Below are 113075 nucleotides of genomic sequence, written 5' to 3'. Positions count from 1 at the left end.
GGGCGAGGTAGGCGTCGAGGTCGGCGTGCGGGTCGGGCAGGCGGTGCCCGAGCGCGAGGGCGGGCAGCGGGGCGTGCGCGTCGGTGACGTCCTCGCGCCGCACGCCGCCCGGCGGCGGCTCGGCGAAGCTCGGTCGCTCGGGGACCGCGCGGGCGGGGATGTCGCCGAAGTGCTTCTCGACCAGCGTGGCCGCCTCGTCGGGGTCGAGGTCGCCGACGACGGTCAGCACGGCGTTGCCCGGCGCGTAGTAGGCGTCGAAGAACGCGGCCGCGTCGTCGAGGTCGGCCTGCTCGAGGTCGGTGAAGTCGCCGTAGCCGTTGTGGGCGTTCGGGTAGGTGTCGTAGAGCACCGGCGGCAGCAGGATCCAGGGGAACCCGCCGTAGGGCCGGTTGAGCACGTTGAGGCGGATCTCCTCCTTGACCACGTCGACCTGGTTGCGCAGGTTCTCCGCGGTCAGGCGCGGGGCGCGCAGGCGGTCGGCCTCGAGGAAGAGCGCGCGCTCGAGCGCCGCGGACGGCAGGACCTCGAAGTAGTTCGTGTAGTCCTGGTGCGTCGAGCCGTTGAACACCCCGCCCGACGACTGCACGTGCCGGAAGTGGGCGAGCTTCTCCAGGCTCTCCGAGCCCTGGAACATGAGGTGCTCGAAGAGGTGCGCGAACCCAGTCCGCCCCTCGGGTTCGGAGCGGAAGCCGACGTCGACGTGGACGGCGACGCCCACCACGGGGGCCGCCGGGTCGGGCACGAGGAGCACCCGCAGCCCGTTGTCGAGCACGCGGCGGTGCAGCCCGCTGTCGGCCCGCTCCGGGGCGGTCACGCTGGAGGTCACACGGTCCAACCTAATCGCGGTGCGGACCGGCGGCCGGACGGCGCGGCCCGGCGGCCGTGCCGCGGCCGCGCGCACGCCCGCCGCGGGCGGGGGCGCCGGCGGTCCGGCGACGCCCGACGTCGAGCGCGGCGGGGCGTCCGGCGCGGGCGGAGCGGCCCGGGCGCGCGGCCGGGCGGTGGGTCGGGCGGCGGGCGGCGGGGCGCGGGGCGGCCGTCGTCGTCACGCCCCGGACGGGCCGGCGCGGGACGGCGGGCGCCGGGCGGCGGGAGCGCTCGCGCACGACGGCGACCAGCAGCGCGGCCATCCCGAGCCCCGCGACGCCGGTGAGCAGGATCGCGAGCCGGCCCGTCAGCGGGGACTCCGCGGGCTCGGGGGACGACAGGGCCGCGGACGACCCGGTGCCGAGCACCCGCGCCGGCGTGCCGTCGGCGGGCTCGGCGCCCACGAACGCCATCCGCACCTGCAGCCGGGTACCGGTCGGCGTGCCGCAGCCGTCGAGCGGCACGAGGCGCCGCCCGGCCGGGCCGTCGACCGCGACCGTGTCGTGCGGGTCCTCGCCGAGGCACGACGCGGTGGCGACGACCGTCGCCGGCCCGACCGTCTCCACGGCCGCCGGCGTGGCGTCGGCGCCGACGTCGGGCCCGCCGCTGCGGGCGCCGACCGGGAACGCGGCGAGGATCAGCCAGAGGGCGACGCCTGCCCCGATCGCGAGCGCCAGGAGCACACCGAGGACCGGACGCCGGCGCGACGACCGCGTCACCGGACGCCGGCCACCCCGCACCAGGTGGGAACGATCCAGATCCGCCTTCGCCGCAGTTCCCGTGAACGACACGGGCGGGATTCAAACACCCCGGACGGTCGCACGTTCGAGGTATCCAGCACACCCACGATCCGGCGTCTGCTACGGCGTTCCGGGCACGCGGCTCCACCGTGCGTCGCCGCCCCACCCGGTCCGGCGGCACCGGAGAGCGACGGCCCCGGGACCTTGAGACCGCCGAGCGGGTGATCCCGGGATCCGGCCCGACACGCGGGCCGGGACGTCACACGATCGACGGATCCGGCGGGGTGTCCTCACGTCACGCCGCGCTCGCCCAGCAGGCGCCACAGGTGGGCCGTGGCCTCGGCGCCGGCGAGCAGCAGCGGCAGGACGGCGCGCTCGTCGGGGGCGTGGATGCGGTCCGAGGGCAGCATGACGCCGAGGAACGCGAGCGGGGCGGCGAGCTCGGTGGACAGCAGGGCCTCGGGACCGCTGCCGCCCTCGCGCGCGGGCAGCACCTCGGTGCCCAGCGCGGCGCCCATGGCCTCGCGGATCGTCGTCACCAGGGTCGAGTCGACGTCGCAGATCAGCGGCGGCACGCCGGGCCCGCCCGCGATGACCTCGCCCTCGATGCCGGGCGGGGTGTGGGCGGCGACGAACGCGCGGACGCCGTCGAGCACGCGCGCCGGATCCTGGTCGGCGACCAGCCGGAAGGTCAGCTTGGCCGTCGCCGAGTGCGGGACGATCGTCTTGTGCCCGGGGCCGCCGTAGCCGCCGTGCAGGCCGTTGACCTCGGCGGTCGGGCGCGCCCAGAGCCGCTCGTAGGTGCTCCAGCCGGCCTCGCCCGCGGTGGCCCGGGCGCCCGCCGCGGACTGCGCGAGCCACGCGGGCTCGTCGAAGGGCAGCGCGGCCCAGGCGGCGCGCTCCTGCTCGGTGGGCAGGCGGACGTCGTCATAGAACCCGGGCACCTGCACCCGGCCCCGGTCGTCGTGCAGGGCCGCGACGAGGCGGGCGAGCTCGGTGACGGGGTTGGGCACGGCGCCGCCGAACTGGCCGGAGTGCAGGTCGACCGAGGCGCCCCGGAAGACGATCTCGGTGTCGACCATGCCGCGCATGCCGGTGCAGACGGTCGGCGCGTCCCGCCCGACCATCCCGGTGTCGGTGACGACGATCGCGTCGCAGGCCAGCGCGTCGCGGTGCGCGGCGAGCAGGGAGCCGAGGTGCGCCGAGCCGGACTCCTCCTCGCCCTCGGCGAGCAGCTTGAGGTGCACCGCCGGCCCGGCCGCGCCCGTCGCGGCGAGGTGGGCGGCGAGCCCGAGGCGGACCATCGCGAGGTGGCCCTTGTCGTCCGAGGCGCCGCGCCCGCGCAGCTCCTCGCCCACGACCTCCGGGTCGAACGGCTCGAACGACCACCCGTCGGCGAGGTCCGCGGGCTGGACGTCGTGGTGCCCGTAGACGAGCACGGTCGGGGCGCCCGGATCGGCGGCCGGCCACGACGCGAAGACGGCGGGCAGGGCGTCGGTGTCGTCCCACACCTCGACCTGCGGCCAGCCCTCGGCGCGCAACCGCTCGGTCAGCCACGCCGCCGAGCGCGCCACGTCGCCGTGGTGGCCGGGGTCGGCCGAGATCGACGGGATGCGCAGCCACTCCTGGAGATCGGCGACGAACGCATCGGCGCGGGCGGCGACGGCGGTGGATTCAGCGCTGGTCACTCTGCCGACGCTAGTCGGCAGCGCGGCCCGGCCCCGCGCACCACACCGCCCGGCCACCGCGTCGAGGCGGTGACCGGGCGGGACGTCGTCGCAGCTAGCGGGGGACGATCTCCCCGCGCCGCACCCAGGCCACGATCCCCAGCAGGACGCCCAGGATCACCGGCGTGTACCAGAAGCCCTCGGACAGGAAGAACAGCTGCGCGCCGGTGGCGCCGACCATGAGGGCCACGAGGCAGGCGGCGGCGAGCCCGGCGAGGCGGGGCACGAGCAGGCCGATGCCGCCGGCGACCTCGAGCACGCCGACGACGTAGCGCAGCCACTGCCCGGTCCCGAGGTCGGCGAAGATCTGCACGGCGTACGCCTCGCCGAACAGCTTGGGGGCGCCGGACCCGACGATGAACATCACCCCGAGCAGGATCTGCAGGGTCCAGAGCGCGACCGTGGCGGAGCGGGTGCGCGCGTGGGGGCGGTCGCGGTGGTCATCGGGTCCTCCTGGGCTCGGGGTGCTGCGGAGAAGTCTGGCCGACCTGTCGGTCCTATGTCAATACTTGTTGCTTGCTCTTCCGTACTATCGTTCCGCGGCGCGATCGGCTTCGCTGGCCCCGTGACGCCCGCAGGCTGGACACCCCCTCCGGAGTTCACGACACGACCGGTGCTCGAGGGCACCGTCGGGATGGCGGCGGCGACGCACTGGGCGGCCGCCGCGACCGCGATGGGCGTCCTGGAGCGCGGCGGCACCGCGTTCGACGCCGCCGTGGCCGGCGCGTTCGTCCTGCACGTCACCGAGCCCCACCTCAACGGGCCGGGCGGCGACCTCGCCGCGATCTTCGCGACCGCCGACGACCCGACCCCGCGGGTGCTCGACGGGCAGGGCCCGGCCCCGGCGGGCGCGTCCGCGGCCGCCTACCTCGCCGAGGGCCTGGACCGCGTGCCGGGCTCGGGCGCGCTGGCGGCCGCGATCCCGGGCGCGGTGGACGCCTGGTTCCTGCTGCTGCGCGACCACGGGACGTGGGAGGTCGGCGACGTCCTCGCGCCCGCGATCGGCTACGCCCGCGACGGTGTCCCCGCCGTCCCGCGCCTGGCGTCGACGATCGGCACCGTCGCCGGCCTCTTCCGCGAGCACTGGCCGACCTCGGCGGCGCTGTGGCTGCCCGGCGGGCGGGCGCCGCGGGCCGGCGACGTCGTCCGCAACCCGGAGTGGGCCGACACCCTCGACCGGCTCGTGGCGGCCGCGCAGGGCCCCGACCGGGAGGCCCGCGTCGACGCCGTGCGCACCGTGTGGGGCGAGGGGTTCGTCGCGCAGGCGGCGGCCGCGGCGTGCCGGACGCCGCACCGGCACTCCTCGGGCACCGACCACGCCGGCGTGCTGACCGTCGCCGACACCGCGGGCTACCGGGCCCGGGTGTGCGACGCGGTGGTCGGCGGGTTCCGCGGGCGGCGGATCGCGAAGACACCGGCCTGGGGCCAGGGCCCGGCGCTGCTCGCCGCGCTCGCGGTGCTCGACGGGTTCGACGACGCCGACCTCGACCCCGCCGGCGACCCGGGCGCGCACCTGGTCCTCGAGGCGGTCAAGCTCGCGCACGCCGACCGGGAGGCGTGGTTCGGCGAGTCGGCGGACCTCCTCGACGTCGCCGACCTCCTCGCCCCGGGCTACGTCGCCGAGCGCCGGGCCCTCATCGGCGACGTCGCCTCGCCCGACCTGCGCCCCGGGCGCCTCGGGGGCCGCGACCCGGTGCTGGCCGGGCTCGCGGTGGCCGGCGCGGGCGACGCCGCCGCCACCGCCGACGGCACCATCGGCGAGCCGACCGTCACCCTCGCCGGCGAGACGAAGGGCGACACCTGCCACCTCGACGTCGTCGACCGCGCCGGCAACATCGTCTCGGCGACCCCGTCCGGCGGCTGGCTGCAGTCGTCCCCGACGATCCCCGGGCTCGGGTTCGCGCTGGGCACCCGGCTGCAGATGACGTGGCTGCAGGAGGGCCTGCCCTCCACGCTCACGCCCGGGCGCAAGCCGCGCACCACGCTGACGCCGACCCTCGTGCTCGACGACGACGGGCCGGTCACCGCCCTCGGCACGCCCGGCGGCGACCAGCAGGACCAGTGGCAGCTGCTCTATCTGCTGCGCACGCTGGTCGGCGGCTACGACCCGCAGCAGGCGATCGACGCGCCCGCCCTGCACACGACGTCGTCGCCCAGCTCGTTCTGGCCGCGGGGACGCGTGCCGGCGGGCGCGGTGGTCGAGGACCGGCTGCCCGCCGCGGTCGTCGACGGGCTGGAGCGGCGCGGCCACCGGGTGACCCGCAGCGGGCCCTGGTCGCTGGGGCGGCTCTCGGCGGTCGGCATCGACCGGGCCCGCGGGCTGCGGTGGGCCGCGGCCAACCCGCGCGGGATGCAGGGCTACGCGGTGGGGCGATGATCTGTCGGGGCGCTGAGCTCGCGGCTCGGGTCACTCCGGGTTGCCGCGGGGGCGGAGCGTGGCCTGCGGCAGCGTCGGCGCCGGCAGGCGCGTGTCGGCGCCCGTCCGCCCGTCGCGGCCCACGTAGCCCTCGACCCCGCCGAAGCGCTCGCTGCCCGCCTCCCACGCGGCGCGGAACGCGACGATCTCGTCGTGGCTGCGGCCGACGAAGTTCCACCACATGACGATCTGCTCGCCGAAGGGCGGGCCGCCGAGCAGGACGAGGCGGGCGGGCCCGGCCCCGTTCGCGATCTCGAGCGTGGTCTGCCCGGGGCGCACGGAGCCGAGCTCGCCGGGCTCGAGCGGCTGCCCCTGCAACGACACCTGTCCCCGGTCGACGAGCAGGCCGTGCTCGAAGGTCGCGTCGACCGCGAGCACCACCCGCGTGCCGGGCTCGAGCAGGAGCTCCGCGCCGAGCAGCGGCGTCGCGGTGACGACCGGGGACGTCGACCCGGCCAGGGAGCCCAGGAACACGCGGGCGGTCGCGCCGTCGTCGAGGGTCACGGGCTCGGGGGCGTGGTGGGCGAAGTCCCGCGGCCCGTCGCGCGCCTCGTCGGGCAGGGCGACCCAGAGCTGGACCCCGTGCAGCACCGACGTCCCCGGCGTGCTGACCTCGGAGTGCGCGATGCCCCGCCCGGCGGTCATGAGGTTGAGCTCGCCGGGGCGCACGCGCGCGTGGACGCCGTGGCTGTCGCGGTGCTCGACCTCGCCGGTGAACAGCCAGCTCACCGTCGCGAGCCCGGTGTGCGGGTGCGGCGGGACGTCCATCCCGCCCGTCGCCGACGTGTCGTCGGGCCCGTAGTGGTCGACGAAGCACCAGGCGCCGATCAGCGACCTCTGGCGCTGCGGCAGCGTGCGGCGCACGGTCATCGCCCGCGGGCCGCCCAGCGGCACCGCCCGCGGGGTCAGGACCTCGACCGCCGACGTCGTGCCCCCCGGACCGCCGTGGACCTCGGGCGGCGCGATCTCGGTGTTGCTCACGTCCTCGATTCTGCGCCTGCTCAGCGCGGGTCGGGGTCCACGTCCGGGGGCGGGCCGTCGTCGCGGTCGGGGTCGGCGTCGGGGTCGTGGGGCGCGGCGGCCACCGGCGGCGGCTCCGGGTCGCCCTCGGGCGCACGTTCCTCCTCCGGCACGGCGGCCACGAGCGCGCGCAGGCCGTCGGCGTCGAGCAGGTCGGCCGGAGACCTCGTCTCGTCGAAGCGGACGTAGTGCAGCGCCGCCCGGACCCGCTCGATCGGGAGGCCCGACAGCGACGACCACGCCAGCCGGTAGGCCGCCAGCTGCACCGCGAGCGCCGGGAGGGCCTCGTCGCGCGGGAGCCCGCCGGTCTTCCAGTCGACGACGGTGGCGCCCCCGTCGGGGTCGGCGAACACCGCGTCGATGCGGCCGCGGACCAGGGTGCCGGCCACCTCGGTCTCGAACGGCACCTCGACCGCGACCGGCGTGCGGGTGGCCCATCGGCTGGCGGTGAAGCGCTCCCGCAGCTCCGCGGCGTCGGCGGCGCCGACCGGGTCGGCGGCGGCGTCGGCGTCCTCGTCGGCGGCGCCCGGGAGCTCGTCGAACTCGAGCAGCTCGGTGGCCGAGAACCAGCGCTCCAGCCAGGCGTGGAACTCGGTGCCGCGCCGCGCGCGGGGGTCGGGCGGGCGCGGCACGGGGCGGCGCAGGCGGCGGGCCAGCGCGCCAGGGTCGGCGGCGAGGTCGACGAGCTGGCTGACCGAGAGCTGCGGGGGCAGCAGCACGCGCGCGTGCCGGTCGCGGGCGGCGGCGCGCTCGGCGAGCAGGACCTCGATGTCGGCGGCCCAGCCCTCGGGGTCGTCCCCGCCCGGCTGCTGCGGCGCGCCGCGAGCCCGCGCGGCCCGGACCAGCGCCGCGCCCTCGTCCACCGCCGCGCGCCGGGAGCCCAGGGGGTCGATCGGCCACGCGGCCTCGTGCACGGCGTCGGCCATGGGGTTGGGGGCGCCTTCCTCGGGCGGCTCGGTCCAGACGTCGACGACCCCGCTGCGGCCGGTGGCGACCAGCTCCCCCACCTCGGTGAGGAAGTCGGACGGCCCGCGCGGCGTGTCGCCGGTCTCGCCCCACCAGTGCCCGGACACCAGCAGCGCGCGCTCCGAGCGGGTCAGCGCCACGTAGAACAGGCGCCGCTCCTCGACGAGGCGGCGGTCGTCGAACGCGCGCTCGTGGGCGTCGAGGCGCTCCTGGACCTCCTTGCGGTCGGCGGCGTCGTCGAGGTCGAGCTCGGGGAGGTCGGGCCGGTCGCCCCGCAGGTCGACGGGCAGCGAGGCCACCGACGTCAGCCAGGACCCGGACCGCTTGGCCGCCGGGAACACCTTGTCGACGACGTGCGGCAGCGCCACGAGCTCCCACTCGAGGCCCTTGGCGGCGTGCACCGTGAGCACCTGCACGCGGGTGCCGCCGGTGGCCGGGTCGGCAGCGGACACGGGGTCGACCTCGCCGGGCGTCAGGCCGTCCTCGGCGTCCTCGGCGGCGTCGAGGTAGGCCAGCAGCGCGGTGACCGTCGCCGTGCCGCCGGACGCCGCCGCGCCGGAGGAGAAGTCGGCGGCGACCTCGGCGAACGCGTCGAGGTGCGCCCGCCCGGTCGGGCCCGGGCGCGCCGCGGTCTCGACGTCGAGCAGCAGCACGCGCTCGACGTCGGCGACGAGGTCGACCAGCGGGGCGGTGACCCGGCGGCGCAGCATGCTCAGCTCGTGCGCGAGGTGGCGCAGGCGCTCGTACCCGGCCGCCGAGTAGCGCGCCGCCGGGCCCGGGTCGTCGAGCGCGTCGACCAGACCGGCGCGCTCGGCGTGCTCGCCGGGCAGGGCGGCGGCGATGGGGTCGGGGACCGCGTCGGTGACGGTGGCGGGGTGGTCGGCCGGCGCCGCCAGCTCGCGCGCCCGGCGCCACAGGGCGGCGAGGTCGGCGCCGCCGATGCGCCACCGCGCGCCCGTGAGCAGCCGGACCGCGGCGCCGCCGGCGAGCGGGTCGACCACCAGGCGCAGCGCCGACACGACGTCGCGGACCTCGGGCTCGTCGAGCAGCCCGCCCAGGCCGACCACCTCGACGGGCAGATCGCGGGCGCGCATCGCCGCGGCGAGCGCGGCTATGTCGGCGCGGCGGCGCACCAGCACCGCGGACGTCGGCGGCTCGGTGCCCGCGTCGGCGGCGGCGCGCCAGCGGTCGGCGATCGCGTCGGCGACCCAGGCGCGCTCGCCCTCGACGTCGGCGTGCAGCGCGACCCGCACGTCGCCCGCGGGCGCGCCGGGCCGGGGCCGCAGCTCGTCGACCGGCACGCCGGCGTGGCGCAGGGGCTCGGCGATCCCGTTGGCCAGCGCGAGGACCTCGGGCGGGTTGCGGAAGCTCGTGAGCAGGCCGTGGCGCGCCGCGGCGACCCACTCTCCGTGCTCGTCGGGGCGCGGGAAGTCGGTGACGAAGCGCGGGAGGTTGGCCGCGCTGGCCCCGCGCCACCCGTAGATCGACTGGAACGGGTCGCCGACGGCGGTGACCGTGGTGTCCTCCTCGCCCGCGAACAGCGAGCGCAGCAGGACGCGCTGGGCGTGCCCGGTGTCCTGGTACTCGTCGAGCAGCACCGCGCGGAACGCCGCGCGCTCGGCCTCACCGACCTCCTCGTGCCCCTCGGCGAGGCGCGCGGCGGCGGCCATCTGGTCGGCGAAGTCGAGGCAGCGCTCGGCGCGCTTGCGCTCGGCCAGCTCCTCGACCAGCGGCAGTAGCGCGGCGCGGAACCGCTGGGCGGAGACCTTGGTCGCGAGCGTCTGCGGCAGCGCCGCCTTCTGCCCCTTGGCCCGCGGCGCGTCCTCGACCGCGCGGGCGAAGCGTTCAGCGTGCCCGCGCAGGACCTCGGCGTCGGCGAGGTGCTCGCCCAGCTCGCCGGCCAGCGCCTGGACCAGCACGGTGACGGTGGCGGGGACCCAGTCGGTGTCGAGGTCGGCGGGCCAGGTCGACACGATGCGGTGGGCGAGCTGCCAGGACGCGGTGGGCGAGAGCAGGCGCGCGCCGGGGTCGACGGGCAGGCGCAGCCCGTGCTCGGTGAGCAGGCGGCCCGCGTAGGCGTGGTAGGTCGAGATCGTCGGCTCGCCGGCGCGGGCGGCGAGACGCCGGTCGCCGGAGGGGTCGAGCTCGTCGAGCAGCGTGGACGCGCCGAGCACGCGCAGGCGGCGCCGCACCCGGTCGGCGAGCTGCCCGGCCGCCTTGCGCGTGAAGGTCAGGCCCAGCACCTGCTCGGGGCGCACCAGGCCGTTGGCCACCAGCCACACCACGCGCGCGGCCATCGTCTCGGTCTTGCCGGACCCGGCGCCGGCGGTGACCAGCGCGGGCTCCCACCGCGCGCCGATCACGGCGGCCTGCTCCTCGGTGGGCCGGCGCAGGCCGAGGCGTTCGGCGAGCTCGACGGGGTCGATGAGCTCGGTGGTCGGGGGCGCCGTGAGCGTCACGGGACCTGCCTCCCCGAGACGTGCACCGGGCAGGCGGTGCGCACCGGGCAGCGCGGGCAGGCGTCGTTCTCGCGACCGACGAAGCGCGGGCCCTCGGTGGCGCGGGCGGCGGCGCCGACGGCCTCGCGCCACTGCTCGAGGCCCTCGTCGTCGAGCGGCTCCTGCGCGCGCTCCTTGGCCGCCGTGCCGGCGCGGGACAGGTACACCAGCCGCGCGCCGCCCGGGGTGGTCCGCGCGGCGGTGCGGTCGGGGCCGGCGAGGGTCTCGGCGAACGCCCCGAGCGCGGTGGCGAGCTGGTAGACCGCGAGCTGGGGGTGGGCCTGCGCGTCGGCCTTGGAGATCGGGGTCTTGGCGGTCTTCACGTCGATGATCACCGGGCGCCCGTGGGCGTCGATCTCGAGGCGGTCGACCCGCCCGCGCACCCGGACGCCGTCGGCCACGTCGACCTCGAGCGCGCGCTCCACCGCCGCCTCGGTGAGCTGGGCGCGCGTCTGCTCCCGCCAGGTCAGGAAGCTCGCGAGCATCCGGCGGGTGTTGGCGAGCTCGCGGCGCGAGAACCACGGGGCGCCCGCGTCGACCGACGCCCACGCCACGTCGAGCGCCTCGGCGAGCTCGCGGGCCTCGGCGCCCTCGGCGGCGCGCTGGACCAGCGCGTGGACGAGCGAGCCGGTGACCGAGGCGAGCGAGTCGGTGTCGTCGCCGCCGTGGGTCTGCAGCGCCCAGCGCAGCGGGCAGGTCAGGATCGTCTCGACCGCGCTCGGGCTGACCGCGACCGGGCCGGGCGGGCGCAACGGGGCGTCGGTGGACGGGGCGAGCAGGCCGTACCACTCGTCGGGGTCGGCCCCCGGGACGCCCGCGTCCGCGAGGCGCGCGAGGCCCGCCGCCGCCCGCTCGCGCTGCGCCGGGGCGGCGTGGGGGTCGGTGACGGCGCGGCGCAGCTCGCCGACCAGCTCGGCGAGCACCAGCGCGCGCCCGGGCCGGCTGCGCGACCGGGTGGCGTCGGCGGGGTCGTCGGTGACCGGCCCGCCGTCGACGTCGTCGAGGAAGCGCGAGGGCGTGACCTCCTCGGCCTCCACGGCGCTGACGTGCACCGCGCGCCGCGCCCGCGACAGCGCGACCGCGAACAGCCGGCGCTCCTCGGCGAGCAGCGGGGCCTGCGTCGAGACCGCCGGGTCGTCGGGGACACCGGCCTGCACGTCGACCAGCCGCTCGACCCCGAGCAGCGTGCCGCGGCGCCGCAGGTCGGGCCACGTGCCCTCCTGCACGTCCGGGACGACCACCACGTCCCACTCGCGCCCGCGCGCCGCGTGGGCGGTGAGCAGCGCGACGGCCTCGCCGTCGGGGGCGCGGGGGGCGAGGGTGTCGGCGCGGATGCGCTGGTCGTCGGCCTGGGCGACGAAGCCGGCGACGGTGCCGCCGGGCAGGTCCTCGACGAACCGGGCGGCGCGCTCGACGAGGGCGACGACGGCGTCGAGGTCGCGGTCGGCCTGCGCGCCGGTGACCCCGCCGCGCTCGCTGGCCGCGACCCAGCGCCGCTGCAGGCCGCTGCGGTCCCACACCGCCCAGAGCACGTCGGGCACCGAGGCGCCGTCGTCGATGGCCTGCGCGGCCGCCGAGAGGAGGTCGCCGACCCGGCCCAGCGGCGCGGCCTCGGACGGGCTGAGCAGCGCGAGGGGGTTCCTCTCCCGGTGCACGTGGTCGAGCAGGGCGTCGACGATGAGCGCGTCGCTCGGGGTGTCGGCCGCGCCGCCGCCCGCCTCGTGGCGGCGCAGCAGCCCGCGGCGCAGGCGGCGCACGGCCAGCGGGTCGGCCCCGCCCAGCGGGGAGGCGAGCAGGGTGAGCGCGGTGTCGGCGTCGAGCCGCTGCGGGTCGGCCGCGCAGCGCAGGACCGTGAGCAGCGGGGCGACCGCGGGCAGCGCGGCGAGCGGGGTGTCGTCGGCGGGCACGGCCAGCGGCACGCCGGCCGCGAGCAGGGCGCGGCGCAGCGGCGCGAGGGACAGCGACACGCTGCGGACGAGCACGGCCATGCGCGACCAGGGCACGCCGTCGGTGAGGTGCGCGCGGCGCAGACGGTCGGCGACAGCCGCCGCCTGGCGCCCGACGGTGGCGTAGACGTCGACGGTGACGCGGCCCGGGTCGCCGGCCTCGTCGCCGTCGTCGCCGTCGCCGCCCTCGTCGCCGTCGTCGCCGTCGTCGCTCTCGTGCTGCGGCGCGCGGCGGGTGCGGCCCGGGCCGGCGCCCGGCAGGTTGGCGACGACGCGGGCGACGGCGTCGCGCAGCGCGGGGCGGCTGCGGTGGTCGGTGGGCAGCACGACGGTGGCGAGGCCGCCGGGGTCGGCGTCGCGCAGCAGGGCCGGGTCGGCGCCGCGGAAGCCGAGCACCGAGGAGTCGGGGTCGCCGGCCAGCACCCAGTCGTCGGCGGCGGCGCCCAGCGCGCGGGCGAGCTGGATCTGCTGGGGGTCCATGTCCTGGACGTCGTCGACCACGAGGTGGCGCACCGCGGCGCGCTCGGCCTCGAGCAGGTCGGGGTCGGTGACGAAGGCGTCGAGGACGGCGGCGACCAGCTCCGCGGCGTCGAGCGGGGGCGCGCTGGCCAGCGGGTTGGCGGACCCCGCCGCGGCGCGCAGCAGCGTGACCTCCTCGTACGTGCGGTAGAAGCGCCCGGCGGCGATCCAGGCGGGCACGCCGTGGCGCTTGCCGAGGTCGGCGAGCTCCCGGGGCCCGAGGCCGCGCTCGGCGGCGCGCAGCAGGAGATCGCGCACCTCGCCGGCGAACGCGGGCGCCTCGAGGGCGGGGCGCATCCGCAGCGGCCAGCCGGAGGGGACCCCGGCGCCCGCGACCTCGCCGGCGAGCAGCTCGCGCACCATCGCGTCCTGCTGGGCGCCCGGGAGCAGGCGGGGCGGGGCCTCGCCGCGGCGCTCGGCGTGGCGGCGCAGGACGGCGAACGCGTACGAGTGGACGCTGCGCACCAGGGGTTCGGCGGCGGCGCGGGCGCGGTGCTCGCCGTCGTCGAGGGCTCGCCGTCGCGCCGCGATCCGCTCGCGCAGGGCGGCCGCCGCCCGCCGGTCGCCGACGAGCACGAGCGGGCGCGCGTCGGGCTCGGCGTGGAGCAGGCGCGCCACCCGCTCGGCGAGCAGCGTCGTCTTGCCCGTCCCGGGCCCGCCGAGCACGCGCAGGAAGCCCGCGTCGTGCTCGAGCACCCGCCGTGCGGCATCGTCGAGCACCAGCTCGCCCGGCACCCACGCCGCGGCGCGGCGCAGCTCGGGAGCGCGGTCGGCGCTCGGCGTGGCGGTCACGGCGTTCACTCCACCACGTCCCCCCGACACTCCCGGCGCGCAGGGCTCCCGACGCACCGGGCCGGTGCGAGCGATGCGGCATCGCTGGCGTCTCACGCCAGGATCGCCACATCCTCGCCGGCGCGACACGCCGGGGAGCTCGCCGCACGGGGTCTGTCGGCATGGGGCCACCGGCGGCACGCAGCGACGCGGAGCTGACGCGCCGGAGACGGAGCACTGACGTCCCACGTCAGGAAAGGCACCACGATCACGGCGGTCCGGCTCCCGCTCCGGGGTCCGCGCGTGCTGGACTCAGCGGTGTGGACGAGGCCCGGCACGAGCGGATCCGCGCGGCGGTCGCGGCGATCCCTGAGGGTCGGGTGGCGACCTACGGCGACGTCGCGGCCGAGGTGGGCGAGGCATCGGCGCGGCTGGTCGGCCGCGTCCTGAGCGAGGACGGCTCGGACCTGCCGTGGCACCGCGTCCTGCGCGCCAACGGGTCCAGCGCGCCGCAGATCCTCGACGAGCAGCACGCCCGCCTGCGTGCCGAGGGTGTCGAGATCCGCGACGGACGCGTCGTGCTCGCGAACCACCGCGTCGCGAGCGGGTGGATCACCTGACGCCCGACGCCAGCATGGCTGCACGCGGACACATCTCCGGCGTGTCGCGCGGCGAGGATGTGGCGATCCTGGCGCGAGACGCCAGCGATGCCGCATCGCTCGTACCGGGCCTCAGCTCTTCGGACCACCGCGGCGGTACAGAGCCAGGTGCGCGTCGGCCGTCGCGTCCCAGGTGTGTGCCGCCGCGAGCGCGCGGCCCACGGTCGCGTGGGCCGGGTCGACGTCGGAGCCCGCGAGCACGTCGCCGATCTCGCGCGCGAAGCCCTCGGGCGCGTCGGCGAACCGCGCCGCCCCCGCGAACACCTCGCGCAGCACCGGCAGGTCCCGCGTCACCAGCGGGACCCCGGCGGCGAGCGCCTCCATCGCCGCGAGCCCGAAGCCCTCCTGCGTCGACGGGAACGCGAACACCGCCGCGCCCGCCACCAGCCCCGGGAGCTCCTCGTGGGCCACCGGCCCGAGCACCACCGGCTCCACGCCCAGCTCCGCGGCGCGCGCGAACACCTCGGCGCGGTAGGGCCGGTGGTCGAACAGGGTGTCCCCGCCCGCGATCACCAGCGGCACCCCCGGCACCAGGCCCATCGCCGACACCAGATCCAGCGTCCCCTTGCGCGGCTCGATCCCGCCGACGGCGAGCACGTAGCGCCCGTACCGCGCGCGCCACGGCTCCCCCGCGCCCGACGCCGCGGCGCCGGCGAACCGCGAGGACTCCACCCCGTTCCCGATCACCGCCGCCCGGCGCCCCCACCCCGCGAGGACCTCCCCCGCGACCGCCCGGGACACGCACACCAGCGCCGCCGGCTCCGCGATCGCGCGCTCGTGGCACGCCGCGAGCTCGGGCGTGGTGAAGCGGTCGAGGTGGTGCACGGTCCGCCACAGCGAGCCGTAGCCACGGGCGCGCCCCACCGCGTTCGCCGTGAGGCAGTCCTGCGCGTGCACGACGTCGTACGCCTCGTCGAACGCGGAACCCAGCAGCGCGATCGACCGCAGGATCCGCTCCCCCACGCTCTCGCCCTCGACCTCCGCCACCGGCACCAGCCGCACGTCCACCTCGGGGGCCACCGGCCGGAAGAACCCCGTGTCGCCCCCGCGCGCGAGCGCCCATACCGTCACGTCGTGTCCCGCCCGCGCGAACGCCTCGGCCAGCGCGAGCGTGTGCACCACGCCCCCGCGCGGCTTCGTCGAGTACGTCAGCAGGGCGATGCGCACGTCAGTTCCCGTACGTCGACGGCCGGCGCTCGGACAGGTGGTGCAGCACCGACCGCGCCGCGCCGACGATGCCGGGCAGATCGACCTCGGCGACCGCCAGGCCGCCCTTCGACCACGTCCGCGCCAGGATCTCCCCGCCCGGACCGACGATCTTGGCGCGGCCGAGGAAGTGCAGCGCCCCGTGCCGCCCGCTCTGGTTCGACGACAGCCAGACCACCTGGTTCTCCGCCGCCCGCGCCTGGTCGTAGAGGTCGAACAACCGCGCCTGGCGGTCCTGCGCCATCCGCGGCGCGCGGTTCGTCAGCGACGTCGGCCACGCCGAGAGGCACGCGATGACCTCGGCGCCGTCGACCGCGAGCGTCCGGGCCGCCTCCGGGAACGTCTTGTCGTGGTCGATGAGCAGGCCCATCCGCCCGAGCGGGGTGTCGAACGCGGCGAACCCGTCGCCGGGGTGGAACAGCGGCGCCACCCCGGCCGGGATGTGCACCTTGCGGTGCCGGCCGAGGATCCCGTCGCCCGACAGGCACACCGCCGCGTCGTAGCGCCGCCCGCCGGCACCCCGCTCGCTGTAGCCGAGGCAGACCACCATCTCGCCCGCGATGTCGATCACCGACCGCACCTCGTCGCCGTTGGGCTCGAGCAGCGGCGGGAGGCACTCCTCGTCGGGGTGGCGCAGGTCGGTCAGGTACCCGCCCAGCGCCCCGTCGGGCAGCGCGAGCAGCGCGACCCCGGCGTCCCGGGCGTGCGAGACGATCATCTTGACGCGATCGAGGTCGAACCCGACGTCGCGGGTGAAGTGGGCCGCGGCAGCGGCGAGGCGGACCACCCGCGGGCCTAGCCGGCCCGCGCCGGGACGAGGGGTGCGGACGGCCGCGCGTAGGACCGCGGGCGGCGGTCGCGCAGGTGCCCCATGAAGCGCCGCGCCGCGTCCACCGCGTCGTCGACGTCGACCGACGCGACGGCCAGGCCGGCCTGGGTGCCCGTGGTGTCCAGCACCTCCCCGCCCGGGTCGACGATCTTGGCGCTGGCGACCAGCCGCATGTCGCCGAACGTCCCGGCCTGGTTCGCCGACACCCAGACGATCTGGTTCTCCAGCGCCCGCGCGCGGTCGAAGAGGTCGAAGCGGCGGGTCCAGCGGTCGTCGGCGAGCACCGGCGACGGGTCGGTGCGCGCCGCCGGCCACGCCGACATGCACACCACGACCCGCGCCCCGTCGACGGCGAGCGCCCGCGCCGCCTCGGGGAACGCCTTGTCGTAGCAGATCATCATGCCGAGCAGGCCGACCGGCGTGTCGAACGCGGCGAAGCGGTCGCCCGCGGCGTACGATGAGTGCTCGTTCAGCGGCTGGTGGACCTTGCGGTGGTGCCCGAGCACGCCGTCGCCGGTGACCGCGACGCAGCTGTTGTACGGACGCCCGCCCGACGCGGCGTCGCCGCGCTCGCAGAAGCCCGCCGTGACGACGGTGTCGCCGGCCAGCGCGATCAGCCGCCGCACCTCGGGGCCGTCGACCTCCAGCTGGGGCGGGACATCGGCGGGTTCTCCGGTGGCCGGGTCGTCGTGCAGCGACGACAGGTAGCCGCCGAGCGCGGCCTCGGGCAGCGCGAGCAGGTCGGCGCCGGCCGCGCGCGCCCGCCCGAGCAGCGCCGAGATCGTCGCGAACCCCTCGTCCAGGTCGCGGCCGAAGCCCGCGGCGGCGGCCGCGAACGTCCTGACGGTCATGGGAGTGTCCCTCCGGTCGTTGCCGCACCCAGCCCGGTGACGCCGCCCGCGACGGCCCCGGTCAGCTCGCCGTCGGGCCAGCGCAGGGCCACCCCGGCGCCCGGGATCAGCTCCCCGCACACGGCGCTCGTCGCCGGGCCCGCCGCCGGGGCCGGCGCTCCCGGCGCGTCGGCGGTGAGCAGCGCGAAGCCGGGGAAGCAGGTCAGCCAGTCGGCGACGGTGGTCCCGCCCGGGCGCGGCACGGCGGCGACGTCGAGCACCGCACCGGTCCCGGACGCCTCGGCGAGCATCCCGAGCGTGCCGACCACCCCGGCCATCGACACGTCCTTCGCCGCCGCGGGCCGGTGAGCGGCGTCGGGGCCGATCGCCGCGACCATCGCCCGCAGCTCGGCGGGAGTGCGCGTCGACGTCGAGTCCCACTGCCGGCCCGTGTAGCCGGGACGCCAGGTGCCGTGCAGGTCGGCGGTGAGGCGCACGGCCATGCCGGGCCGTCCGCCCGCGGCGGCGACGGGCCTCGCGGTGCGGCCCAGCGCGGTGACGGAGAGCGAGGCGGGCACTTCGAGCTGGGTGTGCCCGCCGATCACCGGCACCCCGTAGGCGTCGGCGGCGGCGCGCAGGCCGGTCAGGACGCGGTGGGCGAACGAGGCGTCGCGCGCGCCGACGGCGTCGAGCAGGGCGGTCGGCGCCGCGCCCATGGCGGCGAGGTCATTGACGTTGACCAGCACCCCGCACCACCCGGCCCACTCCGGGTCGCGCTCCACCATCGCGGGCAGGATCGCGTCGCAGGCCGCGACGACGTCGCTCCCGGGGACGGGGCAGCCGTCGTCCCCGACGTGCCGGCCCGAGCCGGCCAGGCCCGCGACGAGCTCGCCGAGCGGGGCCTTCGTCGCCGCGACGAGCTCGGCGAAGCGCCCGACCGGCCACCGCATGCGCACGTGCGGGCGGCCCTCCACGTGGGTGTCGCCGAGGCGCTGCCAGCCGAGCCGGCGGAAGAGCGTCTCGTTGGCGGTCTGCACGTCCGCCTCGAAGCGCAGCACCCCGGCGGCCTCGGCGCGGGCGCACGCGGCCCGGACGAGGGCGGCGCCGACGCGCAGGCCCGTCCGGCGGCGCGCGGACGGAGCGACGACCAGGCGGCTGCCCGTCCACCACCCGAGGTCCGGGCGGGACACGTCCGGGTCGACGGGCGCGAGGCGCACCCCGCCGAGCACCGCACCGGCGCCGTCACGGGCGACGAGCACGACGGCGCGGGGATCGCGGTCGTGCTCGTCGAGGTCGCCGGCGGCGTCCGCGCGGAACAGGCCCTGCTCATCGACGAACACCGCGCGGCGCAGGGCGCGGTGGGCGACGACGTCGGGGTGGCGCGCGTCCCTCGCGGGTGCCTCGGCGACGGTGACGTCGCGGGACGGGCGGCGCGCGCGTCCGCCGAGGAGCTCGTCGGCCGCGCCGAGATCGAGGATCGACACGATGCTCAGCCCCCCGCCGCGGACAGCGCCGAGCACGCGCCGCACGCCGCGCAGCCGGCGGCCTGGTCGGCGCCGCGCATGCCCGCGGCCTGCAGGACCTTCGCGACGCGCGCGGTGACCTCGGCGAGCAGCTCGGGGTCGGGCGCGGGGTCGCCGTCGGCGAACGCGAGCGTGCCGGGGATCGGGCGGTAGGGGACGACGAAGGGGTAGACGCCGCGGTCGACGAGCTCGGCGGCGCCCGCGACGAGCTCGTCGGGGTCCTCGCCGAGGCCGACGATGAGGTAGGTCGACACGGCGTTCGGGCCGAACAGGCGCACGCTCTCGTCCCAGGCCAGCCGGTACTGGCCCAGCGGGACCGTGGCCTTGCCCGGCATCCAGCGGGCGCGCACGGCGTCGTCGAGCGACTCGACGTGGATGCCGACGGCGTCGGCCCCGGCGTCCTTGAGCACCTGCAGCGCCGCCAGGTCGGACGGGGCGGGCGGTTCGCACTGCACCTGGATCGGCAGCGAGGGCACCGCGGCCTTGATCGCGCGCACGCAGCGGGCGAGGTGGCGGGCGCCGCGGTCGCGGCCGTTGCTCGTCCCGGTGGTCAGCACCATCTGCGTGACGCCGTCGAGGCGGACCGCCGCCGCGGCGACCTCGGCGAGCTGGTCGGGGGTCTTCACGGCGACCGTGGTGCCGCTGTCGACCGACTGCTCGATGGCGCAGAAGCGGCAGCGGTCCTGCTCGCCGTAGCGGACGCAGGTCTGGACGACGGTCGTCGCGAGGACGTCGTCGCCGTGCAGGCGCGCGATCTTCTCGTAGGGGACGCCGTCGGCGGTGGTGAGGTCGTAGAACGCGGGCCGGGCGACGGTGTCGACGGCGACGCCGAGGTCGGTGACACCGCCGTCGGGGCCGGTGCGGACGAGCCGGCCGTCGCGCAGGCGGTACGGGCTCGCGGGGTTGATCGGGATCGTCGTCTTCAGCCCGTCGACGAGCACGTGGCCGTCCGCGGACGGGCCCGCGCCCCCGGGACGGTGCAGGGGGATGGACACGCCGAGGTCGACGGTCCCGGTGTCCTCGGGGAGGTCGAGCGCGACGCCGCGGACGGCCACGGCGGAGCGGGCGGCCAACGGGGAAGGAACGGGCAGCCCGAGATCGTGCGGGGACGACACTGACGGACCTCCTGGCTCGGGACGCGGGGGATGTCACGGGCGCGGTGCGGGCCGGCGGGTCCGCACCGCGCCGTGGCGGCTCAGAGCTGGTAGGTCGAGTTGATGATCGCGCCCTTGCGGGCGTAGTGGATGAGCGCGTCCTGGACGTCGAGCGGGTGGGTCGGGATGACGCCCTCGATGAGGTCCTCCTCGCGCGCCCCGTGCAGCGACAGCCCGAAGCGGCAGCAGTAGACCTTGCCGCCCTCGCCCATGAACGTCTTGAGCTGGTCGTTGATGTTGTGCTCGCCGGGGAACGCCGAGGTGCCGGTGGTGGGGAATCCGCGCGTGGCCAGGCAGTTCAGCGAGCCGGGACCGTAGAAGTACATCGCCGACTCGAAGCCCTTGCGCAGCGCGCGCGTGGCCTGCAGGACGGCGACGAAGCTGACCGACGACTCGTGCGCGATGCCGTGCACGAGCGTGAAGTAGGACTCGCCGTTCTCGGCATGCAGGTCGGGGAAGACCTTCGTGCCGCCGTAGATGCTCGAGCCCTCGGGCAGCGAGGGGTGCGGGATCTCCTCGAGGCTCTTCTTCTCGACGTCGGAGAGCTCGGTGCTCGTCATGCTGGGTTCTCCTCGAGTGGTGTCTCGTCGGGGGCGGCGACCGGCGCGACGGCCGGGGATGCGGGGAGGCTGCGGGTCCTCGCCGACCTCGCGCCGGGATCGAGCACACCAACCGACGATTTCCGAAGTGTTTCCTCGTGACTACGAGAGCGGGTCGTCCTCCGCGCCACGTTTCGCCGCCGTGACCCGCCCCCGAACGGCGGCCCGGCCCATGAGCGATGCGGCATCGCTGGCGTCTGACGCCAGGATCGCCACATGCTCGCGAGCGCGACACGCCGAGCGGAAGCGGCAGCGAGCGCTGCACCCGGCGTCCGGGCGCCCCGATGGCGTGAGCGCGTCGGAGCAGACCGTTGGGGTGACCGGACCAGTCCGGTCAGCGACGTGCGTGGTGACGATCCCCAGCCCGGGCCGCCATCCACAGCCGGCGTACGGACGCTCCCGCCGGGCGGCGGCAGGCCACGACCCTCACCACATGCGATCCGGCGACTGGGACCTCGAGAAGCTGCTGGCGCAGAGCGTCGACGGCGTCATCGCCGTCCGCACGCTCGTGGCACTGGGGATCGACGAGACGACGGTCTACCGCCGGTGCCGGCACGGCGGTCCGTGGCAGCGCCTCCTGCCGGCGGTCATCCTCCTGCACAACGGCACACCGACACGGCGTGAGCGCGAGATCGCCGCGCTGGTGTACTGCGGTGCCGGAGCGATGCTGACCGGGACCTCGGCCCCGCGTCACCACAGCCTGCGCCGGCTCCCGGACGACGACGTGGTCCACGTCCTCGTTCCGGCGCACCGTCAGATCCGGAGCGTCGGTTTCGTCGTCGTCGAGCGGACGATCCGCCCGCCGCGACCGTTCGAGCGGAACACCCTCGCGGTGGCCCCGCTGGTCCGCGCCGTGCTCGACGAGGCCCGGCGCCGTCGCGACCCGACGAGCATCGCAGGCTTGCTCGCCGAGCCCGTGCAGCGGCAGATGGTCCTGGTCGAGCAGCTCGCCGAGGAGCTCGAGGCGGGATGCCGCAAGGGGTCGGCCGCTCCGCGGGCGGTGCTCCGTGCGCTGGGAGCGGGCGTCCTGTCGGCCGCCGAGTTCGACGCCCGCGAGTGGTGGGAGTCCCGCGGGCTGCCGCCGGCGAGGTTCAACGTGCGGGTCCTGCGCCGGGACGGGCGCCTGCTGGCCATGGTGGACGTCTGTGTCGAGGACATCGGCTTCGTGTGGGAGATCGACTCGGTCGAGGCCCACTTCGCGACACGGGCCCAGATAGAGATCACGGCCCGGCGCCGCCGAGCGCTGCGTGATGCCGGCCTCGTGGTCGTCGGCACCCGACCGACTCAACTACGGGACGACCCGGACGGCGTGGAGAAGGACGTCGACGACGGCCTCACCGTGGCGGCGCTGCTCCCGGCGCCCGACGTGATCTACCTCGATGAGGTCGCGCGCGGAGCCTGACCTCCGCTCCCACGGCGTGTCGCACAGCGAGGATGTGGCGATTCTGGCGTCAGACGCCAGCGATGCCGCATCGCTCGCACCGGTAGGTGCGTCGACACCGGTCCGATGAGGGAAGGGGTCAGCGGACGGTCGGGGTGGAGCCGTCGCCCGTGTCCACGCCGCCGTACGGGACGGTGGTCGTGTACGTCGAGCCCGCCGGGCGCGAGCCGGTGCTGACCGCGATGGAGTTGACCACGTTCGTCAGGAAGACGGTGATCGAGGAGCCCGCGTCGCCGAGGGTCTCGACGCCGTTGCGGGTGGTCGCGGCGGACTGCTGGGGGTTCGAGACGATCGCGAACAGCACAAGGATGATCACGATCGTGCCGATCACGCGGGCGAGCATGGGGACAGCATCACCCTATCGTGACGCCGGGTAAACACCGGGGTGGCGCTCAGTCGCCGAACAGTCGACTTTCATCGATGTCGACGAAGCCGACCGGGGTAGCCAGAGCCTGCGCCCGGTCCACGTCGGGCGGGCCGACCGGCCGCTGGGGCTCCGGGACCCGCGACGGCACGGGACGGGGCCGGTGCACGATGCGTGCCAGCAGACGGTCACCGACGACCGTGCCGAGATAGGCGTCGGCGGGGTCGAGGACGTCGTCGCGCGGCTCCGGCGTCGGTTCGTGCGACCACGGGAACCAGCCGATCCAGCGGTCGCGCGTGCTCCACAGGTACGGCAGCCCCGGCCGGTACCAGGCGATCCAGCGCCCGTCGGACGCGTAGAGGTGGACCGCGAGCCCGACCCGCGCGCCCGTCCGGACGGTCACGCCGCCGCCCGGTAGCGCTCGACCACCACGGAGACGACGTCCGGGTGGTCGCCCAGGGGCTCGGCGACGACGGACGCGCCGGCGTCGGCGAGCCAGCGGTGGAACGCGCCGGGCGCGAGGAGCCAGGTCGCGAGCACGACCCGGGGCCCGCGCACCGCCGTCGACGCCACCACCGACGCCACCCGCGGCTCGCCGCCCGCGATGTAGCCGACCGGCACCTCGTGCCCCACCCGCGCGGTCAGCAGGGCGGCGGCGGTGCGCAGGTCCTCCTGCGCGACCGGGTCGGTCGAGCCCGCCGCCGCGAGCACCACCGTGTCGCCCGGCCGGGACCCGGCCTCGGCGAGGCGGTCGAGCAGCGCCGAGATCAGCTCCGGGTCGGGCCCGAGGGGCTCGGCGACCGCGACGTCCTCCCGCCCGATCGCCGCGAGCTGCTCGGGCACGTCGACGCGCACGTGGAACCCCGACGCCAGGAACGCCGGCACGACCACCACGCGCCCCGGCAGGTCGGCCAGCACGTCCGCCAGCGACGGCCCCACCACCCCGGCGTAGCCCAGGCGCACGTCGACCTCGGGCAGGGCGTGGCCGACGGCGGCGTGCAGCCGCTCGATCGTCGCCCAGCCCGCCTCGTCGTTCGTCCCGTGCGCGAGCAGCACCAGGGCCGGGGCCGTCATGCCTGCGCCAGCGAGCGGGCGTGCTCCTCCAGCCGCTTCACCATCGCCCCGAGCCGGAAGCGCTCCGGCGCGATGCCGACCACGCCGAGCCGCTCGAGGGGCGCCGCGGTCACCGGCCCCACGCAGCACGCGAGGACCTCCCCCGAGCCCAGCGCCGCCAGGACCTCGTCGCGCAGCCCCCGCGCCGACGCCCGGTGCACGAGCCCCTCGACGGCCGGCGCGCTGGTGAACGTCACGGTGTCGACGTCGCGCGCGACGATCGCGTCGATCAGCGCGTCGACCGCGGGCAGATCCGGCGGCGGCTCCCACCGGTACACGGGCACCGTCACCACGTCGGCGCCCGCCGAGCGCAGCGCGCCCAGGAACTCGGTCATCGGGTCGCCGTGCAGCTGCACCGCGATCCGCACGCCGTCCACCCCCGACGCGAGGAGATGCGAGAGCACCTCCGGCGACGACTCCGTCTCGTCGGCCGACCACGCCTCGCGCAGCCCCGCGCCGCGGATCGCCCCGCGCGCCTTGGGGCCGCGGGCGAGGATCGTCGCCGACCCCAGGACCGCCTCGAGCGCGCCGGAGAGCCCCCACGACGCCGCCACCTCGAGCCACCCGCGGAAGCCCTGCCCGGTGGTGGCGACGACGACCGCGGGCGGGTCGGCGAGCAGCCCCCGCGTGATCTCCGCGAGCTGCGCGTCGTCCTCCAGCGGCACGATCCGCATCGTCGGGCCGTGCACGACCTCGGCGCCCTTGCGGCGCAGCAGGTCCAGCTGGTCGTCGGCGCGGCGGTCGGCGGTGACGCCGACCCGCCACCCGGTCAGGGGCGCGGTCACGGATGCCCGATCTCGATGACGCCGTCCACCACCCGCACAGGATAGGTCGCCACGGCGACGTCGGCGTCCTCGAGGCAGCGGCCGTCCTCGAGCACGAAGTGCTGCTTGAACACCGGCGACGCGATCACCGGCCGCCCGCCGACGTCGCCGACGATGCCGCGCGCGAGCACCGAGGCGCCCGAGAACGGGTCGACGTTGTGGAGCGCGAACAGCCGGTCGTCGTGCGTGCGGACGACGGCGACCGGCTCGCCCGCCACCAGTGCCCCGACGGGCCGCTCACGCTGGACGCGCTCCAGCGGGCACACGGCCGTCCACGCCGACGCCGTGACCGGCCCGGCCGCGACGGCGACGGGATCGGGCGACGGGTCCTTCGCCGCGGCGCCGGCGGTGGTGTTCGGCGGGTGCTCCCTCAGCTCGGTCACACGCCCACCTCCCGGGACGAGCGCACCGGCAGCCGCGGCCCGCCGATCACCCGGGGTCCGAAGTCCAGCTCGGGCACCGTCGTCGGCTGGCCCTGCTTCATCCCCGCCGGGACGCGGTGGCCGCGGTGGTCGACGAACTCGACGCTCGGGTCCGGGGCCCCGGGCGCGTTGACGAACGACGTGAAGCGCTCCAGCTTCTCCGGGTCCTGCAGCACCGCTGCCCACTCGTCGGCGTAGTCCGCGACGTGCCGCGCCATCTGCTCGTCGAGCGAGGCGCACACGCCCAGCGAGTCCTCCATGATCACCTCGCGGAGGTGGTCGAGCCCGCCCTCGAGGCCCTCGATCCACGGCGCCGTGCGCTGCAGCCGGTCGGCGGTGCGCACGTAGAACATGAGGAACCGGTCGATGGTCCGCACGAGCGTCGCGGTGTCGAGGTCGGCGGCGAGCAGCTCCGCGTGCCGCGGGGTGAACCCGCCGTTGCCGCCGACGTAGAGGTTCCAGCCCGTCTCGGTGGCGATCACCCCGAAGTCCTTCGACCGCGCCTCGGCGCACTCGCGGGCGCACCCGGAGACGCCGCTCTTGAGCTTGTGCGGCGACCGCAGTCCCCGGTAGCGCAGCTCCAGCGCCACGGCGAGCGACACCGAGTCCTGCACCCCGTAGCGGCACCAGTCGGTCCCGACGCACGACTTCACCGTGCGCAGCGACTTGCCGTACGCGTGCCCGGACTCGAACCCGGCGTCGACGAGCCGGCGCCAGATCACCGGCAGCTGCTCGACGCGCGCGCCGAACATGTCGATCCGCTGCCCGCCGGTGATCTTCGTGTACAGCCCGAAGTCGCGGGCGATCTCGCCGATGACGATGAGCCCCTCGCCGGTGACCTCGCCCCCGGGCAGCCGCGGCACCACCGAGTAGGTGCCGTTGCGCTGCAGGTTCGCCAGGAAGTGGTCGTTGGTGTCCTGCAGCGTGGCCGCCTCGCCGTCGAGGACGTGCCCGCCGGCCAGCGTCGCCAGCATCGACGCGACGGCGGGCTTGCACACGTCGCAGCCCCGCCCGCGCCCGTGGGACTCCACGATCGACGAGAACGTCCGCAGCCCGGTCGCCATGACGATCTCGTAGAGCTCGGCGCGCGACCGGTCGAAGTGCTCGCACAGCGCCGTCGAGACCTCGACCCCGCACGCCGGAGGACCGTGCCCAGCGTCGGCACGCACGACCCGCACGTCGTCCCGGCCCGGGTGCACGCCTTGAGCTCGGGCACCGTCGACGCCTCGCCCGACGTGATCGCCGCGACGAGCGCGCCCTTGGTGACCGCGTTGCACGAGCAGATCTGCGCCCCGTCGGGCAGGGCGTCGACGCCGACCGCGGCACCCTCCGACGCGGGCGCGATCAGCGCCATCGGGTCGCCGGGCAGCGTCTCGCCGAGGAACCCGCGCAGCGTCTCGTACGGCGACGCGTCGCCGACGAGCACGCCGCCGAGCAGCGTCGTGCCCCCACCGTCCTTCTGGCTGTCGGTGACCACGAGCTTGGCGTACGTCCCCGCCACCGGATCGTCGACGCGCACCTCCAGCGCCCCCGACGCCGTCGCGTGCGCGTCGCCGAAGCTCGCCACGTCGACGCCGAGCAGCTTGAGCTTGGTGGACGTGTCGGCCTCGCCGAACCGGGCGTCACCACCGGTCAGCCGGTCCGCGACGACCTCGGCCATCGCGTACCCGGGCGCGACCAGCCCGTACGTCCGCGGTGCCGACCCCTCCCCGCCGACCGCGGCGACCTCGCCGATCGCCCACACGTGCTCGTCCTGAGTGCGGCACCGGCCGTCAACGAACACGCCGCCGCGCTCGGCCACGGGCAGCCCGATGTCGCGCGCGAGGGAGTCCGCCGGCCGGATGCCCGCCGAGAACACGACTACCGAGGCGTCGAGCTCGCTGCCGTCGGAGAGCGTGACGGTGAGCCCGCCGCGGTGGTCCCGGGTGATCGACGACGTCGAGACCCCGGTGTGCACCCGCAGTCCCCGCTCGCCGACGAGCCGGCGCAGCAGCGCGCCCCCGCCCTCGTCGACCTGGACGGGCATCAGCCGCGGCGCCATCTCGACGACGTGCGGGACGAGCCCGAGCGTGCGCAGCGCGTCGGCCGCCTCCAGCCCGAGCAGCCCGCCGCCGACGACCACGCCCGCGCGCCGCCCGGCCCCCGCCCGGGCGGTCGCGCGCCCGGCGGCCGCGCGCAGCGCGTCGAGGTCGTCGAGGGTCCGGTAGACGAAGACGCCGGGGAGGTCGCGCCCGGGCACCGGCGGCACGAACGGCACCGAGCCGGTCGCGAGCACGAGCTCGTCGTAGGACACCTGCCTGCCGCGCGCGGTCGTCACGACCCGTGCGCCGCGGTCGACGCCGACGGCGCGGTCGTCGAGGTGCAGGTCGACGAGGTCGTCGGTGAGGAACTCCTCGTCCGCCAGCGCCAGGTCGGCCTCCGACGCCGCGCCGAGGTACGACGAGAGCGCCACCCGGTCGTAGGCGGGCCGCGACTCCTCGGCGAGTAGCACCACGCGGAACGAGCCCTCCGTGTCGCGGCGCCGCAGGCTCTCGACGAAGCGGTGGCCGACCATCCCGTGGCCGATCACGACGACGGTCCGGGTCATCTCAGACCTCCGCGTAGGAGACGCGGGTGCCGGTCCTCGGATCGGTGGCGGCCGTGGTGGTGCGCCTGTAGACGACGAAGGTCACCGCCATGCAGGCCGCGTAGAAGGCGAGGAACGCCCAGAACGCCGGCGCGCCGGACCCGCTGGCCCGGAACGACGACCGGAAGGCGAGGTTGATCAGCAGCCCCCCGAAGGCGCCGACGGCGGCGGTGATCCCGATCGCGGCGCCGGAGATGCGGCGGGCCCACAACAGCGCGTCGTCCTGGCTCCAGCCGCGTTGCTCGGTCGCCGCCAGCGCCTTCGTGCGGAAGATCGACGGGATCATCTTGTACGTCGACCCGTTCCCGATGCCCGAGGTGATGAACAGCAGGACGAAGCCGACCGTGAACAGCGCCAGCGAGTCGATCCCCGACGCCCCGATGCAGACCAGGGTGGCGACGGCCATGCCGGCGAAGTTCCAGAACGTCACCCTGGTGCCGCCGATGCGATCGGAGAGCCAGCCGCCCACGGGGCGGATCAGCGAGCCCAGCAGCGGGCCGATGAACGTCACGGCGGCGGCCTGGAGCGGCGTGCGCCCGAACTGGTTCTGCAGCACGAGCCCGAACGCGAAGCTGTAGCCGATGAAGGATCCGAACGTCCCGATGTAGAGGAACGACATCACCCACGTCTGCGCGTCGCGGGCCGCCTCCGTGAGCGCGCCGGAGTCGTTGCGCACCGACGAGATGTTGTCCATGAACAGTGCCGCGCCCGCGAGGGACAGCACGATCAGCGGGATGTAGACGGCCAGCACGAGGCGCGGGGCGCCGGTGCCCGCCGTCGCGATGATGAGCAGCCCGACCAGTTGGATGACCGCGACGCCCAGGTTGCCGCCGCCGGCGTTGATGCCGAGCGCCGCACCCTTGTACCGGTCGGGGAAGAACGCGTTGATGTTGGTCATCGACGACGCGAAGTTGCCGCCGCCGACCCCGACGAGCGCCGCGAGGACGACGAACGTCGTGAACGAGGTCCCCGGCTCCATGACCACGGCGAGCAGGACCGTCGGCACGAGCAGCAGAGCCGCGCTGATCAGGGTCCAGTTCCGCCCGCCGACCACCGCGACCGCGAGGCTGTAGGGCAGGCGCAGCGCCGCCCCGACGAACGTCGCCACCGAGACGAGCAGGAACTTCCCGGCCGCGTCGATCTCGTAGGCGGGCCCCATGAAGAGCACGAGGACCGAGAACAGCGTCCAGACCGAGAACCCGATGTGCTCGGAGAACACCGAGAACCACAGGTTCCGGTTCGCGATCCGTCGGCCCGTGCTCCGCCAGAAGGACTCGTCCTCGGGGCGCCAGTCGTCGATCCAATGTCCGCGCACGCGGCGGACGTTAGGAACCGCGTGTTACGCCGCGATGACCACGTGTTGCCGTGACGCGAACCCCGGGTGCGGCCCGCGTCACGCCGGGATCAGGAGGCGGGCAGCAGGCTGCTGACGAGCCGGGAGGCGTGCTCCAGGCCCTGCAGCGACTCGCGGGTGCACGACGGGTGCTGCGCGTGCACGGCGAGGCGGAACAGCAGCGCGTGCAGCAGCATCTGCGGCCACGCCGCGAGGTGCGACCAGCGCGTGAGGATGCCCGGGTCCGCGCCGCCCCAGGCCAGCGCGTCGATCACCACGACCGCCGCCGCCCACTCGACGGGACGCCAGAACGGCACGAGGTCGAGCACGGCCGGCGGGGCGCCCGGGTCGGACGGGTCGAACAGCACGGTGCCGAACAGGTCGCCGTGCACCAGCTGCGACGGGCGCTCCAGCGGGCGCCGGCGGCGGGCGAGCTCGGTGAACAGGGTGCCGCCGGTCTCGGCGTCCAGCGCGGCGGCGCGCTCGCCGAAGGCGGCGCGGTCGGCCCGGGCGAGCAGGTCGTCGCGGTCGTCGACGAGACGCGGGCGCTCGAGGCGGGCCGTGGCGCGGTGCAGCCGCAGCGAGGCGGCGACGACGTCGTCGTGGCGCGGCTCGACCCGGCCGGGGACGTCGTGGCTCGCGGCCCAGCCGGCCACCACGCGGCGGCCGTCGCTGGCGCGCACCGGGCGAGCGAGACGCAGCCCGTCGACGCCGATGGTCGCGAGCTCCTCGATCGCGCCCGCCGACCAGGCGGCGAGCACGGTGTCGGCGACCGGGCGCAGGACGAGCCCGTCGCAGCGCCAAGCGGGGCCGGGGAGGTCGGGGCGCGGGCGCGGCACCGACTCGCGGACACCGAACGCCGTGCGGACGTGCTCGGGCGGCCCGTGCTCGAGGCGGGGGTCCGGGCCAGCCATCTCCGGGCCGGCCGCATCCGCGCCTGCCACAGCGTCCTCGGCCGACGGTTCGGCAGAGGGCGCCGTCTTCTGCGTGGGCGCGGCGGTCACGCTGCGCACGCTACTCGCGCGCAGGGAGCGACCCCCTCACCCGCGACCGGCGTGTCTCGGGCTTCTCGATGGTCCGGCTCCCGCTTCGCTTCGCGTCCCGTCACCACACCTTGTAGGGGAGGAACTTGCCGTTGAACGTCAGTTTCACGCGGTCGCCCTTGGGGTCCTCGACGCGCTCGAAGTCCAGCGTGAAGTCGATGGCGCTCATGATGCCGTCGCCGAACTCCTCGCGGATGAGCTCGTGGAGGCTCGACCCGTACACCTGCAGGGCCTCCTGCAGGCGGTAGGTCACCGGCTCGGTGGGGTCGAGGGCGGCGTCGCCGCGGACCGGCGGGAAGGTCAGCGCCTCGACGGTCTCCTCGTCGAGGTCGAGCAGCGCGCCGACCGTCCCGGCCTGCTCGGCGTCCAGCGGCTGCTGGCCGAGCAGGGCCGACGTCGTCCACACCAGGGACCGGTCGAGGGCCTTCGCGAGCTCGGCCCAGCTCACGCCGTGCGCCTCCTTGGCGCGCACGATCTCGCGGCCGGCCTCGAGACGGTCGTCCTTGTCGCTCATGCCAGCTCCTGTACCCGGGCCAGGCGGGCGGCCCACCAGTCGCGGGTGGCGGGATCCGCCGCGTAGCGCTCGAGCAGCGCGCGGTCGGGACGCGGCGCGTGCCGCGGGACGTCGAGGTGGCCCGCGACGGGGTGCAGCGGCGCGGCGACGACGTCGGCGGCCAGCAGGTCCGCGGTCCCGAGCCCGCAGGCGAACGGCAGCTCGGGCAGCGCGGCGGCGAGCGCGAGACCCGCGGCCAGGCCGACCGAGCTCTCGACCGCGGACGACACCACGCACGGCAGCCCGATCGCCTCGGCGATCCGCAGCGACGCGCGGACCCCGCCCAGCGGCGCCACCTTGAGCACCGCGACGTCGGCCGCCTCGGCGCGCACGACGCGCAGCGGGTCGTCGGCGCGGCGGATCGACTCGTCGGCGGCCACCGGCACGTCGACGCGGCGGCGGACCGCGGCCAGCTCGTCGACCGACGCGCACGGCTGCTCGACGTACTCCAGCCCGTCGGCGGCCCGCGCGAGCGCGCCGATCGCGGCCACCGCGCCGTCGACGTCCCAGCCGCCGTTGGCGTCGACGCGCACGCGCCCGCCGGGCCCGAGCGCGTCGCGGACGGCCTCGAGGCGCGCGAGGTCCTCGCGCGGGTCCCGGCCCTTCTCGGCGACCTTGACCTTGGCGGTCCGCGCAGCCGAGTCGGTGACGATCCGGTGCGCGTGCACCGGGTCGACGGCCGGGACGGTGACGTTGACCTCGACGCGGTCGCGCACCGGCGCGGGCCACCCGTCGCACGCGGCCTCGCGCGCGCACCGCCACCACGCGAGCGCCTCGGCGTCGTCGTACTCGGGGAACGGACAGAACTCGCCCCAGCCGGCCGGGCCCTCCACCAGCGCGAGCTCGCGCACGGTGATGCCGCGGAAGCGGGTGCGCAGCGGCAGGGCGGCGACGCTCACCTCGGTCAGCCCGGTCATCGCGCCTAGCCTAGATCGGGTGCGCGCCGTGCAGCCGATCCCGACCGACGGGAGCCCCGCGGCGGCCTCCGCCCTGGGGGCCGCGGCCCTAGCGGCACTCGAGGGGCGCGGGCCGGCCGTGCTGCCGACGGGCCCGGACGACCGGGCGCCGGCCCCCGACCTGCTCGCGCCCGTCGACGACGACGTCGCCGCGGTGGTCACCACGACCGGGTCGACCGGGGCACCGAAAGCGGTGCTGCTGCCGGCCACGGCCCTCGCGGCCTCCGCCGACGCGACCTCCGCCCGCATCGGCCCGCCGGGACGCTGGCTGCTCGCGCTGCCCGCGCACCACATCGCGGGGCTCCAGGTGCTCCTGCGCTCGGCGCGCGCCGGGGTCCCGGCCGTGGCGATGGACCTGCGTGCGGGGTTCCGGGCGTCGGTGTTCGCCTCGGCCGCCGCGGGCTGCGCCTACACCTCGCTCGTCCCCACCCAGCTCCTGCGCCTGCTCGACGCCGGCGGCGCCGCGCTCGACGCCCTGCGCGGGTTCACGGCCGTCCTGCTCGGCGGCGCGGCCGCGGACCCGGCGCTGCTCGACCGCGCGGCTGCCGCCGGCGTGCCGATCGTGACCACCTACGGCATGAGCGAGACCTGCGGCGGCTGCGTCTACGACGGTCGTCCGCTCGACGGGGTCACGGTGACGCTGGAGGACGGCGGGCGCATCGTCCTGGGTGGGGCGACGGTGGCGGCGGGGTACCGCGGGGCGGTGTCCCCGGCCGACCGCGCGGCCTTCACCGCCGACGGCTTCCGCACCAACGACCTCGGGGCCTGGTCGGCCGACGGTCGCCTGGAGGTGCTCGGGCGCGCCGACGACGTGATCGTCACGGGCGGCGAGAAGGTGGCCCCGGCGACCGTCGAGCGCGCCCTGCTCGCCCAGGCCGGCGTGCGCGAGGCCTGTGTCGTCGGGGTGCCCGACCCGGAATGGGGCGCCCGGGTCGTCGCGGCGGTGGTGGGTGACGGTCTCGACGCCGACGCGCTCCGGGCGGCCGTCGCCCCCGGCCTCGGGCGGGCCGCGCCGCGGGACGTCGCGGTGCTCGATGCGCTGCCGCTGCGCGGGATCGGCAAGCCCGACCGCGCCGCGCTCCGCACCCTGCTCGCCGGCACCTGAGGGGACCCGCGCGCAGCTCGGTGTGGCGGAGCCCCGCCGCGCTCCCGCTACTGTCCGGGGAGCCGCCCCCTCGACGAGGAGGCCCCCTCGATGCCGACCGACGGCCCGACCCCGTCATGACGGGGCTGCGCGTCGCCGTCGTCGGCGGCGGGATCGGGGGCGCCACCGCCGCGCTGGCGCTCGGGCGCCTGGGCGTCGACGTCGCGGTGTACGAGCGGCGCGCGTCCGTGCCGCCGGTGGGGTCCGGCCTCGGGCTCGCCGCGAACGGCCGCCGGGTCCTCGCCGAGCTCGGGCTCGGGACCGCCCTCGACGCGACGGGCGCGCCGATCGGCACGATGCGCCTGCTCCGCGCGGACGGCACCGAGGTCGCGCACTACGACACCGGCCGGCTGCTCGGGATGCGCCGGGCGGATCTGGTCCGCATCGTCCTCGACGGCCTCGGACCGGGCGTCGTGCACCAGGGCCGCGACTGCGTCGCCGTGGTCGCCGACACCGAGCGACCCGTCGTCCGCTTCGTCGACGGGTCCTCCACCTGGGCCGACGTCGTGGTCGTCGCCGACGGCCTGCGCTCCCGCTGCGCCGGGGCCGTCGCGACGCCGCCGGCGCTGCGTCCATCGGGAACGTCGGCCCTGCGTGGCTTCGTCGACGGCCGTGGTCTGCCCGACCACCTGTCCACCGGCCAGAACGCCTGGCTGGGCCCCGACCGCCACCTGCTCAGCTACCCCGTCGACCGGCACGGGACGCTGAACTTCGCGGCGTTCGTGCCCCGGCCGGCCGGGAGCGCCGACGAGTGGTCGTTCCGCGTCGACGCCCAGACGGTGCGCGACGCGTACGCGGGCTGGGACCCGGACACCCGCGCGATCCTCGCGCGGGCGACCGAGGTCTACCGCTACGACCTCGCCGACCGGGACCCGTTCGCGCCCTGGGTGCGCGCCGGCGTCGTGCTGCTCGGCGACGCCGCGCACCCGATGCTGCCCCACATGGGACAGGGCGCCAACCAGGCGATCGAGGACGGTGCGGTCCTCGCGGCCCTGCTCGACGGGGCCGGCGGGTCCGCCGACGTGACCGAGCGCCTCGCCGCCTACGAGGCCACCCGACGACCGCGCACCGACCGGATCCAGGAGCAGTCCCGGCGCAACGGCGAACGCTTCTCCGGCGCCCGCGACCTCACGTCCGGGGGCGACCGCGGTCCGACGCAGGACCTGTCCTGGGTCTACGGCTACGACGCGGGCGCGGCCGGGCGCGCCGCGGCGGCGGGTCTGCGCACGTCCTGACCTCGTGGGACCCGCCGGCTCCTACTTGACGGGGAGCGACTCCGCGTAGGACAGGCCCTCCTCGACCCATCGCGGCAGGCTCTCGTCGTCCAGGACCGTGCGGTCCACGAGCAGCCAGCCCTTCAGCGGACGCCCCTTCATGATCATGGGCTCGACACCCTCCTGCGCGAGCAGGGCCTCGGCCCGCGCGGGGTCGATGCGGACCATCAGGGCACCGGCACTGCCGGCGCAGACGGCCATGTTGCCGTGCAGCATGAACGCCAGCCCGCCGAACATCCGCTTCTCGCTGATGCCGTCCTGGCCGTCGAGGGTCGCGCGCAGGCGCTCTGCCAGCTCCTCGTCGTACGCCATGCCGGGAGTATGCCGGGCGGCACCAGCTCTTCACGGGCTCCGGTTCCCGAAGCGTCTGCGGTGGTCAGAGGGGGACGCGGGGCCGTCCGCCGGGTCTGGGGCGCTGTGCGGGGTCGATGAACCCAGGTGGGGTGAACCAGGGCCGCCCGTCGATCATCTGGATCGTCCAGTGCCCGTGGTGGATCAGCTGGTGGTGGTAGCGGCAGAGCAGGCACATGGTGTGCACCGCGGTGGCGCCGCGGTCGAGCCAGCTCTGCACGTGGTGGGCCTGGCAGCGCCGGGGTGTGCGGTCGCAGCCGGGGAACGCGCAGCCCCCGTCCCTGGTGTTGAGGGCGCGCCGGATGGCGTCGGGGGCGGTGCGCTGGGCGCGACCCACGTCGAGGGGCTCTGACCTGGAGCCCAGGATCATGGGGACGATGTCGGCGTCGCAGGCCCACCGGCGCACCGTGGCCGCGTCCACGGTGTGGCCGGAGTCCAGGGTGCCGTAGCCACCGCGCCCGGCCAGCGCCGCGCACAGCCACCGGTGATCGATGGTCACCGTCAACAGAGCGCGGCCGGGCCGCTCGGTCCACCCGCGCGTGGTGGTGGGACTGTCGGGGCGGCGGGGCTCGGGGAGCAGCGCGAGCGGCTCCCCGTCGGCGTCGTCCTCGCGGTGGTCGGGGGTCTCGGTGGCGGGCGTCTCGGTGGCGGGGGTCTCGGTGGCGGGCGCGGGGCGGGTGTCGCTGGCCAGGCCGCGGGGTCCTCGGGCGTCCTGGACGAGGTCCTTGAACGCGTCGGCGTTGCGCTTGACCAACCCGCGCTCGTCCTCGGCGCCGGCAGGCGCACTGAGGACCCCGAACACCTCGAGGACCATCTCGGCGTCCATCGGATCCCCGAGCCGCCCGGTGAACACCAGCGACCCGTCACGGCGGCGGTGCAGGCGCAGCTGGTCGAAGTCGTCCTGCCCGTCGGGCGGCGCGGCGCCGTCGGGGTCGTACAGGTCGACCAGCCGCTTGGCGAGCCGGCGCAGCACCCGCGGCGGCAGCACCTGGGCGTGCTCGGCCAGGGTGCGCTCCACCCCGACCCACTCCTCGAGCGGCGGCGGAGTCGCCAGCCCGGCGAGGTGGCGCATCGTCTCCCGGATGATCTTCACGTGCGCCGGGTCGATCACCCCCGCGGCCAGCGCTTCCCCGGTGCACCGCAGCCGCGCGGGCAGCGGCTCACCGTGCATCGAGGACCGCGCGCACAGGTCGGCGGCCTCGGCCACCAGCCGCTTGGCCTCGGCGGGGTCGAGGTTGTCCCGATCAGCGAGCAGCGACTCGATCGAGCGGTAGCCGGTGTCGGCCGCCACCCCGGACCGGGCCATCTCGGCCACGTCCTCGAGGCGCTGGAAGTACGCGCAGCGCAGGGCGATCACGTGGGCGCGGGCACGGTCGAACACCTCCCGCGCCGCCCCAGCCACCCCACGTTCGCTCATGTGTTCGAACCTAGCCGACACCCCCGACAACGCCGGGCCCTTCTACGCTCGCGGCCATGGTCGACACCGACGCCCCGCTGTTCGATCCGGCCCAGTGGCGGGAGGTGCCGGGTCACGACTTCACCGACATCACCTACCACCGTCACGTCGAGCTCGGCTGCGTGCGGATCGCGTTCGACCGCCCGGAGGTCCGCAACGCGTTCCGGCCGCACACGGTCGACGAGCTGGCCTCCGCGCTGGAGCACGCCCGCACCAGCGCCGACGTCGGCGCCGTGCTCCTCACCGGCAACGGCCCGTCGGGCAAGGACGGCGGGCACGCGTTCTGCTCGGGCGGCGACCAGCGCATCCGCGGGCGCACGGGCTACCAGTACGCGGAGTCGGAGACCGAGGTGTCGGCCGACGAGAAGGGCCGCGCGGGGCGCCTGCACATCCTCGAGTGCCAGCGGCTGATCCGATTCATGCCCAAGGTCGTCATCGCCGTCGTCAACGGCTGGGCGGCCGGCGGCGGGCACTCCCTGCACGCGGTGGCCGACCTGACGCTCGCGAGCGCCGAGCACGCCCGCTTCAAGCAGACCGACGCCGACGTCGGCAGCTTCGACGCGGCGTTCGGGTCGGCGTACCTCGCGCGCGCGGTCGGACAGAAGTTCGCCCGCGAGATCTTCTTCCTCGGCCGGACCTACACCGCCGAGCAGATGCACCTCATGGGCGCGGTGAACGAGGCCGTCCCGCACGCCGAGCTCGAGACGACGGCGATCCAGTGGGCCCGCGAGATCCTCGGCAAGTCGCCGCAGGCGCAGCGGATGCTCAAGTACGCGTTCAACCTCCCCGACGACGGCCTGGTCGGCCAGCAGCTCTTCGCCGGCGAGACGACGCGGCTGGCGTACATGACCGACGAGGCCGTCGAGGGCAAGGACGCGTTCCTCCAGAAGCGGGCGCCCGACTGGAGCCCGTTCCCCTGGTACTACTGACGCGGCACCGAGCACCGACACGCGGGGACCGACCCATGGCCGTGCACCAGGACGTCGACGCCTACATCGCCGCCGCCGCTCCGGGCCGTCAGGAGGCGCTGCGGGCGATCCGTCGGGACTGCCTCGACCTCCTGCCCGGGTTCACCGAGGAGATCCGGCACGGGATGCCGACCTACGTCCGGGACGGGGAGCCGGAGCTGTCCTTCGCGAGCCAGAAGCGGTACCTCTCGCTCTACGTGCAGCGCGAGGACGTGCTCGACCGGCACCGCGAGGAGCTCGCCCACCTGGACGTGGGCCGGAGCTGCATCCGGTACCGGCGCGTCGACCAGATCGACCACGACCTCGTGCGCACGATGCTGACCGAGACCGCCGCTCGTCCCGGCACCCCGTAGCGGCGCCCTACCGCGAGTCGTCCCCCGCGCGGTGGTGACGGCCGGTGGGCCGCGGGGAGCCGTCGGCGAACGAGGGGACCGGCTCGTCGGGGGCGCGTCCGGCCGGTGCCGGGCGCCCGCGCGGCGGCGGCGCGGGACGCGGCGGCGCGGGGGAGGGCAGCGGGGGCGGCGGGGCCGGGAGCGGGGTCGGGGTCAGGACCGGGGCCGGCGCCGGCCCGGGTCCCGGGGCCCGCGCCCCCGGCGCGGGCCCGCCCGGGCGGCCACCGGGCACGGCGCCCGCGGGGACGCGCGTGTAGCGACCCGTGCCGGACACCAGCACCCCGGCCGGGGGCGAGGCGGGGACCGGCCGCCGCCCCGCCGGCACGGCGCCCGCCGGCACGGCGCCCGCCGGCACGGCGCCCGTCGGCGCCGGGCGACCCGTCGGATGTCCGTCCGGGCGTGCTGTCGGGCGTGCTGTCGGGCGTGCTGTCGGGCGTGCTGTCGGGTGTCCTGTCGGGCGTGGCGACGGCGCCGGAGGCCGCGGCCGGACCACGGCCGCGACGCGGTCGGCCGGCGGCCCGGGGACCGGCGCCGCGCCCGTGAGCCGCGAGAACCGTGCGCGCAGCGAGCCCTGCGACAGCGCCGAGGTCTCGCCGTTCTCGACGTCGGTGGGGATGACCGGCGGGCGGGGTCCCTCGACGGCGCGCTTGGCCGGACGGGCCCGGCCGCGGCCGTCGGGCAGCAGGGAGAGCGCGCGCCCGGCGGCGAGGTCCTCGACCCAGCCGAACGCGAGCACCGCCACGACGATCAGCCCGGCGGCGATGAGGAAGTGCTGGCCCTGGGAGTCCCAGCCGAGCACGTCCCCGATCGACGGCGCGAACGCGATCGCCACGTTGTGCCAGAGGTAGATCGTGATCGCCCTCGCGTTGACGACCGTGACCAGCCGGCCGAGCAGCGGCACGCGCTCGAGCCAGGCCACCTGCGGGTTCAGCCGCAGCACCAGCAGCACGGCGCCGAACGACACCAGCGCCTGGGCGAACGGGATGTCGTTGAGGTCGACACCGTCGTCCCCGGCCGGGTGGCTGAACGCCCAGAACAGGCCGCCCGCGACGAGCACCGCCGCCGCGCCCCACGCCGCCAGCACCGGGATGCGGCGCAGCGTGCCGTCGCGGTGGGCGAAGCCGAGCATCCAGCACGCGGCGAACGTCGCGCCGTCGACGAGCACCGGGCCGATCGCCCCCCACTCCCCCAGTGGCGAGCCGAGGACGGCGTCGAGGCCGACGACGACCAGCGGCACGGCCAGCGCCACCGCGGGCCGGCGGCGGAACGCCCACAGCATCAGCGGGGTGAGCAGCACGAACCACAGGTAGGCGCGGATGTACCAGAGGCCGATGACGGCGTCGGAGCCCCAGTCGCTGCCCGGCGGGTCGACCAGCGGGAAGAGCCAGTACAGGAGGTTCGACCACACCAGCGGCGACTCGACGGTGCCGTCGGCGTCCTGCGCGGCCCACCCGTGCCAGAGCATCACCGGCACGGCGAGCAGCCCGAAGAACCACAGCGGGGGCAGCAGGCGCCGCAGCCGGTGGCCGATCACGTCGAGGGCCTCGCCACGGCGCAGCGACTGGACCATGAGCGACCCGCCGAGCGCGAACATCACGCCCATCGACGGGAACACCATGCTCATCCAGCCGCCGCCGAACGCGTGGTAGGTGACGACGCGCAGCAGGGCGATCGCCCGCAGCAGGTCGAGCCAGCGCTCGCGGCCCGCGCCCTGCGGGCGGGCGACGGGGACCTCGGCCGACGTCGGCTCCGCGTCCGGCGCCGGCCCGCGCGCCACCGCCGGCGCCGGCAGCCGGTCGGCCGCGGGACGGGACCGCCCGTCGGCGACCTTCGGGGCCTCGAGGTGCTCGGCCACGGCCCCGACGCGCTGGAGCTTCTGCCAGCGCACGCCGGCACCGGTCAGCGCGCTGACCACGGCCTGCACCAGCACGACGTACATGAGCTGGCGGTACATCAGCTGCTGCACCGGCAGCGCCCACAGCGGCCCGAGCGGCTCGCCGTCCATCCGGAACGCGAGCACGCCCGCGATCAGCTGGAGCAGCAGCATCGAGCCCCACAGCATCAGCGCGACGGCGGGGTCGCCGAAGAGCAGGCCGTAGACGAACAGCAGGTCCACCAGCGGCGCGGCCAGCGGCAGCGCGACGTGGAAGACACCGATGTGGGCGAGCCCGAGGCGTCCCATGCGCCCGGACGCGCCGCGCTCGCGCAGGGCACGGCGGTGCTTCCAGAGCGCCTGCATCGTGCCGTAGCTCCAGCGGAACCGCTGGCGCCACAGCTGCCCGGCCGACACCGGCGCCTCGGTCCACGCCAGGGCGTGCTCGTTGTAGACGACGCGCCAGCCGGCGCGGCCGAGCGCGATGGTGAGGTCGGTGTCCTCGGCGAGGGTGTCCGACGACAGCCCGCCGACCTCCTGCACGGCCTCGCGGCGGAACGCGCCCGCCGCGCCCGGGATGGTCGAGATCGAGCCCCACGAGTCCTGCACGCGGCGGTCGACGTTGAAGCCGACCACGTACTCGAGGTGCTGCATCCGCGGGATGAGCCGGTCGCGGTTGGCGATCTTCACGTTGCCGGCGACGGCGCCGGTGCCCGGGTCGGCGAAGGGCGCGACCAGCTGCGCGACCGTGTCCGGCTGGAAGATCGTGTCACCGTCGATCATGACGATGAGGTCGTGCTGCGCGGCGGCGACGCCGCGGTTGAGCGCTGCGGGCTTGCCGGCGTTGACCTGCCGCACGACCCGCACGCGGGGCAGCGCGAGGTCCTCGAGCAGGTCGGCGGTGCCGTCGGAGGAGCCGTCGTCGACGACCACGACCTCGAGCGGGTGGTCGTTCGCGAGGATCGACCGCACGGTCGCCTCGATGTTCTCGGCCTCGTTGTAGGCGGGCACGACCACCGACACCGGCTCGGTGACCGGCTCGCCCCAGGAGAACCTCGGATCCGCCCGGCGCCGGGCGTGCCGCCGGGCCACGACCACCATGACGATCAGCCGCAGGATCACCAGTCCGCCGACGCCGATCAGCGCGACCTGCATGAGGGTCACGAGGCCCTGGGCGACGCCGACGGTAGCGAGCAGCGCCTGGCCGACGAGCCGGTCGCGCGCGGGCGCGGGCCGCCCGTGGGGGCCGAGGCCCGCGGCGTCGCTGACCGTGGTGAACCGGTACCCCTGGGCCTGGAGCTGCGGGATGAGCTTGTCGAGCGCGGCGACGGTCTGCGAACGGTCGCCGCCCGCGTCGTGCAGCAGGACCGTCGCGCCGGCCCCGTTCTGCGGCGTCGCGTTGCGCACGATCGCGTCGACGCCGGGGCGCTGCCAGTCCTCGCCGTCGACGTCGGTGAGCACCGTGACGTAGCCGGCGCGCCCGGCCGCGACGACGGTGCCGTAGCCCGGGTCGTCGAGGGCGTCGGAGGTGGACGAGAACGGCGGGCGCACGAGGTGGGTGGACACGCCGGTCGCCCCGGCGAGCGCCAGCTCGGTGTTGTCGATCTCGCGATCGCGCCGCCACTCGGAGACGCCGGCGAGGTCGGGATGGGTGAACGTGTGGACGCCGATCTCGGAGCCCGACGCCACGACCCGCTGCGCCATGTCGGGGTGGCGCGCGACCATCGAGCCGACGACGAAGAACGTGCCGGGCACGCGGTGGCGCGCCAGCACCTCGAGGATCTCCGGCGTCCACACCGGGTCGGGGCCGTCGTCGAACGTCAGCGCCACCGTGCGCTCGGGGAGCCGGGCCGAGCGCACCGGGTCGGTGCGCGCGTCGATGATCGGGCCGCCGGCGCTGACGTTCGCGGGCACCGCCTCGTGACCCTCGGGGGGGCGCGCGTGGGCGTCGTTGCCGATGCCGGCGTTGACCAGGCCCGACACCGTGAGCACCGTCAGCACCATCACGGCGAGGACGGCGGTCATCGTCCAGATGCCCCAGCGTCTCGGGGACCGGTTCGTGCGCGCACCCCTCGTCGTCACCGTGCGTTGCCCCCTCCCCACCCACGGCGGTGCGACCGTGTCCTGGCCGTCACCTCGTCGTGTGCCAGACGATATCGATGGGGGCGGCCCCGTCACGCGGTGTGGGTAGGTCCAGCGGGACTCCGGACCCCTCGCGGCGCCGGGTCCGTCCCTGGTCGTCCCGCAACGTCCGATTCGTCCCGGTGCCTCGGGCCCGCCGGCGCGCGCACCGGCCCCGAGCAGGGAGTCGAGGACCACAGCGGCGGCGTCCCGGGAGCCCGGGACCGCGCCGGCGGACGCCACCCCCGGCCGCGCCGCGACCACGCCGGTGGCGCGGGCTCACGGGCCGTCGCCCCGGGCCTCGACCCCCGCGGGACGGTGGCAGAGGGTGATCGTCCCGAGCGGGTCACCGGTCGTCGCTCTCCGCGACGGCGAGTCCGGCGCCGCCGGGCATCCGCTTGCGCACCGGCAGCGGGGACGCGACGGTCGGCGGGTGAGCTCTCCTGCCCGCGGGTCCCGCCGCGGCTCGTCGCTGGTGCGCCGGCTGCTCGCGCTGGAGATCGCGACGGTCGTGCTCGCCGCGGTGATCGCGGGCGGGGTGAGCGCCTGGAACACGCGGGAGACCATCGAACAGGACGCCGCCGACAAGATGGTGGCGGTGGCGGTGGCGCTCGCGTCCTCGCCCGGGCTCGCCGACGCGGTGGCCGCCCGCGACGTCCCGCGGGTCCAGGCGGCGGCCGAGACCACGCGGGCGGGCACCGGCGTCTCCTTCGTGACGGTCATGGATCCCGCCGGCACGCGGCTGAGCCACCCCGAGCCGGCACGCATCGGCGAGACCTACCAGGGCACGTTCCTGCCCGCGGCCGCCGGCGGGACGCTGGTCGAGACGTTCCCGGGGACGCTGGGGCTCTCGGTGCGGGCGATCGTGCCGGTGCGGGACGCCGGGGACGGCGGCGTGGTGGGGATGGTCGCCGTCGGGCAGCTGCGCGTGCAGGTCGCCGACCGGATCGCCCGGGAGCTGGGGACCCTCGCGCTCGCGGCCGCCGTGGCGATCGCGCTCGGGGTGGGGCTCGCGGTGGTCGCCGCCCGCCGGGTCAAGCGCGACACCCTGGGCCTCGAGCCCCGCGAGATCACCGCGCTGCACCGCCACCACCAGGCCGTGATGGCCGCGATGCGCGAGGGCCTGCTCGTGCTCGACGCGGACACCGGGCGGGTCGTCGTGCTCAACGCCGAGGCCGCGCGCCTGCTCGGGCTGCCCGCCGCCCTGGAGCCGTCGCGAGCGGCCGGGCCCACGCTCGACGAGCTCGGCGTCGACCCCGCCCTGCGCGAGCGCCTCGCCGACCGCTCCCCCGTCACCGACGAGACCGTGCTGGTGGGCGAGCGCCTGCTGCTGCTCAACCGCACGGAGCTCGCCGGGACCTGGGAGACGGAGCGATCAGGGGAGCACGCCGATGGGGGAGCTCGACCCGAAGACACCGCGCCCGACATCGTCGTGACCCTGCGCGACCGCACCGAGCTCGAGGCGATGACACGCGAGCTCGACGACGCGCGCTCGGTGACCCGCGCGCTGCGCTTCGCCGCACACGAGCACGCGAACCACCTGCAGGCGGTGTCCACGCTCATCGAGCTCGGCGCGCAGGACGACGCCCGCGAGCTCGCCCAGCGCTGGAGCCGCGACCTGCTCGCGAGCGGCGACGACGAGCTCCGCGACCGGCTGGCCGACCCCGCGCTCGCCGCGCTCGTGCTCGACAAGGCCGCCGACGCGCGCGACCGGGGCCTCGAGCTGCGCATCGGCGAGTCGACCGCGCTCCCGGCGGACGAGGCCGGCGACGAGCAGGCGTCGACCGACCGCGTCACCGTCGTCGGCAACCTCGTCGACAACGCCCTCGACGCCGCCCTGGAGAGCGCGCACGCCGGGACGGGCGGGGTGGTGGAGCTCGACGTGCACACCGCCGGGGGTGCCGAGGTGATCCGGGTCGTCGACGACGGCCCCGGGCTCGCCGACCCGGACGCGGCGTTCGCGGCGGGCTGGTCGACGAAGGCGCGCGGGTCGGGCGAGCGGGGGCTCGGGCTCGCGCTGGTGCGCCGGGTGGTCGACCGTCGCGGCGGCACCGTGGAGGTCGTCCCCGGTGTGGAGGGCCGCGGGACCGTGTTCACGGTGACGCTGCCGCTGGTGGCGGCGGGGCGTCAGCGCTCGCCGGCCGCCAACCGGTAGCCGACCCCGCGCACGGTGACGACCGCGCCGGGGGCGTCGAGCTTGCTGCGCAGGGCGGCGATGTGCACCTCGAGCGAATGCAGGCCCGCCTCGAGTCCGGGGTCGTCGGGGGCGAGCCCCCAGACGTCGTCGAGCAGGTCGGCGCGCGGGACCACGGCGCCGTCGCGACGGGCCAGGGCCGCGAGCAGGTCGAACTCCTTGCGCCGCAGGCTCACCTCGCGTCCGGAGACCTCGACGACGCGCCGCGACAGGTCGATGCGCAGCGGGCCCACCTCGACCACCGGGGCGACGACGTGCCCGGCGCTGCGGCGCAGCACCGCCTCGATGCGCGCGGTCAGCTCGTCGATCGCGAAGGGCTTGACGACGTAGTCGTCGGCGCCGCTGCGCAGGCCCAGCACCCGGGCCTGCTGGTGGCCTCGCGCCGTGACGGCGATGATCGGCACCGCCGAGCGGGCCCGCAGCCGCCGGCACACCTCGACGCCGTCGAGGTCGGGCAGCCCGAGGTCGAGCAGCACGATGTCGGGCGGGTCGGCGGCGGCCTCGGGGCCCGTGACCGCCTCGAGGGCGGCGGCCCCGGTGCCGACGGGCGTGACGCGGTACCCGGCCGCGCGCAGCGCCGTGACCAGGGCGCCGCGCACCGCGTCGCTGTCCTCGACCAGCACGACCTTCACGCCCACCCCTCTCGATGGTCCGGCTCCCCCTGTCGGCGTGCTCCTTCGAACGCTGCGCGTCCCGCCCCTTTCCTCAACTCCTTCCCAACTCCGCGCCACCGATCTCGCACGCAGGGTGACGCGCGCTTAACCTCACCGCCCAGGTGAGACCCACGCCACCCCACGACGGGGAACCGCGGGCCGAGAGGAGACATCGATGTCGACCCAGGAAGCGACCGCGCCGCCGCCGGGGGGCTCCGCGCCGCCCCGGCGCAGTGCGGTCTGGACACAGTTGTGGTTCTGGGTGGTGATCGGGATCGCCGCCGGCGTCGTCGTCGGCCTCGCGGCGCCCGACTTCGCCTCCGACCTCAAGTTCCTGCCCGACATCTTCATCCAGCTCATCAAGATGATCACCGCGCCGGTCATCTTCTGCACCGTCATCGTCGGCATCGCCTCGATCGGGAGCCTCGCCACCGCGGGCGGCATCGCGGTCCGCGCGCTGGCGTACTTCCTGCTGATGACGCTGGTCGCGCTCGGGCTCGGCCTGATCGTGGTCAACATCGTCAAGCCCGGCGCCGGCTTCCCGCCGATCCCGCCCGACCCCGAGACGCTCGCCGAGGCGCAGGCGGACGTGGCCAGCGGCTCCGAGGGCGGTGGCGCGCTCGAGTTCATCGAGAACACCCTGCTGCCCGAGAGCTTCTTCGGCCCGTTCGTCGAGAACGAGATCCTGCGCGTGCTCGTGCTGGCGATCCTCGTGGCCGCGGCGACGTCGATGCTGGCCCCGGCCCTGCGCAAGCGCGTCGTCGGCGGCATCGAGCTCATCGCCAAGGTCATCTTCGGCCTGATCCGCCTGATCATGTTCCTGGCGCCGATCGCGGCGTTCGGCGGCATCGCGTACACGGTGGGCGCCCTCGGCGGCGAGAGCCTCGGCAACCTGCTCGCGCTGATGGTGACGTTCTGGGGCACGTGCCTGGTCTTCGTGGTCGTGGTGCTCGGCGCCGTCAGCGCGCTGTCCGGGTTCAACGTGTTCAAGCTGATCCGGATGATCAAGGACGAGATCCTCATCATCGTGGGCACGTCCTCGTCGGAGACCGTCCTGCCGCGGCTGCTCGCCAAGCTGGAGTCGGCGGGCGCGTCCCGCTCGACGGTCAGCATGGTCCTGCCCACCGGGTACTCGTTCAACCTCGACGGCACCTGCATCTACCTGACCATGGCGGCGCTGTTCATCGCCCAGGCCGGCGGGCAGGACCTGCCGTGGGGCGTGCAGCTCGGTCTCGTGGCGCTGATGCTGCTCACGTCGAAGGGCGCGGCGGGCGTCTCGGGCGCCGGACTCGTCACCCTGGCGGCCTCGCTGCAGGCGTTCGGCGGGGAGTTCTACACGACCGAGTCGATCGCGATCGGCATCGCGATCATCGCCGGCATCGACCGCATCATGAGCGAGGGCCGCGCGCTGACCAACGTCATCGGCAACACCGTCGCCACGATGGTCGTCGCCGGCTGGTGCGGGGAGCGCGACGACGAGCGCTTCCAGGCCGCGCTGAACGACCCGTCGCTGGTCCGCGACGCGATCGAGCAGGAGACCCACCGCGGCGACGAGGAGGACGAGACCTCGTCCGACCGCACCCCGGCGACCGCCGGCGCGCACTAGGAGGACCGGTCGGTGGTGCCCGCCGCGCCGGGTGCCGCCACCCCGGAGAAACGAACGGCGCTCTCGCTGCTATCGAAGCAGCGAGAGCGCCGTTCATCGTTCCCGGCGCGCGCACCCGGGCGAGCGCGCTACGCCTCGCGATTCAGTAGGTCGGCAGCGAGGTGTCGACCTGCTGCGCCCAGCCGGTGACGCCGCCACCGACGTGGACGGCGTTCGAGAACCCGGCGTGGTGCAGGGCCGAGAGCGCCTCGGCCGAGCGCACGCCCGACTTGCAGTACAGGATCGTCTGGCGGTCCTGCGGAATCTCGGTGAACGCCTCGCCCGACAGGATCTTGTCCTTGGGGATGAGCTTGGCGCCGGGGATCTTGACGATCTCCCACTCGTGCGGCTCGCGGACGTCGATGAGCTCGAACTTGTCGCCCGCGTCCATCTTCTCCTTGAGCTCGGTCGCCGTGATCGTGTGACCGGCCGCGGCGGACTGGGCCTCGTCGGAGACGGTGCCGCAGAAGGCCTCGTAGTCGATGAGCTCGGTGACCTCGGTGGCGTTCGGGTCGCGGCGGATCCGGACCTCGCGGTACTCCATGTCGAGGGCGTCGTAGACCTTGAGCCGGCCCAGCAGCGGGTCGCCGATGCCGCAGATCAGCTTGATGGCCTCGGTGACCATGATCGAGCCGATCGAGGCGCACAGCACGCCGAGCACGCCGCCCTCGGCGCACGACGGGACCATGCCCGGCGGCGGGGGCTCGGGGTAGAGGTGCCGGTAGTTGAGGCCCTGGCCGTTCGGGGCGTCCTCCCAGAACACCGAGACCTGGCCCTCGAAGCGGAAGATCGAGCCCCAGACGTACGGCTTGCCGAGCAGCACCGCCGCGTCGTTGACGAGGTAGCGGGTGGCGAAGTTGTCGGTGCCGTCGAGGATCAGGTCGTAGTCGCGGAAGATGTCCAGCGCGTTCGACGAGTCCAGCGGCGTCTCGTGGAGGTTGACCGTGACGAACGGGTTGATCTCGGCGACCGACTCCTTGGCCGACTGCGCCTTCGACTTCCCGATGTCGGACTGGCCGTGGATGACCTGGCGCTGCAGGTTCGACTCGTCGACGACGTCGAAGTCGACGACCCCGAGGGTGCCCACACCGGCGGCGGCCAGGTAGAGCAGCGCCGGGCTGCCGAGGCCACCGGCGCCGACGACGAGCACCTTCGCGTTCTTCAGACGCTTCTGCCCGTCGACACCGACGTCGGGGATGATCAGGTGGCGGCTGTACCGGGCGACCTCGTCCTTGGTCAGCTCCGCGGCCGGCTCCACCAGGGGCGGCAGGGATGCCATGACGGCACTCAACTCCCTATCGATGCTTTCGTCGGGTCCTCACGGCGTGCAACCGCCGCGGTCCCCTCCATGTTCCCTGCCGCCGGCCGGGGCGTCAGCCCGCGGGCGTCACCGCACCCTGGGGGTAGGGCCACGCGTTCGGGCGGCAGACCTTCCCGTCCCGCGGGATCTGGGTGCCCTGCGGGTTCTCCTCGGTGAGCTGCGCGAGGTAGTCGTTCGCGGTCCCGAAGCTCTGCTGCATCATGATCGGCGCCAGGCCGCCGGTCTCGGGGCAGGGCACGTGCGGGTTGTCGAAGACGTGCCCGACCTCGTGGTTGATGGCGTACTGGCGGTACAGGCCGAGCTGGCCCTCGAACGCCGCGGCGCCGCGCACCCAGCGCGACCCGTTGATGAGCACGCGCCCGATGTCGGACTTCCAGCACGACGCCTCGTAGCGCAGCGAGTAGCCGCACAGCCCGCGGATGGTCATCTGCGCCGAGAGGCTGACGCGGAAGTCGGGCACGCCGGTGTCGATGCGCCGGACCGCGATCTGCCCCGACCCGACCCAGCTGCGCGGGTCGGTGAGGGTCGCGTCGACGGCGGTGGCGTAGGCCTGCTCGCCCTCGGGGACGACGATGCCGTCCTCGACCTCGACGGTGTAGGTGTAGACGCGCCCCGTGCCGGCCTGCGGCGTCGTGCCCGGCACGACGTGCCAGGTGCCGTTGCCCGTCACCGGGAACGCGCCGCCAGCGGGCAGCTCCGCGGACGGGATGTCGACGTTCTGCCCGGCGCCGCGCGGCGCCTCGGTGACCACCGGCGACGGGCTCGCGGTGGGGGTCGCGAGCAGCGGTGACGCCGACCCGGCGTCACCGTCGGGCGAGACCGCCTCGACGACCGCCAGCACGGTGAGCACCACGAGCGCCGGGATCACCCACGTCCGCCACGAGCGCAGGACCGAGGACCCGCCGCCGCGCCCGCCGCCGCGCCCTCCGCCGCGCCCGCCCGGGGCGGGCCCGCTCCGGCCCCAGCCCGGCCCGGGGGCGCCCCGCCGGCGCGGGTCGCGGTCCCGGCTGCGCGACGACGACCGGGGCCGGTCGCGCAGCGCCGTCGGGGATTCGGGACGTCCGGGACGATTCGCCCGCCCCTCGCCGCGCGCCGGGGAGGCGTCGGGAGAGGAGTCGGCCGGGGCCTCCTCCCCATCGGCGCGCCTGGCCGGCCGGGTCACCCGGGCACTGTTTCACACCGGCACGGCGGCACGCGCAACCGTGCGCGCGACACCCAGCGGCAGGCGCGGTCGCCAATGGCGCAGGGTGGCGTCGTCCCCCGTCGGGCGCGCCGGCGCCCCCGCCGCCGGCCACGACCCGTCGGCCGCCGCGTCGAGCAGGCCCAGGACGGCGCGCGCGACGGTCTGCGGGCGCTCGATCTGCGCGACGTGCCCCACGCCCGGCAGGCGCAGCAGCCGCCCGGCGGGCAGCGCGGCGGCGGTGTGGGCGGCCCGGGACACGCCGACGAGGCGGTCGACCTCGCCCCACACCACGAGCGTCGGCGCGGTGACGCTCGCGGCGGCGGTCCACAGCGAGCGCGGCGAGGGCGTGAGCCAGGTGCCCAGCAGGCCGAGGAACGAGTGGTGCAGGGCCTCGGGCGCCCAGGCGAGCGCGGCGCGCTCCTCGGCCTCCTGCGCGGCCATCGCGAAGGCGCGGTCGCCGACGCGGCGCGGGTCGGCGTGGCAGAGCGCCATCGTGCGGGCGAGGCGCTCGTGGGGCGCCTCCGCGGCCTGCTCCGCCCGGGCGGCGGCGCCGAGGAACGGCAGCAGGGCCAGCGCCGCGCGCCGGCCGCCGAGGCGCGAGGGCAGCGGGCGCAGGTCGGGCATCGCCGGGCTGACGAGGGTCAGGGTGCGCACGAGGTCCGGGCGCGCCGCGGCGGTCAGCAGCGACACCGCCCCGCCGAGCGAGTTGCCGAGCAGGTGCACCGGGCCGGTGCGGCGCGCCAGGTCGTCGAGGTAGGCGGTGAGGGTCGCGGCGTGCGCGAAGGGCCGGTAGTCGCCCGACGCCGGCGGTGGCGTGCGCCCGAAGCCGGGCAGGTCGACCGCGAGCCCGCGGCAGCGCCCCGAGAGCGCGCCGGCGAGCTCGGTCCAGTTGTTCGACGAGCCGCCCAGGCCGTGCACGTAGACCGCCGTCTCGCTCGCCGGCCCCGGGGTCTCGCGCACGTGCAGGGTCGTGTCGCCGACCGTCACCTCGTGCCCCGGCCAGTACGGCGTCGGGTCGGCGGCGGTCCCCGTCGGCCCCAGCGCCGTCCGCGCGGCCAGCGGGGGCTCGGGGGTGGGTGTCGCCGAGGTGTCGCCGCGGCGTCCGGACCGGGACGGGCCGGTGGACGGCACGGGGCGGCGGACGATCACGCACACCATGATGCGGTGTCACCCGTGTGACGTCACGATGACCTCCGCCTGAACGCGGGCCGTCCCCGGGGCCCGCCGCGGGACATCGGGCGTGGCACGACCCGCACGGACGTCACCCGATGGGTAGGGTCGTGCGCTCGAGGCGGTCGAGACCGGTGCCGCCCGGACGAGCAGGACTTGGGGGCGGGGGAATGAGCGGGCAGGCCCGGCTACCGGATCGCCCCGCGGTCACCGCGGGGCGACCGCGCATGACCCGGTCCGCACGCCGGGCGCAGCTGCTCGAGGCCGCGCGCGAGGTGTTCGGTTCCCGGGGCTACCACGCTGCCGCGATGGACGAGATCGCCGAGCGCGCCGGCGTCAGCAAGCCGGTGCTCTACCAGCACTTCCCCGGCAAGCTCGACCTCTACCGCGCGCTCGTGCAGGGCGCCGCGGACGACATGGTGCGCACGGTGCGCGCGGCGATCCGCTCGACCACCGACAACAAGGCGCGCGTGCAGGCCACCATCCAGGCCTACTTCGACGTCGTGTCGTCCCGCGACGGCGCCATGCGCCTCGTGTTCGAGACCGACACGCGCGCCACGCCCGAGATCGCCGGGCTCGTCGACCGCGCCACCTCGGACTGCATCGACGCCGTCACCGAGGCCGTGACCACCGACGCGGGGCTCGAGCCCGAGCGGGCGCGCCTGCTCGCGGTGGGCCTGGTGGGCCTGTCGACGACGGCGGCGCGCTACTGGCTCGACGCCGGCCTGCAGCCCCCGCGCGAGGACGCGATCACGCTGATGTCCCAGCTCGCGTGGCGCGGGATCGGCGGGTTCCCCCGCCAGGAGGGCCAGCCGGAGGGGTGAGCGCCGGGACCCGGTGTCCCGTGGCCCCGGCGCCCGATCCCGCCTCTAGCTCCCGACCCCGAAGCCCACGCGGCGGCCCTCCTGGGGCGCGATCTCCACGTAGGCGATGCGGGCGGCGGGGATGACGTACCGGCGGCCCTTGTCGTCGGAGAGCACGAGCGTGCCGCCGCCCGAGGCCAGCGCCTCGTCGACGAGCCCCTGCACCTCGTCCGGCGACTGGTCGCTCGCGACCACCAGCTCGCGTGGGCTCTCCGCCACGCCGATCTTGACCTCCACGCGTTCCTCCGCTCGGCCCGGTGCCTGTGCCCGCGCGAGGCTAGTCCACCGGGCGGCGCAGGGTCGGCGTCAGAGCCCGAGCGCCGACAGCCGCTTGGTGTGCCGCGACTTCAGGGCCTTGAACACCGCCGCCCGCGACGTGCCGCCGAGCAGCGCGGACGCGGCCTGCGGGTGCGCGTCGAGCACCTCGGCGGCCGCGGCCAGCGTCTCGCCGAGCAGTCGCCGGCCCCACATCGCCAGGCGCCCGCGGGTCTCCTCGTCGACGGCCACCTCGTGCACGGCGCGCTCGGCGAACGCGTCGAACCCGCTCTCCCCGCTCGCCTCGCGGCCCGCGTCGGGGCCGCGCAGGAGGTCGGCGCCCGGCGCGTCCTCGGCCACCGCGCCGGTCGCGGCCACCAGGTCGACCGCCAGCGTGCGGCCGACGTAGGCGCCGACGAGGGCCTCGCCCCAGTCCCGGGACGCCGTGCGGGCCGCGAAGGAGTCGAGCACGGGCGCGAACGGCGCCATCGACGTGACGAGGTCCACACCGTGCGCGTCGAGGTGCTCGCGGATGCGCTCGACGTGCGCCATCTCGACCGCGGCGAGCGCGGCCATCTCGGCGCGCCCGGTGAGGTCCGGGGCGAGCGCGGCGTCGGCGGCGAGCCTGGTGAAGGCGGTCAGGGCGCCGTAGGCGACCGCTCCGAGCAGGTCGGCGGCCGGCGGACCCGGGACCGTCGCGGGCTCCGTCGCGGCGTCGCGGGGGGCCGTCGACGGGGCGGGGGCGGGGCGGCCGCTGTCGTGCTCGGTCACGGGCGACCACCCTAGGGGGACGGCGGGACCCCGGCGGTGACACGGCGGTTGCGGGTCGACCGGTACCATGGCGACGTCCCGCGGTGCATGCACCGTCGCCGACCGCCCCGGTCGCCGTCCTGCGCCGCGGAACGCACCCGAGCGTGCGGGCGCCTCTGTCGGCTCTCCCGCGTCCGGTGACGTGGTACCCGGCTCCGACGAGGGAGCGGGCACCGGCATCAACCGTGCACCGTCGCCGACCCCGGACGTGGTCGAGCAGCCAGCAAGCCTCGCGCGCGAGACGCGAGAGAGGCAGACCCCTGACCACCATCACTCCCGACAACCCCACCGACGAGGAGCCGGTCGCCGAGCCGCTCAAGGCCGGCGCCCCCGTCACCGAGGACGCCCCCACCTTCGCCGAGCTCGGCGTCGACCCCGCGATCGTCAGCGCGCTGGCGAAGGCCGGCATCGAGCGCACGTTCGCGATCCAGGAGCTGACCCTGCCGCTGGCGCTCGCCGGCGAGGACGTCATCGGCCAGGCCCGCACGGGCACGGGCAAGACCCTCGGCTTCGGCGTCCCGCTCCTGCAGCGGCTCGGCACGCCGGGCGACGGGACGCCGCAGGCGCTCGTCGTCGTCCCGACCCGCGAGCTGTGCGTGCAGGTCGCCAAGGACATCGAGGGCGCATCCGCCAACCTGGGCACCCGCGTCGTCTCGATCTACGGCGGTCGCCCCTACGAGGGCCAGATCGCGGCCCTGCAGCGCGGCGTCGACTTCGTCGTCGGCACGCCCGGCCGCCTGCTGGACCTGGCCCAGCAGGGCCACCTCGTGCTGGCGAAGGTCGGCGGGCTCGTGCTCGACGAGGCCGACGAGATGCTCGACCTGGGCTTCCTGCCCGACGTCGAGCGCATCCTCGGCATGCTGCCCGAGCGCCGCCAGACGATGCTGTTCTCGGCCACGATGCCCGGCCCGATCATCACGCTGGCCCGCACGTTCCTGACGCAGCCGACGCACATCCGCGCCGAGCAGGTCGACGCCAGCGCGATCGGCGAGAAGACCGCGCAGTTCGTCTACCGCGCCCACGCGCTCGACAAGGTCGAGCTGCTCGCGCGCACCCTGCAGGCCACCGACCGCGGTCCGACGATGGTGTTCACCCGCACCAAGCGCACGGCCAGCAAGGTCTCCGAGGAGCTCGCCGAGCGCGGCTTCGCCGTCGGCGCCGTCCACGGCGACCTCGGGCAGGGGGCCCGCGAGCACGCGCTCAAGGCCTTCCGCGACGGGCGCATCGACGTGCTGGTCTGCACCGACGTCGCCGCCCGCGGCATCGACGTCACCGGCGTCACGCACGTCATCAACTACCAGTGCCCGGACGATGCCAAGACCTACATCCACCGCATCGGGCGCACCGGCCGGGCGGGACTCACGGGCATCGCGGTCACGCTCGTCGACTGGGACGACCTCCCGAAGTGGAAGATGATCTCCGACGACCTGGGGCTCGGCGCCCCGGAGCCGCCGGAGACCTACTCCAGCTCGCCGCACCTCTTCGCCGACCTCGGCATCCCCGAGGGCGCCACCGGCCGGGTCGCCCGCCGGCGCCGGCCGGCCGAGGAGGAGGCCGAGGACGGCCCGAAGCGCGAGAGCACCGACCGGGGCCGCTCGCGCGGGCGCTCCCGGGGCGGTCGCGGCAACGGGGACGCCGGGTCCTCCGACGAGACCCCGGACGAGGGCGGCGACACGCCCCGCCGCGGGCGCAGCTCGCGCTCGCGCACCCGGCGGCGCAACGGCGAGGTCGTCGCGGGGCCGGAGGCCGAGGGCAGCGGCGAGGGCACCGGAGAGGGCAGCGGCGAGGCGACCGGGAGCACCGGCACCCCCGACGCCGGCGAGCGTCACGAGGAGACCTCCGGCGAGGGCGAGGGTGGCCGGCGTCGCCGGCGCCGTCGCGGCGGCCGGGGGTCCGGCGCGTCGCGGGGCTCGGACGGCGCCGAGGCGCCGACGAGCCCGGAGACCGCGGACGCCGTGGCGGCGTCGACCGAGTAGCCCCCGAGTAGCCCCCCGCCGGTGACCTCGCCGACCTCGGCACGACCGTCCCCCGGGTCCACGGATCCGGGGAGCGGGCGGCCGCCCCGTCGCCGCCTGCCGCGCCCCGAGCGCCGCAGCCGCGGCGACCTCGTGGCCGTCGCCATGCTCGTGGTGGCCGCGGTGGTCGGCACGCTGCTCGTCCTCGCCTCCGGGGACGCGCAGGACACCGAGCTGGTGTCCGACGGCCCGCCGTTGCAGCCGGGCCCCGACGGGCCGGTCCCGACCGCGCTCGTCGAGGCCTGGCGGGCCGAGAGCCCGTCCACGCCGGCGCCGCTCGCGGTGGGTCCGGCCGTGGTCACCGCGGGACCGGACGGGGTCGTCGGCCACGACCCGGTGACCGGCCGCGAGGCGTGGCGCTACGCGCGCCCCGAGGCCCCGTGCACGGTCGGCACCGGCTTCGGCGACGTCCTCGCCGTCTACCGCACCGCCGGGCCGCTGGGCAGCTGGTGCTCCGACGTGGCCGCCCTCGAGCCCGACACCGGCGCCCGCGGTCCATCGCGCAACGCCGACCTGCGCGAGGGCACGCGCCTGCTCGCCGACCGCGACCACGTCACGGGCACCGGCGCCGACCACGTCGAGACCTGGCGCTCCGACCTCGTGCTCACCACCGAGGCCGGCCGGATCCCGACGCCCGTCCAGCCGCCCGACGCGCAGCCGCGGGCGGCGTGCGCCAACGGCTCGATCGCCGTGGGGGGCGGCACCGTCGGGATGATCCAGCGCTGCCCCGGCGACGACTCCGACCGCCTCACCGTCCTCGACGCCGACCCGCAGAGCTCGGAGAAGCCCGAGGAGCGCTCGAGCACGCTGCTCGGGGTGCGCGGCGCGCGGCTCGTCGCCCTGACCGACCAGCGCGCGGCCTGGGCCGCGCCGGACGGGACGCTGCACGTCGTCGGCACCTCGGCCGACGCGGACACGCTCGTGCCCGAGACGGTGTTCCCCCTCGGCGCCGCGGCCGGCCCCACCACCGACCCGCCCGACCTCGCGGCCACGGTCCGCCCGGTCGGGCCGGTGCTGCTGTGGTGGACGGGCACGGCGACCGTCGGGCTCGACGCCGGCGACCTGCGCCCCCGCTGGACGGTGCCCGGGACCCTCGGCGCCGGCGCCGCGTGGCCCGGGAGCGCCCCGGCCGCCGTCGCGCTCGTGCCGGTGCCCGACGGCCTCGCGGTGCTGGACGCGGCCACCGGCGCCCCGCGCGGCCCGGTCGTCCCCGTGCGCCGCGACGTCGCGCCGGGCACCCCGGTCGCCGTCGCCGCGACGGGCACGACGCTGGTGGAGCTGCGGGGCCCGACGGTCGTCGCGCTCCGTCCGCCGGGCTGACCCCGGATACGGCAGACTGACCGAGGTGGGCCGCCCCGAGACCCCCGGCACCGCCGATCCCGCCGCCGTCCCCGGCCGCGGGACGGTGGACGGTGCCGGCCTGCGGCCGCCCGACGCCACCCCGGCCGCCCTCACCGTGGGCCCCGCCGAGGCCCAGCGCCATCCCCACGCCGCGCGCCCGGTCACCGTCGCGTCCTCGCTCGGGCCGCTCGCGGGCCTGCGCGCCGACGCGGACGAGTCGGCGTCGGTGGGCGGTCCGCCCGCCACGGCGCTGCTGCTGCCGGGCTACTCCGGCTCGAAGGAGGACTTCGCGCCGCTGATCGACCCGATCGCGGCCGCGGGGATCGGGGTGCTGGCGGTCGACCTGCCGGGCCAGTACGAGTCGCCGGGCCCGGACGCCGAGCACGAGTACCGGCCGTCGTCGCTCGGCCCGGTGATCGCCGGGGTGGTCGCCGACGAGGCCGGGGCGGGGCGCCGGGTGCTGCTGCTCGGGCACTCCTACGGCGGTCTCGTGGCCCGCGCAGCCGTCCTGGCCGGGGCCCCGGTGCGCGGGCTGACGCTCATGGACTCGGGGCCCGGCGAGCTGCCGATGGGCCGGCGCCGCAGCGACCTCGACGTGGTCGAGCCCGTCCTGCGCCGCCGAGGCATCGACGAGATGATCGCGCTGCGCGACGCCTCGGGCCAGTGGTCGTCGACCCATCCGCACGTCGTCGAGCTGCTGCGCGAGCGGCTGCGGCGCACCGCGATCGCCGCCCTGCTGGGGATGGGCGACGCGCTGCGCTCCGAGGACGACCGCACCGCCGAGCTGGTCGCCGCCGTACGGTCGCGGCGGGTGCCGTGCCTCGTGGTGTGCGGCATCGACGACGACGCCTGGCCGGTCAGCATGCAGCGCACGATGGCCGACCGGCTCGAGGCCGAGTTCGCCGCCGTGCCGCACGCCACGCACGCCCCGAACGTCGAGAACCCGTCGGCGCTGCTCGACGTCCTGGTCCCGACGTGGCGGACGTGGCTGCGCGACGACATCCTCGGGTGATGGCGTCCCTCGATCCGGCCGACGGGTACTTCGGCCCGGGCAGCATGACCTGGCGCGTGCTCGCCGACCCGGCCGCCGGCGTGGGCGGGGTGTCCGCGCTGTTCCTGCAGGCGCTGCACCCGCTGGCGATGGCGGGGGTCTCGGAGCACTCGGACTTCGACACCGCCTTCTGGCCGCGCCTGCAGCGCACCGCCGAGTACGTCATGACGGTGACCTACGCCGATCGCGAGCGCGTCGACGCCGTCGCCGCCCGCGTGCGCCGGGCCCACGAGTCCGTGCGCGGCACCGACCCCGTCACCGGGCTCCCCTACGCCGCGGGCGACGAGGAGCTCCTGCGCTGGGTGCACGTCACCGAGGTCAGCTCGTTCCTCGAGGCGGTGCGCCGCGCCGGCGCGCCGATCAGCGACGTCGAGGCCGACGCGTTCTACCGCGAGCAGGTCGTCGCCGCCCGCCTGCTCGGGGCCCGCGACGTCCCGGCCAGCCGCGCGGAGGTCGCCGACTACGTCGCCGACGTGCGCCGCGACCTGCGCGCCTCACCCGTCAGCCGGGCCGCGGTGCTGCGCCTGCTCGTGCCGCCGATGTCGCTGCGCACCACGTTGACCACCCCCGCCCGCCCGGCGTGGACGGCGGTCGCCGCGCTCGGCTTCGCGCTCCAGCCGCGCTGGGCGCGCCGGATGCACGGCGTCCCGGCCCTGCCGACCACCGATCTCGGCGCCACTCTGACCCTGCGTGCCCTGCGCACGGCCGTCCTCGCCCTGCCCGAGCACTGGCGCCACGGCCCGATCGCCCGCGAGGCCCTCGCCCGCGAACGCGCGGCGGTGTCCTGAGCGGGGGGTCCCGCCCCCGTGGAGCGAGGGAGTCCCTGGGTGCCTCGGAGGCAGCGGAGGTGACACTCGCTCCGCACCGGCCCGCGCGCTCGTCCCGCGCTACGCCCACCACACGATCGCGAGCACGAGGAACAGGATCACGGGCACCGAGGCCGCGGCGACGACCGCCAGGACGGGCGAGGTGCGGCGGTGCGCGGCGAGTGCGGTGGCGGCGACCGCCGCGCCGGCGCCGACCAGGTGCCCGGCGACGGTGTCGACGCCCGGCCCCGGCCCGCCGAGGAACCACGGCGCCACGATCACGACCACCGCGAGCACCACGAGCCCGCCCGCGAGCACCCGGGCCAGGGCCACCAGGCGCCGCCGGGTGCCGACGAGACGCTCGGGCGGGCGCGCGAACGACCCGGTGGCGAGCCCGCGGGGCGGGGTCGGCCGGCCGGCGCCGCGCGAGCGCTCCCGGCGCCTCGCGGCGCGGGGCACCCCGGCCGGCGAGGTCCAGCGGTCCGGCGGCACCCACGAGCCGGTCGAGGTCACCCCCGGCACGTCACCCCGCGGTGGCGTCGGCTCATCGTGCGGCGACCAGGCGCGGGGCGGGGTCGGCCCGGTGCCGTCGTGGGGGTCGGGCTCGGCGCTCACGGGGCCAGCCCCGCCCACGCCGGCTCGGCCGCGGCGGCGGCGCGCCCCTCGGGGCAGTGACGCCGGACGTCGCAGGCGCCACAGCGGGGCCCGGGCGCGGGCGGGAAGAGGTCCTCGGCGCGCCGCGGGTCCTCCTCCAGCGCGTCGGTGGCCGCCCCGAGCGCGACGGCACCGGCCTCGGCCCGCTCGCGGTGGGCGGCCAGGCTCGCCTCGTCGTGCTCGGCGGCCGCGACGGTGGCACTGGGCAGGTGGTGCAGCTCGACGCGGTGGCACGGGCGCCGCAAGGTGCGCCGGGCCGCGAGCACGTAGAGCGCCAGCGCGGGCGAGCGGCGCGCGTCGTCGGCGTCGGGGACGTGGCGCCCGGTCTTGTAGTCGACGACCACGACCTCGGGTCCGGCATCGCCCTCGCGCTGGTCGAGGCGGTCGGCGCGGCCCTCGGCGACCATGGCGCCGACCGGCGCGGACAGCCAGCGCTCCAGGCCCACGACCTCGCCCATCGGCTCCGGGGCGCCCTCGACCGCGTGGCGCTCGACGTAGTCGGCGACCCAGGTCCGGGCGCGCTCGCGGTAGGTCGCGACCTGGGCGTCGTCGCGGAACCCCTCGGACGACCACTGGCGGTCGACCTCCGCGGCGGCGCGCGCGGCGCTGCGCCGGGCGGGCGGCTCGCCGTACACCGCCTGCAGCGCGTTGTGCACCACCGCGCCGAGCGTGCTCGCCGCCCGCGGGCCGCCGCGCGGCGGCACCGGCCGGTCGAGGTAGGTCAGGCGGTACCGGCGCCGGCAGTCCTGCCACGTGGCGAGACGCGACGGGGTCACGCGGACCAGGCGGGCGGGCATGCCGTCCAGACCCAGCTGCATGCTCATCGCCTCCCACCCTAGGCGGCGCCGGGGTCTCGGCCCGCGAGCACCTCGACGCCCGACGCGCGCTCCTCCGCCCGCCCGACGAGCGCCTCGAACTCCGCCGGCGCCGTCGTCTCCGCGGCGATCGCGGTCGTCTTGTTGGTGCCGTGGTAGTCGCTCGAGCCGGTGACCAGCAGGCCCGTCTCCGCGGCCAGGTCGCGCAGGGCCGCGCGGTCCTCGGGGCCGTGGTCGGGGTGGTCGACCTCGACCCCGTCGAGCCCCGCCGCGGCCAGGTCGCGGATCACCGACGCGTCGACGCACGGTCCGCGTCGGCGCGCGAACGCGTGCGCGAACACCGCGACCCCGCCCGCCGCCCTGATCATCGCGACCGCCGTGGCGATCGGGGTGTTGTACTTCTCGACGTAGTACGGGCCGTCCTTGGCCAGGACGTGCTCGAACGCCTCCGACACCGAGCCGACGACACCGGCGTCGAGCAGCGCCTGCCCGATGTGCGGCCGGCCGGCGGGCGAGTCGGCCGGCAGGCGCGCCAGCAGGGCCTCGCCGTCGATCGGCAGCCCGCCCGCGGCCATCCGCTCCCCCATCGCCCGCACCCGCTCGCGACGGGAGCCGCGCACCCGCTCCTGCTCGGCGGCGATCGCCGAGTCGGCGGGGTCGAAGAGGTAGCCCAGCAGGTGGGCGGTGACCTCGCCGCCGCGCCCGTCGGGGCTCACGGTGGAGAACTCGGCGCCGCGCACCAGCGTCAGGGCCGACGGCCGGGCCTCGGCCGCCTCCGCCCAGCCCGCCGTCGTGTCGTGGTCGGTGAGCGCGAGCACGGTGACGCCCGCGTGGACCGCCGTCGCGAGCAGCTCGGCCGGCGTCTCGGTGCCGTCGGAGACCGACGAGTGGGTGTGGAGGTCGATCGTCACCCGGTGAGTGTCAACGCCGGCGCGCCCGCGCGCCGCCGAAGCCCGATCCCGGCAGCGTGTACGAGCGGGTCTGGCGCTTGTCGCCGAACACCAGCTCGGAGATGGCCTCGTAGACCTCTTCGGGGTCGGGGAGGTAGTCGATGCGGTTGAGCGCCTGGATCTGGCCGGCCGACTCGATGACCATCGTCCCGTAGCCGAGCATGCGTCCGAGCAGGGTGCGCTCGAACGTCAGGTCGGTGACCTTGGTCAGCGGCATCATGCCCGCCTGGTGGGTGATGATGCCCTTGGTCAGCATCACGCGCTTGTCGGTGACGACGACCTTCTCGACCCACCACTCGCTGACCTTGTAGCTGGTCTTCAGCAGCACGAGCAGCGCGCCGTACCAGAACAGGTTGTCCAGCACGACGTTCTGGGGCAGGTACGCCGCCCCGAGCGCCAGCAGGACGAACAGCACGACGGCCTGCAGCACCTCGCTGAGGATGACCGCCCAGTGGCGCCGGAAACGGATCACCCGCCGCTCGGTGGGCAGGACGTACTCGTCGACCTCGCGGGGTGCCAGCACGTCGGGCCTCCGGACCTAGAACAGCGCGCGGATGAATTCCACCACCGATGCTGCCGCATCGCCCAGGATCGTGAGGATGCTGAGCACCAGATCGGCCGACGCCTGCGGTTGGGAGATGACGAAGAACAGCGCGAACGCGACACCCACGATGATGCCGATCTTCTTCGCGTTCACCAGGTGTCCCTCGCGGTGGTCGTCGCCGTGTCGTGATCAGTATGGGTCGCCCGGGCCGCGACGGGCATCGGGCGACCCGGGTGATACTAGTGTGATCTCGTGTGACGATGGGTGACCCCGGGGTGCGTGGCGGCGCGTCGCCCGACACGTCCGGGGACATCCCCTGCGTCGGGGGGATCGTCACCGATCCCCGCGGCCGCCTGCTGCTCGTCCGCCGCGCCCATGACCCCGAGGCGGGACGCTGGTCGCTGCCCGGCGGCAAGGTCGAGCCGGACGAGTCCGTCCGCGACGCCACGGCGCGCGAGGTCGCCGAGGAGACCGGGCTCGACGTCGTCGTCGGCGAGGAGGTCGGGCACGTGCGCCGGCCCGCGCCGGACGGGCGCACGTTCGCGATCCACGACTTCCGCTGCCGGCTGTCCGACGAGGGCGACCCCGACGCGGTCCCGCGCGCAGGCGACGACGCCGCCGACGCCCGGTGGGTCGACGGCGCCGCCTACGCCGCGCTCGACGCCGCCGGCGAGCTCGTGTCCGGGCTCACCGCCGCGCTGCGTGGCTGGGATTGCCTGCCTCAGTCGCGCTGAGGGACGGGACGACGAGGCTGCTCCGCGGTGAAGGCCTCGTCCGCGCCCTCGGACGCCGGGCGCTTGGGCACCATCACCTTGCGGCGGTAGATGCACACGACGACACCGTCCTGGTTGTAGCCGATCGTCTCGACCTGCACGACGCCGCGGTCGTTCTTCGACGACGACTCCTTCTTGTCGAGCACCGTCGACTCGCCGTAGATCGTGTCGCCGTGGAACACCGGCTTGACGTGGCGCAGCGACTCGACCTCGAGGTTCGCGATCGCCTTGCCCGACACGTCGGCGACCGACATCCCGAGCAGCAGCGAGTAGACGTAGTTGCCGACGACGACGTTGCGGCCCTGCTGCGTGCCCTCGGCGTAGTGGGAGTCGAGGTGCAGCGGGTGGTGGTTCATCGTGATCAGGCAGAAGAGGTGGTCGTCGTACTCGGTGACCGTCTTGCCCGGCCAGTGCTTGTACGTCGCGCCGACCTCGAACTCCTCGAAGTACCGACCGAACTGCACGGATCCGCCTCCTGAACGTCTGTGGTCGTGCGGGCGCCGATCCGGGGGACGTACCGCCCGGGACCGACAGCGCCGGCGAGGGTCGCTAGGATGACGGATCGTCCGAGGTCGTGTCGCGCGAGGCGAGGGAGGTGAGACGTGGACGACTCCTATCGCAGGGCCGCTGCCCTGCCCCCGAGTACGGGCCGCGTCCCCTCCCCGGTGACGCCCGGGCGCTGAGCGCCGTGGGGTGGTCCGGGAGGGACGCGGTGGCCGAAGCGCCCGTCGTCCCCGTCACACCGTCCGGTCCCCGGAGGTCCCCATGGCTGCCCTGCCCACGCTGCGCAACGCCGGAGCCCGCGTGATCCGCCCCGGCCGTCCCCGCACGCAGGATCCGCGGGTCCCCCACGTGCCGCTCGCCGCGTTCGTCGTCGACTGCGCGGTGTACGTCGACGGCAAGCGCCTCGAGGGCCGGTGGAACCACCGCGACGCCATCGCCGAGGTGCGCCGGCGCGAGGAGGGCTTCGTCTGGATCGGGCTGCACGAGCCCGACGCGGAGCAGATCCAGGACATCGCCGAGGTGTTCGGGCTGCACCCGCTGGCCGTCGAGGACGCCGTGCACGCCCACCAGCGCCCGAAGATGGAGCGCTACAGCGCGGCCAACGGTGCCGCGGGGTGCGCCGACGACATGCTGTTCTCGGTGTTCAAGACCATGCGCTACGTCGCACACGCGTCGCCGACCACCGCGAACGAGATCGTCGAGTCCGGCGAGCTGATGGTCTTCCTCGGCAAGGACTTCGTCGTCACGGTGCGGCACGGCCAGCACTCTGGCCTGCGTCGCGTGCGCCACCTGCTCGAGGCCGACCCCGAGCACCTCGCCCAGGGCCCGGCCGTCGTGCTGCACGCCGTGGCCGACCACATCGTCGACGCCTACCTCGAGGTCTCCCAGGGCGTCGAGGGCGACATCGACACCATGGAGGCCGAGGTCTTCGCCCCGTACAGCGAGGTCGGCGCCGAGCAGATCTACCTGATGAAGCGCGAGGTGCTCGAGCTGCGGCGCGCGGTGACCCCGCTCGTGACGCCGATGCGCCGGCTCACCGAGGGCTACTCGCCGCTCGTGCCGTCGGACGTGCGCAGCTACTTCCGCGACGTCGACGACCACCTCGCGACGGTGGCCGAGCGCGTCGCCTCGTTCGACGAGCTGCTCACGACCCTGGTCGACGCGGTCCTGGCGAAGATCACGCTGCGCCAGAACAACGACATGCGCAAGATCACCGCGTACGCGGCGCTGCTCGCCGTGCCGACCATGCTCGCCGGCATCTACGGCATGAACTTCGACTACATGCCCGAGCTGCACTGGGAGTTCGGCTACCCCGCGGTGATCCTCGTGATCCTGACCATCTGCGCCGTCCTGTGGCGGACGTTCCGCAGGAACCGCTGGCTGTAGCCGGTCTAGCCGTCGGTGCCCATCGCGAGCTTGCCGAGCATGTCGCGGGCCTTCTCGGCGTTGCGGGGCTGGCACAGGACGTCGTAGCGCCCGGCCACGATCTGGCTCTGCGAGGTGAAGTCCCGCCGGCCGCGCGAGGCGCCGTAGGTGATGGCCCCGGACACGACGCCGAACACGATGCCGATGACGAGTCCGGTGAGGATCGCGCCGAGGCCGCCGATGCCGCCGGTGGGCGAGAGCAGGGAGAGCACGAGGCCCACGAACAGACCGAGCCAGGCACCCGATGCGGCGCCCGTGGCCAGCACGCGGCCCCAGGTCAGACGGCCGATGACCCGCTCGACGAGCATGAGGTCGACACCGACGATGGTGACGTCGGCGACGGGGAACTCGTTGTCCGCGAGGTGGTCGACCGCGCGCTGGGCCTCCTCGTACTTCGCGTAGGAGCCGACCGGCCAGCCCGACGGCGGCTCGGGAAGATTGGGCAGCCCGGGCTGGGTACCGGGGCGCCCGGTGAACGGCGCAGTCACGACGATCCCTCGCTGTCCTCTCGACGATCTCGCCCTGTCCAACGGCGGACCCCGCCCGGGAGTGCCCGGGCGGGGTGCCGGTGTGACGAAGCAGGTGACGGAGGACGGTACCGCTGATCAGCGCAGCTTGTAGTCCTTGAGCAGACCCCGGCTGATGATCGTCTTCTGGATCTCGGAGGTGCCCTCGCCGATGAGCAGGAACGGCGCCTCGCGCATGAGGCGCTCGATCTCGTACTCCTTCGAGTAGCCGTAGCCGCCGTGGATGCGGAACGACTCCTCGGTGACCTCCTTGCAGTGCTCGGACGCGAGCATCTTGGCCATCCCGGCCTCGACGTCGTTGCGCTCGCCGCGGTCCTTGAGGCGGGCGGCGTTGACCATCATGTGGTGCGCGGCCTCGACCTTGGTGGCCATCTCGGCGAGCTTGAACGAGATCGCCTGGTGCTGGGCGATCGGCTTGCCGAACGTGGAGCGCTGCTGGGCGTACTCGATGCCGAGCTCGAAGGCGCGGATCGCGATGCCGCAGGCGCGGGCCGCGACGTTGACGCGCCCGACCTCGACGCCGTCCATCATCTGCGCGAAGCCCTTGCCGGGCGCGTGGCCGAGGACCTGCGACTGCGGGATGCGGAAGCCGTCGAACACCATCTCGGTGGTGTCGACGCCCTTGTAGCCCATCTTGTCGATCTTGCCGGGGATGCTCAGGCCCTCGGCGACCTTGCCGAAGCCCCGCTCCTTGTCGACGAGGATCGTCGTCAGGTTCTGGTAGGGCTTCTCGGCGCCCTCGTCGGTCTTGACCAGCACCGCCGACAGGTTCGACGACCCGCCGTTGGTCAGCCACATCTTGGCGCCGTTGACGACGTAGTCGTCTCCGTCGGCCTTCGCGCTGGTCTTGATGGCGGCGACGTCGGAGCCGAGGTCGGGCTCGGACATCGAGAACGAGCCGGTGATCTCGCCGGTCGCCATCTTCGGCAGGTAGTGCGCCTTCTGCTCCGGCGTGCCGTGCTGGCGCAGCATGTAGGCGACGATGAAGTGGGTGTTGATGACGCCCGAGACGCTCATCCACCCCCGGGCGATCTGCTCGACGACCAGGGCGTAGGTCAGCAGCGACTCGCCCAGACCGTCGAACTCCTCCGGGATCATGAGCCCGAACAGGCCCATCTCCTTCATCCCGTCGACGATGTCCTGCGGGTAGACGTCCTCGTGCTCGAGCTGCTGCGCGTGCGGGATGATCTCCTTGTCCACGAAGTCGCGGACCGTGGACAGGATCTCCTGCTGCACATCGGTCAGGCCGGCGGTCTGGGCGAGGCGTGCCATGCGTCGTGCTCCTGCTCGTGAGTGGTGACCGGCGAGTATGACCCCCTTCGGGGGAGCTCAGCTCTCCGGCGGCGTCCAGCGCTCGCCGCGGCTCATCCCGGCCGCGCGGCCCTTGCCGGCGATGACGAGCGCCATCTTGCGCGACGCCTCGTCGATCATCTCGTCGCCGAGCATCGCGGAGCCCTTGGCGCCGCCCGCCTCCGAGGTGAACCACTCGTAGGCGTCGAGGATGTTCTCGGCGTGGTCGTAGTCCTCCTGCGACGGCGAGAACGTCTCGTTCGCCGCGTCGATCTGGCCGGGGTGCAGCACCCACTTGCCGTCGTAGCCCAGCGCGGCCGCCCGGTTCGCCACGCGGCGGAAGCCGTCGACGTCGCGGATCTGCAGGTAGGGGCCGTCGATGGCCTGCAGGTCGTTGGCCCGCGCGGCCATGAGGATCTGCATGAGGATGTAGTGGTAGGCGTCGCCCTCGGTGTAGCCGGGGGGCTGCTCGCCGACGACCAGCGACTTCATGTTGATCGAGGCCATGAAGTCGGCGGGGCCGAAGACGATGGTCTCCAGGCGCGGGCTCGACTCGGCGATCGCGACGACGTTGTTGAGCCCGCGCGCGTTCTCGATCTGCGCCTCGATGCCGATCCGGCCGACCTCGAGACCCATCGTCTTCTCGATCTGCGTGAGCAGGAAGTCGAGCGCGTGGACCTGCTCGGGGGTCTGCACCTTCGGCAGCATGATCGCGTCGAGGTTGGCCCCGGCGCCCTCGACGACCTCGGTGACGTCGCGGTAGGTCCACTCGGTGGTCCAGTCGTTGACGCGCACCACGCGCGTCTTGCCCTCCCAGCCGCCCTCGTTCAGGGCGGCCACGATCGTCTTCCGGGCCTCGGGCTTCACCAGCGGGGCGCAGGCGTCCTCGAGGTCCAGGAAGATCTGGTCGGCGGGCAGGGTCCGGGCCTTGTCGATGAACTTCTGGCTCGACCCGGGCACCGCCAGACACGACCGGCGGGGGCGGTTCTCGACACTCACGAGCTGCTGACCTCCTGAGGGCTACGACAGGCGGCCGATGCTGACACGCGTCCCGGTGCCGCATCGTCCGAGGTGGCGACCCTCTCAGAGGTGACTCGATCCAGCTCGGCAGCCCGGGCGAGCTAGCCTGCTGCGGTGACTACCGCCATGTCCAGGGTGTTCGTGGCCCGCATGGTCGGGCTGCCCGTCCTCGGGCCGGACGGCGAGCGGATCGGGCGCGTGCGCGACGCGGTCTGCGCCGTGTCGGTCGGTCCGCGACCACCCCGCGTGCTCGGTCTCGTCGTCATGGTCGGTTCGCGCCGGCGCATCTTCGTGCCGATGCTGCGGGTCACCGCCGTGGACGCGGCCGCGGTCACGCTCGCGACCGGGCAGGTCAACCTGCGGGCCTTCGCGCAGCGCCCCAACGAGGTGCTCGTCGTCGGCGAGATGCTCGACGCGCGGGTCCGGGTCGTCGACCACGACGCGGACGCGCAGGTCGTCGACGTGCTGATGGAGCACCAGCGCAGCCGCGACTGGCTCGTCACCCGCGTGGCGGTGCGGGAGCTGGTGGGGAGGCTCGGGCGGCGGGGCCCGATCCAGGTGCTGCCGTGGCCGGCGATCTCCGGGCTCTCGCTCGACGAGACCGGGCAGGGCACCGAGCAGCTGCTGTCCACGTTCGAGGACATGCGCCCGGCCGACGTCGCGCACGCCCTCATGGACCTGCCCCAGCGCCGCCGCCACGACGTCGCCGACGGGCTCGGCGACGACCGCCTCGCCGACGTCCTCGAGGAGCTCCCGTCGTCCGAGCAGCAGGACCTCCTGCGCCACCTGTCCACCGAGCGCGCCGCCGACGTGCTCGAGGAGATGGACCCCGACGACGCCGCCGACCTGCTCGCCGACCTCCCCGGGCCCGAGTCCGAGGAGCTCCTGGGGCTGATGGAGCCCGAGGAGTCCGAGCCGGTCCGGCGCCTGCTGACCTACTCGTCGAACACCGCGGGCGGGCTGATGACGCCCGAGCCGATCGTGCTCCAGCCCGGCGCGACGATCGCCGAGGCGCTCGCCCACGTCCGCAACCCCGACATCACCCCGGCGCTGGCGTCGATGGTGTTCGTCTGCCGGCCGCCGACGGCCACCCCGACCGGGCGCTACCTGGGCTGCGTGCACTCCCAGCGCCTGCTGCGCGAGGCCCCGTCCGACCTCGTCGCGGGCGTGCTGGACTCCGAGCTCACGCGCATGGGGCCCGACGCGACACTCCCGGAGGTCACCCGCTACTTCGCGACCTACAACCTCGTCTGCGGCCCGGTGATCGACGAGGGCGGGCACCTGGTCGGCGCGGTCACCGTCGACGACGTCCTCGACCACCTGCTCCCCGAGGACTGGCGCTCCCAGCCCGATCCCGAACCCGCACCGCCCGCGGCCAGGCCGCCGGCACCCGTCCCGGGGGTGAACCGTGCCTGAGGCCAGCACGCGGCGGCGGCTGGACCAGCCCGCCGGGACGCGCCATCTGCGCCTGACCGTCGACACGGAGTGGTTCGCGCGCTTCGCCGAGAGCCTCGCCCGCTTCCTCGGGACGGGCACGTTCCTGCTGTGGCAGTCGATCATTGTGGCGACCTGGATCGTGCTGAACGTCTTCGCGATCAGCCTGCAGTGGGACCCGTACCCGTTCATCCTGCTCAACCTGGCGTTCTCCACACAGGCTGCCTACGCCGCGCCGCTGATCCTGCTCGCGCAGAACCGCCAGGACGACCGCGACCGCGTGTCCCTCGAGGAGGACCGCTCGCGCGCCGGCCGGCTCTCCGCCGAGACCGAGTACCTCGCCCGCGAGCTGGCGTCGATGCGCCTGCAGCTCGGCGAGGTCGTGACCCGCGACTACCTGCGCGGCGAACTCGAGCAGCTCCGCGGGGTCCGGGACGGCACCCGGGACGCCGAGGGCCGCACCGACAAGGCCCTGGAGAAGGCCGTCGCGCGGGCCGTCGACCGGGCCGTGGCCCGCAACCTCGAGCAGGCCCTGGCCCGCGCGCTGGACCAGGCGGGACAGAACGCCCCGACCGACGGCGACCTGAACCGCAACGGGCACTGACCCGGCACGCCGCGTGACGGGCACGTGACCGGGGCGTGACGGGCGACGCTCCGCGTGCCCGGCGGCGCGCGGGGGGCGGCACGTAGCATGGGTGTCAGTCGACGGGACCCACGCTCCGTGGGAGGCACCCGTCCCCGGTCCCGGCGCGGGGCACCACACTCCCCGGGACCGACCGACGCCGAGAAGCCGAGAAGGGTCCGATGGCCGCAGCTCCATCCGCCGACGCGATCCGGTCCGCCCTGGCCGGCGTCGAGGATCCCGAGATCCACAAGCCCATCACCGAGCTGGGCATGGTCAAGGACATCAGGGTCCTCGACCACGGCAAGGTCGAGGTGGCGGTCTACCTGACCGTCGCCGGCTGCCCGATGAAGGACACGATCACCCAGCGGGTGACCACCGCGGTGTCCGCGGTCTCCGGCGTGACGGCCGTGTCGGTCGAGCTCGACGTCATGAACGACGAGCAGCGCCGCGAACTGCGCAAGACCGTGCGCGGTGACTCCGACGAGCCGGTGATCCCGTTCGCCCAGCCGGGCTCGATGACCCGCGTGTACGCGGTGGCGTCCGGCAAGGGCGGGGTCGGCAAGTCGTCGGTGACGGTGAACCTGGCCGCCGCGATGGCCGACAAGGGCCTGTCGGTCGGTGTGGTCGACGCCGACATCTACGGCCACTCCGTGCCGCGCATGCTCGGCACCGACGACCGGCCGACCAAGGTCGACGACATGATCCTGCCGCCGCAGAGCCACGGCGTGAAGGTCATCTCGATCGGCATGTTCACCCCGGGCAACACCCCGGTCGTGTGGCGCGGGCCGATGCTGCACCGCGCCCTGCAGCAGTTCCTCGCCGACGTCTTCTGGGGCGACCTCGACATCCTGCTGCTCGACCTGCCCCCGGGCACCGGCGACATCGCGATCTCGGTCGCGCAGCTCATCCCGAACGCCGAGCTGCTCGTCGTCACGACGCCCCAGCAGGCCGCCTCCGAGGTCGCCGAGCGCGCCGGCGCGATCTCCCTGCAGACCCGCCAGCGCCTGGCCGGCGTCGTCGAGAACATGTCGTGGATGGACATGCCCGACGGCTCCCGGATGGACCTCTTCGGCTCGGGCGGCGGGCAGATCGTCGCCGACTCGCTGGCCAAGTCGGTCGGCGGCACCGTCCCGCTCCTGGGCCAGATCCCGATCGACACCCGCCTGCGCGAGGGCGGCGACGCCGGGATGCCGCTGGTGCTCAGCGAGCCCGAGTCGCCCGCCGGCGCGGCCCTGCGCGCGGTCGCCGAGAAGCTCTCCGTGCGCTCCCGCGGCCTCGCGGGCATGTCGCTGAACATCTCGCCCGCCGGGCGCTGAGACTCCGCACGGCGGACTCAGCGCCCGCGCGAGCGGTAGCGGGCGCGCTGGTCCTTGGTGATCTGCTTCCAGCGCCCGCGCCGTTCGGCCGCCAGGCGGGCGTCGGTGCGCGCCGCCGCCCACTCGTCCTCGCGCTGGAGCTTGCGGTAGTCCTCCCAGCGCCGGCCCGGGAGCTCGCCGGCGTCCACCGCCGTCCGCACCGCGCACCCCGGTTCCCGGTCGTGCGCGCAGTCGGCGAAGCGGCAGCCGTCGGCGAGGTCGACCACGTCGGCGAAGGCGCGCTCGATGCCCTCGGCCGCGTCGCGGACGCCCACCGCCCGCAGGCCCGGGGTATCGACGAGCACGCTGTGACCCGCCTCCGGCGCCGCGGCTGCGCTGCGCTGTGTGCGGCCTCCCCGGGGCAGGGGCAGGAGCTCGCGGTGCACGGTGGTGTGACGGCCCTTCCCGTCGACGGCGCGCACGTCGCCGACGGCGAGCCGGTCCTCGCCGAGCAGGGCGTTGGCGAGCGTCGACTTGCCGGCACCGGAGGGCCCGACGAGCACCGTGGTGCCCCGGGCCGCCGCGGCGACGTCGTCGACCCCCTCGCCCGTCACGGCGCTGGCGCCCACGACCTCCACGCCGGGCGCCGAGAGCGCGAGGTCCGCGAGGACGCCGGCGACGTCGCCGCTGCGGTCGGTCTTGGTGACGACGAGCACCGGGGTCGCGCCGCTCTCCCAGGCGAGGGCGACGAGACGTTCCACCCGCCCGACGCGGTCGGTGGACCCGGCGGGCACGGTGACGAGCACGGTGTCGACGTTCGCCGCCAGCACCTGGGCCTCGGAGCGCCCCGAGGTGGCGGCGCGGGCGAGCGTGGTGCGTCGCGGCAGGACGGCGGTGACGGCGCCGTCGTCGACCAGCACCCAGTCGCCGACCGCGCAGGCGCCGCGCGACGCGGCGTGGACGCGGCCGGCGTCGGTGAGGACGTCGACGCGGCCACGGTCGACGCGGGCGACGCGACCGGGGACGCCGGACGCGTCGAGGGTGGAAGCGAGCTGCTCCCAGGAGGTGTCCCACCCGTAGGAGGGCAGGACGGAATCGTGCGGAAGAGCGGAGAACACTGCGGGGTACGACCCTTCGAGCAGGACGCCGCACCGCGCTCACGCAGCCGGCGTCACCGAGAGATGGCGTGACGGCGCCTCACCTGGCGCCCGCGCGGGGCCACCATGGCGTTCACTCCTCGAAGTCGTCCCCGGGGCACTCGCCCCGGTCGCACCGAGCGTCCCAAGCAGGGCCGGGTCGCGCCAGCCCTTTTCCCGTGACCGTCAGGCCACCTGGAGCGACCGCCGGGACAGGCCCCACATGTTCCCGTCGATCGTCGTGGTCACCGGCCCCCCGGGATCGGTGGCCGCGCCGAGGGTGACGAACAGCGGCACGAAGTGCTCGGCGGTCGGGTGCGCGTAGGGCATCCCCGGCGCGTCGCGGAAGCGGTGCAGGGTCTCGAGGTCGCCCCGGTCGAGGGCCTCGGCGGCCCAGGCGTCGAAGTCGCCGGTCCAGCCCGGGGTCTCCCGGCCCGCGAGCATCTCGCGGGACAGGAACGGCAGCCCGTGGGTCATGAAGCCCGAGCCGATGACGAGCACGCCCTCGCTGCGCAGCTCGCGCAGGCGCGTGCCGATCGCGAGCAGGCGGTCCGGGTCCTCGGTCGGCAGGCTCATCTGCAGGACGGGCACGTCGCCCAGCGGGTACATGACCTTCAGCGGCACCCACGCCCCGTGGTCGAGCCCGCGGCGCGAGGTGTGCGCCGGCTGCCCGTCGGGCAGGGTCGCAGCCACGCGGGCGGCGAGCGCGGAGGCGTCCGGCGTCGCGTAGGTCATCCGGTAGAAGCGCTCGGCGAAGCCGCCGAAGTCGTACACCAGCGGGGTGCCGGCCTCGGGGCTCGAGAGCGTCAGCGGCGCGGACTCCCAGTGCGCCGAGACGATAAGGATCGCCTCCGGGGTCGGCAGCCGGTCGGCCCACTCGCCCAGGCGCGTCATCCACTCCGCGTCGTCGAACAGCGGCGGCGCCCCGTGGCTGACGTAGAGCGCCGGCAGCGGGCCGTCCTCGGGCCGCCAGGGTGTGCGCCGCGCCGCGCGCTCGCGCGCGGCCGGCTCGTAGGCGTCGAACGCCGCTCCCGGGTGGGCGGTGGCGAACGGATCCATGACTGCTCCCTGATAGCGGGTTGATGCTTCAACCGTGAACCGTACCGGGCGAAGAGTTGAAGCATCAAGTAATGTGGTCGTCATGCACGAGGGGCCCTGGCTGGACGACGACGAGCAGCGCGCGTGGCGGCGCACCGCCGCGGTGATGACGCTCCTCCCTGCGGCGCTGGACGCGCAACTCCAGCGCGACGCCGGGCTGACGCAGTTCTCCTACCTGACGCTGGCGATGCTCTCCGAGACGCCCGGGCGCACGCTGCCGATGAGCGCGCTCGCGGCCACCGTGAACTCCTCGCTCTCGCGGCTGTCGCACGTCGTGGCGCGCCTGGAGAGCCAGGGCTGGGTGACGCGCGAGCCCTCGCCCGAGAGCGGCCGCGTCACCGTCGCCCGCCTCACCGACGCGGGCATGGAGAAGGTCCGCGCGACCGCGCCCGGCCACGCCGCCGAGGTCCGTCGGCTCATCTTCGACGCGCTCGACGGCGAGGGCGTCGCGTCGCTGGCCTGCGTGACCGCGGCGATCCTGGGCCGCCTCGACCCGTCCGGCGGCCTGCGGGCCAACCCCCTCAGCCGCGAGGGCGCCGACCGACCCGCCACGGAGTGATGTCCGGCGGCACGCCCTTCCCGCGCCGGCGGCTCAGCGGGAACGTCGCGAAGTCCCCGCCGTCGAGCAGCGCGCGGGTCGGGCTCGACACGCAGACCTCGCCCGGACCGGCCGCGTCGGTGATCCGCGCGGCGATGTTGACGTCGCGGCCGTAGTAGTCGCCGCCGAGCTGCTGCGGGGTGCCGACGTGCACGCCCGCGCGCAGGTGCAGCCGGTGCCCGTCGACGTCGAGCTCCTCGACCGCGTCGCGCGCGGCCAGCGCCGCCTCCACGGCGTCCTCGACGCTCGGGTGCACGGCCATCAGCCCGTCGCCGAGCCGCTTGACCACCCGGCCCCGGCGGCGCACGAGCGGCTCGACGGCCGCGCCGACCCGCCGCAGCGCGCACACGGCGACGTCGTCGCCCACCTCGAGGGTCCAGTCGGAGAAGCCGGCGAGGTCGGTGAACAGCACGACGACCTGCTCGTCGCTGAGCCGCTCCTCGAGCCCGGCGTGCGCCTGCCAGAGCTGCAGCGCGGTCAGCCCGACCTCGCGCAGCACGCTCGGGCGGGCGGCCGCGAGCGGGGCGAGCTGGGCGGCGACGCGGCCGACGGCGTCGTCGCCGGTCGAGAGCGGGTCGCCGTAGGCGGCGTCGCCGGGCAGTCGCGAACGCGCCCACTCGAGCGCGGCGAGCAGACGCGGGTCGCTGTCGAACCGGTTGGCCGCCTCCAGCACACGACGACGCACCGGCTCACGCTGATGCGCAAGCACGTCACCGAAAGTAACAGCCGGCTCGGAAGGCTCCGAGCCCCGTGGCCCCCACGTGAGGCACCTCTCGCCGGACGGGCGATCCCCGTGGCACGGTGCGACCCACGCCCGTGGTCGGCCTCTGGAGTTGATGATGCAGGTCCCGTTCGAGATCCAGGACTTCCTCGACCGCGCCGAGATCGTGTACGGCGAGCGGACCGGGATCGTCGACGAACCCGATCAACCGGCCGCGCCGCTGACGGGGCTCACCTACGCGCGGGTGGCGGAGCTCGCCCGCGCGCAGGCGGCGGCCCTGGACGCGATGGGCGTCGGGTTCGGCGAGCGCGTCGCCATCGTCTCGCACAACAGCGCGCGCCTGCTCGTGTCCTTCTTCGGGGTGTCGGGGCACGGACGCGTGCTCGTGCCGGTGAACTTCCGGCTCTCCGTCGACGAGGTCACCTACATCGTCGAGCAGTCCGGGGCGAGCCTGCTGCTCGTCGACCCGGAGCTCGAGGAGCAGCTCGCCGGGGTGCCGTGCCCCCGCACCGTCGTGCTCGGGGAGGGCGACGCGGAGATCTACCGCTTCGGCGTCGACCCCGTGCCGTGGGAGCCCGACGAGGACGCCACCGCGACCATCAACTACACCAGCGGCACCACGGCGCGCCCGAAGGGCGTCGAGCTCACCCACCGCAACCTGTGGGTCAACGCGACGACGTTCGGGATGCACCTCGGGGTGAGCGACCGCGACGTCTACCTCCACACGCTGCCGATGTTCCACGCGAACGGCTGGGGCATGCCCTACGCGGTGACCGGGCTCGGGGCGCAGCACGTCGTGCTGCGCAAGGTCGACGGCGCCGAGATCCTGCGCCGGGTCGCCGCCCACGGCGTGACCGTGCTCTGCGCCGCCCCGGCGGTCATCAGCGCCGTGCTCACCGCCGCCGCCGACTGGGAGGGCGAGATCCCCGGCCGCGGGCGGGTCCGCATCGTCGGCGCGGGCGCGCCCCCGCCCACGCGGACGATCGCGCAGGTCGAGGAGGTGCTGGGCTGGGAGTTCATCCAGATCTACGGGCTCACCGAGACCTCCCCGCTGCTGACGTTCAACCGGACGCGCGCCGAGTGGGACGACCTGCCCACCGAGGACCGCGCGGCCCGGCTCGGCCGCGCCGGGGCTCCGGCGCTGGGCGTGAGGCTGCGGACCTCCGACGACGGCGAGGTCCTCGCCCGCTCCAACGTGATCCTCAAGAGCTACTGGGAGCGTCCCGACGAGACCGAGAAGGTCCTGCGGGACGGCTGGTTCCACACCGGCGACGGCGGCACCGTCGACGAGGACGGCTACTTGACGATCAGCGACCGCCGCAAGGACGTGATCATCAGCGGCGGCGAGAACGTCTCGTCCATCGAGGTCGAGGACACGCTGTTCAGCCACCCGGCGGTCGCGGAGGTCGCGGTCATCGGCGTGCCCGACGAGAAGTGGGGCGAGACGATCAAGGCGCTGGTGGTGCTGGCCGCGGGCAGCAACGCCGACGAGGCCGAGCTGATCGAGCACTGCAAGGCCCACCTGGCCCGCTACAAGGCCCCCACGTCGGTCGAGTTCCGCGCGGAGCTCGCCCGGACGGCCACCGGGAAGCTGCAGAAGTTCAAGCTGCGCGAGGAGTACTGGGAGGGGCGCGGCCGCCAGGTCAACTGAGGGGGGTGTCAGGTCGCGTCCGGGTCGACCGGGGCGATCTCGCCGGGGTCGAGCGGCCGGCTCGGGGTCCGCGGCGCGGCGGGCGCCGGGGACGTCCCGTTGCTCGGCGGCGCCGGCGTGGCCGCGGCCGCGGTGCCCGGCGTCGCCGACCCGCTCCACGTGCCGTCGGCGGGCGGCTCGCTGAACAGGTTCTGGCGCACGGCGCGCCGCGGGTCGAGGTCGCGCACCGAGCGCAGGTCCTCCAGCGGCTTGCGCAGCTCGTCGAACTCGGGGCCGAGCTCCTGGCGCAGCTGGTCGCGGGCGCCGGTGGCGTAGTCGCGGATCGTGCGCACGGTGTTGGCCACCCAGGACGCGGCGGCGGGCAGGCGCTCGGGTCCGAGCACGAACAGCCCGACCAGGGCGAGCACGAGCAGCTCCGGCCAGCCGATGTTGTCGAACACCCCGGCCCCCTAGAGCGTGACCTGCAGCGTCAACGGCCGACCCTCGCGCACGACGCCGAGGCTGACCGTCTGACCCGGCGCGTGCTCCCGCACGGCCACGACGAGCTCGTCGGCGGACGCGATCGGGCGGTCGTCGACGCGCAGGACCACGTCGCCCTCCTGCACCCCGGCGCGCGAGGCGGGCCCGCCCTGGCGGACGTTGAGGACCTGCGCGCCGTCGGCGGTGCCGTCGGTGACCGACTTGGCGTTCACCCCGAGGTCGCTGTGGGTGTAGCCGCCGGTGCGGATGATCGACTCGGCGATCGTGCGCACGTCGTCGATCGGGATGGCGAAGCCCAGGCCGATCGAGCCGCCCTCGCCCCCGCCGAGGGTCCGGATCGCGGTGTTGATCCCGACGACGGCGCCCGAGGTGTCGACGAGCGCGCCGCCGGAGTTGCCGGGGTTGATCGCCGCGTCGGTCTGGATGGCGTCGATGACGGGGTTGGCCTCGGCCGACTCGGCGTCGAGGCGCACCGGGCGGTCGATCGAGCTGACGATGCCCTCGGTGACCGTGCCGGCCAGGCCCAGCGGTGAGCCGATCGCGATGACGCCGTCGCCGACCCGCAGGTCCGCCGAGCGCCCGAGCTGGGCGACCACGGGGTTGGCGATGTCGACCTTCACCACGGCGACGTCGGTCTGCGGGTCGCGCCCGACCACGCGGGCCGGCGCGCGCAGGCCGGAGGCGAAGACGGCCTCGAGGCTCGCGCGCGGGTCGGTGGCCGCGAGCTCGACGACGTGGTTGTTGGTGACGATGTAGCCGTCCGGCGTGAGCACCACGCCCGAGCCGGTGCCGCCACTGCTGCCGGCCTGGAGCTCCAGCGACACCACGGCGGGGGCGACGCGCCCGGCGACGTCGGCCACCGAGCCCGGCGGGCGCTCCCGGCCCGCCTCCACCGGGGTCAGCGTGGCCCCCGGGTCGACGAGGCTGTCGGCACCGCCCGCGACGGCCCAGCCGACCACGCCGCCGACCGCGCCGAGCAGCAGCGCCACCACGGCCAGCAGCGCGAGCGCGGTGGGCTGGACGCGCCGGCCGAGCACGAGCTCGCGGGCCGAGAGCCGCGGTCCGACCGGCCGCGCGGCCTGCCCCGGGCGCGACTCCCCCAGCGCCGGGCCGCCCAGCTCCGCGCCGGCGTCGGGGTCGCGCCACGGGTCGGTGGTGGCGGTCTCGTTCTCCCAGAAGTCGTCGGGGCGCTCGTCGTCGGCGTCCGGGCGGCGCTCCGGGCGCTGGAGCGACGACGGTCCCGTGCCCTCGGGGCGGCCGAACGCGGCGACGAGCGCGGGCGCGGGCGGCTCGCCCCGTCCGGAGGGGCGCGTCCTGCCCGGGTCGCCACCGGGGGCGCCGAAGCCGCCGTCGACGCCGGCGGGGCGGCCGAAGACCGCGGCGAGCTCGCGCTCGTCGGCGGCCCGGTGCCCGTTGGCCTGCCCGTTGGCGTGCCCGTTGCCGTGCCCGTCCGCGTGCCCGTTGCCGTGCCCGTTGCCGTGCCCGTTCGCGTGCCCGTTCGTCGGGCCGTGGCCGTTCGCCTGCCCGTTCGGCGGTCCGCCGGCGGCGGGGTCGGGCGTCGACCCGGTCGACGGGTCGGTCGGTCCGGTCATCGCGTGTCCCGGCGGGTGCGCAGGCGGGCGGGCCGCTCCAGGGTGGTGCTCATCGCCCCACCACCGTAGAGCCTCGGGGCGCGGCTCGCGTCGACACCGTCACAGCGTGCGACCGCAGCGGTGAAGGGCCGGTCAGCGGGCGGTGCGTCAGGGGGCGCCGGGGCCCGGCAGGCCCGGCGAGGAGACCGCGCCGCGATCGCGGACGGCCAGGTCGGCGGCCGCGGCGGTGGGCGTGACGCTCGGCGCCACGCTCCCGAGCGCCGGGACGCCGGCGCCCGCCGAGGACGGGGCGGTGCCGGACACGACCGCCGGCCCGGCGAACGCGGCCAGGGCGGCCGCGCCGACGACCACCCCGGAGCTGACGGCGACCGGCAGGCCGAGCGTGCGGCGGCGCCCGGGCCACCGGCGGCTGCGGTGGCCGTGGCCGCGCTCCGGCTCGGCGGCGACGACGATCTCGCCGTCGGCGCCGACCGCGAGCCCCGCGGGCGCCTGCGGGACGGGCGCGGCGTCGGGGATGGAGCACAGGGCGCTGATCAGCGAGCTCGGGACGGCCGGACCGCCCGCGGCGCGGACCCGGCGGCGGGCCTGCCGCTGGGCGGCGACCTCGGCGGCGCAGGACAGGCACCGGTCGACGTGCTCGGCGGCGCGGTGCGCCGGACCGGGCGGCAGCTCGTCGTCGACGAAGGCGACGACGGCGTCGAGCGCGAGGTGACCGGCCTCGGTGAACCGCCGCGACCAGCCCGTTCCCCCGGTGCGCCCGGAGATCACGCCGCGCTCCCGGGTGAGGCCGCCACGGCACGGGACTCGAGCGCGGCGCGCAGGGCCTGGCGCCCGCGATGGATACGGCTTCGCACGGTCCCCAGTTTGACACCGAGGGTCGCCGCGATCTCCTCGTACGACAGACCTTCCACGTCGCAGAGCACGACCGCGGCCCGGAACTCGGGGGCCAGCGCGTCGAGGGCGGCCTGCAGATCGGGGTCGAGGTGGGCCTCCGACCAGACCTGCTCGGGGTCGGGGCCGCCGCCGGGCAGGCGGTCGGTGTCCTCGGGGAGGCCCTCCATCCGCAACCGGGCACGGCGGCGGACCATGTCGAGGAAGAGGTTGGTCGTGATGCGGTGCAGCCAGCCCTCGAACGTGCCGGGCTTGTAGCCCGCGAGCGACCGGAACACGCGGATGAAGGTCTCCTGCGTGAGGTCCTCGGCGTCGTGGGCGTCGCCGGTGAGGCGGTAGGCCAGGCGGTAGACGCGGTCGGCGTGCTGGCGCACGACGTCGTCCCAGGTCGGCGGCACCCAGGCCTGCTCCTCGGAAGCGAAGGCGTCGTCGAGGGAGGCGGTGGGGGTGGAGGCGGCGGGGGTGGAGGCGGTGGAGCTCTCGGGACGCTCGAGCAGAGCCGTCCCGCCCGGGGCGGACCGGTGGCCGCCGGGCACCGGACCGGGGGAGGCGGTGTCGGCGGCGGGAGCGGGTCGGTCGGGCATCGGGGTGCGTGCTCCTCGGCTCGGCTGACGGCCGCCGGTCGGGGTACCGGCGACGTGGGCACCACTCTGGCGGGCCGTCATGTCACGGGGGTGAGGTCGAGCTGAGAGGCCGCTGAGTTTCCGCGGAACGGCGTGATCCGTCCCTCACCCCGACCGTGTCGGCGGCGTGTCGGCGCGGCACGCCGCGTCGGGCCCCCGTCGCGATCTAGCCTGCTCGGATGGCGACGGGACGCCCCGGGGGGCGTGGTGGTGGGGGCGTGCGCGGCACGACCCGCCCACTGCGGGCCGTCCGCAAGGAGGCGGGCGCCTCCGTGGCCGACGGTCCGGCGGAGGCCGAGGCCGCCGCGGCCGCCGCGGCCGCCGCGGCGACGACCCGGGCCCGCATCGCCGAGCGGGCCGAGGCCTTCCACGTCGAGGACGAGCTGCTCGCCGGGCTGCGCGAGCGCTCCGTCGCGGAGGGCGTCGTCCCCGTCGCGCCGGCCAGCGCGGCGGCCCTGACGTTCCTCGCCGCCGCCACGCGGGCGCGCGCGGTCGTCGAGATCGGCACCGGGTTCGGGCTCGGCGCCGTGGCGCTCCTGCGCGGGATGCCCGCCGACGGGCTCCTGACCAGCATCGACCCCGACGGCGAGCGCCAGGTCCGGGCGCGCGTGGCGTGCGTCGAGGCAGGGTTCGCGCCCGGCCGCGTCCGCATGATCAAGGGGACGTCGCGCCAGATGCTCCCCAAGCTCTCCGACGCGGGCTACGACCTCGTCGTCGTCGACGGCGTCACCACCGAGATGCCCCGCGACCTCGAGGCGTCGCTGCGCCTGCTGCGCCCGGGCGGCGTGGTGGTCGTCGACGACGTGCTCTGGCAGGGCCGGCTCGCCGACCCGGTGCGCCGCGAGGCCGTCGCGGGCGCGCTGCGCGAGACCGTGCGGACGGTCCGCGAGGACGAGCGCCTCGTGCCGCTGGTGCTCCCGATCGCCGAGGGCCTGCTCTGCGCGGCCCTCCGCGAACCGTCAGCTCCCTGACGCGCGCCCCGCGCAGAACTCGACGAGCGTGCGGGCCGCGAAGCCCGTGGCGCCCTTGGCGACCTCCTCGTGCGGGCTGTCGCACCGCGCGGGCCCGGCGATGTCGAGGTGGGCCCAGGGCCGCCCGTCGGTGAAGCGGCGCAGGAACAGGGCCGCCGCGATCCCGCCCGGCCCGCCCGGGGCCTGGCGGACGTCGGCGATCGTGGAGTCGACGTCCGGGTCGAGGTCGGCGGTCAGCGGCATCGGCCACCACGCCTCCCCCGTGCCCTCGCCGGCCGCGGCGACGGCGGCGCGCAGGCCCGGGTCGCTGGCGAACACCCCGCCGGTGCGCACACCGAGCGCGACCTTCATCGCGCCGGTCAGGGTGGCGACGTCGACCACCACGTCGGGCGCGAGCTCCTCGAGGGCGTAGGCGAGCGCGTCGGCCAGCACCATGCGGCCCTCGGCGTCGGTGTTGGTGACCTCGGTGGTGGTCCCGCCGCGGTGCCGCACGACGTCGCCGGGCCGGTAGGCCGAGCCGGAGACGTGGTTCTCGGCGAGCGGGACCAGCCCGGTGACCCGCACCGGCACCCGCAGCCGGGCGAGCGAGCGCAGGGCGGCGACGACCGCGGCGCCGCCGGCGCAGTCGGTGCGCATGTCGGCCATGCCGGCGTTCGGCTTGATCGAGATGCCGCCGGTGTCGAACGTGATGCCCTTGCCGACGAGCACGACGTGGTCGGCCGCACCCGCCGGCGACCAGCGCAGCTCGAGGAACCGCGGCGGCCGCGACGAGCCGCCCCCGACGGCGAGGACGCCGCCGAAGCCCGCGGCGGCGAGCCAGTGCTCGTCCCGGACGGTGACCTCGAGGCCCTCGGCGTCGGCCACGAGCGCCGCGGCGGTGTCCGCGAACCAGGCCGGCGACTTCGCGCCCGACGGCGTGTCGGCCAGGTCGCGGGCCCGGGCGGTGGCCGTCGCGAGCTCGACGGCGCGGTCCACCGCTCGGTCGATCTCGGGGCGGTGCTCGTCGGGGACCTCGACGTGCACCCGCAGCCGCGGCGAGGTGGCGTCGGACCGGACGGTGAAGCGGTGGGAGCCCAGGACGGTGCCGAGGGCCAGCGCGGCCCACTCCGACGCGGAGCCCGGCGCGTCCTCGAGGCGGTCGGGGCGCAGCACGGCGACGCGCCCGTCGCCGTTGTCCCCGTCGTCGCCACCGAGGGCGGCCGCCGGCGCGTCGCGGACGGCGCGGACCGCCGCGGCGCCCGCGGCCCGCCAGTCCCGGGCCCGTCCCTCGCCGACGCCGACCAGCCAGCTCGCCGGGCCGGGGGCACCCGTGCCGGGGAGCGCGGCGACGGACCCCGCCGAGGGCCGCCACCCCGGCGGAGCACCCTCGACGCCGCCGTCGGCGTCGTCGGGGGCGTCCGGGGCGTCGGCGTCGGGGCGCTCGTCACGACGCCGCCAGCGCACGGTGGCGGCGACGGCGTCGTCGGGAGGGAGGTCGGTGGTCAGGACGGCGAGCGGCGTGGGCAGCGTCGGGGCCGCGTACTGCGTGTCGACCGCGGGGCCGGCGCCGTCCGGCCCCGCGGAGGTCGGGGCGCTCAGCCGACCACGCCCTGCAGAGCCTCTCGCAGGTCGCCCGCCTCGTCCGCCGTCATCTCGACGACGAGGCGCCCCCCACCCTCGAGAGGCACGCGCATCACGATGCCGCGCCCCTCCTTGGTGACCTCGAGGGGACCGTCACCGGTCCGGGGCTTCATGGCCGCCATAGCGTGCTCCCTCCACGAGCTGGTCGTCTTCGTCCCCCGTGTCGCCCGAGAGGGCGACCGGGGAGCGAGCGCCGTGTGACAAGCGACGATTCTTCCCTATGGACCCGACGGGCACGACACCGGAGCGATCACCCGGGCGTGTCCGCCCCGGTCAGACGCCCGCGGCGCGGTCCGCGGCGCCCACCGCGCGGAAGCATCCGGCGACGTGGTCGTCGACCATGCCGGTCGCCTGCATCATCGCGTAGCACGTCGTCGGCCCCACGAACCGGAAGCCGCGCGAGCGCAGCGCCGTCGCCATGGCGGCCGAGACCGGGGTCGTCGCGGGCACGTCCGCGAGCGCGGCGGGCGGCGTCGCGCGCGGGGGCGGCGCGAACGACCAGAGCAGCGTGTCGAGGTCCTCGCCGCGCTCGGCGAGCCCCAGCACGGCGCGGGCGTTGGCGATCGTCGCCTCGATCTTGGCGCGGTTGCGGACGATCCCCGCGTCGGCGAGCAGGCGCGCCACGTCCTCGTCGCCGAAGCGGGCGACCGCCTCCGGGTCGAAGTCGGCGAACGCCGCGCGGAACGCGGGCCGCTTGCGCAGGACGATCAACCAGGACAGGCCCGACTGGAACGCCTCCAGGCTGATCCGCTCGTAGAGGGCGTCGCGCCCGCGCAGCTCGCGGCCCCACTCGGTGTCGTGGTAGTCGGCGAGCAGGCCGCCGTCGGCGCTGCCGGCCCCCCAGGGGCAGCGCCCGACGCCGTCGGCGCCGACGACCGCCGCGGTCACCGGGCGCTCTCGCACCGCCGGGCCAGCTCGGCCAGCGACCGGCGCAGACCCCACGCGAACGCCGGCTTCACCACGGGCCAGCCCAGCGCCCCGAGCGGACCGAGCGGGAGGTCGAGCTGCTCGCTCATCGTGAACGTCGAGCCCTCCCGCCCGTCGGGCCCCCGGCGTTCGACGACGGTGAAGGCACCACTGCCGCGCACGACGTGACCGGTGTGGCGCATGGTCGCGCGGTGCGGCGGGTCCCAGCCGACCAGCTCCATGGTGTCGGTGAACCCGAGCGGCCCCACGCCGGTGAACGCGGCGGTCCGGGTACCGACACTCACCCCGTCCCCGTGGGTCACCTTCACCGACGTCCCGAGCATCCACTCACCCTGGGACTCCCAGTCGGTGACCTCGCGCCACACCGTCTCGACGGGCGCGTCGATGTCCACCGACAGCGAGATCTCGCGTCGAGCCATGTCTCTCCTCGGGTCGTCAGCGGAGGGGTTCCGCCGACGCGGAGTGTCCGCGAACCCGCTCCGTCGAACCCCGCCGGGGCGTCGGGTCGGTGGGTGACGGGTCCGCGAGCCCGTCCGCGGTGCCGGTGCCGTTGGTCCGCACGACCTCGGCCGGCTCGGCGGCCGGGCGGGCGGGGTCCCCGCCGCTCTCCATCGCGTCCACGCGCGCCCGCAGCGCGTCGACCTCGGCGGCCAGGCGCTCGAGCGCCCAGTCGACCTCGCTGCACTTGTAGCCGCGCAGGGTCTGCTGGAACCGCAGGTCGCGGACGTCGCCGCCGGTGAGGTCGCGGGCGGGCAGCCGCGTCGGCGTGGCGCCGGGCGGCATCGGGGCGAGCTCCTCGCCGCGGCCGAAGACGAAGGCCGCCAGCAGGTAGACCGCGGCGGCCACCAGGCCGACCACGATGACGTACACCAGCGCGCTGCCCATGGCACCGATCGTAGGTGCCACGCCCGATCGTCTCTGTCAGCTCCCGGTGGCGCGCAGTGTCGCGAGCGGCGGGCGATCGGTGGTGGCGACGGCCTGCTCGTCGGGCAGCCAGTCGCCGTCGACGGGGACGAACTGGGTGAGCGGGTCCGCGCCGGGGTGCCCGGGCACGCAGCGGCGCACCACGGCGTCGAGGACCTCGGCGGCGGTGGCCCCGAGCGCCCGCAGCGAGCGGTGGCGGTGCTTGCGCACGCCGAGGTCCACCTGGGCGATCGCGTCGAGGCCGCGCGTGCGGTGGGTGTCGAGCAGGAGTCCGATCTCGACGCCGTAGCCGGCGGCGAAGGGCAGCGACTCGAGCAGCTCGCGGGTGGCGGCGTACTCGCCGCCGAGCGGCTGCACGACCCCGGCGAGCTCGGGGCGCAGCGAGGCCAGCGCCGGGCGCGCGGTGAGCTCGGTGACCCGCCCGCCGCCGGTCAGGACGGCGTCCTGGTCCGCCGTGCCGGACGCCGGGAGCCGCAGGGGGCGGTGGTAGAAGCCCTTGACCAGCGCGACGCCCTCGACGGTGAGCAGCGGCCCGAGCAGGTTCACCACGAAGTCGGGGCCGAGGTCGACGAGGTCGGAGTCGAGGAACACGACGAGGTCGCCCGACGTCGCGGCCAGCGAGCGCCACAGCACCTCGCCCTTGCCCTGCCGGATCGGGATCTGAGCCGGCACGGGCACGCCGGGCAGCACCGCGTCGCGCGCCACCACCCGGGCCCCGGCCGCCTCGGCGCGCGCCACCGTGGCGTCGGTGGACCCCGAGTCGACCACGACGATCTCGTCGACGAGCGTGGAGAGCAGCGGGCGGACCGCGGCGACCACCCCGCCCACCGTGGCCTCCTCGTCGAGCGCGGGCAGCACCACCGAGACCGTGCGTCCGGCCTTCGCGGCGGCCAGGCCGGCGGCGGTCCAGGGCGGGCGGGCCCACGTCCGGCGGGCGAACCAGGCCTCGGTCGCGGCTCTCACGCTGCGTTCGTCCCCACCTCTCGGGATCCTGGAGATCGTGTATCAAGACGGCATGGCGAGCGCCGCAGCCGACCCGACCCCCGTGCACATCGTGCTCCGCGGCCGACACCTGCGCCGTGACCGCGCCCTCATCATGGCGATCGTCAACCGCACCCCGGACTCGTTCTACGACCAGGGCAGCACGTGGGCGCCGGAGGACGCCCGCAAGGCGATCGACGACGCGGTGGCCGCGGGTGCCGACGTGGTCGACCTCGGCGGCGTGCCCGCGAGCCCCGGCCCGGAGGTGTCGGTCGCCGAGGAGCTCGACCGGCTGCTGCCCACCCTGACCTGGACCCGCGAGCAGCACCCCGATCTCGCGATCAGCATCGACACCTACCGCGCCGAGGTCGCGCAGGCCTGCCTCGCCGCGGGCGCCGACCTGGTCAACGACAGCTGGGCGGGCTGGGACCCGGACATCCTGCCGGTCACCGCCTCCTACGGCGCCGGCTACGTCTGCGCCCACACGGGCGGGCTGACCCCGCGCACCGACCCGGTCCGCCCGACGTACGACGACGTCGTCGGCGACGTCATCGAGGTCACCACGGCGCTGGCCGAGCGCGCGGTGGCCGCGGGCGTGCCGCGCGAGGGCCTCCTGCTCGACCCGACGATCGACTTCGGCAAGAACACCCTCCAGAGCCTCGAGGTGCTCCGCGGCCTGCCGCGGCTCGTCGCGACCGGGACCCCGGTGCTGCTCGCCATGTCCAACAAGGGCGTCGTCGGCGAGACCCTCGACGTCCCGCTGCACGGGCGCCTGACGGGCACGCTCGCCGCGACCGCGCTCGCCGTGGCGGCGGGGGTGACGATGGTGCGCGCCCACCAGGTCGAGGAGACCCGCCAGACCCTGGAGATGGTCGCGAGCGTGCTGGGCGACCGGCCCCCGTCGCGCGCCGAGCGGTGGACGTGACCTGATGCAGCAGGTCTGGCCGCTCCCGGCGGCCGAGCTCGACGACGCCGGGCTCGAGGAGCTCTACACCTACCCCGCCGACCGCGACCACTGGCTCGCGGTCAACTTCGTCAGCTCGCTCGACGGCGGCATCGAGGTCGAGGGGCGCTCGGCGGGGCTCTCGACGCCCGCCGACCGCCGGGTCTTCGCGCTCGCGCACGACCTCGCCGACGTGGTGCTGCTCGGCGCGGGCACGGCGGTCGCCGAGGACTACCCGGGCCTGCGCCCCGACGCCACGACCGCCGCGCGCCGCGCACGCCACGGCCTGGCGCCGGTGGCCCCGCTGGCGCTGGTCACCTCAGGGTCGTCGCTGCCGGCGGACGCCACGAGCATCGTCGACGTCCGGGTGCCCTCGATCGTCGTCACCTCCGCGGCCGGCGCCGTCGAGCGGGAGGCGTGGGAGGACGCCGGCGCACAGGTGATCGTGGCCGGCGACGAGGACGTCGACCTCGCCGACGCGATCGCGCAGCTCGCCGCCCGCGGCCTGCGCCGGATCGACTGCGAGGGCGGGCCCGGGATCGTCGGCACACTGCTCGCCCGCGACCTCGTCGACGAGATCCGGCTGAGCTACGCGCCGTTCGCGGTCGCGGGGCAGGCGGCGCGGATGGCCCGCAGCGCCGGGGCGCTCAGCCCGCCCGCCCGGTTCGACGTCGGGTCACTGCTGGTCGACGACGGCACGCTGCTGGTCCGCTGGCTGCGGCAGCGGTGGGACGGGGGCTGAACCGCACGCGTCGAGGGCCGCGGCGATCGTCGTCGTGCGCACGACGCCCGCCATGCCGCGCGCCGAGACGAACCCGGTGCCGACGAGGCCGTCGAGCCAGGTGAACAGCGGGTCGTAGAACCCGTCGGGGTCGAGGACCACGACAGGCTTGTCGTGCATCCGCAGGTAGCCCGAGGTCCAGGCCTCGAACAGCTCCTCGAGCGTGCCGAGCCCGCCGGGCAGGGCGAGCACCGCGTCGCTGCGCGCGTCCATCTCGCCCTTGCGGGTGCGCATGTCGGCGACGACGACGAGCTCGTCGGACTCGTCGTCGGCGACCTCGTGGGCCACCAGCGCCTCGGGGATGACGCCGACCGTGCGCGCCCCGCCCTCCCGCGCGGCCCGGGCGACCGCGCCCATCATCGACACCCGGCCGCCGCCCGAGACGAGGCTCCAGCCGCGCGCCGCGATGGCGGCGCCGACCTGGCCGGCGAGCGCGAGGTGGGGCTCGGGGACGGGCCCCGACGCGCAGAACACGCAGACCGCGAGCGGCCTCATGAACCGACGACCTCGCGGAACCCCTCTTCGACGATCTTCACGACCTCGTCGATGTCGTCGGTGAGGTGGATCAGGTCCACGTCGTGCCTGCTGATCGTCCCGGCCTCGACGGCCGGCCCCCTCAGCCACTCCAGGAGACCGCCCCAGTAGCGGGTCCCGAGCAGGACCACCGGGAACCGCGTGACCTTGCCCGTCTGCACGAGGACCAGCGCCTCGAACAGCTCGTCGAGCGTGCCGAACCCGCCCGGCAGGCACACGAACGCCTGCGCGTACTTGACGAACATCGTCTTGCGGGCGAAGAAGTAGCGGAACCCGACGCCGAGGTCGACCCACGGGTTGAGGCCCTGCTCGAAGGGCAGCTCGATGCCCAGGCCCACCGACAGGCCGCCGGCCTCGGACGCGCCGCGGTTGGCGGCCTCCATGACGCCCGGCCCGCCGCCGGTGATCACGGCGTAGCCGGCGCGGACCAGCGCGCCGCCCAGCTCGACGCCGAGCGCGTAGTCGGGGTGGTCGCGGGGCGTGCGCGCCGACCCGAACACGGTGACCGCACGCGGGATCTCGGCGAGGACGCTGAAGCCCTCGACGAACTCGGCCTGGATGCGCTGGAGGCGCCAGGCGTCGGAGTGCACCCAGTCGACCGGACCGCGCGAGTCGAGCAGGCGCTGGTCGGTGGTCGAGCTCAGCCGGGCCGGGTCGCGGTGCTCCGGGCGACGGCGGTCGATGGTGGTCGGGCGGGGCGCCGTCGCGTCCTGGCCCGCCGGGTCGTCGTGGAGCATGCCGTCGAGCCTAGGAGCACCACCCGAACGGGGCCGGGCCGCGGGGTTCACAGCGGCCCACGGTTTCGGACGCCCCGTCACGTGGCACGCCCTGGTTGAAAGCAGAACTTCTTCGAGGAGGCAACCACGGTGGCGACGGTCACGCCCAAGGTCTCGATCATCTACTACAGCTCCACCGGCACGATCCACGCGCTCGCCCAGGAGTACGCGAAGGGCCTCGAGGGCGCGGGCGCCGAGGTCCGCCTGCGCAAGGTCCACGAGCTGGCGCCGCCGGAGGCCATCGCGTCGAACGAGGCCTGGCAGGCACACGCCGAGGCCACCGCCGACGTCCCCGAGGCCACGGCCGACGACGTGCTGTGGGCCGACGCGGTCGTGTTCGGCTCGCCGACGCGGTACGGCAACATCGCCGCGCAGCTCAAGCAGTTCATCGACACGCTCGGCCCGCAGTGGGCGCAGGGCCAGCTCGCCGACAAGGTCTACTCGGGGTTCACCTCGACCGCGACCGCGCACGGTGGCCAGGAGTCGACGCTGCTCGCGCTCTACAACACGATCCACCACTTCGGCGGCGTGCTCGTCACCCCGGGCTACACCGACCCGATCCAGTTCACGGTCGGCAACCCCTACGGCCCGTCGCACGTCGACGGCCAGGGCTCGATCCCGATCTCCGAGGAGACGCGCCAGGCCACCCAGTACGCCGGCCAGCGCATCGCGACCGTGACGCGCCAGCTCGTCGCGGGCCGCTCGGACGTGGCCGCGATCTGAGGCTCGCGGTGCCCTGGGTCTGGGCTCGCGGGTTCTGAGCGAAGGGCACCGTCGAGCGAAGGGGCCCTTCGCTCGGAAAGGCGCGCCGCCCAGGCGCCCTCAGGCGCGCGTCAGGTAGGTCCGCAGGACGTCGCACGCCTCGGAGATCGCGCCGACCGGCACCGACTCCTCGCGCGTGTGGGCGAGGTTCGGGTCGCCGGGGCCGAAGTTCAGCGCCGGGATGCCCAGGGCGGCGAAGCGGGCGACGTCGGTCCAGCCGTACTTGGCGACGGGCACCGTGCCGGTCGCCGCGACGAAGCCGGCGGCCGCCGGTGCGCCCAGCCCCGGCAGCGCGCCCGGGGCGGCGTCGGTCTCGGTGAGCGCGAACCCGCCCAGGACGTCGGCGACGTGTGCGCGGGCGTCGTCGAGGGAGCGGTCGGGTGCGAAGCGGAAGTTGACCGTCACCTCGCACGCGTCGGGGACGACGTTGCCCGCCACGCCGCCGGCGACCTTCACGGCCTGCAGGCCCTCGCGGTAGCGGCAGCCGTCGATGTCGACCTCGCGCGCCTCGTAGGCCGCGAGCCGCGCGAGCACCGGCGCCGCGGCGTGGATCGCGTTCTCGCCCAGCCAGGAGCGCGCCGAGTGCGCCCGGCGCCCCTCGGTGCGCACCACCACGCGCAGCGTGCCCTGGCAGCCCGCCTCGACCTGCCCGGAGGTCGGCTCGCCGAGCAGCGCGAGGTCGGCGTCGAGCCAGTCGCGGTGCTCGCGCTCGAGGCGCCCGAGGCCGTTGCGCGCCGACTCGATCTCCTCGCAGTCGTAGAGCACCAGCGTGACGTCGTGCGCCGGCTCGGTCACCGCGGCCGCGAGGTGCGTCATCACCGCCACCCCGGACTTCATGTCGCTGGTGCCGCAGCCGTAGAGCGTCGCGCCGTCGCGCCGCGAGGGGACGTTGTCGGCGATCGGCACCGTGTCCAGGTGCCCGGCGAGCAGCACCCGGCGCGGGCGGCCCAGCCGCGTGCGGGCGAGGACCGCCTGACCCGAGCGCAGCAGCTCGAGGTGCGGCGCCTGGCTCGCCAGCGCGGCCTGCACGGCGTCCGCGAGGGCCTGCTCGTTCCCGGAGACGCTCGGCACGTCGACCAGGGCCGCGGTCAGCGACACGGGGTCGGCGAGCAGGTCGAGGGTGACGGGAGGTGCGCTCACGCGGCCCGAGGCTAACCGGGTGGTCGGTCTGCTGGAGCGCGGGCTGGTCTCATCGAGCGGTGGGACGGCGTCCGAGCACGACGAGCGCGCCCACCACCAGCACCCCCGCGAGCACCGGCACCGCCCCCGGGAGCACGCCGAGCAGCACCGCCGCCCCCGCCGCGCCGGCCACCACCGCGGCCAGCTGCTTGAGCGCGACCACCCGTCCGCGCGCCCCGCCGGTGACCAGCGCGGCCATCGCCCCGGTGAGCGTGCCCGTGAGGTAGGTCGTCGACTCACCCAGCCGCAGCGCGACGCTGCTCTGCCCGCCCATCGTCGCGGCGGCGACGGCCAGGAGCACGAGCGTGGGGACCCCGCGGAACACCCACGCCACCGCGAGCGCCCCCAGCACGACGAGCTCGACGGCCAGGGGCGCGCCGACCGCGTCGGGCCGGCGCCGCCAGGCGGACGACCACACCGCGACCCCCGCCGCGAACCCGAGCACCGCCACCAGCGGCGGCCACAGTGCACCCGCGTCGCCCCGGCCGGCGGCCCCGCCGACGGTGACGAGGTTGCCGGTCACCACCCCGGCGAACGGGCCGCCCAGGCTCGTCACGGCCCACAGGTCGACGACGCCGGACGCGGCGGCGAGCAGCGTCGAGGCGGTCGCGACCCGGATCGCCGCGCGCTCGCCCACACGTCCTCCCCGGCCCCCGTCGGCGACGGCCGATAGCCTGGCGCACGATGAGCACTCCCGCTGCCCCGCATTCCTCCCGCGCCGTCGGCGTCGGCCTCGCCACCGTGGCCCTCGACGGCACCGTCCTCGACACCTGGTATCCGCTGCCCGAGCTCTCGGACGACACGGTCGGGTCCGGCGGGATGGCCGAGGAGCCGGGCACGGTGATCGTGCCCGCCGGCGAGCTCGAGCCCGCCCTGGTCGAGGCGCTGGGCACCGACGAGGACCGCGGCGTCGAGGTCGTCGCCGTGCGCACGGTCGCCGACCTCACCGGCCCGCCCGCGTCGGCCTACGACGTGTACCTGCGCCTGCACCTGATCTCCCACCGGCTCGTGCAGCCCCACGGCGTCGACCTGACCGGCATCTTCGGCCACCTCGCCAACGTCGTGTGGACCAACCACGGCCCCTGCCCCGTGCCGGAGTTCGAGCGCGTCCGCGCCCGCCTGCGCGCCCGCGGCCCGGTCACCGTCTACGCGGTCGACAAGTTCCCCCGCATGGTCGACTACGTGATTCCGTCGGGCGTGCGGATCGGCGACGCCGACCGCGTGCGCCTCGGCGCCCACCTGGCCAGCGGCACCACGGTGATGCACGAGGGCTTCGTCAACTTCAACGCGGGCACGCTGGGCACCTCGATGGTCGAGGGCCGCATCTCCGGCGGCGTCGTCGTCGGCGACGGCTCCGACGTCGGCGGCGGCGCGTCGATCATGGGGACGCTCTCGGGCGGCGGCAAGGAAGTGATCTCCATCGGCGAGCGCTGCCTGCTCGGCGCCAACGCCGGCATCGGGATCTCGCTGGGCGACGACTGCGTCGTCGAGGCCGGCCTCTACGTCACCGCGGGCACCCGCGTCACGCTCATGGAAGGGGAGCACGCCGAGAGGGGGACGGTGGTCAAGGCCGCCGAGCTCTCCGGGCGCTCGGGCATCCTGCTGCGCCGCGACTCGGTCACCGGCGCCGTGCACGCCCTGCCCCGCACCGAGGGCGCGAAGGTCGAGCTGAACGCCGCGCTGCACGCGAACGACTGAGGATTACCCTGGTCGCTCGTGGACGTCGAGATCACTCGTCTGCCCGGCATCGGCACGAAGCAGGAGTTCGACACCGCCGCGGGCCGGCGGATCGGGGTGCTGACCCACCGCGACGGCCACCGCGAGCTGCTCGTCTCCGCGCGGGAGGACCCGGACGCCTGCAGCGCGTCGGTGGCGCTCTCCGACGCGGAGGGCCAGGCGCTGGGCACGCTGCTGGGCGCGCCGAACCTTGTCGCGCAGCTGCAGGACCAGCAGCGCTCGGTCGAGGGCATCAGCACCGCGCAGTTCCCGGTCGGCGCGGCGTCGCCGTACGACGGGCGCACGCTGGGCGACACCGCGATGCGCACGCGCACCAGCACCTCGATCGTCGCCGTCGTCCGCGACCACGTCGTGTCGCCCTCGCCGGGCCCGGACTTCGTGTTCCGGGCCGGCGACCTGGTCGTCGTGGTCGGCACGGGCGAGGGGCTCGGGCAGGCCGCGGCGATCCTCGAGACCGGCTGAGGGGACGGCCGACCTGCACACCACCGCCCTCTCGCTGATCGAGCTGGGCGCGCTGTTCTTCGGGTCTCGGCGTGCTCGGCAGGCTGGCGGGGCGCCTGGGCATCTCCCCGGTGCCGCTCTACCTGCTCGGCGGGCTCGCGTTCGGCTCGGGCGGCCTGCTGCCGCTCGAGGGCATCGAGCCGTTCACCGGCCTCGCGAGCGAGGTCGGGGTGGTGCTGCTGCTCCTGCTGCTCGGCCTCGAGTACTCGGCGTCCGACCTGGTCGGCGGCCTGCGCCGGTCGTGGCTGGCCGGGGTCGTCGACATGGTGCTCAACGCCGCCCCGGGCGCGGTCACCGCGCTGATCCTCGGGTGGGGCCCGCTGGGCGCGCTCGCGATGGCCGGCGTGACGTGGGTGTCGTCGTCGGGGATCGTCGCGAAGCTCCTCGAGGAGCTGGGCCGGCTCGGCAACCGCGAGACGCCCGCCGTGCTCTCGGTCCTCGTCATGGAGGACCTCGCGATGGCGCTCTACCTGCCGATCACCACCGCCGCGCTCGCCGCGCTCGGGCTGGTCGCCGGGCTGCGCACGGTGGCGATCGCGCTGGCGCTGCTCGTCGTCGTGCTCGTCGTGGCGCTGCGGTTCGGGCGCGTGGTGTCGGCGGTCGTCGAGTCGCCGAGCTCCGAGGTGTTCCTGCTGCGGGTGTTCGGCATCGCGCTGTTCGTCGCCGGGATCGCCTCGCAGCTGCAGGTCTCCGCGGGCGTCGGCGCGTTCCTGCTCGGCATCGCGATCTCCGAGGACACCGCGGAGAGCGCCACCCGCGTGCTCGCGCCGCTGCGCGACCTGTTCGCCGCGGTGTTCTTCGTCGTCTTCGGGCTCAACACCGATCCCCGCCAGATCCCGGCGGTGCTGCCGGCCGCGATCGCGCTGGCGATCGTGTCGACCGCGACGAAGGTCGCCGCCGGCTGGTTCGCGGCGCGCCAGGTCGGGGTGGGGCGCCTGGGGCGGTGGCGGGCGGGCGCGGTGCTCGTCGCGCGCGGGGAGTTCTCGATCGTCATCGCGGGACTCGCCCTGACCACCGGGTCGGTCGACCCGGGGCTGGCCCCGCTGGCGACGACCTACGTGCTGATCATGGCGATCGTGGGCCCGGTCGCCGCGCGCGTCGTCGAACCCGTGCACGCGGCGATCACGACCCGGCTGCGCCCCTCCCCCTCATGACCCGGAGCCGGCGACCAGCCGCTCCCGCAGCACGTTCTTGCGGATCTTCCCGGACGCGGTGACCGGCATCGCGTCGAGGAAGTGCCAGCTCGCGGGCGTCTTGTACGCGGCGAGGTGGGCGCGGCAGAACGCGTGCAGCTCCTCCGCCGCCGGCGGGGCGTCCCCGGCGGGCCGGACGAACGCGGCGACGGTCTCGCCCCAGCGCGGGTCGGGGCAGCCGACGACCGCGACCTCGGCGACGCCCGGGTGGCGCTGGAGGAGCTCCTCGATCTCGCGCGGGGAGATGTTCTCGCCGCCCCGGATGATCATGTCCTTGATCCGGCCCTCGACCCGCAGGCGGCCCTCCGCGTCCATCGAGGCGAGGTCGCCGGTGTGGTACCAGCCCGCGGCGTCGAGCACGGCCCCGGTCGCCTCCGGGCGGGCGTGGTAGCCCTCCATGACGAGGTAGCCCCGCGCGCAGAGCTCGCCGACGGTGCCGACGGGCACCGGCTCGCCGGTCACGGGGTCGGCGATCTTCACCTCGGTGTGCGGCAGCGGCGACCCGAGCGTGCCGGTGCGCACGTCGTCGGGGTCGTCGGGCGCCGTGGCGGTGATGACCGGCGAGGTCTCGGTGGTGCCGAACACGATCGACATCCGGCCGCCGAGGCGCCGCTCGACCTCGCGGGCGACCTCCTCGGGCACCGGCGAGCCGCCGGAGAACAGGCAGCGCAGCGTCGAGGTGTCCCGCGTCTCCAGGTCGGGGTGGGCGAGCAGCGCGATGAGCATCGTCGGGACCCCGCCGGAGATCGTGGCGCGCTCGGACTCGATCAGCGCGAGCTGGAGCGCCGGGTCGAACGCGGTGAGGTAGACCAGCGTCGCGCCCGCCGTGAGCGCCCCCAGCACGCCCAGGCCGCAGCCCGCGGTGTGGAACAGGGGCATCGTCCACACGCACACGTCGTCGGGTCCGGCGCCCATGCGCCGCAGGGTCAGCCGGGCGTTCTCGAGCATCCCGTGGTGACGCAGGAGCACGCCCTTCGGGAAGCCCGTCGTGCCCGACGTGTACTGGATCTGCACCCGGTCGTCGGGGCGGACCGAGGGCAGCTCGCGGTCCGGGTCGCCGCCCGCCACGAACGCGTCGAAGTCCGCGAGGTCGACGACCTCGCGCAGGTCGGGCAGGTCGTCGCGGACCTCGGCGACGATGTCGGCCATCGGGTTGCCCCGGTAGCCCGCGACGTGGAACAGGCCCGCGCTGCCCGACTGGCGCAGGACGTAGGCGAGCTCGGAGGCCTGGTAGGCCGGGTTGGCGGTGACGAGCACCAGGCCCGCGAGCGCGCTGCCGTACTCGAGCAGGATCCACTCGAGCGAGTTGCCCGACCACACGGCCACGTGCTCGCCGGGACGGAAGCGGCCCAGCAGCGCGCGGGCCACCGCCTCGGCGCGCTCGAGCAGCTCGCCGTAGGTCAGGGTCCGCGAGGGCCCGGGGCCGGGCGCGCCCTCGACGACGGCCCGGCGGTCGGGATCGGCGGCGGCCGCCTCCCGCAGCGCGTCACCGATCGTCTGCTCGGACAACGGCATCGACGTGTCGCCGCTGCGGTACGACTCCTCGACCGCTCCCACACCGGTGGTGGCCATGCCGGTCCCCTTCGCTCGTCCCGTCCGGGCACCACGGTGCTCCGCGACGTGACCTGTGTCACCGGGCGGGCTGCGGGAGCCTCCGATCGGCCCACACGGCGGTCGCGGCGGCGAACCCGACGGCCGTGAGCAGCCACGCCAGCCCGTCGAGCGTGTGGTTCGGGACGACGACGGCGGCGACGACGTGCAGCGGCTGGGACACGATCAGCGCAACCGCCACCCCGCGCGGGACCACCCGCCACAGCGCCACGCCGAGCAGGACGGTGCCCAGGACGTGGCCGAGCACGAACAGGGTCGTGGCGAGCGAGCTGACGGGGTCGGCGGCGACCGCGGCGACGAGCGCGGCGGTGCTGCCCTCCGGGAGCCCGGCCGCGACGCCGGCCCGCGCCATGAGGTCCGCGGGGACGAGGAAGGCGAGGTTCGCGAAGCCGATCCAGGCGACCACCGCGGCGACGGTGCCGAGGACCGGGCGGGCCCGGGCGGCCACGGCGCCCACCACCAGCACGCCGAGCGGCAGCGTGAGCAGGGCGAGCAGGCTGAGCCAGAGCACCGCGGTCCCGGCGCCGGGGCTCGCGGCGACGCGTGCGACCAGCGTGGCGGGGTCGTCGGTCGTGTCGTAGGGCAGCAGCCAGCGCAGCCCGGCGACCGCGAGCGGGCCGAGCGGGGTGACGATGAGGGCGGCGCGCCGGACGAGCCGGGTGGTGGCGGCGGTGGGCGCGGCGAGGGTCGTGGTCATGGGGACGACGGTCGGGCCCTGGGTGTCCCGCCGGACAGGGGCGTGCTCCCGGACGCGTCGGGCGCTGTCCCCGGCGAGGCCGGGACCGGGGCGGGGGACCGGAGCGGGGCCCTAGGTGTCGCCGTCGTAGGTGACCCGGCGCGGGCCCAGCCGCACGACCGCGAGGCCCTGGACGAGCGACGCCGCGAGGATCACGACCAGGGCGGCGCGAAAGCCCGCGAGGTCGATGAGCACGCCCATCGCCGGCGGGGCCAGCGCGGCGAGCAGGTACGCCGACCCGAGGGTCAGCGCCGACACCGACGCCGCCGTCGCCCCGTCCGGGGTGCGCCAGGCGACCACCGCGAGTCCCAGCGGGAACCCGGCCCCCACCGCGACCGACGCCAGGACGATCCACGGCCACGGGCCCACCACCGGCAGCACCGGCGCGACGAGGATGCCGGCGACGCCGATCCCCGCGCAGACCACGCAGAACGCCGCCCAGGGCGCCCAGGAGCGGCGCCGCTCGGCGGCCAGGGGCACCAGCAGCGCGGCGGGGATCTGCACGACGTTCCACACCGACAGCGCCACCGCCGCGCGGGTCGTCGAGAAGCCCTGCGCCTCGTAGAAGGGCGCGAGCCAGGTCAGCCACCCGTAGAACTGCACCGAGGACATCGCCTGGAAGAGCACCGCGAGCCGGGCGAACCGGTTGCGCCACGGCAGGCGCACGGGCGCCGCACCCGGCAGGTCGTGCAGCCGCCGCGTCGCGGGCCACCAGACGACGAGGGCGAGGACGGCGGGCACCGTCCACGCCGCCAGCGCCCACCACCACCCGCCCAGCACGTCGGCCAGCGGCAGCGCCGTCAGCGACGCCACCGTCGCCCCGCCCATCATCGCCACCGTGTAGAGCCCGGTCGCCGTGCCGGCCCGCTCGGGCAGGTGGTCGCGGATGACGCCGGTGATGGCCACGCCGACGACGCCGATGCCCAGCCCGATGGCGAGGCTCCCGACGACGAGCGGCACCGCGGCGGGCAGCCCGTGGGTGAGGGTGCCGAGCGCGATCGCCGTGACCCCGATCGCGGCGGCCCGCTCGCGTCCGGTCCGTCGCGCGAGGGCAGGCGCGGCGAACGAGCCCGCGCCCATCATGAGGATCGTCGCCGCCTGCACGAGCCCGGCGAACGCCGCCGAGAGGCCCAGGTCGGCGCGGATCGTCTCGAGCAGGGGCGGATACGCCGACAGCGCGGCGCGCAGGTTCAGCGCGAGCGCCAGCACCGCGAGCAGCACGACGACCGGGCGCACGCGGGTGCTCGTGGTCGCCCCCTCCGTCACACCGCCGGGCATGCCGCCGGGCACGCCGCCGGTCACTCCGCCAGGCGTCGTGCGGCGGCGGCGATCCGCTCGTCGGAGGCGGTGAGGGCCACGCGGACGTGGGAGCCGCCGGCGGGGCCGTAGAACTCGCCCGGCGCGACGAGGATGCCGCGCGCGGCGAGGCGGTCGACCGTCGCGCGGCAGGGCTCGTCGGCGGTGGCCCAGAGGTAGAGACCCGCCTCCGAGTGCTCGACGCGCAGGCCCGCCGCCTCGAGCGCGGGCCGCAGGACGCGGCGGCGGCCGTCGTAGCGCGCGCGGGTCTCCGCGACGTGGGTGTCGTCGCGCAGGGCCGCGGTCATGGCCTCCTGCACGGGGCGCGGGACGATCATCCCGGCGTGCTTGCGGACCTGGAGCAGGCCCGCGACCAGCATCGGGTCCCCGAGGACGAGGCCCGCGCGGTAGCCCGCGAGGTTGGACGTCTTCGACAGCGAGTGCACCGCGAGCAGGCCCTCGACGCTCCCGTCGTGCACCACGGGGTCGAGCACCGACGTCGTGCGCACGCCCGGACCGGGCAGGGCGAGGTAGCACTCGTCGGCGGCGACGACCGCCCCGAGCGCGCGCGCCTCGGCGACCCGCGCCGTGAGTGCGGCGGCATCGAGGAGCCGGCCGGTGGGGTTGGACGGCGAGTTCAGCCAGACCAGCCGGGTGCCGGCCGGCAGCGGCTCGTCGTCGCCGACCCGCGCCGGCTGCGCGCCGGCGAGCTGGGCGCCGACCTCGTAGGTCGGGTAGGCGAGCTCGGGGAAGGCGACCACGTCTCTGTTGCCGTCCCGCCCACCCAGCCCGAGCAGCGTCGGCAGCCACGCCACCAGCTCCTTGGAGCCGACGGTGGGCAGCACGGCGTCCGGGTCCAGGCCCTCGGCGGGCGAGCGACCGGCGCCGTGGCGGCGGCCCAGGGCCTCCACCGCGGCCTCCCGCAGCGCGGGGGTGCCCCACGTCTGCGGATAGCCCGGGGAGTCCCACGCGGCGCGCAGCGCCTCGCCGACCGCCGTCGGCACCGGGTCGACGGGCGTGCCCACCGACAGGTCGACGACCCCGTCGGGGTGGCCGCGGGCGACCGCGGCCGCCCCGGCGAGGCTGTCCCACGGGAAGTCCGGCAGGGCGGGGAATCGCACCCCGGTGCCCGCCGTCGTCCCCACGGGTGTCACTCCCCCTGCGGCGGCAGGTCGGGCACGGGGCCCGCGTCGCGCTCGATCTTGCCGACCTTCGACGCGCCGCCGGGCGAGCCCAGCTCGTCGAAGAAGTCCACGTTGGCCTGCGTGTAGACGGACCACTGGTCCGGCACGTCGTCCTCGTAGTAGATGGCCTCGACCGGGCAGACCGGCTCGCACGCCCCGCAGTCGACGCACTCGTCGGGGTGGATGTACATCATCCGTCCCCCTTCGTAGATGCAGTCGACAGGGCACTCCTCGATGCACGCCTTGTCGAGCACGTCGACACACGGTTCGGCGATCACGTACGTCACGTCTGCTCCTGCTCCTCACTCACGTCGTCGGGCACGGACCCGGATCCTCGCGCGGTGGTGTCGCACGGTCACGGGACATGCTTGCGGCGAGTATTCCGGTCGTGGTGCCGTCACGCCCGTGCGGGGGCGTACCGATTGCCCCACAGGACGATGGCGGCCGTCACACCGGGGCGCCGCCGTCAGGCCCGGCCCTGCTCGCGCGCCACCCAGCGGGCCGCCGCGCGCGCGGCGCGCTTGAGGCCCGAGCGCTCGCCCCGGTAGCTCGCGGGCGCCCCGACCACGGGCAGGTTGGCCAGCGCGCGCCAGAACCGGTTGCCCTGCGGGCGCCGGTCGAGCTCGCCCTGCAGTCCCCACAGCGTCTTGCCCATGCGCCACACGGCGCCGGCCAGGCCCGCCAGGCGGCCCCGTTCCTCCTTCTGGCCGTCGACGCCGCCCGCGAGCTCGCCCGCCTCGCGCTCGACGTCGACGCCGTGCGGATCGCCGTGGCGGTGCGGGTCGACGTCCCGGCCGAAGAGCACCGAGGCCAGCAGACGCACCTGGTCGTCGCGGCGGTCCATCCCGTGCTCGCTCGCGATCGCGCAGACGACGAGGCCCTGGGCGGCGAGCCCGAGGATGTCCGACACCGGCAGCCGGCGCGCGAGGGCGCCGCCGATGCCGGGCACCGCCGCGACCGCCGACGTGAAGCGCCCGACGCGTGACACCCACCACTGGTCGCGCTCCTCGGGGCTCATCGCCTGCCAGCGCGGCGTGCCGGGCAGCTTCGAGGTGGCGAGCCGGTCGAGCACGCGGGCCCGGCCGGTGCGCGCCACGCGTCCGGCCCGCCCGATCCGGCTCGTGGGCGCGGTCTCCGGGGCGCGCCCCTCGTTCTCGTGCAGCTCGACGGCCCGGCGGCGGGCGAGGCGTCCGAGGCGGAACGGGTCGGCGTCACGCAGTCCGCGCAGCACCGGACCGGTGGCGGCCACGAACGGGCGCAGGACGCGGACGACGTGCTCGTCGGGGATGGCGGGCATGGCGGCTCGTTTCCCGGGCGGAGCCCTGCTCAACCGTCGGCGGGCACCCGGCTCGCGCCCCTGTGCTCCACACGGCGGCGCGCCGAGGTCCACGACAGGGCGAGCGCGCCGGGCAGCACGCCGGCGGCGAGCAGGAGGATCGCGCGCCAGTCGGGCGGGAGCACCCCGGCGCCCGCGGGGCTCCACAGCCCGGCGACGAGGACCGTCAGCGTCCACGCCGCGAGCGGCACGAGCGGCGCCCGGCTCGCGGGCCACGCCGCGTCGGCGGCGAGCACGAGCACCGGCGTGGTGACCAGGGCGACGACCGCCGCGAGCGGCAGCGGCACCCCGTCGGCGGCGGTGCGCAGGGTCAGCCACGCCATCTCGGTCCACGCGAGCAGCACCGCGTCGAGCGCGAGGAGTGCGAGGACCACGACGGGGAGCACGGTGCCGCCGGGGCGGGAGCGAGGGTCACCCTCGCTGCGCCCCACGCACCCAGGGACTCCCTCGCTGCTCGCGGCGGCGCCCTCGCTGCTCGCGGCGGTGCCCTCGCTCGCGGCGGTGCCCTCGCTCACGACGGCGGGAACAGGTCGTCCGCGGGGCTCTGGGGGCCGCGCAGGTGCACGAAGCACTCGGTGGGCAGGACCGGCTGGGCCAGGTCGTTGGACAGCACGAACACCGGGGGCTCGCTGCCGTCGTCGTACACGGTGATCTGCGTGGCGTGGGCGCGCAGGGCGGCCAGCTTGGCGACGCGGGCGGCGCCCAGCGCGACGCGGGTGGTGATCGTCGCGTCGGGCACCGTCGGCAGGTCCTCGACCGGCGGGACGGGGACCGGCAGCCACGACCGCCGGCGCAGGACGGCGAGGCCGGCCTCGACCTCGTCGTGGGCCGCGGCGGTCGCGACGACGGTGACGGTCGTGGCGTCGGGGTCGACGGCCTCGACCGCGGCCAGGGTGATCTCGTGGGCGCGCACGTGGTCGGGGTGGCCGTAGCCGCCGTGCGCGTCGTAGGTCACCACGACGCGGGGCTCCACCTCGCGCAGGATGTCGACCAGGGCCTTGACCTGCGCCTCGAACCCGTCGGGGGCGGCGAGGGCGTCGGGGTCGATCGAGGCCGGGGCCGCGGCGAGGATGCCCTCGCCGACCCGGACCATCCCCGAGTCGCGCCAGGTCCCGGTGCCGGCGAGCCAGCGCCGGTCGGTGACGCCCAGCGCCGCGCAGGCCCGCCTCAGCTCACCCTCCCGGTACTCGCCCAGCGCGTCGCCGGTGAGGTGCCGCAGGCCGGGCGGGATCACCTCGCCCTCCTCGCCGCGGTTGCACGTCACGAGCGTCACCGGGATGCCGGCCGCGACGGCCCGCGCCATCACCCCGCCGCAGGTGATCGTCTCGTCGTCCGGGTGGGCGTGGACGAGCAGCAGCGGACCGGGGCTCACCCGGGGCACGGTAGGCCGTCCGGGCGCGCGCGACCGGTGCGGGTGGGACGAGACTCGGGCGTCGTGACGGAGCTGACCTGGTCGGTGTCCTGGGAGACCGAGCTCGCCGACGCCGCGCACGGCCCGCTGGCCGCGCTCCTGGCCCGCGCGTACGCCGGGCACGCGGCGCGGTTCACCGACGGCCGCAGCTGGGCCGGCGCCCGCCCGGAGCTGCGCGTCGTCGCCCGGGACGCCGCCACGCCCGTCGCCCACGCGGGGATCGTGCGCCGCTTCCTGCGCGCCCTGCCCGCGGGCCCCGACGTCCTGGTCGGCGACGTCGGTCTCGTCGCCGTCGACCCCGAGCACCACCACCGCGGGCTCGGCACGGCGCTGATGGCCCGCGTGGTGGACGTGCTCGTCGACCTCGACGTCCCGTTCGGGTTCGTGTCCTGCGGGCCCGACGTCGAGCCCTTCTACCGCGCGGCGGGCTGGACGCGGCTGCCCGGCGTCGCCGTGCACCTGATCGACACCCACCACCGCCTCCGGGCCGACACCGACCCCACGATGGTGCACGCCGCCGGCCGGCCGCTCTCCGCGTGGCCCGCAGCTCAGGTGTTCGCCCGCGACGGCCAGCTCGTCTGACGAGCTACTCCGCGCGCACCAGGTGCGGGGGCTCGGCGAAGTGGCACGCCGTGGGGTGGTCGGTCGAGGCGCGGTCCTCGAGCGCCGGCGGGTCCTGCGCGCAGATCGCCGCCGCCTTCGGGCAGCGCGTGCGGAAGCGGCACCCCGAGGGCGGGTCCGTCGGACTCGGGACGTCGCCCTCCAACCGGATCGCGTGGCGGCGCCCGCGCAGCGAGGGGTCGGGCACCGGCACCGACGACAGCAGCGCCTGCGTGTACGGGTGGCTCGCCCGCCGGTAGATCTCCTCGGCGGTGCCGGTCTCCACGATCGACCCGAGGTACATCACCGCGACGCGGTCGCACAGGTGCCGGACGACGCCGAGGTCGTGGGCGATGAACAGGTACGCCAGCCCGAACTCGCGCTGCAGGTCCGACAGCAGGTTGAGCACCTGCGCCTGGATCGACACGTCGAGCGCCGACACCGGCTCGTCGCAGACGATGACCTTGGGGCGCAGGGCGAGCGCGCGGGCGATGCCGATGCGCTGGCGCTGCCCGCCGGAGAACTGGTGCGGGTAGCGGCGGATGTGCTCGGGGTTGAGCCCGACCACCTCGAGCAGCTCCTGCACGCGCCGGCGGCGGTCGCTCTTCGGCGCCACCTCGGGGTGGATGTCGAAGGGCTCGCCCACGATGTCGCCGACGGTCTTGCGCGGGTTCAGCGACGTGTACGGGTCCTGCAGGACGATCTGCATGTCGCGGCGCCACGCGGTGAGGGCCGCGCCGCGCTTGGCGAAGAGGTCCTCGCCCTCGAAGGTCGCGGTGCCGCTGGTCGGCGGGGTGAGGCGCATGAGCACCTGGGCGAGCGTCGACTTGCCGCAGCCCGACTCCCCGACCACCCCGAGCGTCTCGCCGGGGTGCAGGTCGAGCGAGACGCCGTCGACGGCGCGGACGTGGCCCACGGTCCTGCGGAACACCACGCCGCGGGTCACCGGGTAGTGCTTGACCAGGTCGCGGACGCTCAGGACCGGTCGGCTCACCGGGACACCACCTCGTGCGTCGTCGGACGGTCGGGGCCCTGCGCGACGAAGCGCTCCGCGAAGTGGCACGCGGCCTGGTGCGCGTCGCCCAGCTCCCGCAGCACCGGCACCTCGTCGGTGCACACGTCCTGCGCGTGCGCGCAGCGCGGGTGGAACGGGCAGCCGTCCGGGATCGCCGACAGGCTCGGAGGCAGGCCCGGGATCGGGCGCAGCGGGATACCGGCCCCACCCCGACCCCGGTCGTCGACGCGCGGCACCGAGTCCATCAGCCCCCGCGTGTACGGGTGGGCGGGGTGGGCGTAGAGCGAGGCGGCGTCGGTGTGCTCGACGATCCGGCCCGCGTACATCACCGCGATCCGGTCGGCCACCTCGGCGACGACCCCGAGGTCGTGGGTGATGAGGATCAGGCCCATCCCCCGCTCGCGCCGCAGCTCGTCGAGCAGCTCCATGATCTGCGCCTGCACCGTGACGTCGAGCGCCGTGGTCGGCTCGTCGGCGATGAGCAGCTCGGGATCGAGCGCGAGCGACATCGCGATCATCGCGCGCTGGCGCATGCCGCCGGAGAACTGGTGCGGGTACTCCCGGACGCGCTGCTTCGCGTTCGGGATCCTGACGAGGTCGAGCATCTCGGCGGCCCGCACCATCGCGTCCCTGCGCGACATCCCGCGCCGGAACCGGAACTGCTCGGCGATCTGGAACCCCACCGAGTACACCGGGTTCAGCGCCGACAGCGCGTCCTGGAAGATCATCGCCATCGACTCGCCGCGCAGCAGCCGGCGACGCTCGGGGTCGGCGGAGAGGAGCTCCTCGCCGCGGAAGCGCACCGCCCCGCCGGTGATCCGCCCGGGCGGGGTGTCGAGGATGCCCATCACCGTCTGCGCGGTGACGCTCTTGCCGGAGCCGGACTCGCCGAGCACCGCGAGGGTCTCGCCCTCGTCGACGTGGTAGCTCACGCCGTTGAGCACCGACGCGGTGTCCCGGCCCTGGCCGAACTCGACGCGGAGATCGTCGACCTCGAGCAGCGGGGACACGGAGCGATCAGGGGAGCACGCCGATAGGGGAGCTGGACCATCGGTCGGGGCCATCAGCGTCCCCTCGGGTCGAAGGCGTCACGGACGGCATCGCCCAGCATGACGAAGGCGAGCACCGCGACGACCAGGAAGGCGGCCGGGAAGAACAGCGCCTGCGGGATGTCGGCGACGCGCTCCTGCGATTCGGAGATCATCACGCCCCAGGACACCACGGGGTCGCGCAGGCCGATCCCGAGGAAGGACAGCGTGGCCTCGGCGCCGATGAACACCCCGAACTGGATGGTGGCGAACACCAGTACCGGGGCCAGGGTGTTCGGCAGGATGTGGCGGGCCACGATGCGCCACGGCCCCGCCCCGAGCGCGCGGGCGGCCCTGACGTAGTCCTGCTGCGTCGCCTCCAGCGCCGCCGCCCGCATGATGCGCATGGCCAGCGGCCAGGACAGGACCACGATCGTCAGCACGACCTGGGTGACGATGCGGACCTCGCCGACGATCTGCCCGGGCTTGTTGAACGTCGTGAGGATGACGATGCCGCCGAGGATGAACGGCAGGCCGGCGAACACCTCGGCGAACCGCGAGATCAGGCTGTCGCCCCAGCCGCCGACGTAGCCCGCGACGAGCCCGGCCATCGACCCGAGGACGACCGTGCCCAGGCTCGCGAGCAGCCCCACGGTCAGCGTGGGCGCGGCGCCGTGGATCGCTCGCGCGTAGATGTCGTGACCCTGGAGATCCCGGCCGAAGATCGCGTCCGGTGACGAGTCGGCGCCGGAGAGGGCGAGGTCGGCCGCCTGCGGGTCCACCGAGGTGAACAGCGACGGGGCCACCGCCATCACGAGCAGGACGCCGATGAGCGCCGAGGCGGCCCAGAACAGGGGGCGGCGGCGCAGCCGGTCCCACCCGTCGGCCCACAGCCCGCCCGCGGGCTCGGCGCCCGCGCCGGCGCCCTCGGGCCCGGCGGCCCCGGCCGGGCGGAGGGCCGGTGCGGTGTCAGTCATAGCGGATCCTCGGGTCGAGCACGGCGTAGAGCAGGTCGACGAGCAGGTTCGCCAGCAGGAACACGATGACGAGCAGGCCGACGATGCCGACGACCGTGGCGATGTCCTGCTGCTCGATCCCGCGATACACCAGCCCCCCGATGCCGCGGATGTTGAACACGCCCTCGGTGACGATGGCCCCGCCCATGAGCGCGCCGATGTCGTAGCCCAGGAAGGTCACCACCGGGATCAGCGAGTTGCGCAGCATGTGCACCCCGACCACCCGGCGCCGCGGGAGGCCCTTCGCGATCGCGGTGCGGACGAAGTCGGCGCGCCGGTTCTCCACGAGGCTCGTGCGCGTCAGCCGGGCCACGTAGGCCATCGACAGGCTCCCCAGCACGAACCCGGGGACGAGCAGCTGCCCGATCGTCGGGTCCCCGGGGACCGAGGTCCGGATCCAGCCCAGCTCCACCCCGAGCACCTGGCGCAGGACCAGGCCGGTGACGAACACCGGCAGGGCGATGAGGACCAGCGTCGAGACGAGCACGAGGTTGTCGACGAACCCGCGCCCGCGCAGCCCGGTGAGCACGCCGGCCGCGATGCCGATGACCGCCTCGATGGCCACGGCGACCAGCGCGAGCTTGATCGTGACCGGGTAGGCGGTCGCGATGAGCGTCGACACCTCGGTGCCCGAGAAGGTCTGCCCGAAGTCCCCGGTCAGCAGGGCACCCAGGTACTTGAGGTACTGCACGATCACGGGGTCGTCGAGGTTGTAGCGCTCGGTCATCTGGGCGACGTAGGAGGCCGAGCACTCCCGCTGCCCGCACTTGCCCGCGAACGGGTCGTCGGACAGGCCCCAGACCAGGTAGTAGACGATGAACGTCGTCCCGAGGAACACCGGGACGAGCTGCAGCAGGCGCCGCAGGGTGTAGCGGCCCACGGCATCCTCCTTCGGGGCCCGGCGTCACGGCCCCGCGACCGTACGTCGGTGGGACTAGCCCTGCGGGTTGAGCCGGTAGGTCGTGGTGTCCTGCCGGTTCAGCGGGTTGTGCTCGGCCTCGGCCACGCGCGCGGAGTTGCCGTAGATCACCGGGCGGCTCCACAGCGGGATGTTCGGCATGTCGTTCAGCACGAGCCGCTCGGCCGCTGCGTAGCCCTGGTCGGCGGCCGCGATGTCCGGGGCCTGGTCGGCCTGGCTCAGCGCGGCGTCGACGGCCGGGTTGGAGTAGACGTAGTCGTTCGTCGAGGCGTTCGTGCGGTAGAGCTGGGTCAGGAACGTCTCGATGCTCGGGTAGTCGCCCTGCCAGCCGTTGCGGAACAGGCCGGTGAACCCGCGGTCGTTGGCCAGCCGTCGCTGCTCGGAGAACGAGGGCACCGGGGTGTACCGGGCGTCGATCCCGAGGGTCTGGCGGATGCTGTTGGCCACGGCCTGCATGTACGGGTCGTGCCCGCCGTCGGAGTTGGCGGTCAGCGTCAGCGGCCCCTGGAAGCCGCCGGCCTGGGCGAGCAGCTGCTGGGCCCGCTGCGGGTCGAACGTGCAGAACTCGCCGCACTGGTTCGGGACGAAGCCCTCGGCCGCCGACGTCGCGTAGCCGGTCGCGGGCCGGTAGACGCCGCCGAAGATCTGGTTGACGATCGCCTGGCGGTCGATGGCCATCGAGATGGCCTTGCGCAGGTCCGGGTTCGCGAAGCGCGGGTCGTAGAGCGGGAAGCCGAGGGAGTCGGTGACCAGGCCCTCCTTCTGGTGGGCCCCGGCGCCGAGGTCGGTCCGCCACCGGTCGCCGGCCAGGGCCGCGCTGGGCATCGCGCGGATGTGGTCGAGGTTGCCGGACACGACGTCGTCGTAGGCGGTCTGGATCTCGGAGTAGACGCGGAACTCCAGGCGCTGGGCCTGCGGCTTCACCGAGCCCGCGTACTGGTCGTTGCGCACCAGCGTCAGGCTCTGGTTCGGCGTGCGGGACTCGAACCGGAACTCGCCGTTGCCCACCGGCGCGGCCTCGTAGCCGGGGCGGTCGGTGAAGAACTTCTGCGGCATCGGGTAGTACGCGGAGTACCCGAGCGTCAGCGGGAAGATCGTGAACGGCGCCTTGAGCGCCACCGTGAACGTCTGCGGGTCGACCACGCGCAGCCCGCGCATCGTCGGCGCGGTGGGGGCCTCGGTGGAGACCTCGTCGTAGCCGTCGATCTTCTCCATGAACGACTGGGCCTCGGCGGCGTTGGGGCCGTAGGCGGTCCAGTTCCAGGAGTCGACGAAGCTCTGCGCCGTCACCGGGGTGCCGTCGTGGAACGTCCAGCCCGGCTTGATCCGGATCGTGAAGTTCCGGTTGTCCGTCGTGGTGATCGACTCCGCCACCTCGTCGGTGGGGTCGGCGGTGTTGACGTCGTACTTCACGAGCCCGGCGAACAGCGCGTCGATGACGTCGCCGCCGTTCTGCTCGGTGGTGTTGCCTGGGATCAACGGGTTCTCGGGCTCGCCCCACTCGATGCCGATCGTCCGGGCGGACTGGTCGTCGCCGCCCCCTCCCCCGCCGCACGCGGTGGCGACCAGCGCCACGGCGAGCGATGCGGCCACGATCGTGACCAGCCGGCGCACGCGCAACGTTCCTCCTCGTGGTGGTAGCACGGACGACTCGCTCGCGCGGGGCAATCGACCGATCACCGCGCGTGACTCGACCGCACGCAACCTAAGGGTTTCCCCCGAATGCGGCAAGGTTTCCGGGAACGTTCACGTGAACCATCACGGGCGACATGGCGCGCGTGTCAGTTGATGCCGTCGTCCCCGCGCTGGGTCGCCGGCGGCGGCGTCCAGCGGTCGGCGCCGGCGAAGGGGCTCTCGGTGAGCGGGCCGATGACCACGTCCGTGCGGTCGGTGGGGCTGACCAGCACCGACGCCGCCTGGAACAGCGGGATCGTCGGCAGCGACGACCACAGCGCCGGCTCGGCGAGGGCGAGCGCCGTGTCGGTCGAGACCGTGCCGGCGGACGCGCCGTCGAGCAGCGCCTGCAGGGCGGGGTCGCAGAACCCGGTGGGCGTCAGCGCCTCGGAGGCCTGGGGCTCGGCGAGGTCCTCGGCGAGCTCCTCGACCTCGTCCGCGTCCGGGGTCGTCGCGGCCGTGGAGGGTCCGGCGGCGTCGGTGGACGTCGGTGCCGCGCCCGTGGCCGACGCGGCCGGGGCGGCGCTCGTCGGCGGCGACGTGCTCGTCGGCGCGGCCACCGTGCTCGGCGGCGGAACGGTCGCGCCCGGCGCGGTCGGGCCGACGTCGGCGGCGGCCAGGGCGACACCCTCGTCGGCGCCCGTGTGGCCCGAGGTGGCCGGCGCGCGGCCTCCGGGACAGCCGACGACCGACGCCAGGTCGGCGATCGGGTCGCCGCCGACGGGCAGGGCCTCGACGGCGATGTCGGCGACGGCGAGGTCCGACGGCGAGTTGGGCGTCGGCGGGACCGTGGTCGTGGTGGTGGCTGCGCCGCCGCTGCTCGGCCCCGCCCGCGACGGGCTGCTCGTCCCGCCGCCGGGCACCGGGGTGGGCGTCGTCGCGAGCAGCGCCCCGCCCGACGGGGTGGGGGTGCCCGTCGGGGGCGCGGTGGGGGCCGGGCTGGGCGCGCCCGGGGGCGTCCCCGTGGTCGTCGAGGCCGGCCCGCGCCCGGGCGCGAAGCCCGAGGTGCCGCCGTCGGCGACGACGACCGAGGCGATGCCGGCCGCGCGGAGCTGCGTACCGAGGGTCGCCATCAGCCGCCCGTAGGGCGCGACCTGCGGCGGGGCCGCGAGACGCAGGATCAGCGGCTGCCCGCCGCGCTCCCAGGTGCCGTTCTCGCCGCGGGTGTACCCGGCCTCGGTGAGCAGCCGGAACGTCTCGTCGACGTCCCGGCGCGCCGCGGGCGAGTCCGCGGGCAGCGTCGAGCGGTAGTCCTCCTCCGACGGCGCCCGGGCGAACGCGTCCGCGGGCAGCTGCGCCGACGGGCCGCCGCTGGTGCCCACCGCCCGCAGCGCCGAGCGGTCCATCGCCGACGCCACGGCCCGCCGCACCCGCAGGTCGGCGAGCGGGCCGTCGTCGCTGCGCAGCGCGAGCTGCACGAGCGCGGGCTCGGGCAGGGTGCGCACGCTGAGCTCCGACCCGACCGCCCGCAGCGCGGCGAGGTCGTCGGCGTCGGCCCGGAACTGCGTGGCCTGCACGTCGCCGGAGCGGACCCGGTCGATCAGCGACGGCGCCTCGGCGGCCTGGAAGACGATCTCGTCGGGGACCGACGGGGTGCCCCAGAAGCGGTCGTTGCGCGCGAGCGTGACCTGCCCGCGGATGCGGTCGACGACGCGGACCGTGAACGGGCCCGCCGAGACCGGGATGCTGTCGGTGAGCCCACCGCCCCACGAGCCGGGGGCGTCCTTGAGCAGGTGCGCGGGCAGCATGTGGTCGAACAGCGTCTGCCAGGCCGGGTAGGGCCGGTCGAACACCACGTCGACGGCCTTGCCGCCCGCGCGCGAGCGCACGTCGGTGATCGCGCGGTAGCCGGCGGCGCCGACCACCCCGGGCTGGCTGCGCATCTGCTGCCAGAGGTAGACGAAGTCCTCGGCCGCCACCGGGGCGTTGTCCGACCAGCTCGCCGCCGGGGCGATCTCGTAGGAGACGGTGAACGGCTCGGTCGAGGTGATGCGCGCCGAGGTCACCACCGCCGTGTCGAGCCGCGGCTCGCCGTCGGGCCCCGGCCGGAACGCCGACGGGAGCACCAGCCCGGCCATCGCGCGGGACAGCGGCGTGTCGTCGGCGACGCGGTGCGGGTTGAAGCCGACGCCCAGGTCGTCGACACCGATGCGCAGCTCGGTGGGGTCGGGCTCGAGCTGGGGCGTCGGGGCCGGCGCCGGCACGGGCACCTGGCCGACCACCGGCGGGGGTGCGCCGGAGCACGCCGCCAGGACCGCGAGGACGAGCGCCAGGGCGGGGAGGACGCGAACGACACCGACGGCACGTCGGGGACCGCTCACGCCTGGATCCGGCCCTTCTTCCTCGACAGACCGCTCGGTCGTCCCGATCGGCGGTCCGGAGCACTACCGAGAACCGGCCGTACCGGGGATCGTCATCGTGACACGGTCACCGCCGGGGCAGACCGACGGGTCTGGTCCCGACCCGGGAGCAGAGGTTAGCCTCACCTCATGGGCAAGGGCGCGAAGAAGAAGGGCCAGGAGCGCCGCGTGCCCGAGGTCGGCGGGAAGGCCGGCAAGAAGGCCGGCAAGAAGGCCGGCAAGAAGGCGGCCAAGCAGGCGACCGAGCAGGCGGGGCGGCCGAAGGGACCGGTGGTGCCGCTGCACCTCGTCCGCTATGCCGACGCCGCGCCGCTCACCGGCGCCAAGAAGATCAAGAAGAAGTGCTGCCGGTCGACACCGCGCTGCAAGGGCTGCCCGGTGCTGCTCATGCGCGCCGCGCGGCTGAGCGAGGCCGGCGTCACCGGCAAGGACCTCAAGAAGGCGCTGAAGAAGGCCCGGGCGGCCTGAGCAGGGTCGCGATCGCGGGCAGCACCGCGCGGTCGGCGTCCAGCCAGTCGATCCCGTCGAGGTCGTCGGGGCCCAGCCACCGCAGCGCGTCGTGCTCGAGCGCCGTCGGCTCCCCCGCCGCCCGGCACACCCGGATGCGCAGGACGCGCTCGCCGGGCAGCGGCACCTCCGGCCCGACCCGCTCGCCGACGCCGACGTCGTCGAGCGCCAGCTCCTCGCGCAGCTCCCGGGCCAGCGCGGTCGCCTCGTCCTCGCCCGGCTCGACCGCGCCGCCGGGCAGCTCCCAGCGTCCCGCGGCGACCGCCGGCCGGGTGCGGCGCGCCGCGAGCACCCGCCCGTCGCGCACGACGGCGGCGCCCACCACGACCCGGTCCACGTCGATCAGTGTGGCGGCCGTCGCGACGTGTCAGGATCCGGGCATGGCTGAACTCCTGAGCGAGGAAGCGATCGCCGACGCCCTGAAGGACCTGCCCGGCTGGCAGCGCGAGGACGACGCCACCATCGTGCGGTTCGCGAAGCTGCCGACCTTCCCGGAGGCGATCGCGGCCGTCGACGCGGTCGCCGAGCTCGCCGAGGCCGACAACCACCACCCGGACATGAACATCCGCTACAACAGCCTGAAGTTCAAGCTGTCGACGCACTCCGAGGGCGGGCTGACGGCCAAGGACACCGCCCTGGCCGCGAAGATCTCCGCGGAGCTCGACGCCCGCGGCGCGTCGTGATCCTCTGAGCGAGGCCCGCCCGGCGGACCTGTGGTCCGCCCCGTTCGTCGCCGTCCTCGTCGCGACGGTCCTCGCCTTCGGCGGCTACGCGCTGCTGCTGCCGGTCGTGCCCGTGCACGCCGCCGCGGGCGGGGCGAGCCCGGCCGCCGCCGGCGCCACGACCGGTGTGTTCATGGCGGCCACCGTCGCCGCCCAGCTCACGGTGCCCGCGGTGCTGCGGCGCACGGGGCCGCGGGCGGCGCTCGTCGCGGGCGCGCTGGCCCTCGGCGCCCCGGCGGTGCTGCTCGCCGCGACGTCGGCGCTGGGGGTGCTGATCGCGGTGGCCGTGGTGCGCGGCATCGGGTTCGGGCTGGTGACGGTGACCGGGGCCGCGCTCGTCGCCGACCTCGCCCCGCCGTCGCGGCGCGGGCGCGCGGTCGGCCTCTACGGGGTCGCGGTCGGCCTGCCCCAGCTCGTCCTGCTCAGCGGCGGGGTGTGGGCCTACGAGGTGCTCGACCCGACCGTGGTCCTGCTCGCCGGGGCCGCGATGCCCCTGGTCTCGGCGCTGTGCTGCGCGCGCCTGCCGACCACGCGGGCGGCGCCGCGCGACCGCTCCGGCGGCCTGCCCGTCGCCGTGGCGGTGCCCCCGTGGACGGCCATGGTGGTGTCTGCGGCCGCGGCCGGCGGAGTGATCACGGTGCTGCCGCTGTGGGCGCCCGACGGGTCGCCGACGGGGCTCGCGGGGGGCACGGCCACCGCGGCGATCGCGCTCGCCGTCCTCACCGCGGGCCAGCTCGCGGGGCGCGGGATCGCGGGCGAGCTCGCCGACCGGCGCGGCGCGCGCGTCCGCACCCCCGCCCTCACGCTCGTCGGGCTCGCCGTCGCCGCCCTGGGCGCCCTGGTGGTGGCGCTGGGCGGCACCACGGTGGCCGTCGCCGTGCTCGCCGGCGCGGCGCTCGTCGGCGCGGGCTTCGGGGCGGTGCAGAGCGACACGCTGCTCGCGCTGTTCGCCCGCGCCGGCCCCACCCGCTCCGGGGCGGCGAGCACCTGGTGGAACACCGCCTACGACGCCGGCACGGGCCTCGGCGCGGCGGCCCTGTCCGCGGTGCTGGGCGCCTCCGGCGGGTCGGCGGCGTTCCTCGTCGCCGTGGCGGCCTGCCTCCTCGTCGTGCCGGTGGTGCTCCGGAGCCGGGGCGCGCCGGGGGCCGCTGAGCGAAGGTCCCCCTCGGTCGACTAGTCGAGCGAGGGGCGCCCACCACCGGAACGCGGCTCCGCGCAGCTCCGTCGCGAGGGGCACGTCCCGCATGATCGACGTGCGCGCCGGCCTGCCGGACGTGCCGGTCGTCCCGGTCGTCCCGGTCGGCGGGGACACGATCGAGCACGCCGCCCGTCGCCCGTCCGGACGCCGCCGAACGCGCTGGGTCGAGCGGACACCTCCTCGCGGGTGATCCGCCTCCGCGTTCGGGCGAGACCGCGTCATCGCAGGTCACAAGCCCGGTGTCGCCCGCGATGTCCGGCTGCTCGGGTCGCTCGGAGATCACCCCGGCGCGACGTGCGTGGAGGCCGGCGTGGTGAAGAAGGTGCTGTTCGCGGCGCTGTTCGGCGCGGTCGTGATGCTGGGCTCCGCGCAGGCGGGCTACCTCGCGCCCGGGACGCTCTCCGAATCCGTCCCGGACGCGGCGCCCGCCCCGGCCGTGTCGAGCTCGGCCACGCCCGCGATCCCTCCGCCGGGCGGCTCGACGCCCGCCGGCCCCGCCCCGGTCCCGCCGGTGACGCCGAGCCCGGTGGGCGCCGCGACCGACGTGCCGGACCGCGCGGGCACGGCGACGGACGCGCCGAGCACCGGACGCGCGCCGACCGCCGGCGCGGACGGCGAGGCCGCCCGTTCCCCCGGCGGCCCGACCCGTGGCTCCGGCTCGTCCGGCGCGAATGGCGCGAACAGCGCGGGCGGCTCGAACGGCGGCAGCTCGAACGGTGGCAGCTCGAACTCCGGCTCGGGTTCCGGGTCCGGCGGCGGTCAGTCCGGCGGCGGTCGGTCCGGCGGCTCGTCGAACGGTTCGGCGGGCGGCGGCCCGGGCCTCTGCGTCGAGCCGCTGATCTGCGTCAGGGTCGGCTAGCTGCTCGCGACGGTGGGGCGCACCTCGAGCTCGGCGCGGCGCTCGCGCTCGGCCTCGCGCACCGCGGCGATGGTGTCGTCGAGCAGGGCGACGAGCATCCGGTCGCGGGCCTCGGCGTCGAGATCGGCCACGCGGGCGGCCACGAGCAGGTGGGCGCAGGCGTGGTTGACCGGCCCCACGTGCAGCAGGGTCGCCAGGCGGCCGCCGTCGCCCTCCTCGCCCCGCCCGCGACGGCGCGGCCGGACCTCGGCGCGGCGCTCGAGCCGGCGCTGCAGGCGGGGGAAGAACCGGTTGGCCGGATCGATCGCGAGGCCGGCGCGGGCGATCGTCGCGAGGACGATCGGCCGGACCTCGACGCCGGCGTCCCGGCCGAGACCGATCAGCGTGACCGCGCGGGTGCCCAGCTGCTGGCGGGCCGTCGACGACACCGCGTCGTTGACCTGCCACGCCACCGCCGCGAGCGCGGGATGGGTGCAGCGGGGGCGGTCGGTGAAGCGTTCACCGGCGAGCACGGATACGTACTCCATGAGACAACTGCCGGCCTCCGCGTCGCGGTGCGCGCCGGCCTCGAGGACGGGCAGGCCCTCCGGAGGGCTGGTGGACGTCATGGGAAGCTCCCCTCCCCGGCCCCGGGCCCTCGCGCCCGGTTCGGATGTCCTACCGTAATCCGTTTCGCGCCGCGCGACAGGGGGTCCGGTCGAGGGAATCGGCCGAGTGCAGCCACCCGGACGCGATCAGTGGTCCGAACCGATCACCGTGGTCGCGGTGAGGGCGGCGAGGACGGCCCCGACGGTCGGCGAGACGAGCCGGCGGATGTCCTGGGCGACGCCGAGCGACACGTACCGACCGTCGGCGACGGCCCGCGCCCGGCGCGCCGCGCGGGCGGGGTCGGACGGGCTCAGCTCGGGCACGCGCCGGCCGTGGTGCAGCAGCACGACCAGCATCGCGACGGCCTCGTCGGGCTCCTCGTCGCCCTCGAGGACGGCGCGGACGGCGGCGCGGTCGTGGTGCAGCGCGTCGACCTCGTACACGCGCAGCGCGGACCCGAACACCGGCATCGTCAGGTAGCCGAACACCCGGCGCGGCTCGCGGGCCGCGAGCCCGCGCTCGACCAGCCGGTCCATGGTCCGGCGGATCATCTGCGCGCCGCGGGGACCCGTCACGGCGCGCTGCAGGTCGGCCTTGGCGCCGCCGCGGGACACGAGGCCCTCGCCCACCCACCGCAGCAGGGGATCGGTGACCTCCACCGGTCCGCGGCGGTAGGAGGCGCCCGCGTCGAGCAGGGAGGCGTCGAGCAGCAGCTCCACCATCGCGGCGGCCACCAGCAGTCCCGCGGGCTCGGTGAGCGTGGACAGCGGGCGGCCGTCGTCGTCGCCGAGGACCCACGCGACCCGCTCGGGAAGCGTCAGGTCCGCGGTCCGGGACGACCACCGCTCCGAGCGCACGGAGACAGACTAGGCACGGACGTCCCCCACCCGAGTCAGCAGTCCCCGGATGACAGCACGCGGCGTCGAGTGGTGCGTCCGGCCGGGTCAGGGGCGTGCGCCGAGCGGCCCGGGACCGGTCGCGGCGGGTGACGTCGGCTCCCGGACGCCTCGGCGATGTCGGTCCCGCGCGGCACACTGCACGGTCATGAGCACGACCTCCGCGGACCCGGCCCCGGATCCCGACCTCGCCCGCGCACGGGCCGGCGACGACGAGGCGTTCGCCCGGCTGGTCGCGCCGCTGCGCCGCGAGCTGCACGCCCACTGCTACCGGATGCTCGGCTCGGTCCACGACGCCGACGACGCGCTGCAGGACGCGCTGCTGCGGGCCTGGCGGGCGATCGACCGCTTCGAGGACCGGTCCGGCCGGCCCGGCGCGCTGCGGTCGTGGCTCTACACGGTGGCCACCAACACCAGCCTCGACACCGCCGGGCGCCGCGGGCGCCGTGCGCTGCCGATGGACCTCGGCCCGGCGAGCGAGGGCGTCGTGGACGACCCGCCGCGCACCGAGGTGGCCTGGCTGGGGCCCTACCCCGACGACCCGGACGCCACGGTGCAGGAGCGCGAGACGGTCGAGCTCGCCTTCGTCGCCGCCCTGCAGCACCTGCCGGGCAACCAGCGCGCCGCGCTGCTGCTCATGGAGGTGCTGGGGTTCTCGGCGGCCGAGGTCGCCGCGATGATGGCGACGACGACGGCGTCGGTGAACAGCGCCGTGCAGCGCGCCCGCGCCACGCTGGCCACCAAGGTCACCGGCCCGAGCCAGCAGCGCACCCTGCGCGCCCTGTCCGACGCCTCGCTCGCCGCCACCGTCGCGCGCTACACCGCCGCGCTGGAGGCGGGCGACGCCGAGGCGCTGGTCGCCCTGCTCACCGCCGACGTCACGTGGACGATGCCGCCGAACGCCGCGTGGTTCCGCGGGCTGCCGGCCGTGCGGGCGTTCCTGGAGGCGGCCCCGCTGCGGACGGCGTGGCGCCACGTGCCCACGCGCGCCAACGGCCAGCTCGCCGTCGGCTGCTACACCTGGGACGGCGAGGAGCAGCTCTGGCGGGGCATGGTCCTCGACGTGCTGACGCTCGCCGAGGACGGGCGGATCGCCGAGGTCACCGCGTTCATCGGCCCCGAGCACCTGGCCCGCGCGGGCCTGCCCGCGACGCTGCCCGCCGTCACCCCGCCGACAGCTCCCGGATGAGCTCGTCGGTGCGCTCCTCGGCCGCCGCCAGGAACGCGCCCATGCGCTCGAGCTCCGCGGGGGCCGTGCCCGCGAGCAGGGCGGCGAGCCGGTCGTTGAGCGGGCCGTAGATCGCGCCGATGCGCGCGAGCGAGGCCGGGTCCGGCTCGACGAGCACGCGGCGGCGGTCGGCCGGGTCGGCGACCCGGTGGACGTGCCCGGCCGCGTGCAGGCGCTCGACCATCCGCGACGCGGAGCCGGTGGTGAGGTTCAGCCGCGCGGCGAGCGCGCCCGGGGTCGCGGGCCCGTGCTGCGCGAGCTCGTAGAGGCACTGCAGCTCGGTGGTGCCGACCCCCAGCTGCCCGGCGACGTGCCCGTTGAACTGCACGAGCCGCACGCTCCACGCCGCGAGCGCCGCGACGACCTCCTCGGGCTCCACCGCCACCTCCCTCGGGGATTTCACTGCACAGTGCAGCGAATGTGTGTCACAGTCTCTGCATGACGCAGCAATCGTCGCACGGCACCTGCCCGTTCACCGGCGGGACCCACCGCCCGGACGAGCCCTACCCCGGCCGGGACGTGCTGCGCGCCGCGGGGCCGGTGGTCCTCACGGAGGCGCCGGCCGGCGGTCCGGTCGCGGTGGTG

General features: G+C 75.7%; 109 protein-coding genes and 3 pseudogenes (2 of these 112 only partly in view). 36 read left to right on the top strand and 76 right to left on the bottom strand.

Features of this window, described 5'->3' with window-relative positions; genetic code table 11:
- From PHK61_RS05320 to PHK61_RS05305, 4 genes are all read right to left on the bottom strand, one after another.
- A protein-coding gene (locus tag PHK61_RS05320; RefSeq protein ID WP_420791352.1) for a M16 family metallopeptidase crosses the window boundary here: on the bottom strand, window positions 1-826 show its 5' portion. Its footprint begins 485 nt before the window's first position; the window shows 826 of its 1311 coding nt (coding positions 1-826); the start codon lies at window positions 824-826; its stop codon lies off the left edge, out of view.
- A 10-nt stretch (window positions 827-836) separates the two neighbouring features.
- Window positions 837-1586 (bottom strand): hypothetical protein, encoded by a 750-nt coding sequence (locus PHK61_RS05315; protein WP_274279921.1) that lies wholly within the window; start codon window positions 1584-1586, stop codon window positions 837-839.
- 311 nt (window positions 1587-1897) lie between these two features.
- Entirely contained in the window at window positions 1898-3295 is a 1398-nt protein-coding gene (locus PHK61_RS05310) for a M20/M25/M40 family metallo-hydrolase (protein WP_274279920.1), read from the bottom strand.
- 94 nt (window positions 3296-3389) lie between these two features.
- A complete protein-coding gene (locus PHK61_RS05305; RefSeq protein WP_420791359.1) occupies window positions 3390-3698 on the bottom strand; it encodes a DoxX family protein in 309 nt (102 codons plus the stop codon).
- A gap of 270 nt (window positions 3699-3968) precedes the next feature.
- On the opposite strand from PHK61_RS05305, the gene PHK61_RS05300 reads away from it, so the two are divergent.
- A complete protein-coding gene (locus PHK61_RS05300; RefSeq protein WP_274280031.1) occupies window positions 3969-5711 on the top strand; it encodes a gamma-glutamyltransferase family protein in 1743 nt (580 codons plus the stop codon).
- Between the two features lie 30 nt (window positions 5712-5741).
- Here PHK61_RS05300 and PHK61_RS05295 read toward each other — a convergent pair whose 3' ends face one another.
- Genes PHK61_RS05295 through PHK61_RS05285 form a run of 3 tightly spaced genes read right to left on the bottom strand, consistent with a single transcriptional unit; the run spans window position 5742 to window position 13491 of the window.
- The gene (locus PHK61_RS05295) at window positions 5742-6731 is read right to left on the bottom strand and encodes a pirin family protein (protein WP_420791351.1); all 990 of its coding nucleotides are present in this window, start codon (window positions 6729-6731) and stop codon (window positions 5742-5744) included.
- A 20-nt stretch (window positions 6732-6751) separates the two neighbouring features.
- On the bottom strand, window positions 6752-10195 hold the full coding sequence (locus PHK61_RS05290; protein ID WP_274279919.1) for an ATP-dependent DNA helicase: 3444 nt from the start codon (window positions 10193-10195) through the stop codon (window positions 6752-6754).
- Window positions 10192-13491, bottom strand: coding sequence for an ATP-dependent helicase (locus PHK61_RS05285; protein WP_274279918.1), 3300 nt, complete (start codon window positions 13489-13491; stop codon window positions 10192-10194). Before PHK61_RS05285 ends, PHK61_RS05290 begins: the two co-directional genes overlap by 4 nt.
- Before the next feature lie 299 nt (window positions 13492-13790).
- On the opposite strand from PHK61_RS05285, the gene PHK61_RS05280 reads away from it, so the two are divergent.
- The gene (locus PHK61_RS05280) at window positions 13791-14090 is read left to right on the top strand and encodes an MGMT family protein (RefSeq protein WP_274279917.1); all 300 of its coding nucleotides are present in this window, start codon (window positions 13791-13793) and stop codon (window positions 14088-14090) included.
- A 111-nt stretch (window positions 14091-14201) separates the two neighbouring features.
- Here the strand turns inward: PHK61_RS05280 and PHK61_RS05275 are convergent, their stop codons facing one another.
- The 6 genes from PHK61_RS05275 to PHK61_RS05250 all read right to left on the bottom strand — a co-directional run bounded on the left by PHK61_RS05275 (window position 14202) and on the right by PHK61_RS05250 (window position 20231).
- The gene (locus tag PHK61_RS05275) at window positions 14202-15296 is read right to left on the bottom strand and encodes an MSMEG_0565 family glycosyltransferase (protein ID WP_274279916.1); all 1095 of its coding nucleotides are present in this window, start codon (window positions 15294-15296) and stop codon (window positions 14202-14204) included.
- A 1-nt stretch (window position 15297) separates the two neighbouring features.
- Window positions 15298-16122 (bottom strand): carbon-nitrogen hydrolase family protein, encoded by an 825-nt coding sequence (locus PHK61_RS05270; RefSeq protein WP_274279915.1) that lies wholly within the window; start codon window positions 16120-16122, stop codon window positions 15298-15300.
- 8 nt (window positions 16123-16130) lie between these two features.
- Window positions 16131-17015, bottom strand: coding sequence for a carbon-nitrogen hydrolase family protein (locus PHK61_RS05265; protein ID WP_274279914.1), 885 nt, complete (start codon window positions 17013-17015; stop codon window positions 16131-16133).
- Window positions 17012-18514 (bottom strand): MSMEG_0567/sll0787 family protein, encoded by a 1503-nt coding sequence (locus PHK61_RS05260; RefSeq protein ID WP_274279913.1) that lies wholly within the window; start codon window positions 18512-18514, stop codon window positions 17012-17014. Before PHK61_RS05260 ends, PHK61_RS05265 begins: the two co-directional genes overlap by 4 nt.
- Window positions 18484-19632: an MSMEG_0568 family radical SAM protein gene (locus tag PHK61_RS05255; RefSeq protein ID WP_274279912.1), complete on the bottom strand. Its 1149-nt coding sequence runs from the start codon at window positions 19630-19632 to the stop codon at window positions 18484-18486. Before PHK61_RS05255 ends, PHK61_RS05260 begins: the two co-directional genes overlap by 31 nt.
- An 80-nt stretch (window positions 19633-19712) precedes the next feature.
- Window positions 19713-20231, bottom strand: a complete 519-nt coding sequence (locus PHK61_RS05250; RefSeq protein ID WP_274279911.1) for an MSMEG_0572/Sll0783 family nitrogen starvation response protein — start codon at window positions 20229-20231, stop codon at window positions 19713-19715.
- Between the two features lie 472 nt (window positions 20232-20703).
- Between PHK61_RS05250 and PHK61_RS05245 the strand changes: the two genes are divergently transcribed.
- Complete coding sequence (locus PHK61_RS05245; RefSeq protein ID WP_274279910.1) at window positions 20704-21672, top strand: hypothetical protein; 969 nt, start codon at window positions 20704-20706, stop codon at window positions 21670-21672.
- Between the two features lie 118 nt (window positions 21673-21790).
- Here PHK61_RS05245 and PHK61_RS05240 read toward each other — a convergent pair whose 3' ends face one another.
- The 10 genes and pseudogenes from PHK61_RS05240 to PHK61_RS05195 form a co-directional block, all read right to left on the bottom strand.
- Complete coding sequence (locus tag PHK61_RS05240) at window positions 21791-22054, bottom strand: hypothetical protein (RefSeq protein WP_274279909.1); 264 nt, start codon at window positions 22052-22054, stop codon at window positions 21791-21793.
- Window positions 22055-22103: 49 nt separating this feature from the next.
- Window positions 22104-22478 carry a hypothetical protein gene (locus PHK61_RS05235; RefSeq protein ID WP_274279908.1) on the bottom strand — a complete coding sequence of 125 codons (375 nt, stop codon included), beginning with the start codon at window positions 22476-22478 and terminating at the stop codon, window positions 22104-22106.
- Window positions 22475-23149 carry a sirohydrochlorin chelatase gene (locus PHK61_RS05230; RefSeq protein WP_274279907.1) on the bottom strand — a complete coding sequence of 225 codons (675 nt, stop codon included), beginning with the start codon at window positions 23147-23149 and terminating at the stop codon, window positions 22475-22477. Before PHK61_RS05230 ends, PHK61_RS05235 begins: the two co-directional genes overlap by 4 nt.
- The gene (locus tag PHK61_RS05225) at window positions 23146-23973 is read right to left on the bottom strand and encodes a uroporphyrinogen-III synthase (protein ID WP_274279906.1); all 828 of its coding nucleotides are present in this window, start codon (window positions 23971-23973) and stop codon (window positions 23146-23148) included. Before PHK61_RS05225 ends, PHK61_RS05230 begins: the two co-directional genes overlap by 4 nt.
- Complete coding sequence (gene nirD, locus PHK61_RS05220; protein WP_274279905.1) at window positions 23970-24395, bottom strand: nitrite reductase small subunit NirD; 426 nt, start codon at window positions 24393-24395, stop codon at window positions 23970-23972. Before nirD ends, PHK61_RS05225 begins: the two co-directional genes overlap by 4 nt.
- Window positions 24392-27021, bottom strand: a pseudogene (nirB, locus tag PHK61_RS05215) (nitrite reductase large subunit NirB). Before nirB ends, nirD begins: the two are co-directional and overlap by 4 nt.
- A gap of 1 nt (window position 27022) precedes the next feature.
- On the bottom strand, window positions 27023-28375 hold the full coding sequence (locus tag PHK61_RS05210) for a nitrate/nitrite transporter (RefSeq protein WP_274279904.1): 1353 nt from the start codon (window positions 28373-28375) through the stop codon (window positions 27023-27025).
- 89 nt (window positions 28376-28464) lie between these two features.
- Window positions 28465-29337, bottom strand: coding sequence for a TIGR02569 family protein (locus PHK61_RS05205; protein WP_274279903.1), 873 nt, complete (start codon window positions 29335-29337; stop codon window positions 28465-28467).
- Window positions 29338-29497: 160 nt separating this feature from the next.
- Complete coding sequence (gene cynS, locus PHK61_RS05200) at window positions 29498-29950, bottom strand: cyanase (protein ID WP_274279902.1); 453 nt, start codon at window positions 29948-29950, stop codon at window positions 29498-29500.
- A complete protein-coding gene (locus tag PHK61_RS05195) occupies window positions 29947-30906 on the bottom strand; it encodes an o-succinylbenzoate synthase (protein ID WP_274279901.1) in 960 nt (319 codons plus the stop codon). The genes cynS and PHK61_RS05195 overlap by 4 nt, the downstream gene beginning before the upstream one ends.
- Before the next feature lie 28 nt (window positions 30907-30934).
- Here PHK61_RS05195 and menE point away from each other — a divergent pair, with 28 nt between their 5' ends.
- A complete protein-coding gene (gene menE / locus PHK61_RS05190; RefSeq protein ID WP_274280029.1) occupies window positions 30935-32050 on the top strand; it encodes an o-succinylbenzoate--CoA ligase in 1116 nt (371 codons plus the stop codon).
- Window positions 32051-32166: 116 nt separating this feature from the next.
- Window positions 32167-33324, top strand: coding sequence for an FAD-dependent oxidoreductase (locus PHK61_RS05185; protein ID WP_274279900.1), 1158 nt, complete (start codon window positions 32167-32169; stop codon window positions 33322-33324).
- Window positions 33325-33345: 21 nt separating this feature from the next.
- Here PHK61_RS05185 and PHK61_RS05180 read toward each other — a convergent pair whose 3' ends face one another.
- Both PHK61_RS05180 and PHK61_RS05175 read right to left on the bottom strand, forming a co-directional pair.
- A complete protein-coding gene (locus PHK61_RS05180) occupies window positions 33346-33675 on the bottom strand; it encodes a TfoX/Sxy family protein (protein ID WP_274279899.1) in 330 nt (109 codons plus the stop codon).
- A 64-nt stretch (window positions 33676-33739) separates the two neighbouring features.
- Complete coding sequence (locus PHK61_RS05175; RefSeq protein ID WP_274279898.1) at window positions 33740-35131, bottom strand: HNH endonuclease signature motif containing protein; 1392 nt, start codon at window positions 35129-35131, stop codon at window positions 33740-33742.
- Between the two features lie 56 nt (window positions 35132-35187).
- Here PHK61_RS05175 and PHK61_RS05170 point away from each other — a divergent pair, with 56 nt between their 5' ends.
- Both PHK61_RS05170 and PHK61_RS05165 read left to right on the top strand, forming a co-directional pair.
- The gene (locus PHK61_RS05170) at window positions 35188-36099 is read left to right on the top strand and encodes a 1,4-dihydroxy-2-naphthoyl-CoA synthase (protein ID WP_274279897.1); all 912 of its coding nucleotides are present in this window, start codon (window positions 35188-35190) and stop codon (window positions 36097-36099) included.
- 35 nt (window positions 36100-36134) lie between these two features.
- Entirely contained in the window at window positions 36135-36491 is a 357-nt protein-coding gene (locus tag PHK61_RS05165) for an iron chaperone (RefSeq protein WP_274279896.1), read from the top strand.
- A 7-nt stretch (window positions 36492-36498) separates the two neighbouring features.
- Here PHK61_RS05165 and PHK61_RS05160 read toward each other — a convergent pair whose 3' ends face one another.
- Complete coding sequence (locus tag PHK61_RS05160) at window positions 36499-40428, bottom strand: glycosyltransferase (RefSeq protein WP_274279895.1); 3930 nt, start codon at window positions 40426-40428, stop codon at window positions 36499-36501.
- A gap of 529 nt (window positions 40429-40957) precedes the next feature.
- Between PHK61_RS05160 and PHK61_RS05155 the strand changes: the two genes are divergently transcribed.
- Window positions 40958-42679, top strand: coding sequence for a sensor histidine kinase (locus PHK61_RS05155; RefSeq protein ID WP_274279894.1), 1722 nt, complete (start codon window positions 40958-40960; stop codon window positions 42677-42679).
- Here the strand turns inward: PHK61_RS05155 and PHK61_RS05150 are convergent.
- Window positions 42652-43356, bottom strand: a complete 705-nt coding sequence (locus PHK61_RS05150; protein WP_420791350.1) for a response regulator transcription factor — start codon at window positions 43354-43356, stop codon at window positions 42652-42654. The genes PHK61_RS05155 and PHK61_RS05150 overlap by 28 nt on opposite strands.
- Window positions 43357-43546: 190 nt before the next feature.
- On the opposite strand from PHK61_RS05150, the gene PHK61_RS05145 reads away from it, so the two are divergent.
- Window positions 43547-44977, top strand: a complete 1431-nt coding sequence (locus tag PHK61_RS05145) for a cation:dicarboxylate symporter family transporter (RefSeq protein ID WP_274279893.1) — start codon at window positions 43547-43549, stop codon at window positions 44975-44977.
- Between the two features lie 142 nt (window positions 44978-45119).
- Here the strand turns inward: PHK61_RS05145 and moeZ are convergent, their stop codons facing one another.
- The 3 genes from moeZ to PHK61_RS05130 form a co-directional block, all read right to left on the bottom strand.
- Complete coding sequence (gene moeZ / locus PHK61_RS05140; protein WP_274279892.1) at window positions 45120-46295, bottom strand: adenylyltransferase/sulfurtransferase MoeZ; 1176 nt, start codon at window positions 46293-46295, stop codon at window positions 45120-45122.
- Window positions 46296-46389: 94 nt separating this feature from the next.
- Window positions 46390-47499 carry a DUF3152 domain-containing protein gene (locus tag PHK61_RS05135; protein ID WP_274279891.1) on the bottom strand — a complete coding sequence of 370 codons (1110 nt, stop codon included), beginning with the start codon at window positions 47497-47499 and terminating at the stop codon, window positions 46390-46392.
- A gap of 12 nt (window positions 47500-47511) precedes the next feature.
- Window positions 47512-48669 (bottom strand): alpha/beta fold hydrolase, encoded by a 1158-nt coding sequence (locus PHK61_RS05130; protein ID WP_274279890.1) that lies wholly within the window; start codon window positions 48667-48669, stop codon window positions 47512-47514.
- A gap of 248 nt (window positions 48670-48917) precedes the next feature.
- Between PHK61_RS05130 and PHK61_RS05125 the strand changes: the two genes are divergently transcribed.
- Window positions 48918-49514, top strand: coding sequence for a TetR/AcrR family transcriptional regulator (locus PHK61_RS05125; protein WP_274279889.1), 597 nt, complete (start codon window positions 48918-48920; stop codon window positions 49512-49514).
- A 45-nt stretch (window positions 49515-49559) separates the two neighbouring features.
- Here PHK61_RS05125 and PHK61_RS05120 read toward each other — a convergent pair whose 3' ends face one another.
- Window positions 49560-49790 (bottom strand): DUF3107 domain-containing protein, encoded by a 231-nt coding sequence (locus PHK61_RS05120; RefSeq protein WP_274279888.1) that lies wholly within the window; start codon window positions 49788-49790, stop codon window positions 49560-49562.
- A gap of 69 nt (window positions 49791-49859) precedes the next feature.
- Window positions 49860-50579: a ferritin-like fold-containing protein gene (locus PHK61_RS05115; protein WP_274279887.1), complete on the bottom strand. Its 720-nt coding sequence runs from the start codon at window positions 50577-50579 to the stop codon at window positions 49860-49862.
- A 299-nt stretch (window positions 50580-50878) separates the two neighbouring features.
- Here PHK61_RS05115 and PHK61_RS05110 point away from each other — a divergent pair, with 299 nt between their 5' ends.
- The 4 genes from PHK61_RS05110 to PHK61_RS05095 are packed head-to-tail and all read left to right on the top strand — an operon-like array spanning window position 50879 to window position 55813.
- Window positions 50879-52594, top strand: coding sequence for a DEAD/DEAH box helicase (locus PHK61_RS05110; RefSeq protein WP_274280027.1), 1716 nt, complete (start codon window positions 50879-50881; stop codon window positions 52592-52594).
- A gap of 21 nt (window positions 52595-52615) precedes the next feature.
- A complete protein-coding gene (locus PHK61_RS05105) occupies window positions 52616-53953 on the top strand; it encodes an Rv3212 family protein (protein ID WP_274279886.1) in 1338 nt (445 codons plus the stop codon).
- 25 nt (window positions 53954-53978) lie between these two features.
- The gene (locus tag PHK61_RS05100; protein WP_274279885.1) at window positions 53979-54986 is read left to right on the top strand and encodes an alpha/beta fold hydrolase; all 1008 of its coding nucleotides are present in this window, start codon (window positions 53979-53981) and stop codon (window positions 54984-54986) included.
- Window positions 54986-55813 (top strand): oxygenase MpaB family protein, encoded by an 828-nt coding sequence (locus tag PHK61_RS05095; protein ID WP_274279884.1) that lies wholly within the window; start codon window positions 54986-54988, stop codon window positions 55811-55813. Before PHK61_RS05100 ends, PHK61_RS05095 begins: the two co-directional genes overlap by 1 nt.
- A 99-nt stretch (window positions 55814-55912) precedes the next feature.
- On the opposite strand, the gene PHK61_RS05090 is transcribed toward PHK61_RS05095, so the two are convergent.
- The 5 genes from PHK61_RS05090 to PHK61_RS05070 are packed head-to-tail and all read right to left on the bottom strand — an operon-like array spanning window position 55913 to window position 58947.
- The gene (locus tag PHK61_RS05090) at window positions 55913-56446 is read right to left on the bottom strand and encodes a hypothetical protein (protein WP_274279883.1); all 534 of its coding nucleotides are present in this window, start codon (window positions 56444-56446) and stop codon (window positions 55913-55915) included.
- On the bottom strand, window positions 56443-57309 hold the full coding sequence (locus PHK61_RS05085) for a RecB family exonuclease (protein ID WP_274279882.1): 867 nt from the start codon (window positions 57307-57309) through the stop codon (window positions 56443-56445). The genes PHK61_RS05090 and PHK61_RS05085 overlap by 4 nt, the downstream gene beginning before the upstream one ends.
- 11 nt (window positions 57310-57320) lie before the next feature.
- Window positions 57321-58211, bottom strand: coding sequence for a PHP domain-containing protein (locus PHK61_RS05080; RefSeq protein WP_274279881.1), 891 nt, complete (start codon window positions 58209-58211; stop codon window positions 57321-57323).
- A gap of 10 nt (window positions 58212-58221) precedes the next feature.
- Window positions 58222-58773 carry a PH domain-containing protein gene (locus PHK61_RS05075; RefSeq protein WP_274279880.1) on the bottom strand — a complete coding sequence of 184 codons (552 nt, stop codon included), beginning with the start codon at window positions 58771-58773 and terminating at the stop codon, window positions 58222-58224.
- Between the two features lie 15 nt (window positions 58774-58788).
- Window positions 58789-58947, bottom strand: coding sequence for a hypothetical protein (locus PHK61_RS05070; RefSeq protein WP_274279879.1), 159 nt, complete (start codon window positions 58945-58947; stop codon window positions 58789-58791).
- A 107-nt stretch (window positions 58948-59054) separates the two neighbouring features.
- Between PHK61_RS05070 and PHK61_RS05065 the strand changes: the two genes are divergently transcribed.
- The gene (locus PHK61_RS05065) at window positions 59055-59528 is read left to right on the top strand and encodes an NUDIX domain-containing protein (protein WP_274279878.1); all 474 of its coding nucleotides are present in this window, start codon (window positions 59055-59057) and stop codon (window positions 59526-59528) included.
- Here PHK61_RS05065 and PHK61_RS05060 read toward each other — a convergent pair.
- Window positions 59516-60031 (bottom strand): MaoC family dehydratase, encoded by a 516-nt coding sequence (locus tag PHK61_RS05060; RefSeq protein WP_274279877.1) that lies wholly within the window; start codon window positions 60029-60031, stop codon window positions 59516-59518. The genes PHK61_RS05065 and PHK61_RS05060 overlap by 13 nt on opposite strands.
- A 301-nt stretch (window positions 60032-60332) precedes the next feature.
- Between PHK61_RS05060 and PHK61_RS05055 the strand changes: the two genes are divergently transcribed.
- Complete coding sequence (locus PHK61_RS05055; protein WP_274279876.1) at window positions 60333-61457, top strand: magnesium and cobalt transport protein CorA; 1125 nt, start codon at window positions 60333-60335, stop codon at window positions 61455-61457.
- A gap of 5 nt (window positions 61458-61462) precedes the next feature.
- On the opposite strand, the gene PHK61_RS05050 is transcribed toward PHK61_RS05055, so the two are convergent.
- From PHK61_RS05050 to PHK61_RS05040, 3 genes are all read right to left on the bottom strand, one after another.
- Complete coding sequence (locus tag PHK61_RS05050; RefSeq protein ID WP_274279875.1) at window positions 61463-61984, bottom strand: YflT domain-containing protein; 522 nt, start codon at window positions 61982-61984, stop codon at window positions 61463-61465.
- Between the two features lie 117 nt (window positions 61985-62101).
- A complete protein-coding gene (locus PHK61_RS05045) occupies window positions 62102-63295 on the bottom strand; it encodes an acyl-CoA dehydrogenase family protein (protein WP_274279874.1) in 1194 nt (397 codons plus the stop codon).
- 57 nt (window positions 63296-63352) lie between these two features.
- Complete coding sequence (locus tag PHK61_RS05040; protein WP_274279873.1) at window positions 63353-64312, bottom strand: HpcH/HpaI aldolase/citrate lyase family protein; 960 nt, start codon at window positions 64310-64312, stop codon at window positions 63353-63355.
- A 147-nt stretch (window positions 64313-64459) separates the two neighbouring features.
- Between PHK61_RS05040 and PHK61_RS05035 the strand changes: the two genes are divergently transcribed.
- From PHK61_RS05035 to PHK61_RS05025, 3 genes are all read left to right on the top strand, one after another.
- Window positions 64460-65749, top strand: coding sequence for a magnesium transporter MgtE N-terminal domain-containing protein (locus PHK61_RS05035; protein WP_274279872.1), 1290 nt, complete (start codon window positions 64460-64462; stop codon window positions 65747-65749).
- On the top strand, window positions 65742-66371 hold the full coding sequence (locus PHK61_RS05030; RefSeq protein WP_274279871.1) for a DUF1003 domain-containing protein: 630 nt from the start codon (window positions 65742-65744) through the stop codon (window positions 66369-66371). Before PHK61_RS05035 ends, PHK61_RS05030 begins: the two co-directional genes overlap by 8 nt.
- A gap of 200 nt (window positions 66372-66571) precedes the next feature.
- On the top strand, window positions 66572-67708 hold the full coding sequence (locus PHK61_RS05025) for an Mrp/NBP35 family ATP-binding protein (RefSeq protein WP_274279870.1): 1137 nt from the start codon (window positions 66572-66574) through the stop codon (window positions 67706-67708).
- A gap of 17 nt (window positions 67709-67725) precedes the next feature.
- Here PHK61_RS05025 and rsgA read toward each other — a convergent pair whose 3' ends face one another.
- On the bottom strand, window positions 67726-68805 hold the full coding sequence (rsgA, locus tag PHK61_RS05020) for a ribosome small subunit-dependent GTPase A (protein WP_274279869.1): 1080 nt from the start codon (window positions 68803-68805) through the stop codon (window positions 67726-67728).
- 204 nt (window positions 68806-69009) lie between these two features.
- A complete protein-coding gene (locus tag PHK61_RS05015; protein ID WP_274279868.1) occupies window positions 69010-69882 on the bottom strand; it encodes a dioxygenase family protein in 873 nt (290 codons plus the stop codon).
- A gap of 82 nt (window positions 69883-69964) precedes the next feature.
- Here PHK61_RS05015 and PHK61_RS05010 point away from each other — a divergent pair, with 82 nt between their 5' ends.
- Window positions 69965-70480, top strand: a complete 516-nt coding sequence (locus tag PHK61_RS05010) for a MarR family winged helix-turn-helix transcriptional regulator (protein ID WP_274279867.1) — start codon at window positions 69965-69967, stop codon at window positions 70478-70480.
- Here the strand turns inward: PHK61_RS05010 and PHK61_RS05005 are convergent.
- Window positions 70443-71204 carry an adenylate/guanylate cyclase domain-containing protein gene (locus PHK61_RS05005; protein ID WP_274279866.1) on the bottom strand — a complete coding sequence of 254 codons (762 nt, stop codon included), beginning with the start codon at window positions 71202-71204 and terminating at the stop codon, window positions 70443-70445. The two genes, PHK61_RS05010 and PHK61_RS05005, sit on opposite strands and share 38 nt — an antisense overlap.
- Window positions 71205-71358: 154 nt before the next feature.
- Here PHK61_RS05005 and PHK61_RS05000 point away from each other — a divergent pair, with 154 nt between their 5' ends.
- Complete coding sequence (locus PHK61_RS05000) at window positions 71359-72891, top strand: AMP-binding protein (protein WP_274279865.1); 1533 nt, start codon at window positions 71359-71361, stop codon at window positions 72889-72891.
- An 8-nt stretch (window positions 72892-72899) separates the two neighbouring features.
- On the opposite strand, the gene tatB is transcribed toward PHK61_RS05000, so the two are convergent.
- The 4 genes from tatB to sigE all read right to left on the bottom strand — a co-directional run bounded on the left by tatB (window position 72900) and on the right by sigE (window position 76438).
- Entirely contained in the window at window positions 72900-73331 is a 432-nt protein-coding gene (gene tatB, locus PHK61_RS04995) for a Sec-independent protein translocase protein TatB (protein WP_274279864.1), read from the bottom strand.
- A 9-nt stretch (window positions 73332-73340) separates the two neighbouring features.
- Window positions 73341-74963 carry a S1C family serine protease gene (locus PHK61_RS04990; RefSeq protein ID WP_274279863.1) on the bottom strand — a complete coding sequence of 541 codons (1623 nt, stop codon included), beginning with the start codon at window positions 74961-74963 and terminating at the stop codon, window positions 73341-73343.
- Window positions 74964-75110: 147 nt separating this feature from the next.
- Window positions 75111-75731: a zf-HC2 domain-containing protein gene (locus tag PHK61_RS04985; protein WP_274279862.1), complete on the bottom strand. Its 621-nt coding sequence runs from the start codon at window positions 75729-75731 to the stop codon at window positions 75111-75113.
- Window positions 75728-76438: an RNA polymerase sigma factor SigE gene (gene sigE / locus PHK61_RS04980; RefSeq protein WP_274279861.1), complete on the bottom strand. Its 711-nt coding sequence runs from the start codon at window positions 76436-76438 to the stop codon at window positions 75728-75730. The genes PHK61_RS04985 and sigE overlap by 4 nt, the downstream gene beginning before the upstream one ends.
- Window positions 76439-76695: 257 nt before the next feature.
- Here sigE and PHK61_RS04975 point away from each other — a divergent pair, with 257 nt between their 5' ends.
- On the top strand, window positions 76696-77448 hold the full coding sequence (locus tag PHK61_RS04975) for an O-methyltransferase (protein WP_274279860.1): 753 nt from the start codon (window positions 76696-76698) through the stop codon (window positions 77446-77448).
- Here PHK61_RS04975 and PHK61_RS04970 read toward each other — a convergent pair.
- The 6 genes and pseudogenes from PHK61_RS04970 to PHK61_RS04945 form a co-directional block, all read right to left on the bottom strand.
- Window positions 77437-78891, bottom strand: a complete 1455-nt coding sequence (locus tag PHK61_RS04970) for a leucyl aminopeptidase family protein (RefSeq protein WP_274279859.1) — start codon at window positions 78889-78891, stop codon at window positions 77437-77439. The genes PHK61_RS04975 and PHK61_RS04970 overlap by 12 nt on opposite strands.
- A gap of 131 nt (window positions 78892-79022) precedes the next feature.
- On the bottom strand, window positions 79023-79190 hold the full coding sequence (locus PHK61_RS04965; RefSeq protein WP_133827309.1) for a DUF3117 domain-containing protein: 168 nt from the start codon (window positions 79188-79190) through the stop codon (window positions 79023-79025).
- Window positions 79191-79341: 151 nt separating this feature from the next.
- Window positions 79342-79956 carry a DNA-3-methyladenine glycosylase I gene (locus PHK61_RS04960; RefSeq protein WP_274279858.1) on the bottom strand — a complete coding sequence of 205 codons (615 nt, stop codon included), beginning with the start codon at window positions 79954-79956 and terminating at the stop codon, window positions 79342-79344.
- Window positions 79953-80414, bottom strand: coding sequence for an SRPBCC family protein (locus PHK61_RS04955; RefSeq protein WP_274279857.1), 462 nt, complete (start codon window positions 80412-80414; stop codon window positions 79953-79955). Before PHK61_RS04955 ends, PHK61_RS04960 begins: the two co-directional genes overlap by 4 nt.
- A gap of 169 nt (window positions 80415-80583) precedes the next feature.
- Window positions 80584-80880, bottom strand: a pseudogene (locus tag PHK61_RS04950) (DivIVA domain-containing protein); the annotation flags it as partial.
- A 36-nt stretch (window positions 80881-80916) separates the two neighbouring features.
- Complete coding sequence (locus PHK61_RS04945; RefSeq protein ID WP_274279855.1) at window positions 80917-81882, bottom strand: glucosyl-3-phosphoglycerate synthase; 966 nt, start codon at window positions 81880-81882, stop codon at window positions 80917-80919.
- Between the two features lie 52 nt (window positions 81883-81934).
- On the opposite strand from PHK61_RS04945, the gene folP reads away from it, so the two are divergent.
- Together folP and PHK61_RS04935 are read left to right on the top strand one after the other, a co-directional pair.
- Complete coding sequence (folP, locus tag PHK61_RS04940) at window positions 81935-82825, top strand: dihydropteroate synthase (RefSeq protein WP_274279854.1); 891 nt, start codon at window positions 81935-81937, stop codon at window positions 82823-82825.
- A 4-nt stretch (window positions 82826-82829) separates the two neighbouring features.
- Window positions 82830-83585 carry a dihydrofolate reductase family protein gene (locus PHK61_RS04935; RefSeq protein ID WP_274279853.1) on the top strand — a complete coding sequence of 252 codons (756 nt, stop codon included), beginning with the start codon at window positions 82830-82832 and terminating at the stop codon, window positions 83583-83585.
- On the opposite strand, the gene PHK61_RS04930 is transcribed toward PHK61_RS04935, so the two are convergent.
- Together PHK61_RS04930 and PHK61_RS04925 are read right to left on the bottom strand one after the other, a co-directional pair.
- Window positions 83520-84119, bottom strand: coding sequence for an LOG family protein (locus PHK61_RS04930; protein ID WP_274279852.1), 600 nt, complete (start codon window positions 84117-84119; stop codon window positions 83520-83522). The two genes, PHK61_RS04935 and PHK61_RS04930, sit on opposite strands and share 66 nt — an antisense overlap.
- A complete protein-coding gene (locus PHK61_RS04925) occupies window positions 84116-84895 on the bottom strand; it encodes an LOG family protein (protein ID WP_274279851.1) in 780 nt (259 codons plus the stop codon). The genes PHK61_RS04930 and PHK61_RS04925 overlap by 4 nt, the downstream gene beginning before the upstream one ends.
- 129 nt (window positions 84896-85024) lie before the next feature.
- Between PHK61_RS04925 and wrbA the strand changes: the two genes are divergently transcribed.
- A complete protein-coding gene (gene wrbA, locus PHK61_RS04920) occupies window positions 85025-85657 on the top strand; it encodes an NAD(P)H:quinone oxidoreductase (protein WP_274279850.1) in 633 nt (210 codons plus the stop codon).
- Between the two features lie 99 nt (window positions 85658-85756).
- On the opposite strand, the gene dapE is transcribed toward wrbA, so the two are convergent.
- Both dapE and PHK61_RS04910 read right to left on the bottom strand, forming a co-directional pair.
- Window positions 85757-86836, bottom strand: a complete 1080-nt coding sequence (gene dapE, locus PHK61_RS04915; protein WP_274279849.1) for a succinyl-diaminopimelate desuccinylase — start codon at window positions 86834-86836, stop codon at window positions 85757-85759.
- A gap of 49 nt (window positions 86837-86885) precedes the next feature.
- Entirely contained in the window at window positions 86886-87512 is a 627-nt protein-coding gene (locus PHK61_RS04910; protein ID WP_274279848.1) for a DUF1275 family protein, read from the bottom strand.
- Window positions 87513-87559: 47 nt separating this feature from the next.
- On the opposite strand from PHK61_RS04910, the gene dapD reads away from it, so the two are divergent.
- The 3 genes and pseudogenes from dapD (at window position 87560) to PHK61_RS04895 (ending at window position 90267) form a co-directional block, all read left to right on the top strand.
- A complete protein-coding gene (gene dapD / locus PHK61_RS04905; protein ID WP_274279847.1) occupies window positions 87560-88573 on the top strand; it encodes a 2,3,4,5-tetrahydropyridine-2,6-dicarboxylate N-succinyltransferase in 1014 nt (337 codons plus the stop codon).
- A gap of 18 nt (window positions 88574-88591) precedes the next feature.
- On the top strand, window positions 88592-89074 hold the full coding sequence (locus tag PHK61_RS04900; RefSeq protein ID WP_274279846.1) for a cation:proton antiporter regulatory subunit: 483 nt from the start codon (window positions 88592-88594) through the stop codon (window positions 89072-89074).
- A 13-nt stretch (window positions 89075-89087) separates the two neighbouring features.
- A pseudogene (locus tag PHK61_RS04895) lies at window positions 89088-90267 on the top strand (cation:proton antiporter).
- Here the strand turns inward: PHK61_RS04895 and PHK61_RS04890 are convergent.
- From PHK61_RS04890 to mshB, 8 genes are all read right to left on the bottom strand, one after another.
- Window positions 90262-91878: an AMP-binding protein gene (locus PHK61_RS04890; protein WP_274279845.1), complete on the bottom strand. Its 1617-nt coding sequence runs from the start codon at window positions 91876-91878 to the stop codon at window positions 90262-90264. The pseudogene PHK61_RS04895 and the gene PHK61_RS04890 sit on opposite strands and share 6 nt — an antisense overlap.
- 58 nt (window positions 91879-91936) lie before the next feature.
- Window positions 91937-92614, bottom strand: coding sequence for a hypothetical protein (locus PHK61_RS04885; RefSeq protein ID WP_274279844.1), 678 nt, complete (start codon window positions 92612-92614; stop codon window positions 91937-91939).
- Window positions 92615-92725: 111 nt separating this feature from the next.
- The gene (locus tag PHK61_RS04880; protein WP_274279843.1) at window positions 92726-93919 is read right to left on the bottom strand and encodes an MFS transporter; all 1194 of its coding nucleotides are present in this window, start codon (window positions 93917-93919) and stop codon (window positions 92726-92728) included.
- A 32-nt stretch (window positions 93920-93951) separates the two neighbouring features.
- Entirely contained in the window at window positions 93952-95070 is a 1119-nt protein-coding gene (gene dapC / locus PHK61_RS04875) for a succinyldiaminopimelate transaminase (RefSeq protein ID WP_274280026.1), read from the bottom strand.
- A 29-nt stretch (window positions 95071-95099) separates the two neighbouring features.
- Window positions 95100-95420, bottom strand: coding sequence for a ferredoxin (gene fdxA, locus PHK61_RS04870; RefSeq protein ID WP_274279842.1), 321 nt, complete (start codon window positions 95418-95420; stop codon window positions 95100-95102).
- A 179-nt stretch (window positions 95421-95599) separates the two neighbouring features.
- The gene (locus PHK61_RS04865) at window positions 95600-96430 is read right to left on the bottom strand and encodes a hypothetical protein (RefSeq protein WP_274279841.1); all 831 of its coding nucleotides are present in this window, start codon (window positions 96428-96430) and stop codon (window positions 95600-95602) included.
- A gap of 29 nt (window positions 96431-96459) precedes the next feature.
- The gene (locus tag PHK61_RS04860) at window positions 96460-96984 is read right to left on the bottom strand and encodes a hypothetical protein (protein WP_274279840.1); all 525 of its coding nucleotides are present in this window, start codon (window positions 96982-96984) and stop codon (window positions 96460-96462) included.
- Entirely contained in the window at window positions 96981-97841 is an 861-nt protein-coding gene (gene mshB / locus PHK61_RS04855) for an N-acetyl-1-D-myo-inositol-2-amino-2-deoxy-alpha-D-glucopyranoside deacetylase (protein WP_337993920.1), read from the bottom strand. The genes PHK61_RS04860 and mshB overlap by 4 nt, the downstream gene beginning before the upstream one ends.
- Before the next feature lie 63 nt (window positions 97842-97904).
- On the opposite strand from mshB, the gene PHK61_RS04850 reads away from it, so the two are divergent.
- Window positions 97905-98462 (top strand): GNAT family N-acetyltransferase, encoded by a 558-nt coding sequence (locus PHK61_RS04850; RefSeq protein ID WP_274279838.1) that lies wholly within the window; start codon window positions 97905-97907, stop codon window positions 98460-98462.
- Window positions 98463-98466: 4 nt separating this feature from the next.
- Here the strand turns inward: PHK61_RS04850 and PHK61_RS04845 are convergent, their stop codons facing one another.
- From PHK61_RS04845 to PHK61_RS04820, 6 genes are all read right to left on the bottom strand, one after another.
- Window positions 98467-99474, bottom strand: coding sequence for an ABC transporter ATP-binding protein (locus PHK61_RS04845; protein WP_274279837.1), 1008 nt, complete (start codon window positions 99472-99474; stop codon window positions 98467-98469).
- Window positions 99471-100505, bottom strand: a complete 1035-nt coding sequence (locus tag PHK61_RS04840) for an ABC transporter ATP-binding protein (RefSeq protein ID WP_274279836.1) — start codon at window positions 100503-100505, stop codon at window positions 99471-99473. The genes PHK61_RS04845 and PHK61_RS04840 overlap by 4 nt, the downstream gene beginning before the upstream one ends.
- 53 nt (window positions 100506-100558) lie before the next feature.
- On the bottom strand, window positions 100559-101500 hold the full coding sequence (locus PHK61_RS04835) for an ABC transporter permease (protein WP_274279835.1): 942 nt from the start codon (window positions 101498-101500) through the stop codon (window positions 100559-100561).
- Window positions 101493-102419, bottom strand: a complete 927-nt coding sequence (locus tag PHK61_RS04830; RefSeq protein WP_274279834.1) for an ABC transporter permease — start codon at window positions 102417-102419, stop codon at window positions 101493-101495. The genes PHK61_RS04835 and PHK61_RS04830 overlap by 8 nt, the downstream gene beginning before the upstream one ends.
- Before the next feature lie 54 nt (window positions 102420-102473).
- Window positions 102474-104072 carry a peptide ABC transporter substrate-binding protein gene (locus PHK61_RS04825; protein ID WP_274279833.1) on the bottom strand — a complete coding sequence of 533 codons (1599 nt, stop codon included), beginning with the start codon at window positions 104070-104072 and terminating at the stop codon, window positions 102474-102476.
- A gap of 167 nt (window positions 104073-104239) precedes the next feature.
- Window positions 104240-106453 carry an ABC transporter substrate-binding protein gene (locus PHK61_RS04820; protein WP_274279832.1) on the bottom strand — a complete coding sequence of 738 codons (2214 nt, stop codon included), beginning with the start codon at window positions 106451-106453 and terminating at the stop codon, window positions 104240-104242.
- A gap of 168 nt (window positions 106454-106621) precedes the next feature.
- Between PHK61_RS04820 and PHK61_RS04815 the strand changes: the two genes are divergently transcribed.
- A complete protein-coding gene (locus PHK61_RS04815; RefSeq protein WP_274279831.1) occupies window positions 106622-106960 on the top strand; it encodes a hypothetical protein in 339 nt (112 codons plus the stop codon).
- On the opposite strand, the gene PHK61_RS04810 is transcribed toward PHK61_RS04815, so the two are convergent.
- The gene (locus tag PHK61_RS04810; protein WP_274279830.1) at window positions 106926-107336 is read right to left on the bottom strand and encodes a (deoxy)nucleoside triphosphate pyrophosphohydrolase; all 411 of its coding nucleotides are present in this window, start codon (window positions 107334-107336) and stop codon (window positions 106926-106928) included. The genes PHK61_RS04815 and PHK61_RS04810 overlap by 35 nt on opposite strands.
- A 43-nt stretch (window positions 107337-107379) precedes the next feature.
- On the opposite strand from PHK61_RS04810, the gene PHK61_RS04805 reads away from it, so the two are divergent.
- The 4 genes from PHK61_RS04805 (at window position 107380) to PHK61_RS04790 (ending at window position 109778) form a co-directional block, all read left to right on the top strand.
- The gene (locus PHK61_RS04805; protein ID WP_274279829.1) at window positions 107380-107682 is read left to right on the top strand and encodes a 4a-hydroxytetrahydrobiopterin dehydratase; all 303 of its coding nucleotides are present in this window, start codon (window positions 107380-107382) and stop codon (window positions 107680-107682) included.
- 4 nt (window positions 107683-107686) lie between these two features.
- Window positions 107687-108898 carry an MFS transporter gene (locus PHK61_RS04800; RefSeq protein WP_337993931.1) on the top strand — a complete coding sequence of 404 codons (1212 nt, stop codon included), beginning with the start codon at window positions 107687-107689 and terminating at the stop codon, window positions 108896-108898.
- Between the two features lie 67 nt (window positions 108899-108965).
- Window positions 108966-109109 (top strand): hypothetical protein, encoded by a 144-nt coding sequence (locus tag PHK61_RS04795; RefSeq protein WP_274279828.1) that lies wholly within the window; start codon window positions 108966-108968, stop codon window positions 109107-109109.
- A gap of 120 nt (window positions 109110-109229) precedes the next feature.
- Window positions 109230-109778 carry a hypothetical protein gene (locus tag PHK61_RS04790; RefSeq protein ID WP_274279827.1) on the top strand — a complete coding sequence of 183 codons (549 nt, stop codon included), beginning with the start codon at window positions 109230-109232 and terminating at the stop codon, window positions 109776-109778.
- Here PHK61_RS04790 and PHK61_RS04785 read toward each other — a convergent pair.
- Together PHK61_RS04785 and PHK61_RS04780 are read right to left on the bottom strand one after the other, a co-directional pair.
- Window positions 109775-110386: a hypothetical protein gene (locus PHK61_RS04785; RefSeq protein ID WP_274279826.1), complete on the bottom strand. Its 612-nt coding sequence runs from the start codon at window positions 110384-110386 to the stop codon at window positions 109775-109777. The genes PHK61_RS04790 and PHK61_RS04785 overlap by 4 nt on opposite strands.
- Before the next feature lie 126 nt (window positions 110387-110512).
- Entirely contained in the window at window positions 110513-111223 is a 711-nt protein-coding gene (locus PHK61_RS04780; RefSeq protein ID WP_274279825.1) for a GPP34 family phosphoprotein, read from the bottom strand.
- Window positions 111224-111410: 187 nt separating this feature from the next.
- On the opposite strand from PHK61_RS04780, the gene PHK61_RS04775 reads away from it, so the two are divergent.
- Entirely contained in the window at window positions 111411-112451 is a 1041-nt protein-coding gene (locus tag PHK61_RS04775) for a sigma-70 family RNA polymerase sigma factor (RefSeq protein ID WP_274279824.1), read from the top strand.
- Here the strand turns inward: PHK61_RS04775 and PHK61_RS04770 are convergent.
- On the bottom strand, window positions 112426-112869 hold the full coding sequence (locus PHK61_RS04770; RefSeq protein ID WP_274279823.1) for a MarR family winged helix-turn-helix transcriptional regulator: 444 nt from the start codon (window positions 112867-112869) through the stop codon (window positions 112426-112428). The two genes, PHK61_RS04775 and PHK61_RS04770, sit on opposite strands and share 26 nt — an antisense overlap.
- Before the next feature lie 59 nt (window positions 112870-112928).
- On the opposite strand from PHK61_RS04770, the gene PHK61_RS04765 reads away from it, so the two are divergent.
- Window positions 112929-113075, top strand: partial view of a cytochrome P450 family protein gene (locus PHK61_RS04765; RefSeq protein ID WP_274279822.1) — the beginning only. The gene runs 1026 nt beyond the window's last position; only the first 147 of its 1173 coding nucleotides appear in the window; the start codon lies at window positions 112929-112931; the stop codon falls past the right edge of the window.

Source organism: Actinomycetospora lutea (genome assembly GCF_028737205.1).
Classification (GTDB): Bacteria; Actinomycetota; Actinomycetes; order Mycobacteriales; family Pseudonocardiaceae; genus Actinomycetospora; species Actinomycetospora lutea.
The sequence above is the reverse complement of the archived record's forward strand: the minus strand, read 5'-3'. Positions and strand labels throughout refer to the sequence as shown.

Bases quoted from the DNA above. Each gene is read 5' to 3' on its own strand.
- PHK61_RS04965 (WP_133827309.1), bottom strand. From the start codon at position 79,190: ATGGCGGCCATGAAGCCCCGGACCGGTGACGGTCCCCTCGAGGTCACC.
- PHK61_RS05240 (WP_274279909.1), bottom strand. From the start codon at position 22,054: ATGCTCGCCCGCGTGATCGGCACGATCGTGATCATCCTTGTGCTGTTC.
- PHK61_RS05165 (WP_274279896.1), top strand. From the start codon at position 36,135: ATGGCCGTGCACCAGGACGTCGACGCCTACATCGCCGCCGCCGCTCCG.
- PHK61_RS04990 (WP_274279863.1), bottom strand. From the start codon at position 74,963: ATGACCGGACCGACCGACCCGTCGACCGGGTCGACGCCCGACCCCGCC.
- dapD (WP_274279847.1), top strand. From the start codon at position 87,560: ATGAGCACTCCCGCTGCCCCGCATTCCTCCCGCGCCGTCGGCGTCGGC.
- PHK61_RS05145 (WP_274279893.1), top strand. From the start codon at position 43,547: ATGTCGACCCAGGAAGCGACCGCGCCGCCGCCGGGGGGCTCCGCGCCG.
- moeZ (WP_274279892.1), bottom strand. From the start codon at position 46,295: ATGGCATCCCTGCCGCCCCTGGTGGAGCCGGCCGCGGAGCTGACCAAG.
- PHK61_RS04775 (WP_274279824.1), top strand. From the start codon at position 111,411: ATGAGCACGACCTCCGCGGACCCGGCCCCGGATCCCGACCTCGCCCGC.
- sigE (WP_274279861.1), bottom strand. From the start codon at position 76,438: ATGCCCGACCGACCCGCTCCCGCCGCCGACACCGCCTCCCCCGGTCCG.
- PHK61_RS05250 (WP_274279911.1), bottom strand. From the start codon at position 20,231: ATGACGAGCACCGAGCTCTCCGACGTCGAGAAGAAGAGCCTCGAGGAG.
- PHK61_RS05175 (WP_274279898.1), bottom strand. From the start codon at position 35,131: ATGAGCGAACGTGGGGTGGCTGGGGCGGCGCGGGAGGTGTTCGACCGT.
- PHK61_RS05000 (WP_274279865.1), top strand. From the start codon at position 71,359: ATGCAGGTCCCGTTCGAGATCCAGGACTTCCTCGACCGCGCCGAGATC.
- PHK61_RS05045 (WP_274279874.1), bottom strand. From the start codon at position 63,295: ATGGCACGCCTCGCCCAGACCGCCGGCCTGACCGATGTGCAGCAGGAG.
- PHK61_RS04785 (WP_274279826.1), bottom strand. From the start codon at position 110,386: ATGACGTCCACCAGCCCTCCGGAGGGCCTGCCCGTCCTCGAGGCCGGC.
- cynS (WP_274279902.1), bottom strand. From the start codon at position 29,950: ATGAGCGACAAGGACGACCGTCTCGAGGCCGGCCGCGAGATCGTGCGC.
- PHK61_RS05015 (WP_274279868.1), bottom strand. From the start codon at position 69,882: ATGGATCCGTTCGCCACCGCCCACCCGGGAGCGGCGTTCGACGCCTAC.
- PHK61_RS04865 (WP_274279841.1), bottom strand. From the start codon at position 96,430: ATGCCCGCCATCCCCGACGAGCACGTCGTCCGCGTCCTGCGCCCGTTC.
- PHK61_RS04815 (WP_274279831.1), top strand. From the start codon at position 106,622: ATGGGCAAGGGCGCGAAGAAGAAGGGCCAGGAGCGCCGCGTGCCCGAG.
- PHK61_RS04955 (WP_274279857.1), bottom strand. From the start codon at position 80,414: ATGGCTCGACGCGAGATCTCGCTGTCGGTGGACATCGACGCGCCCGTC.
- PHK61_RS05055 (WP_274279876.1), top strand. From the start codon at position 60,333: ATGGCTGCCCTGCCCACGCTGCGCAACGCCGGAGCCCGCGTGATCCGC.
- PHK61_RS04890 (WP_274279845.1), bottom strand. From the start codon at position 91,878: ATGGCCACCACCGGTGTGGGAGCGGTCGAGGAGTCGTACCGCAGCGGC.
- PHK61_RS05035 (WP_274279872.1), top strand. From the start codon at position 64,460: ATGTCCAGGGTGTTCGTGGCCCGCATGGTCGGGCTGCCCGTCCTCGGG.
- PHK61_RS05265 (WP_274279914.1), bottom strand. From the start codon at position 17,015: ATGACCGTCAGGACGTTCGCGGCCGCCGCCGCGGGCTTCGGCCGCGAC.
- PHK61_RS04795 (WP_274279828.1), top strand. From the start codon at position 108,966: ATGATCGACGTGCGCGCCGGCCTGCCGGACGTGCCGGTCGTCCCGGTC.
- PHK61_RS04935 (WP_274279853.1), top strand. From the start codon at position 82,830: ATGCAGCAGGTCTGGCCGCTCCCGGCGGCCGAGCTCGACGACGCCGGG.
- folP (WP_274279854.1), top strand. From the start codon at position 81,935: ATGGCGAGCGCCGCAGCCGACCCGACCCCCGTGCACATCGTGCTCCGC.
- PHK61_RS05010 (WP_274279867.1), top strand. From the start codon at position 69,965: ATGCACGAGGGGCCCTGGCTGGACGACGACGAGCAGCGCGCGTGGCGG.
- PHK61_RS04925 (WP_274279851.1), bottom strand. From the start codon at position 84,895: ATGCTCCACGACGACCCGGCGGGCCAGGACGCGACGGCGCCCCGCCCG.
- PHK61_RS05230 (WP_274279907.1), bottom strand. From the start codon at position 23,149: ATGACGGCCCCGGCCCTGGTGCTGCTCGCGCACGGGACGAACGACGAG.
- PHK61_RS05170 (WP_274279897.1), top strand. From the start codon at position 35,188: ATGGTCGACACCGACGCCCCGCTGTTCGATCCGGCCCAGTGGCGGGAG.
- PHK61_RS05125 (WP_274279889.1), top strand. From the start codon at position 48,918: ATGACCCGGTCCGCACGCCGGGCGCAGCTGCTCGAGGCCGCGCGCGAG.
- PHK61_RS04805 (WP_274279829.1), top strand. From the start codon at position 107,380: ATGGCTGAACTCCTGAGCGAGGAAGCGATCGCCGACGCCCTGAAGGAC.
- PHK61_RS04930 (WP_274279852.1), bottom strand. From the start codon at position 84,119: ATGAGGCCGCTCGCGGTCTGCGTGTTCTGCGCGTCGGGGCCCGTCCCC.
- PHK61_RS04885 (WP_274279844.1), bottom strand. From the start codon at position 92,614: ATGACCACGACCCTCGCCGCGCCCACCGCCGCCACCACCCGGCTCGTC.
- PHK61_RS05195 (WP_274279901.1), bottom strand. From the start codon at position 30,906: ATGACCGGGCTGACCGAGGTGAGCGTCGCCGCCCTGCCGCTGCGCACC.
- PHK61_RS05025 (WP_274279870.1), top strand. From the start codon at position 66,572: ATGGCCGCAGCTCCATCCGCCGACGCGATCCGGTCCGCCCTGGCCGGC.
- PHK61_RS05085 (WP_274279882.1), bottom strand. From the start codon at position 57,309: ATGAGCATGCAGCTGGGTCTGGACGGCATGCCCGCCCGCCTGGTCCGC.
- PHK61_RS05185 (WP_274279900.1), top strand. From the start codon at position 32,167: ATGACGGGGCTGCGCGTCGCCGTCGTCGGCGGCGGGATCGGGGGCGCC.
- PHK61_RS05180 (WP_274279899.1), bottom strand. From the start codon at position 33,675: ATGGCGTACGACGAGGAGCTGGCAGAGCGCCTGCGCGCGACCCTCGAC.
- PHK61_RS04835 (WP_274279835.1), bottom strand. From the start codon at position 101,500: ATGACTGACACCGCACCGGCCCTCCGCCCGGCCGGGGCCGCCGGGCCC.
- PHK61_RS05300 (WP_274280031.1), top strand. From the start codon at position 3,969: ATGGCGGCGGCGACGCACTGGGCGGCCGCCGCGACCGCGATGGGCGTC.
- PHK61_RS05245 (WP_274279910.1), top strand. From the start codon at position 20,704: ATGCGATCCGGCGACTGGGACCTCGAGAAGCTGCTGGCGCAGAGCGTC.
- PHK61_RS05095 (WP_274279884.1), top strand. From the start codon at position 54,986: ATGGCGTCCCTCGATCCGGCCGACGGGTACTTCGGCCCGGGCAGCATG.
- PHK61_RS05065 (WP_274279878.1), top strand. From the start codon at position 59,055: ATGGGTGACCCCGGGGTGCGTGGCGGCGCGTCGCCCGACACGTCCGGG.
- PHK61_RS05305 (WP_420791359.1), bottom strand. From the start codon at position 3,698: ATGTTCATCGTCGGGTCCGGCGCCCCCAAGCTGTTCGGCGAGGCGTAC.
- PHK61_RS05160 (WP_274279895.1), bottom strand. From the start codon at position 40,428: ATGACCGCCGTCCTCGCCGTGATGGTGCTGACGGTGCTCACGGTGTCG.